Source organism: Pseudomonas sp. GW456-L12 (assembly GCF_059424045.1).
The window spans coordinates 167,546-280,903 of record NZ_JBWKZA010000002.1 but is presented as its reverse complement, the minus strand read 5'-3'; the positions used below and the strand labels follow the sequence as shown (position 1 = coordinate 280,903).

108 protein-coding genes and 2 tRNA genes (2 of these 110 only partly in view) are annotated in these 113,358 nt (G+C 60.9%); 55 read left to right on the top strand and 55 right to left on the bottom strand.

What is annotated here, in order from left to right; all coding sequences use genetic code 11:
- On the top strand, positions 1-440 hold the 3' end of the coding sequence (locus tag AC07Y9_RS03755) for an MFS transporter (RefSeq protein WP_102679069.1). It extends 1,435 nt beyond the left edge of the window; the window shows 440 of its 1,875 coding nt (coding positions 1,436-1,875); its start codon lies beyond the left edge, outside the window; its stop codon occupies positions 438-440.
- Between the two features lie 64 nt (positions 441-504).
- On the opposite strand, the gene sugE is transcribed toward AC07Y9_RS03755, so the two are convergent.
- From sugE to rdgC, 3 genes are all read right to left on the bottom strand, one after another.
- The gene (sugE, locus tag AC07Y9_RS03750; RefSeq protein ID WP_007927818.1) at positions 505-822 is read right to left on the bottom strand and encodes a quaternary ammonium compound efflux SMR transporter SugE; all 318 of its coding nucleotides are present in this window, start codon (positions 820-822) and stop codon (positions 505-507) included.
- Between the two features lie 118 nt (positions 823-940).
- Entirely contained in the window at positions 941-1,906 is a 966-nt protein-coding gene (locus AC07Y9_RS03745; RefSeq protein WP_102679070.1) for a bile acid:sodium symporter family protein, read from the bottom strand.
- 125 nt (positions 1,907-2,031) lie between these two features.
- Positions 2,032-2,952 carry a recombination-associated protein RdgC gene (rdgC, locus tag AC07Y9_RS03740; RefSeq protein WP_009045083.1) on the bottom strand — a complete coding sequence of 307 codons (921 nt, stop codon included), beginning with the start codon at positions 2,950-2,952 and terminating at the stop codon, positions 2,032-2,034.
- A gap of 160 nt (positions 2,953-3,112) precedes the next feature.
- On the opposite strand from rdgC, the gene AC07Y9_RS03735 reads away from it, so the two are divergent.
- Positions 3,113-3,188 (top strand) — tRNA-Val (locus tag AC07Y9_RS03735).
- A gap of 19 nt (positions 3,189-3,207) precedes the next feature.
- Positions 3,208-3,284 (top strand) — tRNA-Asp (locus tag AC07Y9_RS03730).
- Between the two features lie 129 nt (positions 3,285-3,413).
- Here AC07Y9_RS03730 and AC07Y9_RS03725 read toward each other — a convergent pair.
- Positions 3,414-4,550: a catalase family protein gene (locus AC07Y9_RS03725; RefSeq protein ID WP_102679071.1), complete on the bottom strand. Its 1,137-nt coding sequence runs from the start codon at positions 4,548-4,550 to the stop codon at positions 3,414-3,416.
- A gap of 28 nt (positions 4,551-4,578) precedes the next feature.
- A complete protein-coding gene (locus AC07Y9_RS03720) occupies positions 4,579-6,387 on the bottom strand; it encodes a di-heme-cytochrome C peroxidase (protein ID WP_102679122.1) in 1,809 nt (602 codons plus the stop codon).
- 259 nt (positions 6,388-6,646) lie between these two features.
- Between AC07Y9_RS03720 and bamJ the strand changes: the two genes are divergently transcribed.
- From bamJ to AC07Y9_RS03695, 5 genes are all read left to right on the top strand, one after another.
- Positions 6,647-7,360 (top strand): BamJ family beta-barrel-assembly machinery protein, encoded by a 714-nt coding sequence (gene bamJ / locus AC07Y9_RS03715; RefSeq protein ID WP_007927823.1) that lies wholly within the window; start codon positions 6,647-6,649, stop codon positions 7,358-7,360.
- Between the two features lie 289 nt (positions 7,361-7,649).
- Complete coding sequence (locus AC07Y9_RS03710; protein WP_102679072.1) at positions 7,650-8,105, top strand: YkvA family protein; 456 nt, start codon at positions 7,650-7,652, stop codon at positions 8,103-8,105.
- 106 nt (positions 8,106-8,211) lie between these two features.
- Positions 8,212-8,553: a helix-turn-helix domain-containing protein gene (locus tag AC07Y9_RS03705; RefSeq protein ID WP_081002342.1), complete on the top strand. Its 342-nt coding sequence runs from the start codon at positions 8,212-8,214 to the stop codon at positions 8,551-8,553.
- Positions 8,550-8,921 carry a hypothetical protein gene (locus tag AC07Y9_RS03700; protein ID WP_007927825.1) on the top strand — a complete coding sequence of 124 codons (372 nt, stop codon included), beginning with the start codon at positions 8,550-8,552 and terminating at the stop codon, positions 8,919-8,921. The genes AC07Y9_RS03705 and AC07Y9_RS03700 overlap by 4 nt, the downstream gene beginning before the upstream one ends.
- Complete coding sequence (locus AC07Y9_RS03695; protein WP_102679073.1) at positions 8,922-9,353, top strand: SEL1-like repeat protein; 432 nt, start codon at positions 8,922-8,924, stop codon at positions 9,351-9,353.
- Here AC07Y9_RS03695 and AC07Y9_RS03690 read toward each other — a convergent pair.
- The gene (locus AC07Y9_RS03690; protein WP_102679074.1) at positions 9,289-11,115 is read right to left on the bottom strand and encodes a bifunctional diguanylate cyclase/phosphodiesterase; all 1,827 of its coding nucleotides are present in this window, start codon (positions 11,113-11,115) and stop codon (positions 9,289-9,291) included. The genes AC07Y9_RS03695 and AC07Y9_RS03690 overlap by 65 nt on opposite strands.
- Before the next feature lie 133 nt (positions 11,116-11,248).
- Positions 11,249-13,333, bottom strand: coding sequence for a carboxy terminal-processing peptidase (locus AC07Y9_RS03685; RefSeq protein ID WP_164485204.1), 2,085 nt, complete (start codon positions 13,331-13,333; stop codon positions 11,249-11,251).
- A gap of 138 nt (positions 13,334-13,471) precedes the next feature.
- Between AC07Y9_RS03685 and AC07Y9_RS03680 the strand changes: the two genes are divergently transcribed.
- Positions 13,472-14,434, top strand: a complete 963-nt coding sequence (locus AC07Y9_RS03680) for a zinc-binding dehydrogenase (RefSeq protein WP_062825001.1) — start codon at positions 13,472-13,474, stop codon at positions 14,432-14,434.
- A gap of 111 nt (positions 14,435-14,545) precedes the next feature.
- Here AC07Y9_RS03680 and AC07Y9_RS03675 read toward each other — a convergent pair whose 3' ends face one another.
- From AC07Y9_RS03675 to AC07Y9_RS03650, 6 genes are all read right to left on the bottom strand, one after another.
- Positions 14,546-15,199: an HAD family hydrolase gene (locus AC07Y9_RS03675; RefSeq protein WP_009045076.1), complete on the bottom strand. Its 654-nt coding sequence runs from the start codon at positions 15,197-15,199 to the stop codon at positions 14,546-14,548.
- Positions 15,200-15,312: 113 nt separating this feature from the next.
- Positions 15,313-16,302 (bottom strand): ABC transporter ATP-binding protein, encoded by a 990-nt coding sequence (locus AC07Y9_RS03670; RefSeq protein ID WP_053262233.1) that lies wholly within the window; start codon positions 16,300-16,302, stop codon positions 15,313-15,315.
- Positions 16,299-17,099 carry an ABC transporter permease gene (locus AC07Y9_RS03665; protein WP_102679075.1) on the bottom strand — a complete coding sequence of 267 codons (801 nt, stop codon included), beginning with the start codon at positions 17,097-17,099 and terminating at the stop codon, positions 16,299-16,301. The genes AC07Y9_RS03670 and AC07Y9_RS03665 overlap by 4 nt, the downstream gene beginning before the upstream one ends.
- Complete coding sequence (locus AC07Y9_RS03660; protein ID WP_164523771.1) at positions 17,086-17,949, bottom strand: ABC transporter permease; 864 nt, start codon at positions 17,947-17,949, stop codon at positions 17,086-17,088. Before AC07Y9_RS03660 ends, AC07Y9_RS03665 begins: the two co-directional genes overlap by 14 nt.
- Positions 17,928-18,734: an alkaline phosphatase family protein gene (locus AC07Y9_RS03655; RefSeq protein ID WP_087092411.1), complete on the bottom strand. Its 807-nt coding sequence runs from the start codon at positions 18,732-18,734 to the stop codon at positions 17,928-17,930. The genes AC07Y9_RS03660 and AC07Y9_RS03655 overlap by 22 nt, the downstream gene beginning before the upstream one ends.
- Before the next feature lie 126 nt (positions 18,735-18,860).
- Entirely contained in the window at positions 18,861-19,928 is a 1,068-nt protein-coding gene (locus tag AC07Y9_RS03650; RefSeq protein WP_102679076.1) for an ABC transporter substrate-binding protein, read from the bottom strand.
- Positions 19,929-20,280: 352 nt separating this feature from the next.
- Between AC07Y9_RS03650 and phnR the strand changes: the two genes are divergently transcribed.
- Positions 20,281-20,994 (top strand): phosphonate utilization transcriptional regulator PhnR, encoded by a 714-nt coding sequence (phnR, locus tag AC07Y9_RS03645; protein WP_102679077.1) that lies wholly within the window; start codon positions 20,281-20,283, stop codon positions 20,992-20,994.
- 54 nt (positions 20,995-21,048) lie between these two features.
- Here the strand turns inward: phnR and AC07Y9_RS03640 are convergent, their stop codons facing one another.
- The 9 genes from AC07Y9_RS03640 to minC form a co-directional block, all read right to left on the bottom strand.
- A complete protein-coding gene (locus AC07Y9_RS03640) occupies positions 21,049-22,395 on the bottom strand; it encodes an amidohydrolase (RefSeq protein ID WP_102679078.1) in 1,347 nt (448 codons plus the stop codon).
- A 108-nt stretch (positions 22,396-22,503) separates the two neighbouring features.
- The gene (locus AC07Y9_RS03635; protein WP_102679079.1) at positions 22,504-24,660 is read right to left on the bottom strand and encodes a mechanosensitive ion channel family protein; all 2,157 of its coding nucleotides are present in this window, start codon (positions 24,658-24,660) and stop codon (positions 22,504-22,506) included.
- 78 nt (positions 24,661-24,738) lie between these two features.
- Positions 24,739-24,915, bottom strand: a complete 177-nt coding sequence (locus AC07Y9_RS03630; protein WP_007927853.1) for a hypothetical protein — start codon at positions 24,913-24,915, stop codon at positions 24,739-24,741.
- Between the two features lie 197 nt (positions 24,916-25,112).
- Positions 25,113-26,402 carry a M18 family aminopeptidase gene (locus tag AC07Y9_RS03625; RefSeq protein WP_007928670.1) on the bottom strand — a complete coding sequence of 430 codons (1,290 nt, stop codon included), beginning with the start codon at positions 26,400-26,402 and terminating at the stop codon, positions 25,113-25,115.
- Positions 26,403-26,507: 105 nt separating this feature from the next.
- Positions 26,508-27,344, bottom strand: a complete 837-nt coding sequence (locus AC07Y9_RS03620) for a hypothetical protein (protein WP_007928668.1) — start codon at positions 27,342-27,344, stop codon at positions 26,508-26,510.
- Positions 27,345-27,501: 157 nt separating this feature from the next.
- The gene (locus tag AC07Y9_RS03615) at positions 27,502-28,137 is read right to left on the bottom strand and encodes an RluA family pseudouridine synthase (RefSeq protein WP_102679080.1); all 636 of its coding nucleotides are present in this window, start codon (positions 28,135-28,137) and stop codon (positions 27,502-27,504) included.
- A gap of 123 nt (positions 28,138-28,260) precedes the next feature.
- Positions 28,261-28,515: a cell division topological specificity factor MinE gene (minE, locus tag AC07Y9_RS03610; protein WP_007928666.1), complete on the bottom strand. Its 255-nt coding sequence runs from the start codon at positions 28,513-28,515 to the stop codon at positions 28,261-28,263.
- A complete protein-coding gene (minD, locus tag AC07Y9_RS03605; protein WP_007928664.1) occupies positions 28,515-29,327 on the bottom strand; it encodes a septum site-determining protein MinD in 813 nt (270 codons plus the stop codon). Before minD ends, minE begins: the two co-directional genes overlap by 1 nt.
- 166 nt (positions 29,328-29,493) lie before the next feature.
- Complete coding sequence (gene minC / locus AC07Y9_RS03600) at positions 29,494-30,231, bottom strand: septum site-determining protein MinC (protein WP_009045065.1); 738 nt, start codon at positions 30,229-30,231, stop codon at positions 29,494-29,496.
- Between the two features lie 121 nt (positions 30,232-30,352).
- Between minC and AC07Y9_RS03595 the strand changes: the two genes are divergently transcribed.
- Positions 30,353-31,285, top strand: a complete 933-nt coding sequence (locus AC07Y9_RS03595) for a lipid A biosynthesis lauroyl acyltransferase (RefSeq protein ID WP_038576968.1) — start codon at positions 30,353-30,355, stop codon at positions 31,283-31,285.
- Between the two features lie 50 nt (positions 31,286-31,335).
- Entirely contained in the window at positions 31,336-32,508 is a 1,173-nt protein-coding gene (locus AC07Y9_RS03590; RefSeq protein WP_007928770.1) for a patatin-like phospholipase family protein, read from the top strand.
- 90 nt (positions 32,509-32,598) lie between these two features.
- Here the strand turns inward: AC07Y9_RS03590 and AC07Y9_RS03585 are convergent, their stop codons facing one another.
- From AC07Y9_RS03585 to puuE, 10 genes are all read right to left on the bottom strand, one after another.
- A complete protein-coding gene (locus AC07Y9_RS03585; RefSeq protein WP_102679081.1) occupies positions 32,599-33,453 on the bottom strand; it encodes a pirin family protein in 855 nt (284 codons plus the stop codon).
- 142 nt (positions 33,454-33,595) lie between these two features.
- The gene (locus AC07Y9_RS03580) at positions 33,596-34,381 is read right to left on the bottom strand and encodes an outer membrane protein OmpK (protein WP_101338767.1); all 786 of its coding nucleotides are present in this window, start codon (positions 34,379-34,381) and stop codon (positions 33,596-33,598) included.
- Positions 34,378-34,764: a hypothetical protein gene (locus AC07Y9_RS03575; protein WP_124298129.1), complete on the bottom strand. Its 387-nt coding sequence runs from the start codon at positions 34,762-34,764 to the stop codon at positions 34,378-34,380. Before AC07Y9_RS03575 ends, AC07Y9_RS03580 begins: the two co-directional genes overlap by 4 nt.
- Position 34,765: 1 nt before the next feature.
- A complete protein-coding gene (locus tag AC07Y9_RS03570) occupies positions 34,766-35,551 on the bottom strand; it encodes an outer membrane protein OmpK (protein WP_102679082.1) in 786 nt (261 codons plus the stop codon).
- Positions 35,552-35,696: 145 nt separating this feature from the next.
- Complete coding sequence (locus tag AC07Y9_RS03565) at positions 35,697-37,055, bottom strand: nucleobase:cation symporter-2 family protein (protein ID WP_102679083.1); 1,359 nt, start codon at positions 37,053-37,055, stop codon at positions 35,697-35,699.
- A 179-nt stretch (positions 37,056-37,234) separates the two neighbouring features.
- Positions 37,235-38,554 (bottom strand): urate hydroxylase PuuD, encoded by a 1,320-nt coding sequence (locus AC07Y9_RS03560; protein ID WP_102679084.1) that lies wholly within the window; start codon positions 38,552-38,554, stop codon positions 37,235-37,237.
- Between the two features lie 51 nt (positions 38,555-38,605).
- A complete protein-coding gene (locus tag AC07Y9_RS03555; protein WP_007921785.1) occupies positions 38,606-39,109 on the bottom strand; it encodes an ureidoglycolate lyase in 504 nt (167 codons plus the stop codon).
- Positions 39,110-39,259: 150 nt separating this feature from the next.
- A complete protein-coding gene (gene alc, locus AC07Y9_RS03550; RefSeq protein WP_102679085.1) occupies positions 39,260-40,255 on the bottom strand; it encodes an allantoicase in 996 nt (331 codons plus the stop codon).
- Positions 40,256-40,332: 77 nt separating this feature from the next.
- Positions 40,333-40,848: a 2-oxo-4-hydroxy-4-carboxy-5-ureidoimidazoline decarboxylase gene (uraD, locus tag AC07Y9_RS03545; protein ID WP_009045056.1), complete on the bottom strand. Its 516-nt coding sequence runs from the start codon at positions 40,846-40,848 to the stop codon at positions 40,333-40,335.
- The gene (gene puuE / locus AC07Y9_RS03540) at positions 40,845-41,771 is read right to left on the bottom strand and encodes an allantoinase PuuE (RefSeq protein ID WP_007921782.1); all 927 of its coding nucleotides are present in this window, start codon (positions 41,769-41,771) and stop codon (positions 40,845-40,847) included. The genes uraD and puuE overlap by 4 nt, the downstream gene beginning before the upstream one ends.
- A gap of 420 nt (positions 41,772-42,191) precedes the next feature.
- On the opposite strand from puuE, the gene uraH reads away from it, so the two are divergent.
- The gene (gene uraH / locus AC07Y9_RS03535) at positions 42,192-42,545 is read left to right on the top strand and encodes a hydroxyisourate hydrolase (protein WP_023966464.1); all 354 of its coding nucleotides are present in this window, start codon (positions 42,192-42,194) and stop codon (positions 42,543-42,545) included.
- Positions 42,546-42,729: 184 nt separating this feature from the next.
- Here the strand turns inward: uraH and AC07Y9_RS03530 are convergent, their stop codons facing one another.
- The 3 genes from AC07Y9_RS03530 to AC07Y9_RS03520 all read right to left on the bottom strand — a co-directional run bounded on the left by AC07Y9_RS03530 (position 42,730) and on the right by AC07Y9_RS03520 (position 45,532).
- On the bottom strand, positions 42,730-43,356 hold the full coding sequence (locus tag AC07Y9_RS03530; protein WP_007921780.1) for a LysE family translocator: 627 nt from the start codon (positions 43,354-43,356) through the stop codon (positions 42,730-42,732).
- Between the two features lie 63 nt (positions 43,357-43,419).
- Positions 43,420-44,769 carry an NCS2 family permease gene (locus tag AC07Y9_RS03525; protein ID WP_009045053.1) on the bottom strand — a complete coding sequence of 450 codons (1,350 nt, stop codon included), beginning with the start codon at positions 44,767-44,769 and terminating at the stop codon, positions 43,420-43,422.
- A 328-nt stretch (positions 44,770-45,097) separates the two neighbouring features.
- A complete protein-coding gene (locus AC07Y9_RS03520) occupies positions 45,098-45,532 on the bottom strand; it encodes a MarR family winged helix-turn-helix transcriptional regulator (protein ID WP_102679086.1) in 435 nt (144 codons plus the stop codon).
- Between the two features lie 81 nt (positions 45,533-45,613).
- Between AC07Y9_RS03520 and AC07Y9_RS03515 the strand changes: the two genes are divergently transcribed.
- The gene (locus AC07Y9_RS03515; protein WP_053262220.1) at positions 45,614-46,780 is read left to right on the top strand and encodes an aminotransferase-like domain-containing protein; all 1,167 of its coding nucleotides are present in this window, start codon (positions 45,614-45,616) and stop codon (positions 46,778-46,780) included.
- A gap of 12 nt (positions 46,781-46,792) precedes the next feature.
- A complete protein-coding gene (locus AC07Y9_RS03510; RefSeq protein WP_053262219.1) occupies positions 46,793-47,395 on the top strand; it encodes a glutathione S-transferase family protein in 603 nt (200 codons plus the stop codon).
- A 163-nt stretch (positions 47,396-47,558) separates the two neighbouring features.
- On the opposite strand, the gene AC07Y9_RS03505 is transcribed toward AC07Y9_RS03510, so the two are convergent.
- From AC07Y9_RS03505 to AC07Y9_RS03485, 5 genes are all read right to left on the bottom strand, one after another.
- Entirely contained in the window at positions 47,559-47,930 is a 372-nt protein-coding gene (locus AC07Y9_RS03505) for a glutathione S-transferase N-terminal domain-containing protein (protein ID WP_087092397.1), read from the bottom strand.
- Between the two features lie 100 nt (positions 47,931-48,030).
- Complete coding sequence (gene folE, locus AC07Y9_RS03500) at positions 48,031-48,576, bottom strand: GTP cyclohydrolase I FolE (protein ID WP_003204506.1); 546 nt, start codon at positions 48,574-48,576, stop codon at positions 48,031-48,033.
- Positions 48,577-48,653: 77 nt separating this feature from the next.
- Entirely contained in the window at positions 48,654-49,211 is a 558-nt protein-coding gene (locus AC07Y9_RS03495; protein ID WP_007932272.1) for a Smr/MutS family protein, read from the bottom strand.
- Positions 49,212-49,286: 75 nt separating this feature from the next.
- Positions 49,287-49,607, bottom strand: a complete 321-nt coding sequence (locus AC07Y9_RS03490) for a hypothetical protein (RefSeq protein WP_007932271.1) — start codon at positions 49,605-49,607, stop codon at positions 49,287-49,289.
- Between the two features lie 141 nt (positions 49,608-49,748).
- On the bottom strand, positions 49,749-50,339 hold the full coding sequence (locus AC07Y9_RS03485) for a cysteine hydrolase family protein (protein WP_053262217.1): 591 nt from the start codon (positions 50,337-50,339) through the stop codon (positions 49,749-49,751).
- A 237-nt stretch (positions 50,340-50,576) separates the two neighbouring features.
- On the opposite strand from AC07Y9_RS03485, the gene prmB reads away from it, so the two are divergent.
- On the top strand, positions 50,577-51,485 hold the full coding sequence (prmB, locus tag AC07Y9_RS03480; protein WP_087092396.1) for a 50S ribosomal protein L3 N(5)-glutamine methyltransferase: 909 nt from the start codon (positions 50,577-50,579) through the stop codon (positions 51,483-51,485).
- 126 nt (positions 51,486-51,611) lie between these two features.
- Here prmB and AC07Y9_RS03475 read toward each other — a convergent pair whose 3' ends face one another.
- Together AC07Y9_RS03475 and AC07Y9_RS03470 are read right to left on the bottom strand one after the other, a co-directional pair.
- Positions 51,612-52,400, bottom strand: coding sequence for a hypothetical protein (locus tag AC07Y9_RS03475; protein ID WP_102679087.1), 789 nt, complete (start codon positions 52,398-52,400; stop codon positions 51,612-51,614).
- Between the two features lie 98 nt (positions 52,401-52,498).
- Entirely contained in the window at positions 52,499-53,452 is a 954-nt protein-coding gene (locus AC07Y9_RS03470; RefSeq protein WP_102679088.1) for an alpha/beta hydrolase, read from the bottom strand.
- A gap of 141 nt (positions 53,453-53,593) precedes the next feature.
- Here AC07Y9_RS03470 and aroC point away from each other — a divergent pair, with 141 nt between their 5' ends.
- The 5 genes from aroC to mtnC all read left to right on the top strand — a co-directional run bounded on the left by aroC (position 53,594) and on the right by mtnC (position 57,818).
- Positions 53,594-54,685 carry a chorismate synthase gene (gene aroC, locus AC07Y9_RS03465; RefSeq protein ID WP_007932265.1) on the top strand — a complete coding sequence of 364 codons (1,092 nt, stop codon included), beginning with the start codon at positions 53,594-53,596 and terminating at the stop codon, positions 54,683-54,685.
- A gap of 34 nt (positions 54,686-54,719) precedes the next feature.
- On the top strand, positions 54,720-55,868 hold the full coding sequence (locus AC07Y9_RS03460; protein WP_102679089.1) for an MFS transporter: 1,149 nt from the start codon (positions 54,720-54,722) through the stop codon (positions 55,866-55,868).
- Positions 55,865-56,485, top strand: coding sequence for a methylthioribulose 1-phosphate dehydratase (locus AC07Y9_RS03455; RefSeq protein ID WP_102679090.1), 621 nt, complete (start codon positions 55,865-55,867; stop codon positions 56,483-56,485). The genes AC07Y9_RS03460 and AC07Y9_RS03455 overlap by 4 nt, the downstream gene beginning before the upstream one ends.
- 99 nt (positions 56,486-56,584) lie before the next feature.
- Complete coding sequence (locus AC07Y9_RS03450; protein WP_102679091.1) at positions 56,585-57,130, top strand: 1,2-dihydroxy-3-keto-5-methylthiopentene dioxygenase; 546 nt, start codon at positions 56,585-56,587, stop codon at positions 57,128-57,130.
- A 4-nt stretch (positions 57,131-57,134) separates the two neighbouring features.
- A complete protein-coding gene (gene mtnC, locus AC07Y9_RS03445; protein WP_102679092.1) occupies positions 57,135-57,818 on the top strand; it encodes an acireductone synthase in 684 nt (227 codons plus the stop codon).
- Between the two features lie 100 nt (positions 57,819-57,918).
- On the opposite strand, the gene AC07Y9_RS03440 is transcribed toward mtnC, so the two are convergent.
- Positions 57,919-58,197, bottom strand: coding sequence for a DUF3509 domain-containing protein (locus tag AC07Y9_RS03440; protein ID WP_009045039.1), 279 nt, complete (start codon positions 58,195-58,197; stop codon positions 57,919-57,921).
- Between the two features lie 674 nt (positions 58,198-58,871).
- On the opposite strand from AC07Y9_RS03440, the gene AC07Y9_RS03435 reads away from it, so the two are divergent.
- The 5 genes from AC07Y9_RS03435 to AC07Y9_RS03415 all read left to right on the top strand — a co-directional run bounded on the left by AC07Y9_RS03435 (position 58,872) and on the right by AC07Y9_RS03415 (position 64,669).
- On the top strand, positions 58,872-60,704 hold the full coding sequence (locus AC07Y9_RS03435) for a long-chain-acyl-CoA synthetase (RefSeq protein WP_102679093.1): 1,833 nt from the start codon (positions 58,872-58,874) through the stop codon (positions 60,702-60,704).
- Positions 60,705-60,801: 97 nt separating this feature from the next.
- Positions 60,802-61,320, top strand: coding sequence for an ankyrin repeat domain-containing protein (locus AC07Y9_RS03430; RefSeq protein WP_009045037.1), 519 nt, complete (start codon positions 60,802-60,804; stop codon positions 61,318-61,320).
- Between the two features lie 114 nt (positions 61,321-61,434).
- Positions 61,435-61,965, top strand: coding sequence for a hypothetical protein (locus tag AC07Y9_RS03425; RefSeq protein WP_007932253.1), 531 nt, complete (start codon positions 61,435-61,437; stop codon positions 61,963-61,965).
- 96 nt (positions 61,966-62,061) lie between these two features.
- Complete coding sequence (locus AC07Y9_RS03420; RefSeq protein ID WP_007932252.1) at positions 62,062-62,253, top strand: PLDc N-terminal domain-containing protein; 192 nt, start codon at positions 62,062-62,064, stop codon at positions 62,251-62,253.
- A gap of 322 nt (positions 62,254-62,575) precedes the next feature.
- A complete protein-coding gene (locus AC07Y9_RS03415; RefSeq protein ID WP_053262207.1) occupies positions 62,576-64,669 on the top strand; it encodes an LTA synthase family protein in 2,094 nt (697 codons plus the stop codon).
- A gap of 81 nt (positions 64,670-64,750) precedes the next feature.
- On the opposite strand, the gene AC07Y9_RS03410 is transcribed toward AC07Y9_RS03415, so the two are convergent.
- On the bottom strand, positions 64,751-64,903 hold the full coding sequence (locus tag AC07Y9_RS03410) for a DUF3309 family protein (RefSeq protein ID WP_003226960.1): 153 nt from the start codon (positions 64,901-64,903) through the stop codon (positions 64,751-64,753).
- 304 nt (positions 64,904-65,207) lie between these two features.
- Here AC07Y9_RS03410 and AC07Y9_RS03405 point away from each other — a divergent pair, with 304 nt between their 5' ends.
- The gene (locus tag AC07Y9_RS03405; RefSeq protein ID WP_007932248.1) at positions 65,208-66,023 is read left to right on the top strand and encodes an SDR family oxidoreductase; all 816 of its coding nucleotides are present in this window, start codon (positions 65,208-65,210) and stop codon (positions 66,021-66,023) included.
- A 64-nt stretch (positions 66,024-66,087) separates the two neighbouring features.
- Positions 66,088-66,420 carry a YnfA family protein gene (locus AC07Y9_RS03400; RefSeq protein ID WP_007932246.1) on the top strand — a complete coding sequence of 111 codons (333 nt, stop codon included), beginning with the start codon at positions 66,088-66,090 and terminating at the stop codon, positions 66,418-66,420.
- A gap of 51 nt (positions 66,421-66,471) precedes the next feature.
- On the opposite strand, the gene AC07Y9_RS03395 is transcribed toward AC07Y9_RS03400, so the two are convergent.
- The 5 genes from AC07Y9_RS03395 to mnmC form a co-directional block, all read right to left on the bottom strand.
- Positions 66,472-66,699: a YheU family protein gene (locus tag AC07Y9_RS03395; protein ID WP_007932245.1), complete on the bottom strand. Its 228-nt coding sequence runs from the start codon at positions 66,697-66,699 to the stop codon at positions 66,472-66,474.
- Between the two features lie 239 nt (positions 66,700-66,938).
- Complete coding sequence (locus AC07Y9_RS03390) at positions 66,939-68,123, bottom strand: osmoprotectant NAGGN system M42 family peptidase (RefSeq protein WP_087092386.1); 1,185 nt, start codon at positions 68,121-68,123, stop codon at positions 66,939-66,941.
- Between the two features lie 99 nt (positions 68,124-68,222).
- Positions 68,223-69,968 carry an N-acetylglutaminylglutamine synthetase gene (ngg, locus tag AC07Y9_RS03385; RefSeq protein ID WP_102679094.1) on the bottom strand — a complete coding sequence of 582 codons (1,746 nt, stop codon included), beginning with the start codon at positions 69,966-69,968 and terminating at the stop codon, positions 68,223-68,225.
- Between the two features lie 2 nt (positions 69,969-69,970).
- A complete protein-coding gene (locus AC07Y9_RS03380; RefSeq protein ID WP_102679095.1) occupies positions 69,971-71,743 on the bottom strand; it encodes an N-acetylglutaminylglutamine amidotransferase in 1,773 nt (590 codons plus the stop codon).
- Positions 71,744-71,993: 250 nt separating this feature from the next.
- Positions 71,994-73,976, bottom strand: a complete 1,983-nt coding sequence (mnmC, locus tag AC07Y9_RS03375) for a bifunctional tRNA (5-methylaminomethyl-2-thiouridine)(34)-methyltransferase MnmC2/FAD-dependent 5-carboxymethylaminomethyl-2-thiouridine(34) oxidoreductase MnmC1 (RefSeq protein WP_173679767.1) — start codon at positions 73,974-73,976, stop codon at positions 71,994-71,996.
- Between the two features lie 153 nt (positions 73,977-74,129).
- Here mnmC and pap point away from each other — a divergent pair, with 153 nt between their 5' ends.
- The 3 genes from pap to AC07Y9_RS03360 all read left to right on the top strand — a co-directional run bounded on the left by pap (position 74,130) and on the right by AC07Y9_RS03360 (position 78,143).
- Positions 74,130-75,650: a polyphosphate:AMP phosphotransferase gene (pap, locus tag AC07Y9_RS03370; RefSeq protein WP_007932235.1), complete on the top strand. Its 1,521-nt coding sequence runs from the start codon at positions 74,130-74,132 to the stop codon at positions 75,648-75,650.
- A gap of 143 nt (positions 75,651-75,793) precedes the next feature.
- Entirely contained in the window at positions 75,794-76,978 is a 1,185-nt protein-coding gene (locus AC07Y9_RS03365; protein WP_007932234.1) for a thiolase family protein, read from the top strand.
- 199 nt (positions 76,979-77,177) lie between these two features.
- The gene (locus tag AC07Y9_RS03360; RefSeq protein ID WP_102679097.1) at positions 77,178-78,143 is read left to right on the top strand and encodes a DMT family transporter; all 966 of its coding nucleotides are present in this window, start codon (positions 77,178-77,180) and stop codon (positions 78,141-78,143) included.
- A gap of 87 nt (positions 78,144-78,230) precedes the next feature.
- On the opposite strand, the gene AC07Y9_RS03355 is transcribed toward AC07Y9_RS03360, so the two are convergent.
- Positions 78,231-79,625: a class II fumarate hydratase gene (locus AC07Y9_RS03355; RefSeq protein WP_007932231.1), complete on the bottom strand. Its 1,395-nt coding sequence runs from the start codon at positions 79,623-79,625 to the stop codon at positions 78,231-78,233.
- A 192-nt stretch (positions 79,626-79,817) separates the two neighbouring features.
- Here AC07Y9_RS03355 and AC07Y9_RS03350 point away from each other — a divergent pair, with 192 nt between their 5' ends.
- The 7 genes from AC07Y9_RS03350 (at position 79,818) to AC07Y9_RS03320 (ending at position 87,629) form a co-directional block, all read left to right on the top strand.
- Complete coding sequence (locus AC07Y9_RS03350) at positions 79,818-80,333, top strand: DUF2059 domain-containing protein (protein ID WP_007932229.1); 516 nt, start codon at positions 79,818-79,820, stop codon at positions 80,331-80,333.
- Positions 80,334-80,345: 12 nt separating this feature from the next.
- Positions 80,346-80,645: a BolA family protein gene (locus tag AC07Y9_RS03345; RefSeq protein ID WP_007932228.1), complete on the top strand. Its 300-nt coding sequence runs from the start codon at positions 80,346-80,348 to the stop codon at positions 80,643-80,645.
- A gap of 101 nt (positions 80,646-80,746) precedes the next feature.
- Positions 80,747-81,688: an oxygen-dependent tRNA uridine(34) hydroxylase TrhO gene (gene trhO, locus AC07Y9_RS03340; RefSeq protein WP_102679098.1), complete on the top strand. Its 942-nt coding sequence runs from the start codon at positions 80,747-80,749 to the stop codon at positions 81,686-81,688.
- Between the two features lie 36 nt (positions 81,689-81,724).
- On the top strand, positions 81,725-82,327 hold the full coding sequence (locus AC07Y9_RS03335; RefSeq protein WP_173679768.1) for a DsbA family protein: 603 nt from the start codon (positions 81,725-81,727) through the stop codon (positions 82,325-82,327).
- Positions 82,320-84,134, top strand: coding sequence for an ABC transporter ATP-binding protein (locus AC07Y9_RS03330; protein ID WP_009045020.1), 1,815 nt, complete (start codon positions 82,320-82,322; stop codon positions 84,132-84,134). Before AC07Y9_RS03335 ends, AC07Y9_RS03330 begins: the two co-directional genes overlap by 8 nt.
- Positions 84,135-84,338: 204 nt before the next feature.
- Positions 84,339-86,798 (top strand): EAL domain-containing protein, encoded by a 2,460-nt coding sequence (locus AC07Y9_RS03325; protein WP_007932218.1) that lies wholly within the window; start codon positions 84,339-84,341, stop codon positions 86,796-86,798.
- 78 nt (positions 86,799-86,876) lie between these two features.
- On the top strand, positions 86,877-87,629 hold the full coding sequence (locus tag AC07Y9_RS03320; RefSeq protein ID WP_219734992.1) for an iron-containing redox enzyme family protein: 753 nt from the start codon (positions 86,877-86,879) through the stop codon (positions 87,627-87,629).
- Between the two features lie 37 nt (positions 87,630-87,666).
- Here the strand turns inward: AC07Y9_RS03320 and AC07Y9_RS03315 are convergent, their stop codons facing one another.
- The 5 genes from AC07Y9_RS03315 to AC07Y9_RS03295 all read right to left on the bottom strand — a co-directional run bounded on the left by AC07Y9_RS03315 (position 87,667) and on the right by AC07Y9_RS03295 (position 92,509).
- On the bottom strand, positions 87,667-88,593 hold the full coding sequence (locus AC07Y9_RS03315; protein ID WP_053262197.1) for a GGDEF domain-containing protein: 927 nt from the start codon (positions 88,591-88,593) through the stop codon (positions 87,667-87,669).
- A gap of 366 nt (positions 88,594-88,959) precedes the next feature.
- A complete protein-coding gene (locus AC07Y9_RS03310) occupies positions 88,960-89,700 on the bottom strand; it encodes a YciK family oxidoreductase (RefSeq protein ID WP_007932214.1) in 741 nt (246 codons plus the stop codon).
- A 38-nt stretch (positions 89,701-89,738) separates the two neighbouring features.
- Positions 89,739-90,410: an N-acetylmuramic acid 6-phosphate phosphatase MupP gene (gene mupP / locus AC07Y9_RS03305; RefSeq protein WP_007932213.1), complete on the bottom strand. Its 672-nt coding sequence runs from the start codon at positions 90,408-90,410 to the stop codon at positions 89,739-89,741.
- 4 nt (positions 90,411-90,414) lie between these two features.
- Positions 90,415-91,113 (bottom strand): bifunctional 2-polyprenyl-6-hydroxyphenol methylase/3-demethylubiquinol 3-O-methyltransferase UbiG, encoded by a 699-nt coding sequence (gene ubiG, locus AC07Y9_RS03300; protein ID WP_102679100.1) that lies wholly within the window; start codon positions 91,111-91,113, stop codon positions 90,415-90,417.
- Between the two features lie 64 nt (positions 91,114-91,177).
- Positions 91,178-92,509 carry a TRZ/ATZ family hydrolase gene (locus AC07Y9_RS03295; RefSeq protein ID WP_102679101.1) on the bottom strand — a complete coding sequence of 444 codons (1,332 nt, stop codon included), beginning with the start codon at positions 92,507-92,509 and terminating at the stop codon, positions 91,178-91,180.
- Between the two features lie 108 nt (positions 92,510-92,617).
- Between AC07Y9_RS03295 and mtnA the strand changes: the two genes are divergently transcribed.
- The 17 genes from mtnA to AC07Y9_RS03210 form a co-directional block, all read left to right on the top strand.
- Entirely contained in the window at positions 92,618-93,694 is a 1,077-nt protein-coding gene (mtnA, locus tag AC07Y9_RS03290) for an S-methyl-5-thioribose-1-phosphate isomerase (protein ID WP_102679102.1), read from the top strand.
- A 355-nt stretch (positions 93,695-94,049) separates the two neighbouring features.
- On the top strand, positions 94,050-96,719 hold the full coding sequence (gene gyrA, locus AC07Y9_RS03285; protein WP_102679103.1) for a DNA gyrase subunit A: 2,670 nt from the start codon (positions 94,050-94,052) through the stop codon (positions 96,717-96,719).
- Between the two features lie 64 nt (positions 96,720-96,783).
- On the top strand, positions 96,784-97,869 hold the full coding sequence (gene serC, locus AC07Y9_RS03280) for a 3-phosphoserine/phosphohydroxythreonine transaminase (protein ID WP_029527103.1): 1,086 nt from the start codon (positions 96,784-96,786) through the stop codon (positions 97,867-97,869).
- Positions 97,869-98,963, top strand: a complete 1,095-nt coding sequence (pheA, locus tag AC07Y9_RS03275) for a prephenate dehydratase (RefSeq protein WP_009045010.1) — start codon at positions 97,869-97,871, stop codon at positions 98,961-98,963. The genes serC and pheA overlap by 1 nt, the downstream gene beginning before the upstream one ends.
- Positions 98,964-98,973: 10 nt before the next feature.
- Positions 98,974-100,086 (top strand): histidinol-phosphate transaminase, encoded by a 1,113-nt coding sequence (hisC, locus tag AC07Y9_RS03270; protein ID WP_102679104.1) that lies wholly within the window; start codon positions 98,974-98,976, stop codon positions 100,084-100,086.
- A 28-nt stretch (positions 100,087-100,114) separates the two neighbouring features.
- Positions 100,115-102,322, top strand: a complete 2,208-nt coding sequence (locus AC07Y9_RS03265) for a bifunctional prephenate dehydrogenase/3-phosphoshikimate 1-carboxyvinyltransferase (RefSeq protein ID WP_102679105.1) — start codon at positions 100,115-100,117, stop codon at positions 102,320-102,322.
- Positions 102,319-103,008 carry a (d)CMP kinase gene (cmk, locus tag AC07Y9_RS03260; protein ID WP_007931317.1) on the top strand — a complete coding sequence of 230 codons (690 nt, stop codon included), beginning with the start codon at positions 102,319-102,321 and terminating at the stop codon, positions 103,006-103,008. The genes AC07Y9_RS03265 and cmk overlap by 4 nt, the downstream gene beginning before the upstream one ends.
- 121 nt (positions 103,009-103,129) lie before the next feature.
- Positions 103,130-104,824, top strand: a complete 1,695-nt coding sequence (gene rpsA / locus AC07Y9_RS03255) for a 30S ribosomal protein S1 (protein WP_007931318.1) — start codon at positions 103,130-103,132, stop codon at positions 104,822-104,824.
- A 202-nt stretch (positions 104,825-105,026) separates the two neighbouring features.
- Positions 105,027-105,308, top strand: a complete 282-nt coding sequence (locus tag AC07Y9_RS03250; RefSeq protein WP_102679106.1) for a hypothetical protein — start codon at positions 105,027-105,029, stop codon at positions 105,306-105,308.
- A gap of 184 nt (positions 105,309-105,492) precedes the next feature.
- Entirely contained in the window at positions 105,493-105,789 is a 297-nt protein-coding gene (gene ihfB, locus AC07Y9_RS03245) for an integration host factor subunit beta (protein WP_102679107.1), read from the top strand.
- A gap of 437 nt (positions 105,790-106,226) precedes the next feature.
- Positions 106,227-107,288 carry an LPS O-antigen chain length determinant protein WzzB gene (locus AC07Y9_RS03240; protein WP_102679109.1) on the top strand — a complete coding sequence of 354 codons (1,062 nt, stop codon included), beginning with the start codon at positions 106,227-106,229 and terminating at the stop codon, positions 107,286-107,288.
- A 327-nt stretch (positions 107,289-107,615) separates the two neighbouring features.
- Positions 107,616-108,854: a hypothetical protein gene (locus AC07Y9_RS03235; protein ID WP_146021752.1), complete on the top strand. Its 1,239-nt coding sequence runs from the start codon at positions 107,616-107,618 to the stop codon at positions 108,852-108,854.
- A gap of 2 nt (positions 108,855-108,856) precedes the next feature.
- Entirely contained in the window at positions 108,857-110,101 is a 1,245-nt protein-coding gene (locus AC07Y9_RS03230) for an oligosaccharide flippase family protein (RefSeq protein WP_146021753.1), read from the top strand.
- A complete protein-coding gene (locus tag AC07Y9_RS03225) occupies positions 110,098-110,886 on the top strand; it encodes a glycosyltransferase family 2 protein (protein WP_102679111.1) in 789 nt (262 codons plus the stop codon). The genes AC07Y9_RS03230 and AC07Y9_RS03225 overlap by 4 nt, the downstream gene beginning before the upstream one ends.
- Positions 110,883-111,971, top strand: coding sequence for a glycosyltransferase (locus AC07Y9_RS03220; protein ID WP_102679112.1), 1,089 nt, complete (start codon positions 110,883-110,885; stop codon positions 111,969-111,971). Before AC07Y9_RS03225 ends, AC07Y9_RS03220 begins: the two co-directional genes overlap by 4 nt.
- 180 nt (positions 111,972-112,151) lie before the next feature.
- Positions 112,152-113,273, top strand: a complete 1,122-nt coding sequence (locus AC07Y9_RS03215) for a glycosyltransferase family 4 protein (protein ID WP_102679113.1) — start codon at positions 112,152-112,154, stop codon at positions 113,271-113,273.
- 49 nt (positions 113,274-113,322) lie between these two features.
- Positions 113,323-113,358 carry the beginning of a UDP-glucose 4-epimerase family protein gene (locus tag AC07Y9_RS03210; protein WP_102679114.1) on the top strand. It continues 942 nt past the right edge of the window, so the window shows 36 of its 978 coding nt (coding positions 1-36); the start codon lies at positions 113,323-113,325; the stop codon falls past the right edge of the window.

Below are 113,358 nucleotides of genomic sequence, written 5' to 3'. Positions count from 1 at the left end.
CGATTCGTTTCGTGATGTATTACAAGATCTACAACCTGCCGGTGCTCAACTTCATCTTCCGTACCGCCGGGACCATTCCGATTGCCGGGCGCAACGAGGACATCCAGATCTACGAAAGGGCGTTCACCCAGATTGCCCGCTACCTCAAGGATGGCGAGCTGGTGTGCATCTTCCCGGAAGGCAAGCTGACCGCCGATGGCGAGATCAATGAGTTCAAGGGCGGGCTGACGCGGATTCTCGAAGAGACACCGGTACCGGTGATTCCGCTGGCGTTGCGGGGGCTGTGGGGCAGCTTTTTCAGCCGCGATCCAAGCAAGGGACTGTTCCGTCGCCTGTGGTCGCGAGTGACCCTGGTGGCGGGTTCGGCCGTGACCGCCGACAGTGCCGAACCGGCCCGTTTGCAAACCCTGGTGGGTGAGCTGCGCGGTAGCGTGCGCTAGGTTTCCAGCGCCTATAAAAACGCCCACAGAGTTGTGGGCGTTTTTGTTGGGGCGTTTGCTTGTATCAGGCCGCGCTGACCTTCAAGCCGATCAGCCCGGTAATGATCAGCGCCACGCTGGCCAGGCGGAACAGCGCCATGGACTCACCGAACAGAATGATCCCGGCGATCACCGTGCCGACCGCGCCGACTCCGGTCCAGATGGCATAGGCAGTGCCCAGCGGCAGCTCCTTCATGGCCAGCCCCAGCAGGCCGAGGCTGACCGCCATGGCGGCGATGGTCAGGGCGGTGGGGAGAGGGCGACTGAAACCGTCGGTGTACTTGAGGCCGACGGCCCAGCCCACTTCGAACAGGCCGGCGAAAAACAGAATGATCCAGGACATGATGACCTCCATCGATTGACGGGGTCGTCCCCAGATTAATGACTCGATCGAGCCGCGGGGTCGTCCCCGCGTTGCGCAGTATAGTGCCCATCATTAATCCGGGGATCAAGGTTTCTCCTCAGTCGTTCGCCTGCTGGGCAGCCAGTGCGCGGTCGTCCTTTTCGCTCATGCGGCGGAACCAGGTGGAAAGCAGCGCCCCGGAAATGTTGTGCCAGACGCTGAACAATGCGCTCGGCACCGCCGCCAGCGGCGAGAAGTGCGCGCTGGCCAGGGCGGCGCCGAGGCCGGAGTTCTGCATGCCGACTTCCAGGGCCAGGGATTTGCGTTGCGCCAACGGCAGCTTGAACAGGCGGCCGGTGAAGTAACCCAGCAGGTAACCGAAGCTGTTATGCAGCATCACCACGACCATGATCAGCAGGCCGGACTCGGCGATTTTCGCCTGGCTGGCGGCCACCACCGCGGTGACGATGATCACGATGCTGACCACCGACACCAGCGGCAATACCTCCACCGCATGCCGTACCCGGTCGCCAAGCACACGCTGGGCAATCACCCCGAGCACGATCGGCAGCAGTACCACTTGCAGGATCGACCAGAACAACTCCATGAACGAGACCGGCAGCCAGGCCGAGGCCAGCAGCCAGATCAGGGCCGGGGTCAGCAGCGGCGCCAGCAGGGTGGTGACGGCGGCGATCGCCACTGACAGCGCCAGATCGCCGCGGGCCAGCCAGGTCATGACGTTGGACGACGTACCGCTCGGGCAGCAGCCGACCAGGATCACGCCGACGGCGATTTCCGGCGGCAGGTGGAATACCTGGCACAGCAACCAGGCCACGCCCGGCATGATCACGAAGTGCGCGACCACGCCCAGGGCCACACGCCACGGATGGCGCGCGACTTCGGCGAAGTCTTCGAGCTTCAGGGTCAGGCCCATGCCGAACATCACCAGGCCCAGCAGCGGCACGATGGCGCCCTTGAGGCCGATGAACCAGTCTGGCTGCAAGAACGCCACCACCGCGAAAATCAGAACCCAGTAGGCAAAGGTATTGCCGACAAAACGACTTAATGCTGCCAGTGCACGCATGGCCTGTTCCTTCTTATATGAAAACGCCACCGAAAGCGGTGGCGTCTGTGGTGCTCCCGCAGGAGCGAGCGAGTTGGCGATTAGGCCGGATGCGGCCCGTCGCCAGCAAGCAGGCTGCTACAAGGTCAGATGCCTTGTGGAATCTCTTCGCCACCCAGGGCTTCGAACAGCGCCGGGAGGAAATCGCCGAAGGTCAGCATCATCAGGGTGAAGCTGGCATCCAGCTGGCCGAGGGCTTCGTCGCCGCCGTCCTGTTCCGCCTGATCCTGCAGCAGGTCTTCGAACTTCAGGCGCTTGACCGTCATCTTGTCGTCGAGCATGAAGGACAGTTTGTCCTGCCAGGCCAGGGACAATTGGGTGACCACCTTGCCGGTGCTCAGGTGCAGCTGGATTTCTTCGCTGGTCAGGTCCTGGCGCTTGCAACGGACGATACCGCCGTCTTCATGGGTGTCGCGCAGCTCGCACTCGTCGAGCACGAAGAAGTCGTCGGCGGCTTGTTGGGTTTTCACCCAGTCGGTCATGATCGCGGTCGGCGCGGTCTTCACGGTCAGCGGACGCACCGGCAGGGTGCCGAGTACTTCGCGCAGGGTGGAGAGCAGGTCTTCGGCGCGTTTCGGGCTGGCCGAGTTGACCAGGATCAGGCCCTGTTTCGGCGCGATGGCGGCGAAAGTCGAGGAGCGGCGGATAAAGGCACGGGGCAGGAATGCCTGGATGATTTCATCCTTGATCTGATCGCGTTCCTTTTTATAGACCTTGCGCATTTGCTCGGCTTCGATCTCTTCGACCTTTTCCTTGACCGCGTCGCGCACCACGCTGCCAGGCAGAATACGTTCTTCCTTGCGCGCGGCGACCAGCAGGAAGTCCTGGCTGACGTGGACCAGCGGCGCATCTTCGCCTTTGCCGAATGGCGCGACGAAACCGTAAGTGGTCAACTCCTGGCTTGCACATGGACGCGCCAGTTTGGTGGCCAGTGCGGTTTCCAGCGCCTCAGCATCAAAGGGCAGATCTTGGGTCAGGCGATAGATAAGCAGGTTCTTGAACCACATGGGGTGAATCTCTCCTTTATACAAAGGGGGGCATTATTCTCCGCGCAGCTCCATAGGCCAACCCTCCGCTAAGCCTTTGGAAGGCCTGAAAAAATTATTTTAAAAAGTGCTTGCCAGAGTAGGGGACGCTCCGTAGAATGCGCGCCACACCGAACGTGAAGGGTGATTAGCTCAGCCGGGAGAGCATCTGCCTTACAAGCAGAGGGTCGGCGGTTCGATCCCGTCATCACCCACCATTCGCTTTCAGTGCTACGCGCAGCGGTAGTTCAGTCGGTTAGAATACCGGCCTGTCACGCCGGGGGTCGCGGGTTCGAGTCCCGTCCGCTGCGCCATATTCGATGAGCTGGAACACTGAACGCCAGCTCATAACAGAAAGCCCGCTAACGCGGGCTTTTTGCTGTCTGGAGTATGTAAATGTTCCCCAAAAAAGTGGCCCGCGGGCCGCTTTTTTCGTTTCTGGATCACTGCTCGGCATTGCGGCTGTGCCGGTAGTCACTGACCGCTTCGTACACCGCCTTGCGCAGGCGGTTGATGCCGCCGATGGGGCGGTGCGCTTCCAGCCCGAACCAGGGGTTGAAGGACAGGTTGTCGCATTGCAGGTTCTGCCGCGGGGTATCGAAGTCCTGGGCAGGAATTTTGATCCGCGCCACGGTTTCGAAGGGCGCATCGCTTTCTCGCCATTCGATGCTGGTGTCTTCGATGGGCATGTAGTGGCTTGGGTCCTGGCGCTGCACCTGCAATACCAGGCAGGCCGGCACGCGGTCGGTCGACAGCTGCTGGTTCAGGGCGTTGCGTAGAAAGTTGGGCAGGGCCTGGTTTTGTGCAGGCAGGTTATACGTCGGGCAGCTGTCGGGGTCCGGCGCGACGCGGAACTTGGCGTTGGCGCTGCCGAACTTGTAGGGCGAAACCGAAAAATAGTGGGTTTGCGTCGGGCTGGCCGGGGGCGGTGACAGGGTGGCCAAGGCAATGAACAGGTGGCGGACCTGCCAGGTGCGTGGGTCCCAGCCGGGGAAAAAGGCTCCGACCTTTTTTCCGTCCGCCTGCGCGGCGACATTCTGCCGGTACTCGGCGACATCGCTGACGAAGAAGTTCGGATGGTTGAACATCACGAAGTCCTGCTCGCCACGGCCCTGCTGTTCCTTCAATAGCTGGGTGCCGGGCACATTCAACAACTTGATTGCCATCCCGCGCGCGTCACGAATGCTGTCGAACTGTGGATAAGCATTGCCGTTGGACAGCCGCACCATGGCTTGCCAGGTCTTGCCGGGCTCGGCGAACACGCCCTGGCGCAACGGCGGCGCCAGTTGCTCGAGCACCTGGACCTCGGCTTTTACGCAGCCGTGGGCCTTGGCGTGGGCGTCGCGCAGGTAACGGGTGTTATCCCGGTGCTGATCGACGATGCGCACGGCGGTCTGGATGATGTCCTGGGTCATGGTGGCTTCGCCGGGCGGGACCTGTTCTTCGGTCGAAACCGGCCCCTGGTAGCGCCAGATCGACCAGGCGCTGCTCAGCGCCCAGCCGAGCAGGGCGATCAGCACCAGCAGCAGAAGTGTCTTGAGCAGCAGCGCCCCTATGCGCAGCCATAAGGTGATCAGCATGAAACCGTCCTTTCGATGAGGGCCAGGGTCATGGCAGTTGCGCCTCCAGCGGTCCGCCCAGCACTTTCAAGTATTCCAGCAGGGCCCAGCGTTCCTCGGGTTGCAGCAGGCGGCCGATCACCCCGTCGCCACGCTTGCCCGAACGGAATTCATGGCCGCTGTTGTGATTGCCGCTGATCCTGGTATCGAACAGGAAGCCGTTCTTGAACGGCTCGGTACGATAGCCCAGATGCTTCGGATCGTATTCGAAGGTGCCTTTATAGAAGGTGCTGGCGCGTTCGTCCTGAGGCGAAAGCAACTGATACAGGCTGGGCACCGAGCCGTTATGCAGGAAGGGCGGGGTAGCCCATACCCCGGCCAGCGGCCGGGCCTTGTAGGCGCGCAGTTCGCGGACGCCGATCGGCAAGCCGTAGCCGTCGAGTCGCGGGCGTTCCGCCGGGGTCACCTGGGCATCCCGGTAGGCGCGCTCCTCGACGAAGGCGGTGACATAGGCCAGGCCCTTGGCCGCTGACAGCTGGCGCATGTCCAGCGGCTCAGCGGGTGTGGGGTGCAACTGGACATTTGATTGCGCCAGTTCGGTGGCGTCCCATTGCAGCGCGCTCAGGTCGTAACGCTGATCGGCAATATTGTTGGCCGTATTCGGGTCGGTGCCGATCACCGCGACTGGCAGCATCTTCAGTTGTTGTACCGGGCGCCCGTTGACCTCGGTGACCGGCGGGACATGGCAACCTGCACAGTTTTCCGCGAACAGCGCTCGCCCCTTGGCCGCCAGGGGCTTGTCGATGCCGCCGAACAGTTCTTCTGGCCAGGTCGGCGGTTTCAGTCGTTGCAGGGTTTCTTCGATGCGGTTGAGGTCGCGCACCCGAACGCTCGACGCGTATCGGGCATCGCCCTTGAGCGGCTGGCCCTGGGCATCGAAGAAGTTCAGGGTGGCGCCTACACCCAGCGCCTCGCCGATATTGCGGGCCATGGGTTGCTGGGCCGAGCCGTTCCACTGCACCCAGTCGAAGGTCCAGATGTCCCATAGCTGCGGATAGTCCACCGGTGCGTTGGCTACCCGATAGTTGTCGGGGGAAATGGCGTCGCCGAAGCTGGCATTGGCGATCCGGCCAAAGGCATCGGTACGTCCGGGGCCTTCCTCGGTGGGATAGAGGCCGCGGTGAGTGTCGTTCCAGGCGACGTGCAAGAAGGTGTCCAGCGACGCCTTGAAGTCCTTGCGCAGTTGTTCATGCTCGGCGTCGTAGTTCTGGCCCAGCACGTTGCGGGCGAAGCGCTCGAATTTCCACGGGTTGTAATAGGTCGACGCCAAGCTGGCGACCAGGGCCTGGCCGAAGCTGCCGCCGCGCAGGGTGGGCACGCTGGAGGGCAATACATGTTGTGCCGAACCGCCGTCGATCCGCAGGGCCTGTTGGTTGTAGCGCAGCTCGCCGGTGTGGCAGGCGGCGCAGGTGATGTCCAGGTACTGCTGCGGGCTGCCAGGGTTCTGATGGCGGGTGAAGCCGACCGGCAGGTTCGCCGGGTTATCGGCGCTGGCCTGCTGCGCCGGATCCACCAGGAAGCCGAAGCGGGCCAGGTACTGCGGCGCGGCGAAGCGTTGCGTGGAGAAGGGCAGTTCCAGGGCGGCGAACCACTCATAACGCAGGCCCTTCACCTGAGTGCCCTGGGGGGTGAAGTAATAGGTCTGGCGGTCGGCAGCGCTCCATTGATCCTGATAGTGCACCTGCCGGGCGGGCATATAGTCGGGCAATTTCGGATTGGCCACGTAATACAGGACCACGGCCAGGGCGACGCCGATCAGGGCGAGGATCAAGAGCAAAACACGGGATAAGAGGCGCAAGATAAACATCCTTGTCGAGTTGTGGCTCTCTTATGCCTCAAGGGCAAACTGCCGGGCAAGTGGCCATTACGTCCGCTGTCGTTACTTTGCGGTCGGGGTGTTCTTTCCCGCGCTCGTTGTAATGGCTGGCGAAATGCTTTTAAACACGTGAACTTATCGGGCTAATCCGGCTCTCATGCCGGTAGCCATTGGTCGTGGCCGCCTGATAAGCTCGCGGCTTTACTCGATTGCCCTTTAGGCGCATGAACAAGGAAATAGCATGAAACAGCATCGGTTAGCGGCGGCGGTAGCCCTGGTTAGCCTGGTACTCGCGGGTTGTGACTCGCAGACCAGCGTGGAGCTGAAAACCCCGGCGCAGAAAGCTTCCTATGGTATCGGCCTGAACATGGGCAAAAGCCTTGCCCAGGAAGGTATGGATGACCTGGATTCCAAAGCGGTAGCCCAGGGCATCGAAGATGCCATCGGCAAGAAAGAACAGAAGCTGAAAGACGACGAACTGGTCGAAGCCTTCGCCGCGCTGCAAAAGCGTGCTGAAGAGCGCATGGCCAAGATCAGCGAAGAGTCGGCAGCAGCCGGCAAGAAATTCCTCGAAGAAAACGGCAAGAAGGCTGGCGTGACCACTACCGCCTCCGGCCTGCAGTACGAAGTGCTGAAAAAAGCCGATGGCGCCCAGCCTAAGCCGACCGACGTGGTGACCGTTCACTACACCGGCACCCTGACCAACGGCACTGTGTTCGACAGCTCGGTCGAGCGCGGCAGCCCGATCGATCTGCCGGTCAGCGGCGTGATTCCGGGTTGGGTCGAAGGCCTGCAACTGATGCACGTCGGCGAGAAGTACAAACTGTACATCCCGAGCGATCTGGCCTACGGCGCACAGAGCCCGAGCCCGGCCATTCCGGCCAACTCGGTTCTGGTGTTCGAGCTGGAACTGCTGGGTATCAAGGATCCAGCGAAACAAGACGACGCCAAGTAATCTTCGTCTGGTTCAATGACAACGCCCCGTTCTTACGGGGCGTTGTCGTATCTGGTCGTTGGTCCGGGAAAAAATGCGAACCCACGGCATAAGGCATAGTCTTAACAGCACGTGTTGCGGCTAGCCGCATGAGGCTGCCAAGTCAATGAAATTATGGGTTTTTTTATGTGAGTAAAAAACGCCCGATCTGAGCCGAGCCCTTGTAAAACGGGGCTTTCAGCTGTGAAAAGCGGCTCTGTTCACAAGGTTATCCACAATTTGTGTGGATAACATTTCAGTGGGAGTGACGATGAAAGCACCCTGGAATTTTGCCCGCTTCCTGCCCCTGGCCGGCCGCTTGCTCAGCCGTGGCCGACTGCCGACCCTGTTGTTCGCCGTGGCCAGCAAAGGCGCCTTGCAAGGCGGCCGTCTTGGCAAGCTCAAGGACGATCTGCGCCTGCTGCAGGCCCTGTGCCTGGCTTACTGGCGTGGTGAGTACCGCGCCATCAGCCCCAAGGCGCTGCTGTCGGTGGTCGCGGGCCTGATGTACTTCCTCAGTCCGCTGGATGCCATCCCGGACTTCCTGCCGATGTTCGGCATGCTCGACGATGTCGCCGTTCTGGCCTGGATCATGAAAACCCTGGACGGCGAACTCAACGCCTTTCGCGCCTGGCGCAATCGCCAGCAACCGGAGAAGCTGGCGGTAGTGGAACGTTTGCCTGACACCCCGGAACAACTGCAATTGGAAGGTCCGAAGAAAAACTGAGTGAATTCGGATCCATACAACGATGCCCCCGCGACCTTAGTGACTGTTAGGATTACACTTCATAAGGAAAAGTCCGACTCGTTATGTGTCGTCCTACGGGGTAGTAATGGATATTCAGATAATTGCACGCGATGGCGAGCCCGAATATGCGGTTCTGCCATGGGCTCAGTATCAGGCTTTACTAAAAGCCGCAGGTATCACCGAACAATCTCCGCGAGAAGCCAGGGGGCCTGTCGCGACCACAGCCGACCAGCCGCTTCCAGGTCTGGATCAACTTCGCAGTTTGCGTGAAGCCAAGGGCATCGCCATTGAGGCGCTTGCCCGTACGGTAGGTATCAGTCCGTCATATCTGGCCATGATTGAAAGCGGTGAGCGTCAACCCGACGCCGCTATACGCCGTAGCCTGGCCTGGGAATTGACGGTTCCGGGTTGGAGGGATGAATCGTGAGCGTAAGGATCAGTCGTCAACATTGGGATGGCCTGTTGGGGGAACTCGACCAGGCCCGTCGGCAACGCCATCTTTTGACCTATCGCGCTCTGCTTGAGCGCTTGCAGCTACCCAGCCCCGCCATGCAGACCCTGACGGCGGCCCTTGAGCATCTGGCCGCGCTGGATGCGCGTGCGGAGCAGCCATTGCGCAGTTCGCTGGTGATCAGCCAGGGGGCGAGTCGATTGCCGCGCACCGGTTTTTTCGAGTGTGCGGAACGCCTCGGGCGTTTTTCCGGGCCTTCCGATGGGGTCGCGGCCGCGTCGTGGCACGCCTCGGAAGTGGTTCGTGTGTTCGAGTACGAATACCCCGAGTCGGTGGAGGCCTGAGTGTTCTGGCGCCTCAAGGCGCGAGCCGGCTACTGGCTGGCTCGCCGGTTGTTTCATTGGCCCTGGCTTGTGCGTCAACCCCGGGGCTGGCATTGGCTGGAGGGGCAATTGGCGCGCATGGCGAACCTGGGGGACGTCGACGCACAGAGCTTTTATGGCCATATCCTGACCTTTCGTGGCCAGGGGCTGGGGGCTCGCGAAGAAGGCATACGCCTGTTACGTCTTGCCGGCTTGGCCGGGGACGCCAAGGCGGCCTATCAGATGGGCGTCATCAGCCTGGCCGGTTCGCCCAGCAAGGCCGCGGATGCGGCGCAAGCCGCCCGTTGGTGGACCCTGGCGGCGAAAGCCGGGCATCCCCTGGCCGAGGTCAAGCTGGCGCAGCTGAATCAGTCGAGTACGCCGGATCCGCTAGCCGGTCCGCGTCAGCCGTAAAGCCGTCTGCCATCTGGCGGCTGTCGATCACATGGATGCTGTAGCCCGGCACGTTCTTGGCGTGATGCTTTGCTTGCGAGGCCAGCTCGGCCAACTGGCTGGCATCGAGTTGTCCACAGGCCTGTGGATACAGGTGCACCACGCCAATGGACAGTGACAGCAAGGCGAACTCCTGGCGAATGCCCTGGCGGTTGGGGGCGATGAAGCAGCCGGCTTCCAGGTGTTCGCTGCGATAAAAACGCCGGCACTGGCTATGGAAGTCGTCCAGCAGCTGGTTCAGGCGTTTTTGCCAGTCCTCGGGGCCCAATACCAGGAGAAAGTCGTCGCCGCCGATATGGCCGACGAAATCGCGGCTGGGGTCCACCCGGTCATTCAGGCACTGCGCCAGGCACAACAGCACTTCATCGCCACGGCCGTAGCCATAGATATCGTTGAAGGGCTTGAAGCTGTCAATGTCCACGTAACAGATCAGCGATTCCCGTCCTTGTTGCAGCAGGTGGGTCAGGCACTGCTGGATCGGCACGTTGCCAGGCAGCAGGGTCAATGGGTTGGCATAACGCGCCTGCTGGATCTTCAGCTCGGTAATCAGCTTGAGCACATCGATCACCCGCCCCAGGCCCAGGTAGCTACCGTTGAGGGTGATGATGAAATCCTCTTCGATCCGTTGCCGGGCACGGCTGGTGATCAGGCGGCTGACTTGTTGCAGCGACTGGCTGATCTCTACCGCGAGGAAGTCATCGTTCATCAGGCGGCTGATGGGCTTGCGGGCAAACAGGTCGGTGGCGAAGGGCTTGAGCAGGGCATCGGACAATGAATGGCGGTGCACGATGCCGCAGGGCTGGCCCTGTTCGTCGAGCACCGCCAGCGAGTTGAGGTTGGCCTGGCGGCGGAAGGCTTCCAGCACCGTGGCCGTCGGTATGTCGCGTGCTACCGCCGGTTGTTCGTTGAGCAGGGCACTGAGGTCGCTGCCTTCGTCGTTGAGCGTCGCGGGGGGGCTTTCGCGCTTGGGCAGCAGGTTGCGGCCATCGCGGGGCGGATGTTCCTGGGGGCGGCAGAGCAGGTAACCCTGTAGCAGGCCCACGCCCATTTCCGTGAGCACCTCCAGCTCTTCCGCCACTTCGATGCCCTCGGCGATCACCTGGGCCCGGGAGGCCTTGGCAATTTGCAGGATCGAACCGACGAACTCACGCTTGAGGGCATCCTGATGAATGCCGTCGATAAAGTGCCGGTCGATCTTCACGTAGTCCGGGCGCAGCTCGGACCACAGGCGCAGGCTCGAATAACCGGCGCCAAGGTCGTCCAGGGCGATCGAGAAACCCATGTCCCGATAGTGATGCAGCGCATTGTGCAGCAGCTGGAAGTCATCGATCGGCGTCTGCTCGGTGAGTTCGATCACCACCTGGCTCGGCGGGATACCGAAGTCCTGCAGCAATTGCAGGGTGCGGCCGGGCTGGTGGGCGGCTTCCAGCAATGACTCCGGAGACACGTTGAGGAACAGCTTGCCGGGCAACTGCTGCTCGCTGAAACCCTTGCAGGCGCTCTGGCGGCAAGCGATTTCCAGCTCGCTGAGGCGTCCGGCCTGGCGGGCCACGGCAAACAGGGCGACAGGGGAGTGCAGCGGGCTGTTGGACGGACCACGGGTCAAGGCTTCATAGCCGAGAATGCGTCGTTCGGAGAGGCAGATGATCGGCTGGAACAGACTGTGCAAACCGCTTTGAGCCAGGATTGAACTCAAGGCACTCAGCTGTTCGGTCGTGGTCATGGCGATCTCTGTCGATAAAAAAAGGACCGGGCGCGCCCTTGATTCAAGAGCAGCGCCCGGTCCTTTATTTCACGACAGAATGATGACTGTTTGATGACGCTCCGAGGAGCGTCAGCATTAAATTGCCATCATCTCAGTGCTTGGCGACCGCGGTGTTGAGCTTCAGGTAATCGAGGAGGATTCGCCCGGTTTCGCTGAGGTAAGCGTCGTCTTCCGGCTTGGTCTTGTCCGGATCGGCGGCCGCAATGGCGTCCTCGTCTTCTTTCTTCAGCTCCTTGAGCGGCTCTTCACCCTTGGCCTTGCGGCGGATGTTTTCCAGCGTCAACTGCTTGGCCTCGATGTCGGCGTGTTGTGCCCGACGTTCGGCTTCGTTGAGGCTGACGGTTTTTTCCGCCATCAGCTTCTTGGCCAGGGCCAGCTTGTCGCGGATGAAGACGAACTCGGCGTCCTTGGCCGAGCGCACGTCATGCTCGGATTTCAGCTGCGCGAGGAACGGCTTGAACGGATCCACCGCCGGCTTGATGGCCGGGCGAATGGTGTCCCACGGCATGGCTTCGGGCAGGGCGCTTTCGCCGATTTCCTTGGTGTCGATGATCGACGGGTAATCGATGTCCGGCAGTACGCCCTGATGCTGGGTGCTCTGCCCGGAGACCCGGTAGAACTTGGCCAGGGTCAGTTTCAGCTCGCCGTGATTGAGCGGCTGGATGGTCTGCACGGTGCCTTTGCCGAAGGTCTGGCCACCGATGATCAGGGCACGGTGATAGTCCTGCATCGCACCGGCGAAAATCTCCGAGGCCGAGGCCGAGAGACGGTTGACCAGCAGCGCCATCGGCCCTTTGTAGAAGGCGCCAGGGTTTTCATCTTCGAGCACATCGACCCGGCCGTCGGCGTTACGCACCAGCACGGTAGGGCCCTTGTCGATGAACAGGCTGGTCAGCTCGGTGGCTTCCTGCAGGGAACCGCCGCCGTTGTTGCGCAGGTCGATGACCACGCCGTCGACCTTGTCTTTCTGCAACTCGGTCAGCAGTTTCTTCACGTCACGGGTGGTGCTCTTGTAGTCCGGATCGCCGGCACGGAAGGCCTTGAAGTCCAGGTAGAAGGCCGGGATCTCGATCACCCCGAGCTTGTAGTCCTTGCCGTCCTGCTTGAGGTTGAGGATCGACTTCTTCGCCGCCTGCTCTTCCAGCTTCACCGCTTCGCGGGTGATGGATACGATCTTGCTGGTCTGGTCGTTCGGCGCGTTGCTCGCCGGGATGATTTCCAGGCGCACCACCGAGCCTTTCGGACCGCGGATCAGCTTGACCACTTCGTCCAGGCGCCAGCCGACCACGTCGACCATTTCCTTGTCGCCCTGGGCCACGCCGATGATCTTGTCCGCCGGGGCCACCTGCTTGGTCTTGTCCGCCGGGCCGGCCGGCACCAGGCGCACGACCTTGACCTGGTCGTTGTCGCTCTGCAACACGGCGCCGATGCCTTCCAGCGACAGGCTCATGTTGATGTCGAAGTTCTCCGCGTTATCCGGCGACAGATAGTTGGTGTGCGGGTCGTAGGACATGGCGAAGGTGTTGATGTACGCCTGGAAGATATCTTCGGCGCGGGTCTGGTCCAGGCGGGCGAGCTGATTCTTGTAGCGCTTGGTCAGCGTTTCCTGGATCTGCTTGGGTTCCTTGCCAGCGATCTTCATGCGCAGGACTTCGTCCTTGACGCGCTTGCGCCACAGGTCGTCGAGTTCCGCGGTGGTCTTGAGCCAAGGCGCGTCCTTGCGATCGATCAGCAAGGACTCCTTGGTGGTGAAGTCGAATTTGTCGACGCCTTTGCCCAGCTCGGCCAGGGCAAAGTCCAGGCGCGCCTTGACGCGGTCCAGGTAGCGTTTGTAAATGATGAAGCCGGCGTTCAGGTCACCGCTTTTCAGGAAGTCGTCGAACTGGGTTTTCCACTTGTCGAATTCCGCGATGTCGCTGGCCATGAAGTAGCTGCGCGACGGGTCCAGCAGCTTCAGGTAGCTGTCATAGATGATCGCCGAGCGCGCGTCGTCCAGCGGTGGCTTGCTGTAGTGATGACGCTTGAGCAGCTCGACGACATTGAGGCTGGCAATTACCTCGTCGCGATCCGGCTGAAGTTTGTCCCAGCTATTGGCTGCGAACGTATTGGTCGACATCGGCAGCAGACCGAGACCAATGAAAAGAGCGAGGGCGGTGCTGGGGAACAAATGCTTCATGCTGATTCGACGCGGGGGCAATTGATAACGCATATTAGGCCGTCTTTGAAGTCGCCGGTTCCACAAGGACCGGTCGCATAATGCAAAAAGCCCGGTGCTACAGCTCCGGGCTCAGTCCAGACTCACTATGGAGGCACTGTGAAAGCATTGCAAGGCGTTGAAGGTCATGTGGAGTGGGTTGAAGAGCCCAGTCCGACGTGCGACGTAGGACAAGTGCGAATCCGCGTGGCGGCCGCGGGACTGAACCGGGCCGACCTGTTGCAACGGGCCGGGCTCTATCCGCCGCCACCGGGCGCCAGCAAGGTGTTGGGCCTTGAATGCTCAGGCGTGATCAGCGAGGTCGGCCCGGGCTCTGCGTGGCAGGTCGGCGATCGGGTCTGCGCGCTGCTGGCCGGGGGCGGCATGGCCGAGGAAGTGGTGGTCGATGCCCGTCATGTCCTGCCGGTGCCGGAAGGGCTGTCCCTGGCGCAAGCGGCGGCGCTGCCCGAGGTGTACAGCACCGCCTGGCTGAACCTGTTCCAGCTGGCGGCCCTCAAGCCGGGGGAGAAGGTCCTGCTGCACGCCGGCGCCAGCGGTGTCGGTTCGGCCGCGATCCAGTTGTGCAAGGCATTCGGCAACCCGTGCTGGGTCAGCGTCGGTTCCGCCGACCGCCTGGCCTACTGTGAAGCGCTGGGGGCCCAGGGCGGCGTGGTGCGCACCGACGGCCTGGAAGGCCTGCGGGATTTCGGGCCGTTCGATGTGATCCTGGATCCGGTCGGCGCCAACTATGCCGCGCATAACGTCAAGCTGCTGGCCCTGGACGGGCGCTGGGTGCTGATCGGCTTGATGGGCGGGCGCGAGGCCCAGTTGGACCTGGCGCAGATCCTCGGCAAGCGCATCCAGTTGCTGGGTTCGACCCTGCGCAGCCGCGACGAGCAGTTCAAGGCCGATCTGTTCAGCGACCTCAGCCAGCATGTCTGGCCACTGTTCGCCGAAGGGCGCCTGAGCCCGCAGCTGGCCATGACCTTCCCGATCAAGGACGCCGAAGCGGCCTTTGCCGAGCTGGCGACCAACCAGGTGTCGGGCAAGCTGGTGCTGCTGATCGACGAGACCTTGGCCTGATCCTGTAGCCACTGCCGAAGGCTGCGATAAGCCCAAAGGGCTTCAGCGATCTTCAGATCTTGCGCCCACGTTGTGGGCGATCGCAGCCTGCGGCAGCGGCTACAGAGGCACCTACTTCCACTGATGAATCGGCCAGCCGGCCTTTTCCGCGTGTTCGCGCAGTACCGGGTCCGGGTTGACCACATGCGGGTAGTCGACCTTCAGCAGCAACGGCAGGTCGTTGCGCGAGTCGGAATAGAAGCTCGCGCCTTCGAGGTTTTCTTCTTCGGCATCCAGCCATTCCAGCAGGCGGGTGACCTTGCCTTCGCGGTAGGTCAGGGTGCCCAGGGTATTACCGCTGTAGACCCCGTGCAGGACCTCCAGCTCGATCCCCAGGACTTCATCGATGCCCAGGCGTTCGGCGATGGGCTGGACCAGGTGAGTGCCCGAGGCCGAGATCACCAGGATCCGGTCGCCGGCCTTGCGGTGGGCTGCGATGGCTTTGCAGGCGTCGCTGAAAATGATCGGCTCGATCACGTCCTCGACCCAGGGGCCGACCAGGTGCCCGACCTCTTCCGGGGTGCGGCCGGCCATCGGCTCCAGGCTGAAGGCCATGAACTCCTCCATGGCCAGCTTGCCGTGGCTGTAGGCGTCCATCAGCTCGTTGTTGCGGCGCATGAAAGACTCGCTGTCGACCCAACCGAGGCGCCCCATCTGTTCGCTCCAGAGGGTGGCGCAGTCGCCGTGGATCAGGGTCTCGTCCAGATCAAAAATTGCCAGGGCCATTAGTGCAGTTCTCTCCGAGAACAGCTTCAAGCTATAAGCTTCAAGCTGCAAGAATTGGATTTAGGTGCTTAGCAGTCTATCTATAACTTGAAGCTTGCAGCTTGTCGCTGCCGTCAAGCTACTTCACAGAGGGCCGTGGGATCGATGGAAAGTGCCAGGCGTTGGCCGTCGGGGTGCAGATCGTCCGGCGAGCGGTTCAGCACATCCACCACCAGTTCCACGCCACGGGCTTCGACCCGGTAGCGGATCACGTTGCCCAGCAGGCTATGGCTGCGGATCAGCGCGTCGGGTTCGCCGTCCTTGCGCAGTTCGATGGCTTCTGGGCGAATCGCGATACGCCCGTTGATCGGCCGCTGCAGCAGCTTGCTGGCGCTCTCGGCATCCAGCAGGTTGTAGTTGCCGATGAAGCCAGCGGCGAACACATCCACCGGTGCGGTGTAGAGCGTCTCGGCGTCGCCGCTCTGGACGATCTTGCCCTGGTTCATCAGGAAAATACGGTCGGACATGGTCAGGGCTTCTTCCTGATCGTGAGTGACGAAAATCGTGGTCAGCCCCAGTTCGCGCTGGATCTGCCGGATCTGTTCGCGCAGGTGCTTGCGGATCCGCGCGTCCAGCGCCGACAGCGGCTCGTCCAGCAGCAACAGGCGCGGACGGGTCACCAGCGAGCGGGCCAGGGCCACGCGCTGGCACTGGCCCCCGGACAGTTGATGGGGATAACGGCTGGCGAAGTCGTGCAGTTCCACCAGGCGCAGGACTTCGAGCACGCGCTGGTGGCTCTCGTCGGCGTTGACCTTCTGCATGCGCAGGCCGAACGCCACGTTCTGCTCCACGGTCATGTTGGGGAACAGCGCATAGCTCTGGAACACCATGCCGATCCCGCGTTTCTGCGGGCTCAGGGGCACGATGTCGTGGCCGTCGAGGAGGATCTTGCCGGCGTCCACCGGGGTCAGGCCGGCGATGCAGCGCAGCAGGGTGGACTTGCCGCAGCCGGACGGGCCGAGCAGCGTGACGAATTCGCCCTTGTGGATTTCGCAGTTGATGTCGCTGAACACCGGGGTGCCACTGTAATTTTTCTGCAGGTGTTGGACGCTGACGAAGCTCATTGGCTTTTGTCCTTGTTCAAGATGTTGGCGGCCCAGGTCAGAACCAGCACAAAGAAGAAGTAGGAAATCACCAGCGCACTGGTGAAGTGGCCGCTGCTGTTGCGCATGTTGTTCAGGTAGACCTGCAGGGTTTCGTAGCGGGTGCCCACCAGGATGTTGGCGAACACGAACTCGCCGAACAGGAACGAGAACGACAGCAGCAGGGCCACCATCAGGCCCTTGCGCAGATTCGGCAGCACCACCAGGAAAGCCGCCTGCCAGGTACTGGCGCCCAGCAGATGAGCGGCGTCCATCAGGTCGCGCAGGTTGATCGCTTGCAGGTTATTGGTGATCGCCCGGTACATGAACGGCAGGGCCACGGTGAAGTAGCAGCCGACGAGGATCCACGGCGTGCCGACCATGGCGAACGGTCCCGAACCGTAGAGTTGCAGCAGGCCCACCGAGGACACCACCGGCGGCACCGCGAACGGCAGCAGGATCAGGATGTTCATCAGTGCATCGAGCCTTGGGAAGTGGTAGTGCACCACGAACAGCAGGGGCAGGATCAGCACCACCGACAGGATCAGGGCGCCGACGCAGACCAGCAGCGACTGGCCGAAGGCGTGCAGGAAGCGCGGGTCGCTCCACAGCTGGATGTACCACTTGAAGGTGAAGCCGCTGGGCAGGATGGTCGCCGACCAGTTGCTGGCGATGGAGTAGACCAGGGTCCCGGCCAGCGGCAGCAGGAGGATAGCGAACAGCAGGTACACCACGACCCGGTGATAGAGGGCGGCGGAGCCGGGTTCAGCGCGAGACATGGTAGCTCCTCTTCAACAGCAGCTGATGGACGATGGTCACCAGGGTCATCAGCGCCACCAGGACCACGGCCAGGGCGCTGGCCATGTTCGGGTCGAGGGAGATGTCGCCGGAAACCATGGCGGCGATGCGGATCGGCAGCACGTTGAAGTTGCCGGTGGTCAGTGCATAGACCGTGGCATAGGCGCCCAGGGCGTTGGCCAGCAGGATGACGAAGGTCCCCAGTAGCGCCGGGGTCAGCACCGGCAGGCCGATGTGGCGCCAGAACTGCCAGCCACTGGCGCCAAGCAGTGCCGCGGACTCGCGCCAGTCTTCGCGCAGGGCATCGAAGGCCGGGTAGAGCAGCAGCACGCCCAGGGGGATCTGGAAGTAGGTGTAGAGGATGATCAGGCCGGTCTTGGAGTACAGGTTGAAGTCCTGAATGATCCCCGCCTGCTTGAGCATGATGGTGATGCTGCCGTTGAAGCCCAGCAGGATGATGAAGGCGAACGCCAGGGGCACGCCGGCGAAGTTGCTGGTCATGTTGGCGAAGGCGTTGACGAAGTTGCGCAGCTTCGAGTCGACCCGGCGCAGCGAGTAGCTGCCGAGAATCGCGATGACGATGCCGAACACGCTCGACCAGAAGCTGATCTCCAGGCTGTACTGGATGGCTTGCAGATAGAACCTGGAACTGAAGATCTTGTTGAAATTGGCCAGGCCCCAGCCGAACTCTTCCGATTGCAGGCTGTTGATCAGCACCCAGAGCAGCGGGGCGATCTGGAACACGATGAAGAACAGGGCAAACGGCAGCAGGCACAGGATCGCCAGCCATTTGCCGCGGGTGAATGCATTCACTTCAGCAACTCCCGGCATACAGGTTTGTCGTGGGGCACGCCGAGCAACTCGCAGATGGTGCCGCACAACTCGGTCTGATCCGGCGTGGCGACGGGGCTGAAGCTGAATGCATCGCCGAGAACGAACAACGGCACTTCCCGCTCCTCCGGCAGCAGGCCGTTGTGGGAGCGGTCGTTGTTCATGCCGTGGTCGGCGGTCACCAGCACCTGGTAGCCGGCGTCGAGCCAGCCTTGCAGGTAATCGGCGAGGATGATGTCGGCCGCGCGTGCGCTGTTGCGGTACTGCGGGGTGTCGAGGCCGTGCTTGTGGCCGGCGTCGTCGATGTTCATCGGGTGCACCAGCAGAAAGTTCGGGGCATGGCGCAGCCGCAGGTGTTCGGCGTCGGCGAACAGGTGGGAATCGGGGTAGTGGTCGTTCCAGTAGAAATGCCCGTGCTGGATCGGCAGCTTCTTGTTGTCGGTATGCCGGTCCCGGGCCGGGTTGAACGGTGAGCGGTTGTACAGCTCGCTGATCCAGTGATAAGCCGCGGCGGCGGTGCCGAGCCCGGCGGCGCTGGCGTAGTGGAAAATGCTGCGCTGGTTGGACAGGCGCGAGACGTTGTTGTGCACGATGCCGCTGTCGATCGGTGGCACCCCGGTCAGGATGCATTCGTAGAGCGGTCGGGACAGGGCCGGCAGTTCGCATTCCAGCTTGTACAGCGCTGCGCGTCCCGCGCCGACGTAGGCCTGAAGGTGTCCCATGGCATGGCGGGCGACCTCATGGTTGAGGCCGTCGAGCACGACAAGGATGACGTTGTGTGACATGGGGGAGGACTCCGAAAGACAACCAGGTGCCTGTAGGAGCGAGCTTGCTCGCGATGGCATCTCTGCGGTTCCAGGACAGACCGCAGCGCCTGGATCGCGAGCAAGCTCGCTCCTACAGATGCAGCATTACTGCATGTTGATGATCACTTCTTCCTGCCATTTCTGTGGCAGGCCCTTGGAGGTTTTCTCCCAGGCGTCGGCGTCCTTGATCGGCGTGACTTTCTTGTACTGCTCGTTGGGCAGCAGGTTGGCCTGGACTTCGGCGGGCAGGGTCAGGTGTTCGGCGCGGATCGGACGGGCATTGCCGCGCGCCAGGTTGATCTGGCCGGCATCGCTGAAGATGTATTCACGGGTCAGCTTGGCCGCATTCGGGTGCTTGGCGTATTTGTTGATGATGGTGGTGTAGCCGGAGATCACCGAACCGTCCGAGGGGATCAGCACGATGTAGTCGTCCTTGTTGACCATCTTGTTGCGGTAGCTCAGGCCGTTGAAGTCCCAGACCACGCCGACTTCCACTTCACCCTTTTCCATGGTGGCGATGGTTGGGTTGGCCAGGGACAGGCGCCCCTGCTTGGCGATCTCGGCGAACATCAGCAGCGCCGGCTGGATGTTCTTTTCATCGCCGCCCTTGGCGATGGCCGCGGCCAGCACGCCGTTGGCGGCCTGAGCGGCGGTGCTCACGTCGCCGATGGAGACCTTGTATTTGCCTTTCTCCAGGTCGGCCCAGCTTTTGGGGGCTTCGGAGCCGTGCAGCAGCTTCTTGTTGATGATGAAGGCGATGGTGCCGGTGTAGGCCAGCGCCCAGTTGCCGTCCTTGTCCTTGGCCCAGTCCGGGACCTGGTCCCAGGTGCTTGGCTTGTAAGCCTGGACCACGCCCTGCTTGACCGCGATCGGGCCGAAGGCCGCGCCCACGTCGCCGATGTCGGCGCTGGCGTTGTCTTTCTCGGCGGCGAACTTGGCGATCTCCTGGGCCGAGCTCATGTCGGTGTCGATGTGCTTGAGGCCGTAGTGCTTGGCCAGGTCTTCCCAGGTCCCTTTCCAGTTGGCCCAGTCGTCGGGCATGCCGACGCTGTTGACGGCGCCTTCGGCTTTCGCCGCGGCTTCCAGGGTCTTCAAGTCGGTATCGGCGGCCATGGCGGCGGTGCACAGGGCAATGGTCGAGCCTAACAGTGATGCCAGGAAAAGCTGTTTCATCCGAAGCTCCTTTGGGCGTGTTCAACGCTGTGTTTGTCTAACGTTGTTGGTCTAGGTCAGCAATACCTGAGCCAATTTAAGCCGGCTGGATGACACTTTGATGTCGGCATCAGTCCTGCAAGGCGTTTGCGAGTGTCAGGCACGGGTCTGCGAGATAAGCGTAGCCCAGGGCTAAACAGCTGATATGAAAGGACTTGGCCAGCCAATTGCAGGTGTCTGGCACAGCGATTTGGCGGCGTTGTCATCTGTCAGTCATATGCAGTGCCTAGGCTCTCGGTGAAGGCTGAGTGCCTTTTTCCCTGGCACGTTTTGCCCTGAAACAGTGCTGGTCTAGTCCAGATAGGTAACGTTGATGCGCGAAGAGGCAGTCAAGGCGGTGACAGCCATTGGGCAGGTCCTGCAGGAACAGATCGATCACGGGTTGTTGGCACCCGGTAGCAAGCTGCCGGCCGAGCGCAAGCTCAGCGAGTTGTTCGGCACTACGCGGATTACCGTGCGCGAAGCCTTGTTGCAGCTGGAGGCCCAGGGCCAGATCTACCGCGAGGAGCGGCGCGGCTGGTTCGTCTCGCCGCCACGGCTGGCCTACAACCTGATGCAGCGCAGCCATTTTCACGCGATGGTCAGCGCCCAGGGGCGCGTGCCGTCGACCGAGATGATTTCGGCGCGCCTGCAACCGGCTTCAGCGGCGGTCTGTGCCTGGCTGCAACTGCCGGCGCTGTCCAGCGTGATCCAGATCCGTCGGGTACGACGTATCGACGAGCGTCTGGTGCTGTATGTCGAGCACTACCTCAATCCGCAGTACTTTCCGGGCATTCTCGATTTCGACCTGAACCAGTCGATCACCGAGCTGTACGCGCGGCACTACGACCTGCATTACGGGCGGGTGCGCTTCGAGATCGTGCCGACCTCCTTGCCGGTGGAGGCCGCGGCGGCGTTGAAGGTTTCGGTCGGCAGCCCCGGGCTGCGGATCGCCCGGGTCAATTACGACCAGCACCAGCGCCTGATCGACTGCGACCTGGAGTTCTGGCGCCACGACGCGATCCATGTCGGTGTCGATGTGGTCTGAGCCCGCTCCCGGTGCGGGAGCGAGCTTGTTCGCGATGACGCCAGGGGCCAGTCCTTAAGGTTTGGCCCCGGCAAACAGATAATCCGTGGTCAATGACGCCAGGGTACGCACGCCCACCACCAGCGCCGATTCATCGACAAAGAACCCCGGGTTGTGGTTCGGCGCGGCCTTGGCCATGTCCTGGTCCCGCGGTGTCACGCCGAGAAACACGAACAGCCCCGGCGCCTCCTTGGCATAGAAGGAAAAGTCTTCCGCGCCCCCCACCAGCGGGCCCTGTACCACATCGTCCTTGGCCGCCCAGCGCAGGCTCGGCAGCATTTTCTCGGTCAGGGCCGGATCGTTGATGGTCGGGTCGTACTTCTCGATGATGCTCACCTCGGCCTCGGCGCCGCCGCTTTCGGCGATCTTTTCCACGGTCTGGCGCACATCGCTGTGCAGCTTCTGGCGAATGCCGTAGTCGTACGAGCGGATGGTGCCGCTCATGTCCAGCGACTCGGGGATGATGTTGTAGCGTGTGCCGCCGTTGATGGTGCCGATGCTGACCACCGAGGGAAACGACGAGATGTCGGTGCGGCGGCTGACCACGGTTTGCAGCCCGACGACGGTCTGGGCGCCGACCGTGATCGGGTCGATGCCGTCCCAGGGGCGGCCGGCGTGGGTCTGCTTGCCGAGAATCCTGATGCGCAGGTCGTCGGAGCTGGCCAGGGTCGGGCCCGGGCGGTAGGCGATGCGTCCGGCCGGAATCCCGGCCCAGACATGCAGGCCGAACACCGCGTCCGGCTTGGGCGATTGCATCACGCCTTCCTGCACCATCATTTTCGCGCCCCAGGTGTTCTTGCCGTCGGGGATGAAATCGCTCGGGCCTTCTTCGGCGGGCTGGAAATAGAACACCACGGTGCCGGGCAGGCGCTCGCGCATGTCGCTGAGGATTTTCGCCGTGCTCAGCAGGATGGCGGTGTGGGCGTCGTGGCCGCAGGCGTGCATGACGTCCACTTCCTTATCCAGGTAGCGCCCCTTGGCCTTGGAGGCGAACGGCAGGTCCGCGACTTCCTTGACCGGCAGCGCGTCCATATCGGCGCGCAAGGCCACGGTGGGGCCGGGCAGGGCGCCCTTGAGCACCGCCACCACGCCGGTGCGGGCGACGCCGGTCTTGACCTCCAGGCCCAGGGCGCGCAATTGCGTGGCTACCAGCTGTGCGGTGCGCTGTTCGGTGTTGCCGAGTTCCGGGTGGGCGTGGATATCGCGACGGGTTTCCAGCAGCGCTGGCTCCAGGGCCTTGGCCTGTTCGGCGATGTGCTGGCGGGCCTGTTCCATGGGGCTGTCGTCGACAGCGTTGGCGGTCTGGCCGGACAAGGCCAGGACGCCGATCAGGCAGGCTTGGGCGATAGCGGATAGCTGCATAGGGGACTCTCTCCATGATTAGTGTTGTGCTGCTCAGGTGCCAGAACCTGTGACCGCCCCAACCCTGGAGAGTACGGCCGCGCCCTTGCCGAGACGCGGCCGGACGCCTTACTCCTCTTGCTGGGGCCCGCCGCCGGCGGTGATCACCTGCACGCTCATGCGTGGCGTGGCCAGGTCCATTCCGGCTTCGTCGAGGTGACGCTTGAGGGACAGGTTGAAGGCTCGCGACACTTCCCATTGCTTGATCGGCGCGGTCTTGAAGCGGGCGCGCAGAATCGCGTTGCCGGACTCGAAGCTTTCCACCCCCTGGAACTCCAGCGGCGACCAGATGTTGCGCCGTTGCAGCGGGTCGGTACGCATCTTCTGGCCGACATCGCGCATCAGTTTGATGGCTTCGTCTATGTCCATGTTGTACGGAATGGCCACCCGGAAGATCGCGTAGCCGAACTCCCGGGAGTAGTTCTTGATGCTCTTGATTTCGCTGAACGGGATGGTGTGCACGATGCCGTCGATGTCCCGCAGGCGCACGGTGCGGATGGTCAAGCCTTCGACGGTACCCAGGTGGCCGCCGACGTCCACGTAGTCGTCGATGGCCAGGGAGTCCTCGATGATGATGAACAGGCCGGTGATCAGGTCGGCCACCAGCGACTGGGCGCCAAAACCGATGGCCAGGCCGATCACCCCGGCACCGGCCAGCAGTGGCGTGACGTTCATGCCCATGTTCGCCAGGGCGACGATCAGGCCAATGATGAAGATCGCCACGAACAGCACGTTGCGGATCAGCGGCATCATGGTCTGCGCCCGGGCATTGGCCAGGCCTTTGCGCGAGCGGGTCAGGGCGTGGTGCACCGCGGTGTCGCTGAGGATCCAGATCAGCCAGGCGAACAGCAGGGTACCGCCGAGGCTGAACAGCTTGACGCTGATTTCGTGGCCGTCGCCTTCGGTGAAGCGGATCAGCGACATGCCCCAGACCCGCAGGCCGAGTTCGATGAACACCAGCCACACCAGCAGGTGGGCGAGGGTGTAGAAGAAGCCTTTGAGGCGCTCGGAATACAGGGCGTGGCGCTTGTGCCCGCGCTGGGGCTTGAGGGAATGGCGACGCACCAGGCCGTTGATCACCATGCACAGCACCAGCAGCACGGTGCAGATCAGCGACTGGCGCAGCGCGGTGCTGGTGTCGCCGGCGGAAATGAAGGTGGCGAACAGGGAGATGGCCACCAGCACCAGCGCTGGCAGGTACCAGAAGGTGCCGATGATCTCGATGGTGTCGCTCAGGGCGCGGCGGGTCAGGCGCCGGGACAGCGGCTGGTTGCGGATCAGGTGAGCGATCGGCCGGCGGAAACGCAGGATGAACACCCCGGTGGACAAGGCCGCCATGACATTGGCGAAGGTGGCCGCGGTGTGCGCCAGGTGGCTGCCCAGGCTGGCGATCAACCGTGGGTCGCTCAAGGCCTCGCCGAAGGCGGCGAAACTGCCGATCAGCCACAACGGCCGGAAAGCCTGGCGACGCAGGATGTACAGCGCGCGGTGACGGTTCGGACCGTCCAGCACGGAAAAGGCGATCACGCAGATCGCCGAGAAGCAGGTGCCGACCACCAGCGCATAAGCCAGGACCATGGCCAGGTCCTTGCCCAGGGACGACGGCAGTTTGTAGGTCATGTACACGGTCATGATCAACGCGATCAGCCAGGGCCCCAGTTTGCGCAGGGCGAAGCGCAGCAGGTCCCAGGTCTTGGGGTGTTGCGGCAGTTCTTCGGTGAGGCCGAAACGCTCGCGCAGGCGGTGGCTGAGCCAGATCAGCGCCGCGGCTAGAAGGCTCCAGACCATCAGGATCAGGGCGAAGGCGAAGATGATCGGCAGCCATTCGCTGGCCGGCAGCATCAGGGCCGCCAGTTCATCCTGGGCCTGATCGAATTCGTTCGACCAGCGAGTGATCGGGCTGTCGGCGCCGGAGAACTGTTTTTCGAAGCTGGACAGGGTGCCGCCGATCAGGCCGAGCACGCCTTCTTCGGCGGGCGTCTGGGCCTTCTTCGTGGCGTCGCGGAGTTTTTTCAGGTCGGTCAGCAACTGGGTGCGTTGCTGGTCGTTTTCCAGGGACTTGATCACTTCATCCAGCGACTGCCCCAGGGGCTGCTCGGCTTGTGGCTGGGTTTTGCCGCTGTTGAGCAGGCCCGGCAAACCCACTGCCTGGGCCGATGACAGCGGCAACAGTGTCAGGAGACAGAGAAACAGGCAGTAGGGCAGAACGGAAAGACGAGCAAACACTGGGCGGTCAACCTCAGAAAAAGCGGATCGACCGAGTGTACGAGGCAGCCAATACCAATGCGAGCCTGGACGGCGGATTTATTCGGCGAGTTTGGCGAGGATCTTGTAGATCACGGTGCCGAGGATCAGCAGCATACCGGCCCACATGCTGAAGATGCCGGCGTTCTTGTCGCGGAAGTTGTAGCCGATGGCCAACAGGATCATTCCCGAGAGAATGGGAATGAGCATGGCGTGGAACGAAGACATCGAGATCATGGCGACAGCCTTGTCGGAAGGGGATAGTCCTAAGTCTAGGTGGCTTTGGCGAGGTTCGGGTTGATGTGCATCAGAAATGCTTCGGCACCCTGTAGCCGCTGGCGCTGGCTGCGATCACCTGTAAAACAGGCGCAGGATCTTGGGATCGCTGAAGCCCTTCGGGCTTGTCGCAGCCTGCGGCAGCGGCTACATGGGGCTTACGGCAGATCGCGGCTGGCGTAGAACGCGCTCAAGACCTTCACCAGATGGGCCAGGTCGTGGCTGCCGCACAGTTCGCGGATCGAGTGCATGGCGAAAGTCGGCAGGCCGATATCCACGGTGCGCACGCCCAGGTGGCTGGCGGTGATCGGGCCGATGGTCGAGCCACAACCCATGTCGCTGCGCACCACGAAGCTTTGCACCGGCACTTCCTCGGCCATGCACAGGTGGCGGAAGAAACCGGCGGTTTCGCTGTTGGTGGCGTAGCGCTGGTTGCTGTTGACCTTGATCACCGGGCCGGCGTTGAGTTTCGGGCCGTGGTTGGCATCGTGCTTGTCGGCGTAGTTGGGGTGCACGCCATGGGCGTTGTCGGCCGAGACCAGCAGCGACTTCTGGATGGTACGCACGAATTCGTCGCCTTCGGGCAGCAGGCGGCGCAGGGTCTGTTCGAGCATCGGGCCGTCGGCGCCGCAGGCCGAGCAGGAGCCGACTTCTTCGTGGTCGTTGCAGACCAGCACGCAGGTTTCCTCGGTGTCGGCGTTGAGCAAGGCTTGCAGGCCGGCGTAGCAGGACAGCAGGTTGTCCAGGCGCGCGCCGGCGATGAAGTCGCCGTGCAGGCCGATCACCGCCGCGCTTTGGGTGTCGTAGAAGCTCAGCTCGTAATCGAGCACCACATCGGCGTTCAGGCCGTGTTCGCGGGCCAGCTGGTCGGTCAGCACCGCGCGGAAGTCGACCCGCTCGTCGCCGGCGAATTGCGCGAGGATCGGCGGCAACTCGGTCTGGGCATTGATGGCCCAGCCCTGGTTGGCTTCGCGATTGAGGTGAATCGCCAGGTTGGGGATGATCGCAATGGGCGCCTTGAAGTCGATCAACTGGCTTTCAACCTTGCCGTCGCGGCGGAAGGTGACGCGGCCGGCCAACGACAGGTCGCGGTCGAACCAGGGCGCCAGCAGGGCGCCGCCATAGACTTCCACGCCCAGTTGCCAGAAGCCCTGGCGTTGCAGCTCCGGTTGCGGCTTGACCCGCAGGCACGGGCTGTCGGTGTGCGCGCCGACCATGCGGATCCCGCCTTGCAGAGGCGAATGCCGCCCCAGCTTGACGGCCACGATGGAGGAGTCATTGCGGGTGACGTAGTAGCGACCGTTGGCTTCGGTGGTCCACGGCTCGCGCTCGTCGAGACGCTGGTAGCCCGCGGCCTCCAGGCGTTGTACGAGGCTGGCGGTTGCATGGAAAGGGGTAGGGGAGGCCTTGAGGAAGTCGATCAGGCCCTGGTTCAACTCTTCGCGCATAAGTAACTCCAGACAGCAGTGGCGCGAGTTTACCGTATCGGCTCGCGGCATTGCAGGCGCAATGCCGTTGAGGGAGACAACATTCATCGCGGCAGGGAAAACGGCTCAACCGGTGATCAGGTTGCCTTTGAGGAACACTTCGCGGCGTTGCTTGCGACCCACATATTCATGCTTGCTGGCCTGGTAAACCTCATTGAATTTCTCTGCGCAAATGCCCGGCAGTTGATCGAGGTATTCCTCCACCAGCGCGTCGTACTGCGCTTCGGTGATCAGTTTGTAGACTTCGCGGCGATAGAAGAACCCCAACTGAAAACCCAGGGTTTCGCTGGCATGGGGCGTGATGGTCGCGAAGCAGTTCTCGAAGTCGATGGCCTTGAGCGGAGCCTGGGGGCTGATCATGATGTTGCCGGCCCAGAAATCCATGTGGGTGATGTTCTTTTGCGCGAGGGAGTGCAGCAGGCCGAATGCATCGCGGATAAAAGGCTCGATCTTGTCCGGGTTGTTGCGCAACCACTGTACGCCGTCGACGTAATCATCCAGCAGGCGGGTAATGATGAAGTATTCCTGTACCAGCCCCAGGCGATCGCGGGTATAGCCGAATCCTTCAAGGTCGGACATCTGTACGCCGCGTCGCTGGGCTTCGACGGTGTTGATCAGCTCTTCCAGCGGCCAGTCGAAGCGGCCGTTGCGCTGGGGCTTGCCCAGGGTGACGCGAACTTTCGCCTTGAGCGTATCCAGGGGCTGCACCTTGGCGAACAGCGGTGTCTCGCCGGTCGCCAAGGGGGTGCTGGCGCGGGTCTGTTTGTGTGCGTGACGTTGGCGGATGAGTTGTTCGAGGGCTGTGCAGGCGTCTGCCGAAGGTTTTTCGCGAAGGTGCAGGGTGGTATTCAGAAAGCAGAAGGTGAAAGGGTAATCGCGTTGAAATGGCTGACTGCTGAGCACGAGGGCTTCCTGCCTTAATGTCGAATAGCCACTATTTTAATATTATTTTCACAAATTCATAACAAATTGTTCAGATTAATCTTCATTTTTGATCAGGTTTTTCCGTATCTGTATGCCCCTCAATCGAGGGGCGTCCCGCTACGGTGGCCGCTCTCGATCAGAACGGTGCCGGGCACTCGAAGCGCAGGCGTTCGCCACTCTGCGGATGGGTGAAGCTGAGCATGCTGGCGTGCAGGCACAGGCGTGGCCAGGCGGCCAGCGCTTGCGGATGCGCGTACAGGCCGTCGCCCAGCAGCGGGTGGCCGATGGACAGCATATGCACCCGCAACTGGTGCGAGCGCCCGGTGATCGGGGTCAGCTCGACGCGGCACCAGTCGCTGCAGCGTTCCAGCACTCGCCAGAAGGTCAGGGCGTTCTTGCCGAATTCGTGATCCACCACGTGCCGCGGTTTGGTCGGCGGGTCGTAGCGCAGTGGCAGGTCGATGCTGCCGCTGTCCAGTTCCGGCTGGCCCCAGCACAGGGCGGTGTAGGCTTTTTCGGTCTCGCGGTCGTGAAATTGCCGGGACAGTTCGCGATGGGTATCGGGGTCGCGGGCCAGCAGGATGATGCCGGAGGTTTCCCAGTCCAGTCGATGGACAATACGGGCTTCCGGGTAGCCGTTTTCCTGCAGGCGGGTGATCAGGCAATCCTTGTTGTCATCGGCCCGGCCGGGCACGGAGAGCAGCAGGGTGGGCTTGTCCACCACCAGGACGGCGGCGTCCTGATGAATGATGCGGATATTCGACAGCGGCATTAAAACAGCCTCGTAACAAACGCCAACGCCAACGGCGGCTCGATCGACCCGGCGTCTACAGGAGCACCTGTGCTCCTGTAGAAAAACCGAGGGACCGAGCCGCCGTGGCTCCAGCCGAATCGATCAGCGATCGGGCAGGGTGATATTGAGTTCCAGGATCGAGCAGCTGCCCTGGTTTTCCAGGGCGACATGCACGTCATCGGACCCGATATTGACGTACTTGCGGATGACTTCCACCAGCTCCTTCTGCAAGGCAGGCAAGTAATCAGGGGTAGTGCGCTGGCCGCGTTCATGCGCCACGATGATCTGTAGACGCTCTTTCGCTACCGACGCGGTGCTTACTTTTTTGCTGGCACGAAAGAAGTCAAAAAGATTCATTACCTACCTCCAAACAGGCGCTCGAAGAATCCCTTCTTCTCAACATCAAGGAACCGGTGTTCCACGGTTTTACCCAGCAGACGGTCGACAGCATCGCTGTACGCCTGGCCGGCGTCGCTCTGGTCATCGAGAATCACCGGAACGCCTTGGTTGGAAGCCTTGAGTACTGCCTGGGATTCTGGAATCACGCCCAGCAGCGTTACTGCGAGAATCTCTTTGACGTCTTCGACGCCAAGCATTTCGCCGTTGCTGACACGCGAAGGGTTGTAGCGGGTCAGCAGCAGGTGTTCCTTGATCGGGTCTTCGCCGTTCTCCGCGCGCTTGGACTTGCTGGCCAGCAGGCCCAGCATGCGGTCGGAGTCACGTACCGAGGAAACTTCCGGGTTGGTCACGACAATCGCTTCGTCGGCGAAGTACATGGCCAGGTGAGCACCTTTCTCGATACCGGCCGGGGAGTCGCAGACCACGAATTCGAAGGTCTCCTTGAGCTCCATCAGCACTTTTTCCACGCCTTCCTGGGTCAGCGCGTCTTTGTCGCGGGTCTGACTGGCGGCCAGTACGTAGAGGTTTTCCAGGCGCTTGTCTTTGATCAGGGCTTGCTGCAGGTTGGCTTCGCCGTTGACCACGTTGACGAAGTCATACACCACGCGACGTTCACAACCCATGATCAGGTCGAGGTTACGCAAGCCGACGTCGAAGTCGACGATGACTGTTTTGTGGCCGCGCAGAGCGAGGCCGGTACCGATAGCGGCGCTGGTGGTGGTCTTACCCACACCACCCTTGCCGGATGTAACCACGAGAATCTTGGCCAAGGTGTTTCACCCCTAAGGAAAAAGGACTTTTAGCCCCTGAAAAACATCTCTTGAAAACTACTGCAGTCGGACAGCCTTGGCTGGAGGTCGGTTAACACCTGCTCCTACTTCGTTTGAGCCGTATTCGCTACGTTTTAGAGATGCTTGGAAAATGCGGCAGTATCCGTTAAAGACGTGTGATGTTCAACACGTCACCCGACAGGCTGACCTGGACCCCGGCACCCCACAACGGATCGCGCCGCAGGTCCTCGGAAACCTTGTACTGGCCGGCGATGGACACCAGTTCAGCGCTCAATTGCTGACAGAAAATCCGTGCCTTGGTATCTCCCTTGACCCCGGCCAGCGCTCGACCGCGCATCGGGCCGTATACATGGATGTTGCCATCGGCCAGAAGTTCCGCACCCGGGCTGACCGAAGAGGTCACGACCAGATCGCCACCCTGGGCATAGATCTGCTGCCCGCCGCGTACTGGCGAAGTGATGATGCGGGTGGGCTTGATGGTCGGCTCAGGCGGCTTTTCAGGCTTTTTCCGGGCTTCGTTTTCCTGCGGCTCCAGCGGTCGTTCCCGGGCGCCGGAAGGCGGCAGCACGGGCAGGTCGACGGCGATCGCCGCGGCGATGTCTTCGATGCGGCTGGCGCGGATCGCCAGGGTGCGCAGACCATGGTGACGGCAGACGCGCATCAGGCCGGGCAGATCGACCGCGCCTTCGCTGGCCGGCAGTTTGTCCAGCGCCAGCACCAGCGGGGCGTTACTGAAGAAATTCGGGGCTTGCGCGACCTTCGCCGCCAGTTGGCGATCGAGGCCCTCGAGGTCGTTGCGGGCCAGTTCCAGCACGGTGATGGCCAGCATGCTGCCCTTCAACTGGAACACAGGATCCAGGTCTTGCGATTCGGTTTGGCTCATGGTCGGCATAAAGCGGCTTGTCACTAAAAGTGCCGAGACTTATAACGAGAACGCCCGCGGGCCGCAAGCCGGGTCGAACCGATGTAGAATGCGCGACCTTGTTGTCTGTCCGGAATCTGTAATGGATCGCCCGCGTTTTCGAGCTGCATTTCTTTATCCCCGTTTTTGGCCGCTGTGGCTGGGCCTGGGCCTGCTATGGCTGGTGGTCCAGCTGCCTTATCCGTTGCTGCTGTGGATCGGTCGTGCCCTGGGCGCGCTGATGTACCGGGTGGCCGGTGAGCGCCGGCGGATCGCCAAGCGCAACCTGGAACTGTGTTTCCCCGAAAAGTCCGCCGCCGAGCGCAAGCGCCTGCTCAAGGAAAACTTCGCCTCCACCGGCATCGCCTTTTTCGAAATGGCCATGAGCTGGTGGTGGTCCAAGCCGCGCCTGGCGCGCCTGGCCCATGTCGAAGGCCTGGAGCATCTCAAGCAGGCGCAGCTGGAAGGCAAGGGCGTGATCCTCATGGCCCTGCACTTCACCACCCTGGAGATCGGCGCCGCCTTGCTGGGCCAGCAGCACACCATCGACGGCATGTACCGCGAGCACAAGAACCCGCTGTTCGATTTCATCCAGCGTCGTGGCCGCGAGCGGCACAATCTGGATTCCCTGGCGGTGGAGCGTGAAGACGTGCGCGGCATGCTCAAGCTGCTGCGCGCCGGGCGGGCCATCTGGTACGCACCGGACCAGGATTACGGCGCCAAGCAGAGCGTGTTCGTGCCGCTGTTCGGCATCCAGGCGGCGACGGTCACCGCCACCAGTAAGTTCGCCCGGCTGGGCAAGGCCCTGGTGGTGCCTTTCACTCAGCAGCGGCTGGCCGATGGCAGTGGTTATCGGCTGGTGATTCACCCGCCGTTGCAGGATTTCCCGGGTGAGACCGAAGAGGCCGATTGCCTGCGCATCAACCAGTGGATCGAAGGTGTGCTGCGCGAGTGTCCGGAGCAGTATCTGTGGGCGCATCGGCGCTTCAAGAGCCGTCCGCCAGGCGAGCCGAAGCTGTATAAGAAGCGCGGTTGAATTTATCGCGCTAGATTGAAAGTCCTTTATCAGCGCCATGGAGTGTAGCGATGAGCCCAGCGGAACCGGTCACAGGATTGATTCTTTCCGGCGGCGGGGCTCGTGCGGCATATCAGGTGGGGGTGCTGGCGGCGATTGCCGAATTGCTGCCGGCGGGGGCGAGCAATCCCTTCCCGGTGATAGTCGGGACCTCGGCCGGGGCGATCAATGCGGTCAGCCTGGCCAGCGGCGCGCTGGATTTCACCGCGGCCATCGAGCGTCTCACGGCGTTCTGGCAGGGCTTTCGCAGCCATCAGGTGATTCGCAGCGACTGGCCCGGGGTGATCCGCCAGGCCACCCGGTTCGTTGGCCACAGCCTGCTCGGCCTGGGCGCGCAGGTCCCGGTGGCGTTGCTCAACAGCTCGCCGCTGCGGCAGTTGTTGAACGATAAATTGCAGCTGTCCGGTATTCGTCATGCCATTGCGCAAAAGCATCTGCAGGCGGTGGCGGTCACGGCCTTCGGTTATGAATCGGGCCAGGCGGTGACCTTCTACCAGGGCGGCGGCACCATCGAGGCCTGGTTGCGCCATCGGCGTATCGGCCTGCCCACCGAACTCACGGTCGAACACTTGCTGGCCAGCTCGGCGATTCCGCTGCTGTTCGCGCCGGTGAAAATCGACCAGGAGTTTTTCGGCGACGGCGCGGTGCGGCAATCGGCGCCCATCAGCCCGGCGTTGCACCTGGGGGCCAGCCGAGTGCTGGTGGTCGGGGTCAGCGGCAACCCCCGTGGCATTGATCCGCAGGCGCCCCAGCAACGCAGCTACACCGGGCAGCAGCCGACGCTGGCGCAGATCGGTGGCCACATGCTCAACAGTACGTTCATTGACAGCCTGGAGAGCGACATCGAGCTCTTGCAGCGACTCAACCAGTTCAGTCATCTGCTGCCGTCGGGCACGCCCGTCCGTACCCTGGGCGTGGCGCCGGTGGAGGTGCTGGTGATCGCCCCCAGCCAGCCGATCGACGAGATCGCCGCGCGTCACCGGCATGAGCTGCCGGCGGCATTGCGCCTGTTCCTGCGCGGGCCGGGGGCGACCAAGACCAGCGGTGCCGGGGTCTTGAGTTACCTGCTGTTCGAGGCGGGGTATTGCAGCGAATTGATCGAGCTGGGGCGCAGCGATGCCTTGGCCAAGCGCGACGAGCTGCGGCGGTTTCTGGGCTTGGCGGCCGCGGTCGAGACGGCCTGAAAAAGCATCGCGAGCAAGCTCGCTCCTACAGGGAATTTATTATCTGTGTAGGAGCGAGCTTGCTCGCGATAGCGTTTCTAAGGGCAATGCTCAGGCCGTCAGTTTGTCATCGCGAAAATCCCGCAATGCCTGCTCGATCTCTTCCCGGCTGTTCATCACGAACGGTCCGTACTGCACGATCGGCTCGCCCAGCGGCTTGCCGGCAATCAACAGCACACGGGCGCCGTCGGCACTGCTCAACTGAATCTCGCCCTGGTCGGACAGGCGCACCAGCTTGCTGCTGGCGACCGATTGCGGATGCCCGGGCAGGTCGATCTGACCTTCATAGACATACAGCAGGGCCCGATGCCCTGCAGGCAGGCGCGGGCTGATGCTGGCGCCCGCAGGCAGGCGCAGGTCGAAGTAGTGGGGCTCGGTGTCCGGCCGTTCGACGGCGCCGGTCTGCTGCGCCTGGCCGTCATCGAAGCGGCCGGCGATCACCACCACTTCCACGCCATTGGCGGTGGTCAGGCGGGGGATGTCCTGGGGTTGAATGTCCCGGTAGCCGGCCTTGTCCAGCTTGTGCTTGCCCGGCAGGTTCAGCCAGAGCTGGAAGCCGCGCATCACGCCTTCTTCCTGTTCCGGCATCTCGCTGTGGATGATGCCCTTGGCGGCGGTCATCCATTGCACGCCACCGCCTTCCAGCAGGCCGACGTTGCCCAGGTGATCCTCGTGGCGCATGCGGCCTTCGAGCATGTAGGTGACGGTTTCGAAGCCGCGATGGGGATGGGGCGGGAAGCCAGTGATGTAGTCGTCGGGGTTTTCCGAGCCGAATTCATCGAGCATCAGGAACGGGTCGAAGCGCTCGACACCCTGGCCACCGAAGACCCGGGTCAGTCTGACGCCGGCGCCGTCCGAAGCGGGCTGGCCGGTATGGACGCTGAGTACTGTGCGAAATTGAGTCATCGATGCAACTCCTGATCAGGTTGGGATGAGCGACATGCTATGCCAGCTCAACTGATCGATGGTTGCGAATATCGGCGCGTTGCTATCGATTTATTCGATGTAATCCGTTCCCGCGACCCGCACGGGAACGGCGCTCACCGCATCAGAAGTGGTACTTGAGCAGCAGGCTGGCGGTGTTCTGGTCGGTGTCGAAGTAGGGGGTGTCCTTGACCCCGTACTTGTTCTTCCAGTAGTCGTACTCGATACCCACATACAACTGTTTGTCGCCCAGTTTCAGCGCCTTGCCCAGGTCGTACTTGATCTGCGGGTTGATGTGCAGGTTGGCGTGGTACTCGCCTTTGGAGTTTTTGTCGTTGTCCACCACCCAGTCGATGAAACCGTCGATCAGGATGTCCGAACGGCCCACGGGAATGGTGTAGGACCAGACCGGGGTGATCTGCCAGACATTGTCGCCGGCACGGCTGCCTTCGGTCTGGCGGTTGTAGAAGTTCAACTGGAAGTAATCGAACCCGGGGATTGCCAGGTCGAAGCCCGGACCGATCAGGTAGGACTCGTTATCGCCTTCGCCGAACTCGTAAGTCATGGCCAGCAATACATCCTTGATCGGGCCGAACTCCAACTTCCGGTCGAAGATCTTGCCGAACGAAAGACGCGGGCTGAACTCGCCGTAATAAGTGTTCGGGCCGACGTTGCCGTCCTTTTTACCGTTGTAGAAGATCTTGTCGATAAACAGGAAGTTGTCGCCGTACTTCCAGGCATCGGCATGTTCGAAAGTCACGGTTTGCTGGATCTGCGGGTTGATCGTGAAGTCTTTGCCGTAGAGGTAGGTCAGGCTGTTGTTTTGCCATTGCAGCAGGTCGCCGGCGGTGGCCTGGGCCCCTGCCAGCAAGGATCCGGCAAGCATCAGGCCTTTACAGATGCGGTTCATTCGGTTGCTCCCAAAAAGTAAGTGGTTCCACGTTTTTCTTTAAAAGCCGGTGCTCTGGTGTGGCACCTTTTAGTGGCTGAAAAATCATCCGATCGGTCAGCTTTGTTGCTGATAGCAAGAGCTGAGCCAAGGCGAAAAAAAAGCGCAAAAACTCCCGCGCGCCTGTACGAATACAGTCGATCGAGAGTGAATTCGGTTTTAACTCGGTACGCCTTGGTACTTTCCGGAGGCCGGGATAAGTTGGCTTTCCGGTCAGGTTTTAAATCCGGGCTTTTTTTTTCACCGGATTCAGGCGGCCGCGGAGAATACTGACTCCCACGGCCTTGCTCAAGTGCTCTGCAATAGCGCACTTGAAACAACTTTGGGGCACGTTTGCCGGTCATTCTAGAAATGCACCTTCACCAGCAGGCTGGCGGTGTTCTGATTGGTATCCAGGTTGGCGCTGTCCTGAATGCCGTATTTGTCTTTCCAGTAGCTGTATTCGAGACCGACATACAGCTGCTTTTCGCCCAGGCGCAGGGCCTTGCCCAGGTCGTATTTGATCTGTGGGTTGATATGCAGGTTGGCGTGGTAGGTACCGCGGTTGTTCCGGTCGTTGTCCACCACCCAGTCCAGATAGCCGTCGATCAACAGGTTCGAACGGCCCAGCGGGATGCTGTAGGACCAGGAAGGGGTGATCTGCCAGACACCGTCGCCGGGGCGCGGGCCTTCGGTCTGGCGGCGGTAGAAGTTCAGGGTGAAATAGTTGAAGCCCGCAAGGGCCAGGTCGAAACCGGGGCCGATCAGATAGGCCTCGCTGTCGCCTTCGCCATATTCGTAGGTCATGGCCAGCAACACATCCTTGACCGGACCGAAGGCGAATGAACGGTCGAGGATCTTGCCGAACGACAGCCTGGGGCTGAACTCGCCGTAAAAGGCGTGGGGACCTTTGTTACGGTCTTCCTCGCCGTTGTAGAAAATCTTGTCGACGAACAGGAAGGTGTCGCCGTACTTCCAACGATCGGCGTGTTCGAAGGTCACCGTCTGCTGGATCGACGGGTTGATCGCGAAGTTCTTGCCGTACAGGTACGTCAGGCTGTTGGTCTGCCACAGCAGCAGGTCGCCGGCCATGACCTGGGTCGTGGCCAGCAGTGCGCCGCCGAGCAGCAGGCGTGCGTGTGCATGTCTCATCGTGTTGCTCCCTGTTTGTTTTTATTGTCAAGGCGCAGGCAGCCGCCGACTGCGACCGGGCGCGGTGCCGGGTCTGCCTGTCGTGCGTGTATTTCGGGTATCGACGGTCAAGCAGGGGCGGCTGTCGGGCCGCCCCGTCCAGGCTTCAATGCTGGTGGGCGTGTCGGGCGTTGTTGGCGGCCCGTTCGGTGCCGCCCAGAATGTTGAACAGCAGGTTCAGGGCCAGCGCACTGAGGGTGGCCATGGCGATTCCGCTGTGGGTGATCGGGCTCATCCACAGGGGCAGGTGGGCGAAGAATTCCGGACGGACCACCGGAATCAGGCCCATGCCGATGCTCACCGCCACCAGCAGTTGATTGCGCCGGTCGGCGATATCGGTTTCCTGGAGGATCTTGATCCCGGTCGCCGCCACCATGCCGAACATGGCGATAGCCGCGCCACCCAGTACCGCCGGGGGAATCGAGGCCACCAAGAAAGCCGCCTTGGGCAGCAGGCTGAGCACGATCAGCAGGCCGCCGGCGACTATGGTCACCGAGCGGCAGCGCACGCCAGTCATCTGCACCAGGCCGATGTTCTGGGCGAACGAAGAGTGGGTGAAGGTGTTGAGGAAACCGGCGAAGAACGAGGCGCCGGCATCACACAGCAGGCCACGGCGGAGCATGCGCGGGGTGACTTCCTGGCCGGTGATTTTCCCCAGGGCGAGGAACATCCCGGTGGACTCGACGAAGATGATCACCACCACCAGGCACATCGAAAGAATCGGCGCCAGATGGAACTGCGGCATGCCGAAATGCAGCGGAGTGACCACCTGCACCCAGGGCGCCTGGGCCATGCCGCTGAGGTCGACCATGCCGATCAGGCCGCAGAGCACGTAGCCCAGGCCCATGCCGATCAGCACGGAAATGTTCACCCAGAAACCGCGCATGAACCGATGCACCAGCAGGATTGTGCCCAGCACCAGCGCGGCGATGGTCAGGTAGATGGGGGAACCGAATTCGGCATTGTGGCTGCCGCCGCCCGCCCAGTTCACCGCGACCGGGAACAGCGACAGGCCGATGGAGGTGATGACGGTGCCGGTGACCAGGGGCGGAAAGAAGCGCACCACCTTGGACATGAAGGGCGCGATGAGCATGCCGAAGAAACCGGCGGCGATGGTCGCGCCAAAGATCCCCTGCAGGCCGATGCCCGGCATGCCGGCCATGGCTACCATGCTGCCCACGGCGGCGAAGCTGGCACCCATCATCACTGGCATGCGGATGCCCATGGGGCCGATGCCGAGGGATTGCACGAGGGTGGCGATGCCGGCGACCAGCAGGTCGGCATTGATCAGGAAGGCGATTTCTTCACGACCCAGACCCGCGGCCTGTCCGATGATCAGCGGCACCGCGATGGCGCCTCCGTACATCAGCAGAACATGCTGCAACCCGACCAGGATCAGTTGCAAAAGGGGCAGTCGCGCAATGGCGGGTGCGTCGGGGATGCGCGGTTCGGTTAACGCGGACATGCAACACCTCGGATCTTCTTATTCTTGTGATTAGAAAGCTGTGTGGTTGCGAACAGCTTTTTTGCAGCAGGCCAACCGCGTGGCGGTTGATCGCGAGCAAGCTTCGCTCCTACAGAAGCAACACACATGCTGTAGGCGCGAGGCTTGCCCGCGATAGCGGTCGTCAAGGCACCGCGGTACTAGTTGGTGCGCGCCCCCTGGTTGATCCAGGCGCCGATCAGGTCACGTTCCTGCTGGGTCATCTGGGTGATATTGCCCAGCGGCATGATCTGGCTGGCGACTGCCTGGGCCTGGATCCGTGGGGCCTGGAGCTTGATTTGCTCGGGGGTGTCGAACATCACGCCGGCTGGCGCGGCACTGAACAGCGGGCTGGTGGGCTTGGCCGAGTGGCAGACGGTGCAACGTTCCTGGATCACGTTATGCACCTTGTCGAAGGTCGGGCCCTGGGCCGCCGTGGACGCTTGTGCCGGAGCCACTTCGGGAGTCGCCGGAGCTGCTGGAGTTGCTGCGGTTTCAGGCTTGGCGCCGCCGCCGATGGCGGTTTCCGGCAGTGGCTGGTACTCGATCTTCGCTGGGGCCTTGGCCACTTCCGGGCTGTTGGCCATTTGCGTGGGGCCGGTGACGTAGGCCAGGCAGATCATGCCCAGGGCGGCCACCGGCAGGGTCCAGGCGAACTTGTGGCTGTCGTGGCGGGTGTTGAAGTAGTGACGCACCAGCACCGCCAGCACCGCGATCCCGGCCAGGATCAACCAGTTGTACTGGCTGCCGTAGGTGCTCGGAAAGTGGTTGCTGATCATGATGAACAGCACGGGTAGGGTGAAGTAGTTGTTGTGGCGCGAACGCAGCAGGCCCTTGGCCGGCAGGGTCGGGTCCGGCGTGCGGTTTTCCGCGATGGCGGCCACCAGCGCGCGCTGGGCCGGCATGATGATGCGGAACACGTTACCGACCATGATGGTGCCGATGATGGCGCCGACGTGCAGGTAGGCGCCGCGACCGCTGAACACCTTGCTGAAGCCATAGGCCGCGGCGATCAACAGCACGAACAGGATGAAGCCGAGCAGGGCGGGTTTCTTGCCCAGGGGCGAGTCGCAGAGGAAGTCGTAGACGAACCAGCCGGCGATCAGCGAACCGATGCCGATGGCCACGCCTTCAGGGCCGGTCAGGCCGCTGCCGGGCGCTACCAGGTAGAGCATCGGGTTGTAGTAGAACACCAGGCACAGCAGGGCGATCCCCGACATCCAGGTGAAGTAGGCTTCCCACTTGAACCAGTGCAGGTTCTCCGGCATGGACGGTGGGGCCAGTTTGTACTTTTCCAGGTGATAGATGCCGCCACCGTGGATTGCCCAGAGGTCGCCCGACAGGCCGTCCTTGGGGTTGACGCGATTGAGGTTGTTTTCCAGCCAGACGAAGTAGAACGACGCGCCGATCCAGGCCACGCCAGTGATCATGTGAACCCAACGCACGCTCAGGTTGAGCCATTCCAACAGATGTGCTTCCACAGTCTTTACCTCTCGCCTGTCACCCTTGTTTTCGGGTGATCAGACCTTCTCTTATTGGTGGGGGGCGAGGATCAAACACTCATCCTCTTCAAAGAAATGCTCATCGCAGTTATTGCCTGTGCCACTGCGATCAACCACCAGGAAGTCATCCCGCTTTTCGATCGTCAGCACCGGGTGGTGCCAGACGCCGCGATGGTAATTAATGCCCTGCCTGCCATTGCTGACAAAGGCGCGGACCAAGCCCGATACAGGTGCATCGCCAAGTGGCGCGACCACGATCAGAAAGGGATTGCCGAGCAGCGGAATGAAAGCCTGGCTGCCCAGCGGATGGCGCTCCAGCATGCGGACGGTCAAGGGCATGTCCAGCGCGTCGGCGCGGAAGATGCTGATGATCGCCTTGTCGTCCGGCGTGGCGGTTTCCACGGTAGCCAGACGATGGAAGCGCATGGTCGAACCGTTGTTGATCATGAAGTGATCGCTGCCGTCGGTTTCGATCACGTCACCGAAGGGGGCGAAGGCTTCTTTGCTCAGCGGTTCGATCATCAATGTGCGCATGCTGTTCTTCTTAATCTGTGAGTTCGTTGTTGTCGTCTTGTGCTGTCCTGTAGGAGCGAGCTTGCTCGCGATGCGGTTGTCCGGTGTTCATCTATCGCCCGGTCTGACGCCATCGCGAGCAAGCTCGCTCCTACACCTACAGGCTCGGCATTACCGAGCGACCTTGCCCAGGATCCGCAGGCGGCTGACACCACCGTCCGGGAACACGTTCAGGCGGATATGGGTGATCGGGCCCAGGGCCTTGATCTGCTCGGCGAAGGTATGTTCGGCGTGCATTTCCAGCTTCTGGCTCGGCAGCAGTTCACGCCAGAACAGCGACTGGGTTTCGATCTGGCTGTCGGTACCGCCCTTGACGAAGGCGCCCTGGATCGAGCAGCTGTCCGGGTAGTTGCCCTTGAAGTGCAGGGTGTCGACGATGATTTTCTCGATCTCGCCCGGATGGCCCAGGGCGACGATCACCCAGTCATTGCCTGGCGTGCGGCGGCGTGCGGTTTCCCAGCCATCGCCCATGTTGATGCCGCGGCCCGGGTTGAGGATGTTGCTCATGCGGCCGAAGTGTTCGTCGGAGCAGGCGAGGGCGCGGCCGCCGTTGAGGGCGGCTGCCAGGTCGATCTGCTCGTTGTCGCCGACCGCCGACCAGTCGCGGTACGGAATGCCATACACGCGCAGGCGGGCCACGCCGCCATCCGGGTAGATGTTGAAGCGCAGGTGGCTGAACGCCTGGTCGTTGCTGATCTCGTGGTAGTGGTGTCTGTTGCCTTGCAGCTCGACGGCCGACAGCACTTCCACCCACTGGGTGTTTTCATTCGGTTCGCCTTGGGCCAGGAAGCAGGCTTCCAGGGAGGCCGACGGCGGGAAGTTGCCGGTGAAGAATGAGGTGTCGATGTCCACGCCTTTGATCTGGCCAGGCACACCCAGGCGGATCACCGCGCTGTCGTAGCCTTCGAAGCGCTTGCGGCGCGACTCCCAGCCGTCCATCCACTTGCCGTTGTCATCGAAAACGCCCTCCTTCCATACGGCCGGGGTCGGCTGGAACAGACGGTTGGCGTCAGCGAACCAGTCATCGGTCACCGAGATGATCTTGGTGCCCAGGCGGGCGTCGGCCAGGTTGACGAACTTCTCGAAAGGTACGGCGTAAGCTTTCATTCTTCTTGTCTGCCTTTATAGAGTGGCTTGGGATGCTTGCAGGGCCCTGGGCACGTTTTGTACTCGGGCCAGGCTTGCTAGAGAGTCAGTAATCGGAACAGGGCGATCTTGTTGATCTCCGCCAGCGCGCACCTGAATTCGGTGTCCACCGAGTTGTGGATGCGGGCTTCGAACGCCGCGAGGATCTGATGCCGGTTGCTGCCTTTTACCGCCATGATGAAGGGAAACTTGAACTTGGCCTTGTAGGCGTCGTTCAGCTCGGTGAAGCGCTGGAACTCTTCGGCCGTGCATTGGTGAATACCCGCGCCAGACTGTTCTTCAGTGCTGGCCGCGGTCAGTTGCCCCTGGACGGCGGCTTTGCCGGCCAGGTCCGGGTGAGCGTTGATCAGGGCCAACTGGCTCTGGTGGTCGGCGCTCAACAGGATGTCGCTCATGCGCTGGTGCAGGACGTCGATCCGGTCGATCGAGGCATCCTGGCCCAGGTCGAAGGCCTTTTCGGCAACCCATGGCGAATGTTCGTAGATGTCGGCGAAGGCTTTGACGAAGGCGTCGCGGCTCAGGGTCGAGGGTTTCAGGGTTTGGAAGGTGCTCATTTCGCCGCCCCCGGGAACGGATGGGTTTGCTGCCAGTGGCGGGCGATGTCCACGCGGCGGGTGAACCAGACCTGATCGTGACCTTTAACGTACTCGATAAAACGCTTCAGGGCGGCCAGGCGCGCCGGGCGGCCGATCAGGCGGCAGTGCAGGCCGATGGACAGCATCTTCGGCGCCTCGGCGCCTTCGGCGTACAGCACGTCGAAGGCATCCTTGAGGTACTGGTAGAAGTCGTCGCCCTTGTTGAAGCCCTGGACCTGGGTGAAACGCATGTCGTTGGTGTCCAGGGTATAGGGGATCACCAGGTGCGCCTTGCCGGTCGGGTTGTTGGCTTCCCAGTAGGGCAGGTCGTCGTCGTAGGTGTCGCAGTCGTAGAGGAAACCGCCTTCTTCCATCACCAGGCGCCGGGTGTTCGGGCCGGTGCGGCCGGTGTACCAGCCCAGCGGGCGCTCACCGGTGATTTCGGTGAGGATGCGGATCGCTTCGAGCATGTGCTCGCGTTCCTGGGCTTCGTCCATGTACTGGTAGTCGATCCAGCGGTAGCCGTGGCTGCAGATCTCGTGGCCGGCCTCGACCATGGCGCGGATCACGTCCGGATGGCGCTGGGCGGCCATGGCGACGGCGAAGATGGTCAGCGGAATGTCGAATTCCTTGAACAGCTTGAGGATCCGCCAGACGCCGGCACGGCTGCCATACTCGTACAGCGATTCCATGCTCATGTTGCGTTCGCCCTGCAGGGGCTGGGCGGCGACCATTTCCGAAAGGAAGGCTTCCGACTCCTTGTCGCCGTGCAGGATATTGCGCTCGCCGCCTTCTTCGTAATTGAGCACGAACGACAGGGCGATGCGGGCATTGCCCGGCCAGTGAGGGTGAGGAGGGTTGGAGCCGTAACCGATCAGGTCGCGTGGGTAGTCAGCGCTCACTGCAGTCTTCCTTCTTATCGTGATAACGGTGGCGTGGCGGGGCCTGGGGGGAAGGACAGGCTGGCGTCACAGCGATGGGCTGATTGTATACAACTTTTCATTCGGTTTGTAAGCCCGATTTTTTGCATTTTTCATCGATTGTGTTCATGCCTGGGTACTGCAAGAAACCTGCCTGGTTGGTCAGCTAATGGATGAAAAGTCTTCTGTCCTCATGGTGTAGCCGCTGATCAAGGGAATACGGGGGCTTGCTCGAAGTACCCGGAAATGGGTGATTTTTATTGTGTACAATTTTTTTGAAAAGTGTCTTAATAAATTCCTCGCCGCATCCTTTCGTGCTCCGAAACGGTGCGGTCTCCTTATCAACTGACTTCAGGAGGCGCGAGGTCTGGACGTGTGAGCGCGCACAGACACGCAGAATCAATGGGACGTTTGACTACACACGTGTTGGATGCCGCGCATGGCTGCCCAGGCAGCGCCATCAAGGTCGAGTTGTACCGGGTCGAAGGTACGCAGCTGGAACTGGTCGCCAGTGCCCTGACCAACAGCGACGGCCGTTGCGATGCGCCGCTGCTGCAAGGCGATGACTACCGCACCGGGGTTTACCAACTGCAATTCCATGCCGGTGATTACTACCGTGCCCGCGGCGTACAACTGCCCGAACCTGCGTTTCTCGATGTGGTGGTGCTGCGCTTTGGCATCTCGGCCGAGCAGGAGCATTACCACGTACCGCTGCTGATCTCGCCCTACAGCTATTCGACCTACAGAGGAAGCTAGGACTTTCCCCCCACGAAGCCTGCGCAAATAGCTTCTTTGGTCTTTCGCCCGCTCACACTGCGGGCTTTTTTTCGTCCCCAGAAAGGTGGTGCTTGTGAGGACGCTATCGCGGGCAAGTCGGATCGCCGCCCTCTCGCTCCTACAGGATTGGCTTCTGTAGGAGCGAGGCTTGCCCGCAATGCTTTCAGCGGCTCAACAGCGACGCGGCACCGGCGCCGCTGAACAGCCCGGCGCTGACCCGGTTGAACCAGCTCTGGCCCTTGCCGCTGCGCAGGTAGCGCGCCGCACCGTGGGCACCCAGGCCGTAAGCCAGCTTGCACAGCAGGTCGAGTACGGTCCAGGTGGCGATCATGATCAGCAGCTGGGGCAGGAAGGGCTGCTCGGCGCTGAGAAACTGCGGCAGAAACGCGGCGAAGAACAGAATGTCTTTCGGGTTGCTGGCACCCAGCACAAAAGCGCGCCCGAACAGTGCGCGAAAGCGTGGTTTCGGTGCGGCCTCGGGCACTTCGGCGCCATGAGACGGCTGCCGCGATTGCTGCCAGCTTTGCCAGGCGAGATAGAACAGGTACAGCGCGCCGACGATTTTCAGGGCGCTGAACAGCTGTTCCGAGGCCAGCAGCAGGGCGCCCAGGCCCAGGGCCGAGGCGCTCAGCAGGCAGATCGAGGCAAACACGCCGCCGAGAAACGCCGGGTAGGACCGGCGCAAACCGTAATTCAGGCTGTTGCTGATCATCAGCAGGGACAGCGGGCCCGGAATCAGGATCACCACCAGTGCTGCGCCGCTGAACAGCAGCCAGGTTTCCACGCTCATTGCCTTTCTCCTTATGCGCAAAAGCCTCACCCGACGGGGTGAGGCCGTTTGAAACCGATGTACCTACAAGAAAATGAACTTGGCGATAAAGATCGCGCACAGCACCCACAGGCTGATGGAGATTTCCTTGTACTTGCCCGTCCCGGCCTTCAAGGCCACGTAGGTGATGAAGCCCAGGGCGATACCGTCGGCGACCGAGAAGGTCAGCGGCATCATGATGGCGGTCACGATCGCCGGGATGCTGTCGGTGGCCTCTTCCCAATCGATGTGGGCCATGCCGCCCATCATCAGCATCGCCACATAAATCAGCGCGCCGGCGGTGGCATAAGCGGGGATCATGCCAGCCAGCGGTGCGAAAAACATGGCTGCGATAAATAGCACACCTACGGTCACTGCGGTAAGACCAGTCCGACCACCTGCGGCAACGCCCGCGGCACTTTCCACGTAGCTGGTCACGGGCGGAACGCCGACCACCGCACCGAAGACGCTGGAGGCGCTGTCCGCCTTCAGGGCGCGGGAAAGGTTCTCGATCTTGCCGTCGGGGTTGACCAGGCCGGCGCGCTGGGCCACGCCCATCAGGGTGCCGGCGGTATCGAACATGTGCACGAAGAGGAAGGCCAGCACCACGCTGATCATGCTGACGTTGAACACCCCGGCCACGTCCATGGCCATCCAGGTCGGTGCCAGGCTCGGCGGGGCCGACATGATGCCCTCGTAGTGCACCAGGCCCAGGCCCCAGCCGGCCAGGGTCACGGTGATGATGCTGATGAGGATCGCGCCGAACACCCGGTGATAACTGAGCACGGCAATCATCAGGAAGCAGACCGCCGCCAGCAGCGGGCCGGGTTCGCGCAGGGAGCCGAGCTTGATCAGGGTGGCCGGGCTATCGACCACGATGCCTGCGGTTTTCAAACCGATCAGCCCCAGGAACAAACCCACGCCGGCGCCCATGGCAAAACGCAGGCTGGCCGGAATGCTGTTGAGCAGCCATTCGCGGATCCGCGAGAAGGTCAGGAACATGAACAGCACGCCGGAGACGAACACCGCACCGAGGGCGGTTTCCCAGTTGTAACCCATGGTTCCGACCACGGTGTAGGTGAAAAAGGCGTTCAGCCCCATGCCGGGCGCCAGGCCTACCGGCCAGTTGGCGTATAGCCCCATCAACAGGCAACCCAGGGCGGCGGCGATGCAGGTGGCGACGAAGGCCGCGCCGTGGTCGATGCCGGCGTCGGCCATGATGTTGGGGTTGACGAAGATGATGTAGGCCATGGTGATGAAGGTCGTCAGACCGGCGATCAACTCGGTCTTCACCGTGGTGCCATGCAACCTGAGTTTGAAGATGCGCTCCAGCCAGCCACTGTTCAGCGGCGGCGAGAGTTCCAGCGTAGGGGCTTCGGATTTGCGGCTTTCCACAGCGAGTACTCCTCAAGAGTTTTATTATTTTTTCCAGAGCCGGGCACGTGAGGGTGGGCAGCGGCTCTTTGAGGTATGTAAGGCTTGCGGGCTTTTATTGACCTTTAGGTCAGGAACTCGCACGTGGCGAATTATGCTTTTGTATACAAAGAAAGCAAATAATGTTTTTTAGGTTGTGTGCGAAAAGTCCGCCAGAAAGGCTATATGCCCTGTAGCCGCTGGCGCAGCCTGCGATCGAGCGCGCAGCGGTCGTAATGGGGCTGACGCGGTCCTGCAGAAGTATCGGGTATGCAGGTTGACGATCGTTGCGTGCTCGCGGGCTTTGGTGTCAGCGGTTTTCGCCCAGAGCCTTGTTCACCGCCAGCCAGCCATCCACTGCCGCCTCGCCGGCCTCGGCGAATACCCGTTGCAGCAGCTTGACCTGCTCGCGCCGCAGCGATTGCTCAAAGCGCGCGCCGTCTTCTGTCAGCTCCAGCAGGCGTTTGCGCTTGTCACTCTGCGAGGCAACGCTGTTGACCAGGTGCATCTCCATCAATTGGCGCAGTGGGATACTCAGCGCCTGCTTGCTCACGCCCAGTGCCGTGAGCAGTTCTTTCACGCTCAGCCCCGGATAGCGGGCGATGAAAAACACGATGCGCTGGTGCACGCGACTCAGGCCGCGACGCTCGAGCATTTCGTCGGCCTTGGCGGTGAACGCCTGGTAACCAAAGAAGAAGGCTTCCATGGCGGCTTGTTGGGTGGTCTGGCTTTTAAGGTCAAGCATATTGACGTATCTGCGAAAGTCGGCGTAATTTCGGTCAAGCAGTTTGACGTATTTTCCTCCGCCTTTGCTACCGGTGACCTCATGGCCTTCTCCGAACGTGTTTCGCGTCTTAAAAGCTCACTGATCCGTGAAATCCTTGCCGCCGCGCAGCGTCCGGAAGTGATGTCGTTCGCCGGAGGCCTGCCCGCCGAAGCGATGCTGCCGAAGATCGATTGGCAGGCGATGCCGGTGTCCATGGGCCAATACGGCATGAGTGAAGGCGAGCCACAGCTGCGCGAGGCCCTGGCGGCACAGGCCCGGGCGCTGGGCGTGCCGTGCGAGGCCAGCCAGGTGCTGGTGGTCAGCGGCTCCCAGCAGACCCTCGATCTGGCGGCCAAGCTGTACATCGACAAGGGCACCGAGATCATGCTGGAAGCGCCGACTTATCTCGCGGCACTGCAGATCTTTCAGCTGTTCGGCGCCGATTGCCTGACCGTGCAGCTTCAGGCCGATGGGCCGGATCTGGCGCAATTGCGCGCCTGCCTGGAGCAGCATCGTCCTGCGTTCATCTACCTGATCCCGACCTTCCAGAATCCTTCGGCGGTGCGTTACAGCGAGGCCAAGCGCGATGCCGTGGCGGCGCTGCTCGACGAGTTCGGAGTGACCCTGATCGAAGACGAGCCTTACCGCGAACTGACGTTCGATGGCGGCAACGCCACGCCTATTGTCGGGCGCCTGCGCAAGGCCAGTTGGATCTACACCGGCACGGTGTCGAAGACCCTGCTGCCAGGGTTGCGGGTCGGTTACCTGATCGCCAGCCCGGACCTGTTTCCCCATCTGCTGCGGTTGAAGCAATCGGCGGACCTGCACACCAACCGCGTCGGCCAATGGCAGGCGCTGCAATGGATAGGTACCGAGCAGTACCAGCGGCACCTGGGCGAATTGCGTGATTTCTACCGGGTGCGCCGCGATGGTTTTCAGGCCGCCCTGCAACGTCATTTCGGCGATCTGGCCGATTGGCAGGTGCCCCAGGGCGGGCTGTTTTTCTGGTTGACCTTGAAACAGCCGCTGGACACCCGCACTTTGCTGAAAGCGGCGCTGGAGCAGGACGTGGCATTCATGCCGGGCGAACCCTTCTTCTCCGAGCCGGACCGCAATCCAGGTCACCTGCGGTTGAATTTCAGTCATATCGATCCGGCGCGTCTGGACGAAGGTCTCAAGCGGCTGGCCACCGTGGTACGTCAAGCACAGGCTGCACAGGCAGCCTAAGGGGAGAGGGCCATGTACAAGGTTTATGGGGATTACCGGTCCGGCAACTGCTACAAGGTCAAGCTGATGCTCAATCTGCTGGGCCTGCCTTACGAGTGGCACGCCGTGGACATCTTGAACGGGGATACGCAGACCGAGGCGTTTCTGGCGAAGAACCCCAACGGCAAGATCCCGGTGCTGGAGCTGGAAGACGGCACCTGCCTGTGGGAGTCGAACGCGATTCTCAACTTTCTCGCCGACGGCAGCGAATTCCTGCCGAGCGAGCCGCGTTTACGCACGCAAGTGCTGCAATGGCAGTTTTTCGAGCAATACAGCCATGAGCCGTACATTGCCGTGGCACGTTTCATCCAGCTCTATCTGGGGCTGCCGCAAGAGCGCCAACACGAATACGAGAAGCTGCAAAAGCGTGGTTACAAGGCATTGGACGTGATGGAACACCAGTTGGCGCGCACGCCGTATCTGGTGGGCGAGCAGTACTCGATTGCCGATATCGCGCTCTATGCCTACACCCATGTCGCCCATGAAGGTGGCTTCGACCTGGCGCGCTACCCGGGCATCCAGGCGTGGATGCAGCGGGTGGAAAGCCATCCGCGGCATGTCGGGATGCTCGACTGAGTCTCTGCGGGAAACAAAAAACCGACCCTTGGGTCGGTTTTTTTATGGTCTGGATCTTGTGGGGGCTGTTCTGGCGCTATCGCGGGCAAGCCTCGCTCCTACAGAACTCGGTCTGTAGGAGCGAGGCGCCCGCGATGACGTCCTTCAGAACGCCACCAACCATTCAAGCTGTTGCAAAGCGCTTGTCCAGATAATCAATGATCACCTTGGACTCGTACATCCAGGTGGTCTGGCCGTTTTCTTCGATACGCAGGCACGGCACCTTGATCTTGCCGCCTTGCTCCAGCAGGGCCTGGCGATCCTGTTCGTTGTTTTTCGCGTCACGCAGGGCCACCGGAACGTTCAGGCGGTGCAGGGTGCGGCGGGTTTTCACGCAGAACGGGCAGGCGTGGAACTGGTACAGGGTCAGGCCCTTGGCGGCCTGTTCGACCTGGGCTTGAGCGGCGGCGGGGCGCTGCTGCTTGCGTGGGCGGGTGATGAAGTCGATGAAGATGATGAGCTGGCCCAGGCCGACTCGAAGCGCTTTGACGATCACGATATTGCCTCTTGCCCATGAAAGAAGGGGCGGCAGCTTACCTGATTTTTGCCAGGCGAAAAAAAACCGGCGATGAACGCCGGTTCTTTCGGGCAGCCATTTACTTGATCAGGCTGAGAAACTCGCTGCGGGTTGCCGCGTTTTCGCGGAACTCGCCCAGCATCACCGAGGTGATCATCGACGAGTTCTGCTTCTCCACACCGCGCATCATCATGCACATGTGCTTGGCCTCGATCACCACCGCGACGCCCAGGGCGCCGGTCACTTGCTGGACCGCGTCGGCGATCTGGCGGCTGAGGTTTTCCTGGATCTGCAGGCGGCGCGCGTACATGTCGACGATGCGCGCGACTTTCGACAGGCCCAGCACCTTGCCACTCGGAATGTAGGCGACGTGAGCCTTGCCGATGAAAGGCAGCAGGTGGTGCTCGCACAGCGAGTAGAGCTCGATGTCCTTGACCAGCACCATTTCACTGTTATCGGAGCTGAACAAGGCACCGTTGGTGACTTCTTCCAGCGTTTGTTCATAACCGCGGCAGAGGTACTGCATGGCTTTGGCGGCACGTTTTGGCGTGTCGAGCAGGCCCTCGCGGGAGACGTCTTCGCCCAATTGGCCGAGGATCGCCGTGTAATTCTGTTCCAGGGACATGAAACTACCTGTGGGATTTTACGCAAAGGGCAAGGGTACGGTGGCGGACCGGGCGCTGCAAGCGCGACGAAGCGGCTTTACTCGTCGCGGCCTTCCATCATGGTGCGTTTGAGCATCACGTAGACCGCCCCGGCACCGCCATGTTTGGCCTGGCACGAGGTGAAGCCGAGTACCTGGGGATGCTGGCGCAGCCAGGTGTTGACGTGGCTCTTGATCATCGGCCGCTTGCCGTCCAGGCGCACGGCCTTGCCGTGGGTGACGCGCACGCAGCGGATTTCGAACTTGGTGGCTTCGGCGAGGAATGCCCAGAGGGTTTCCCGGGCCTTTTCCACGTTCATGCCGTGCAGGTCGAGGCTGCCCTCGAAAGGGATCTGGCCGACCTTGAGCTTGCGCATCTGGCTTTCCTGAACCCCGTCGCGGGCCCACATCAGCTCGTCTTCCGGGCCGACGTCGATCACGAACTGATCGGACAACCCGTCGACGGTCGTGGTTTCGGTGCGCACGCTCGCAGCCTGGCGCAGCTTGGCGATCTGCGCTCGGTCAGCCTTGGGTTTGCCGGTTTCGGCGCGATCGTGCTTGATCGGCTTGACGCCTTGGATCGCGCTTTTGAACAGGGAAAAATCGTCGTCTTGCATGTCAGCCTCCGCGAAGACCGAGCAGTTTACCCAACTCGACGGGAGAGGGGCGGGACAAAACGTGTTGCCGTCGATTCAGTCATGTTTCTTCATCAGGTGGGGAGCCATGTTCAGGGTCTGCGGCTGGCGCATGCGCCGCCGGCAGCGACGCCACAGCCAGACGCCGACATATAGCAGTAACAGACCGACCGCTAGAATCACCGCGGAACCTGCCGGACTTGCATTCAATTCGCCCAGCGCCGGAGGGCGCCCCAACAGGCTGGCGGCCCCGGCCATCGCCAGCAGCACACCGAAGGTCGCCAGCAACGCGGAGAATCCCGCGCCCAGGCGCAAACGCCAGTTCCGCGGGCCTTTGGGCCGCAGACGACGTGCGTCAAAACCATCGGATATCTTCATTCCGACCTTCCTCAATGGGTATCGGCCCTTCGACCGAAAGATGACCGGGTGGTTCCTGAGGCTAAGGCAATTACGGCAAATGAGAGGCTTTTACGGATGAGCGGCCTTGCCCCTGAAGGCGCGCCGCTCATTGCAGGTCGATCAGATCAGATCTTTGGTGGCGGCGAGGGTGGCGAAGTTGTCCGCCATGATGGCCATTTCGGTCTGCTGCACGTGCTCGGCGCTGAGGATGCCGCCCTTGTAGGGCAGGTCGCGAGTGGCGCAGGCATCTTCCACCAGGGTGCAGCGAAAGCCCAGGTTCTTCGCCGCGCGCACGGTGGTGCTGACACTGGAATGGCTCATGAAACCGCAGACGATCAGGTCCAGGGAGCCCAGGTCCTGCAGGCGCTTTTCCAGTTCGGTGCCATGGAAGGCGCTCGGCAGCAGCTTGCCGATGATGGTCTCGTCGCCCTGGGGTTCGAGGCCGGGGATGAACTCACCGCGTTCGCCCTGGGGGTCGAACAGGCCGCCGACGGTGCCGAGGTGGCGCACATGCACAACCGGGCGGCCGGCGGAGCGGGCGGCAGCGACCAGTTGCTTGATGTTGGCGACCGCGGCGTCCATGCCGGACAGGGCCAGCGGACCGCTGAGGTACTCTTTCTGGGCGTCGATGATCACAAGGGTCGCGTGGCTCAAATTAGCCGCTGCATAACCACGACCGCTGAGTTGAAACATCGTCTTTGGAACGGACATTCTGGGGCTCCTGTGAGTGGGGCTTTTGCGACATTGTCCTCTGGCGGAGCGCTTCTGTGAATCGCTACTAACGTAAGGTGCGTGGTTGCTGGCCTACAGCCGTGTCAAGGGCTATGCAGAATCGGGCCGAATGTGGAGAAAACCGCCTGAACGCCCCGCAGACTCAGATTTTTCATGCGTCGTCCTCAGACGTTTTGGCTGTTAGAATCGCCAGTCGTTTTTTCAGGAGTCTGTCCCGTGATCACTTCCCGCCTGCGCACCCTGCGCGACCACATCCGTTGGGCTGTCAGCCGCTTTCATGGGGAGGATCTGTTTTTCGGCCATGGGACCGACAACGCCTGGGACGAAGCCCGCCAATTGGTACTGGGTGCCTTGCACCTGCCGTGGGAAATCGCCGACAGCTATCTGGACTGCGCCCTGGAAGACGACGAACTGGTCAACCTGCAGCGTCTGCTCAAGCGGCGCATCGAAGAGCGCGTACCGACCGCCTACCTGCTGGGCGAGGCCTGGTTCTGCGGCCTGTCGTTCATTGTCGATGAGCGGGTGCTGATCCCGCGTTCGCCGATCGGCGAGCTGATCGAAAAACGTTTCGAGCCCTGGCTGGGCGCCGAGCCCGCGCGCATTCTCGACCTGTGTACCGGTTCCGGCTGCATTGGCATTGCCTGCGCCTACGAGTTCCGCAAGGCCGAAGTGGTGCTGGCCGACCTGTCGTTCGAAGCCCTCGAGGTGGCGAACCAGAACATCGAGCGCCATGGTGTCGATGAGCGGGTGTTCACGGTGCAGGGCGACGGTTTCGACGGCTTGCCGGGCCAGCGCTTCGACCTGATCGTGTCGAACCCGCCGTATGTGGATGCCGAGGACTTCGCCGACATGCCCGAGGAATACCAGCATGAACCGGAGCTGGGCCTGGCCTGTGGCGACGATGGCTTGAACCTGGTACGGCGCATGCTGGCCGAGGCGGCGGATCATCTGACCGAGAAGGGTCTGTTGATCGTCGAGGTCGGCAACAGCCAGGTCCATGTCGAAGCGCTGTACCCGGAAGTCGATTTCGCCTGGCTGGACTTCGAACGCGGCGGTCATGGCGTGTTCATGCTCACCGCCGAGCAGTGCCGACAGCACCAGGCACTGTTCAGCTCCCGGGTCTGATCGGCGTTCTGTAGGAGCGAGCGGCGGCGATCCGACTTGCCCGCGATCCAGGTACCGGGGTGTGCCTGGACGGACGCTATCGCGAGCAAGCTTCGCTCCTACAGTTGTCCGCGAGGCGGCCAGGGGTCAGCGGTGGGTTGCGATCCAGATCAGCAACCCGGCCTGGAACACCGCAAACGCCACCAGGCAGGTGATGGTAAAGCGCAGCCCGGTGTCTTCGCGCTTGTACTTGGCGACCTTTTCTTCGTGCTTGCGCAGCTTCACTTCCTGTTCTTCGAGGTTCTGCTCGGCCTGCTGCAGCATTTGCGCGGCTTCGAGGATCTCGACGAATTGCAGCTTTTCGGTGTTCCAGTTGGGCAGCAGTTCACCGACCTGCACATGCTTGACGCTGCCCTTGAGGTGCTGGGCATCGGCGTAAACCACATCGAAACCCTGGACCCGCAGGAAATGATCGCGCCGCAGGCGCGTGGCCTCGTTCAGCGCATCCTTGTTCGCCAGTTCGAAACCGTCCACGCGGTAGTGCGGCCATTTCTTCTGGGCCCAGCTTGCCCCCTGCGCCAGCAGAAAGCGGCCGATGCCGCGGTTCGCCGGTTCGATCTGCAGGTTTTCCGGCTCGAAGCGCACCCGACGAGTCACGTGGTCGACCCAGACATCCAGGTGATTCTGTTCCTTGCGCACCCGTTGGCCCGGCAGTTGGAGGGTCATGCGCAACAGGCTGTGTTCCTTGTTGCTGCGCTCGGCATAACCGAACTCGATAAAGCGCAGGGGCCGTCCGCCCGTGGCGCGATCGGTTTGCAGCGGGGCCAGGCGAAGCATCCGGTGATGCTCGGCATGGACGTCCGCCCACGGCAACGCCACGGCTTCGGGAGCGGGGTTTTCAACCTCGGTTTCGGGAGGGTTCTGGGTATCGGTCATAACGGCGAGATCCTGTCCAAGCGCTACTTGCCGACGGCAAGTGAACGGCCGGCAAAGGCTTATCGGCCGTTTTTTTCAGGACTGGAGGGGAAAACGCGTCAACGGGCGTGAAGTCCGTCAATAAAGCTGATGATGCGGGTGCCGAGTTCCGAGGCCAGGGGCAGCTGCGGATCCTTGTAGGAGGCCAGTTGCCGCTTGACGTCGTTGGGCACGATACGCAGGACATGGTTCATGCCTTCGATCAGCGCCAGTTGGGCGTCCGGCTTGGCGGCCTTGAGCATCTGCGCATCGCCGACACCGACCTGGATGTCATTACTGCCCTGGACAATCAGCGCCGGCATCTTCAGGCGGGCGAACGCGGCGGCCGGGTCTTGCTTGAACAGGGTGATCAGGTACGGCTGCACGCTGGGGCGGAAGATCACTTCCAACTGCGGCGGCACGTCAGTGTCGACCCGGCCAGCCTTGAGGCTGTCGAGCAGTTCGTTGCTGCGCAGCATCAGCGGCGCCGGCAGGCGGTAGCTCAGTTGCTGGCGCAGCACCTGGTCCACCGGGCGGGCGGTGCCGGAGATGGAAATCACCGCCGCCGCATCGACCTGGGGCGCCGCCAGGGTGGCGATCAGCGCGCCTTCGCTGTGGCCGAGCATGATCAACGGGCCCAGGCGCGGGTCGCTCTTGAGCTTCTTGCCCCAGGCCACGGCGTCGGCGACGTAGGCGTCGAGGGTCAGGTTGCGCTCGTCCGGGGTGGCGGCGAGGCTGGCGGCCACCCCACGCTTGTCGTAGCGCACGCTGGCGATGTTGTGCTTGGCCAGCACCCAGGCCAGGCGCTTGAGGCTGTCGTTGCGCCCGCCGTCGGGATTGTTGCCGTTGCGGTCGGTGGGGCCGGAGCCGGAGACGATCAGGACCACCGGCACCGGGGCGTCGGACTTGGGCAGCAGCAGCGAGCCGTATAACTCGCCAGTGCCGGTGTCGAGGCTGATGGGACGTTGCAGTACGGCCGCCTGGACCAGGCCGGTGAACAGGGTAAGGCTCAAGAGAAGAACTCGCAGCATCATCACGCCATCATGGAGAAGGTGCCGGTTGGACTTCCGGACACGGATAAGGTTCGAGGATGAACTAGTTGGGGAGCCTGCGTATACTTCCCGGCTCAGTAATCCAGATTGAGTTATTTCGGCTGATTTCATGGAGCGTCCTGCATGTCCGGCAATACCTACGGCAAGCTGTTCACTGTCACCACCGCGGGCGAAAGCCATGGTCCGGCGTTGGTCGCCATTGTCGACGGCTGCCCACCGGGTCTTGAGCTGTCGCTGGACGATCTGCAGCGTGACCTGGACCGGCGCAAGCCCGGCACCAGCCGCCACACGACCCAGCGCCAGGAAGCCGATGAAGTCGAAATCCTCTCCGGCGTGTTCGAGGGCAAGACTACCGGCTGCTCCATCGGCTTGCTGATCCGCAACACCGACCAGAAGTCCAAGGACTACTCGGCGATCAAGGATCTGTTCCGCCCGGCCCACGCCGATTACACCTACCACCACAAATACGGCATCCGCGACTACCGCGGCGGCGGTCGCAGCTCGGCGCGGGAAACCGCCATGCGCGTGGCGGCGGGGGCCATCGCCAAGAAGTACCTGGCCAGCCAGGGCATCGTGGTGCGTGGCTACATGAGCCAGCTGGGCCCGATCGAAATCCCGTTCAAGACCTGGGACTCGGTGGAAGACAACGCCTTCTTCAGCCCCGACCCGGACAAGGTGCCGGAGCTGGAAGCCTACATGGACCAGCTGCGTCGCGATCAGGACTCGGTGGGCGCCAAGATCACCGTGGTCGCCGAGGGTGTGATGCCGGGCCTGGGCGAGCCGATCTTCGACCGCCTGGACGCCGAGCTGGCCCATGCGCTGATGAGCATCAACGCGGTCAAGGGCGTGGAAATCGGCGCCGGTTTCGCCAGCGTCGCCCAGCGTGGCACCGAGCATCGCGACGAGTTGACCCCGCAAGGTTTTCTCAGCAACAACGCGGGCGGCATCCTGGGCGGGATTTCCTCCGGCCAGCCGATCGTCGCACACCTGGCGCTCAAGCCGACCTCCAGCATCACCACCCCGGGCCGCTCGATCGACATCGATGGCAACCCGGTGGACGTCATCACCAAGGGCCGTCACGACCCGTGCGTGGGCATCCGCGCCACGCCGATCGCCGAAGCCATGATGGCCATCGTGCTGATGGATCACCTGCTGCGTCATCGTGGCCAGAATGCCGACGTGCGCGTCAGCACGCCGGTGCTGGGCCAGTTGTAATGGCGTCTCTGCCAGTCGCCACGGTCTGACGGCCGTGGCGGCGCTCCCGTACTGGCGGCTCTCCAGTTTCTACCTGTTCTATTTCGCCTTGCTGGGGTCGACCGCGCCGTTTCTGGCGCTGTATTTCGATCACCTGGGGTTTTCCAGCGCGCGTATTGGCGAGCTGGTGGCGATTCCCATGCTGATGCGCTGCGTGGCGCCGAACCTCTGGGGCTGGCTGGGCGACTACACCGGCCGGCGCCTGGCCATCGTGCGTTTTGGCGCGATCTGCACGCTGCTGAGCTTTTCGCTGATTTTCGTCAGCAAGAGCTACGCCTGGCTGGCGATGGTCATGGCCCTGCATGCGTTCTTCTGGCACGCAGTATTGCCGCAATTCGAAGTGATCACCCTGGCACACCTGCAAGGCCAGACCGCTCGCTACAGCCAGATCCGCCTGTGGGGCTCGATCGGTTTCATCCTCACGGTGGTGGCGCTGGGGCGGCTGTTCGAGTGGTTGAGCCTGGACATCTACCCGGCGGCGCTGGTGCTGATCATGGCCGGCATCGTGCTCAGCAGCGCCTGGGTGCCCAACGCCCAGCCAGCGGCCCAGGGCAGCCGCTTGGCCGCCGAGGGGTTTCTTGGCCAGCTGCGCAGCCCCGGCGTCCTGGCCTTCTATGCCTGCGTGGCGCTGATGCAAATGAGCCACGGTCCTTACTACACCTTCCTGACCCTGCACCTGGAACACCTGGGCTACAGCCGCGGCTTGATCGGCCTGTTGTGGGCGCTGGGGGTGGTCGCCGAAGTCTTGATGTTCCTGGTGATGAGCTGGATTCTCTCGCGGTTTTCGGTACGCCGGGTGCTGCTGGCGAGTTTCCTGCTGGCGGCCCTGCGCTGGTTGCTGCTGGGCGCCTTTGCCGAACATCTGTGGGTGCTGTTGTTTGCCCAGGTGCTGCATGCCGCGACCTTCGGCAGCTTTCATGCCGCGGCCATTCATTTCGTGCAACGCAGCTTCGGTGACCGCCAGCAAGGCCAGGGCCAGGCCCTGTACGCGGCCCTGGCCGGCACCGGTGGCGCATTGGGCGCGTTGTATTCCGGCTACAGCTGGAACGCCCTGGGCGCGACATTGACCTTTAGTATTGCAAGCCTCGCAGCGCTGGCGGCAGCCGTTATCATTGCCACACGTATGCAAGAGGAGAGGCCATGAGCCTTACCCGCGAACAGCTGGCACAGGACATCATCGAGGTCGGACGCTTTCTGTATGCCCGCGGCTGGTCCCCGGCCACCAGCAGCAACTATTCCACGCGCCTGTCGCCGAGCGCGCTATTGCTCACGGTTTCGGGCAAGCACAAAGGCCAGTTGGGCCTGGATGACGTGCTGGCCACCGACTTGTCGGGCAACAGCCTGGAACCGGGCAAAAAGCCCTCGGCCGAAACCCTGTTGCACACCCAGCTGTACCGCTGGAACCCGCAGATCGGCGCCGTGTTGCATACCCACTCGGTGAATGCCACGGTACTGTCACGCCTGACCGCCGAGGACTTCATCGAGTTCGAGGGTTACGAGCTGCAAAAGGCTTTTACCGGCATTGCCAGCCACGAGTCGCGGGTGCGCGTGCCGATTTTCGACAACGACCAGGACATCGCCCGGCTGGCGAACAGGATCCAGCCTTGGCTCGACGCCCATGCCGATTGCGTCGGCTACCTGATTCGCGGTCATGGCCTCTACACCTGGGGGGCGCGCATGAGTGACGCGCAGCGCCAGATCGAGGCCTTCGAGTTTCTGTTCGAGTGCGAGTTGCAGACTCGCGCCCTGTTAAACCGTTAAGGCTTGCTTCGACTGAAGTAGCCAGCGCCTGATGATATGCACTGCCTGACCGGCCTGGAAAAAGCCGGAAGGCACTGCCGATAACGAGGAATTGCCAAGATGAGCAGCCTGTCCGTTTACCACGTATCCAGCCCGGACCTACCGAACAAGGTGCTGACCCATTTCGACGATATCGCCGCGACCCTGGCCGAGCAGGGCGTGCGTTTCGATCGCTGGCAAGCCGCCACCAGGATCCAGCCGGGCGCCAGCCAGGAAGAAGTGATAGGCGCCTATCAGGAACAGATCGACCGCCTGATGACCGAGCGCGGCTACATCACCGTCGATGTGATCAGCCTCAATGGCGATCACCCGCAGAAGGCCAAGCTGCGCGCCAAGTTCCTCGACGAACACCGGCATGCCGAGGACGAGGTGCGCTTTTTCGTCGCCGGCCGCGGCCTGTTCAGCCTGCATATCGGCGACTACGTGTATGCCGTGCTCTGCGAGAAGAACGACCTGCTTTCGGTGCCGGCCGGTACCGCGCACTGGTTCGACATGGGCGAGAACCCGTACCTGGTGGCGATCCGCATGTTCAACAACCCGCAAGGTTGGGTCGCCAACTTCACCGGTTCCGATATCGCCAGCCAGTTCCCGCTTCTGGAGGATTGAGCGGATGCCGATCAAGGCCATTCTCACTGACATCGAAGGCACCACCAGCGCGGTGAGCTTTGTCTTCGAGGTGCTGTTCCCCTACGCGGCGCGGCACCTGCCGGACTTCATGCGCAAGCACGCCAGCCGGGCCGACGTTACCGAGCAGTTGCAGGCGGTGCGCGAGGCAAGCGGCGAGCCGGCGGCGGACGTCGAGCGGGTGATCGGGATCCTCCTGGGCTGGATCGCGGAAGATCGCAAGTCCACGCCACTCAAGGCGCTGCAAGGCATGGTCTGGGAGCAGGGGTACCGGGCCGGACAGCTCAAGGGCCATGTCTACCCGGATGCGGTGGCGGCGTTGCAGCACTGGCATCAGGCTGGCTATCGGTTGTATGTCTATTCGTCGGGCTCGATCCAGGCGCAGAAGCTGATTTTCGGTTGCTCAACTGCCGGGGACCTGTCGCCGCTGTTCAGCGGTTTCTTCGACACCACCTCGGGACCGAAACGGGAAGTGCAGTCTTACCAGCGCATTACCCAGGCCATCGGCTGTGCGCCCGGGCAGATTCTCTTTCTGTCCGATATCGTCCAGGAGCTGGATGCGGCCCGGTCCGCCGGCCTGGCCACCTGCGGCCTGGTGCGCGAAGGCGGGGTATTGGCGGGGCATGCGAATGTGGCGAGCTTCGCCGATATCGATCCGCAGGCTTTCTGAAAAGCAGTCAGGCCGTGTCAGCGCAAGGCTGGCACGGCCGGATTGGGGTTATCTGTTATCCAGCTGCCGGTGATCACCGCGAATCCGCGGCGGTGCGGATTTAAAGCGAGTGATACGACGGCAGGGCAAAACGGTTCTGGCTTTGCAGCAGGGAAATCTGTGGCAATTCGCTGGCCTGTTCGGCCAGGTCGCGACGCAACGCGCTGATCACCCACGACAACTGATCGCCCGCATGCAACTGCGCATAGGAGATCGAGCGCTTGAGCTGTTTACCTTCGCTGTTACGCAGCGTCAGCAGGATGCCGCCATCGGGCCGTGGCTGAGTGGTCACTTCGTAGTTGGAGAACAGGGAAGCGAATTTTTCTTGGATCAGGCTCATGTCTATCAGCTCCATTGGTTCTTGAATGGCAAACCTGGAGTGATAGGTGCAGCGATTGTGCCAGCCTCAATTTTTATAAAAATCTTTATAAATCATATCCTTATAAAAAATCACTGTTTGCGGGCTCGTGCAATTTGCATGAATGGCCATCGTGCATCGTGCATCGTGCATCCTGCATTTTGCGAGGTCGCGGGCCTGGGCAAGGGCTGGGGAGTAACGCTGTGACTGCCGGTTCACGCAAAAGATTCAGCCAGCAAAGCCCGGCCCTCAAGCGCGAGGCACCTGGCGGCGTGGAGGAGATACAAAACTTTGCAAAAACTCCATGTACAGGCCAGGAAGCGCTGACGTATTTTTTTGCCAGCGACAGGCTTGGCGCAGACTCTTTGCACAAGCCCAAGCCCTGATGTTCCGGGCTGTACAGGTCAATCAGACGTTTCACCGACATGGACAGTCATGCGCCGTGGTCCCCTTGGATCATGGGCGCCTGATAATAAGAAAATAGGACGTCATCCATGAACGCCATGCTCTGCGTTACTGCCAATAGCACGCCCCCTGTTTCTCCTGTTTGCCGTGGCGGCCCGCCCTCGGGCCCCAGCTGAATAGCCCCATCGACCCTTGTCCGCCTGCCCGGCCTGGCCCCGTGCAGGATCCTTTTGCGTCGAACAGGAGCCGTCATGAGCACTCATCAGCACGACATGATCACCTGGGGCATGATGCTACGGAAGTTGCCCTCCATCGCCCGGGCGTTGCCGCGGGTCATCAAGGGCATGCAGATAGCCAACGTCAAGCGCGCCGATCAGCCCTGCGGGCTGGGCTGGACCTTCGAGCAGGCCACCCAACGCAACCCCGACGGCCCGGCGCTGCTGTACGGCGACCGGGTGTTGAGTTATGCACAGGCCAATCAGTGGGCCAACCGGATCGCCCATTACCTGGCGAGCCAGGGCATCGGCAAGGGCGACGTGGTGGCGATCTTCGTCGAGAACCGTCCCGAGTTGCTGGTGAGCGTGCTGGCGGTGGCCAAGCTCGGCGGCATCTGCGCCATGCTCAATACCGCGCAGAGCGGCAGTGTGCTGGTGCACAGCGTGAACCTGGTGAAGCCGGTAGCGATGATCGTCGGCGGCGAACTGCTGGATGCCTACTCGGCGATTCGCGATCAGGTCGCCATCGACGAGGCGCGCACCTGGTTCGTCGCCGATCCGGATGTGGCGTCCGGGCCAACACCTGCCGGTTGCATCGACCTGATGACCGCCAGCGCCGCCAGCGAATCGTCCAACCCACCAAGTACCGCGCGGATCTACCTCGACGATCCGTGCTTCTATATCTACACCTCCGGCACCACCGGGCTGCCCAAGGCCGGTATTTTCAAGCACGGCCGCTGGATGCGCAGCTCGGCCAGCTTCGGCATGATCGCCCTCGACATGCAGCCGGCCGATATCCTGTACTGCACCTTGCCGCTGTATCACGCCACCGGGTTGTGCGTGTGCTGGGGCTCGGCCATCAGCGGCGCCTCGGGCTTCGCCATTCGCCGCAAGTTCAGCGCCAGCCGTTTCTGGGAAGACGTCCGCCGGTTCAAGGCCACCACCATTGGTTACGTGGGTGAGCTGTGCCGTTACCTGGTTGACCAGCCTGCCTGCGAGCACGACCGTGACAACAGCGTGGTGAAGATGGTCGGCAACGGCCTGCGCCCCGGCGTGTGGGGGCCGTTCAAGCAGCGTTTCGGCGTCGAGCATATCTGCGAGCTGTATGCCGCCAGCGACGGCAATATCGGCTTTACCAACGTGCTCAACTTCGACAATACCGTGGGCTTTTCCCTGGCGCCCTGGGCGCTGGTGGAGTATGCCCACGACACCTGCGCGCCGATCCGCAACGGTTCCGGCTTCATGCAGAAGGTCGCCAAGGGTGGGCAAGGCCTGCTGCTGGCGAAGATCGACGACAAGGCACCGCTGGACGGCTATACCGAGCCGGAAAAGAACCTGAAGGTGATCCTCACCGACGTGTTCGAGAAGGGCGACCGTTACTTCAATACCGGCGACCTGCTGCGCGATATCGGTTTTGGCCATGCGCAGTTCATCGATCGCCTGGGCGATACCTATCGCTGGAAGGGCGAAAACGTCTCCACCACCGAGGTGGAGAACATCCTCCTGCAACATCCGCAGGTCGCCGAGGCGGTGGCCTATGGCGTGGAGGTGCACAACACCAACGGCCGTGCCGGGATGGCGGCGATCACCCCGGCCGAATCCCTGGCGACCCTGGATTTCACCGAGCTGTTGCAGTTCGCCCGCGAGCATCTGCCGGGCTACGCGGTGCCGCTGTTCCTGCGGGTCAAGGTGAAGATGGAGACCACCGGCACCTTCAAGTACCAGAAGACCCGGCTCAAGGAAGAAGCCTTCGACCCGTCGAAAACCGGCGGCGATCCGGTGTACGCCTGGTTGCCGGGGTCGGCGACCTATGTCCGGGTGACGGAGGCGGTCCTGGCGGATATTTGTGCCGGTCGGCACCGTTATTGATTCTGGCTATGGCCGCTCTTGAGAAAAAAGGGATGACAGGGCGGGAGCCGCTTGGGGACACTAGCGGCTTTCCGATTGGCCGAAAGTGGAGTTCCCGATGTCAGACAAAAGCCGCCAGATGACCGCAGAAGAAGCCGCCGAGTTTACCGAGCAGGTCTTCAACGTCGCACGTCAAGGCGACGCCCAGATGCTCGACAAGCTGGCGAGCAGCGGTCTGCCGGTCAACCTGCGCAATCACAAGGGCGACACCCTGCTGATGCTGGCCAGCTATTACGGGCATGTGGACGCGGTGCAGGTGCTGCTCAAGCACAAGGCCGACCCCGAGATCCGTAACGACAACGGCCAGAGCCCGATCGCCGGCGCGGCCTTCAAGGGCGACCTGGCGGTGGTCAAGGCGTTGGTGGAGGGCGGTGCCGAGGTGGAAGGCTCGTCCTTCGACGGGCGTACCGCACTGATGATGGCGGCGATGTTCAACCGCACGGAAATCGTCGACTACCTCATCGGCAAGGGTGCGAACCCGCGGGCCACCGACGCCAACGGCGTGAGCGCACTGGATGCGGCGAAGACCATGGGCGCCGTCGACACCACCGCGCAATTGCAGAAGTTGCTGGGCTGAGCTGAACGGCGCATACCGTCGGGCCAGGGCCATGCCTGGGTCGCGGCGGTAGGTTCGCGGGCCGGGTTTAGGCTATCCTGCGCGCCCGCCATTGACCCGTAACAGGATTCGCCCATGAAAAACGTCCTCGCCGAACTCATCACAAAAATCAGCTCCGGCTGCATGGGCGAAGAAGAAATCCTGCGGATCGCCGACGAGGCCGCCCAAGCCTACGCCGATCCCCAGGCCTTCCTGGCCGCCAATCCGGACATCAACTACGACGACAGCTTCCCGATCCCGCTGGGCGAATGGGTGGTGGTCGGCAGCCTGCCGGACACCGTGCTGTTCCAGGCCGACACCTACATGGACCTGTTCGCGCAGATCGTCGCGTCTTTCGGCCCGGGCGTGGCGTTCAATATCAAGCCCAAGCAACTGGCCAAGACCGAGGCCCTGACCGCGCTCAACCGCATCCAGATCCAGATGGGCAGCATGAACCCGGAAAACGGCGGTTACGTGCTGATGAACTTCAGCCAGTTGCTGGACGACGAGCTGCAAGTGGTGCTGGTCTACGGCAATGACGTGCCGCGGGTGCTGCAGCTGTGCGCCGAAGCCGGCATTGCCGCCGCGCCGTCCCTGGAAGCGCTCAAGGTCGCGGTTCACGTCTGAGCTGCGGGCCACAGGCCGACCGCGCAGGCAATAAAAAGGAACCCCGCTGCCGGCCGACTATCCTAAGTGGGCAAGCCCTCATTTAGGAGCGACACCATGGGTTCCACTTTCAATACGCTGGTTGGACTGATCATCCTCGCGCTGGATATCTGGGCGATCATCAATGTACTTAAAAGCAGTGCCGAAACCGGGATGAAAATCCTCTGGGTGTTGCTGATCATCCTGTTGCCGGTGCTGGGCCTGATCATCTGGGCGATTGCCGGGCCGCGCGGCAACGTACGGCTCTGAAGGCTGGCGTGGGGTTCAAAAGGGGCCGCCAGGCCCTTTTTTATGTGACCAAATATGCGCTGCACGAAATTTTCACAAAGTCTCCATGACAATTCGCCAGCGCTGTTTTTCCGCTGCTCCCGTGCGATCTCCGATTGCGATCCCTGGCTCTGGGCCATTGCCGGCCAGGGGAGGGCGCCTGCCAGTAATCAATGGCAATGCCGCTGCTGATCGTGCAACATTTGCGCACCGCGCCATCCCCCCAGCCCTGAATGGCTACAAGAGGGCAAAGCGCAGCTGCATTCTTTTCGCAACTTCAACTTCCATTGGGTCCTAAAACGATATGGCAAACCCGGACGTCCTGAGTCAGCAGCGAGCCTCGAGTCGCCTGCTGCAACCGACCGTCAAATCGCATCTGGCTTATACGCTGCTCTGCGCGCTGGCCATGATGGTCATGCTGTCTTTGCTGCGCGTGGCGCTGCTGGTCTACAACCGCGAGATGATCCTCGACACACCGGCCTCGACCTTCCTTGAAGCCTTCGCCAACGGACTGCGCTTCGATGTGCGCCTGGTGGTCTACCTCAGCATCCCGCTGCTGCTGGCGCTGTTCAGTGCCCGGGCCATGGCGGCTCGCGGTTTCTTCCGCTTCTGGCTGACCATCGTTTCGAGCATCGCGCTGTTCCTCGGCCTGATGGAGATGGACTTCTACCGCGAGTTCCACCAGCGCCTCAACGGCCTGGTCTTCCAGTATGTGAAGGAAGACCCGAAAACCGTGATGAGCATGCTCTGGTACGGCTTCCCGGTGGTGCGCTACCTGCTGGCCTGGGCGGTCGGCACCTGGCTGCTGAGCCTGGCGTTCAAGGGCGCCGACCGCGCGACCCGGCCGCGTGGCCCGTTCAGCGGCGGCAGCATCGGCACCCGGCAGGTCGCCCCGTGGTACGCCCGTATCGGCGTATTCGTGGTCTGCCTGCTGGTCTGCGTGGTCGCCGCCCGCGGCACCCTGCGCCAGGGCCCGCCACTGCGCTGGGGTGACGTCTACACCACCGAATCGAACTTCGCCAACCAGCTGGGCCTCAACGGTACGCTGTCGCTGGTCGAGGCGGCCAAGAGCCGGATGGGCGAGGACCGCAGCAATATCTGGAAAGCCACCCTGCCGCAGCCCGAGGCGCAGCAAGTGGTGCGCGACCTGCTGGTGATGCCGGACGACAAGCTGGTGGACGCCGATATCGCCGCCGTGCGTCGCGACTACACGCCACCGGCCGACAAGACCCTGCCGATCAAGAACGTGGTCGTGATCCTGATGGAAAGCATGGCTGGTCACTCGGTGGGTGCCCTGGGCGCTCCAGGCAATATCACCCCGTACCTGGACCAACTGTCCAAGGAAGGCCTGCTGTTCGACCGCTTCTTCTCCAACGGCACCCATACCCACCAGGGCATGTTCGCCACCATGGCCTGCTTCCCCAACCTGCCGGGTTTCGAATACCTGATGCAGACCCCGGAAGGCAGCCACAAGCTGTCCGGCCTGCCGCAGGTGCTGAGCGCCCGCAAGTATGACGACGTGTATGTCTACAACGGCGATTTCGCCTGGGACAACCAGTCGGGCTTCTTCAGCAACCAGGGCATGACCAACTTCGTCGGTCGCAACGACTTCGTCGATCCGGTGTTCTCCGATCCGACCTGGGGCGTATCTGACCAGGACATGTTCAACCGTGGCCTGGAAGAGTTGAAGGCGCGGGAAAACGGCAAGCCGTTCTATGCCCTGCTGCAGACCCTGTCCAACCACACCCCGTACGCCTTGCCGACGCCATTGCCGGTGGAGAAGGTGACCGACCGCGGCAGCCTGAACGAACACCTGACCGCCATGCGCTATTCCGACTGGGCCCTTGGCCAGTTCTTCGAGAAGGCGCGCAAGGAGCCGTACTTCAAGGAGACGCTGTTCGTGATCGTGGGTGACCATGGTTTTGGCAACGAGCGCCAGATCACCGAAATGGACCTGGGCCGCTTCAACGTGCCGATGCTGATGATCGCTCCGGGCATCCAGGAAAAATTCGGCCAGCGCAACCACACCGTGGGCACCCAGGTCGATATCGTGCCGACCATCATGGGCCGCCTCGGTGGCGAAGTGCGTCACCAGTGCTGGGGCCGCGACCTGCTCAACCTGCCGGAAGGCGACACCGGCTTTGGCGTGATCAAGCCGTCGGGCAGCGAGCAGACCACGGCTATCGTCACCGCCGACCAGATCCTGGTACTGCCGCGCGAGAAGGAAATGGCGCCGAAGATCTACCAGTACGAACTGGGCGCCAATCCGCATGCCGAAGTGGTGCCGGACGCACCGCGTACCGCCGAGTTGAAGCACAAGCTGGAAGCTTTCCTGCAAACCGCCACCAAGAGCCTGTTGGATAACACCGCAGGCGTGGTGCACGGCACGCCGGACTGATTCATTGCGCTAATGAAAAAGAGGCCCTCGGGCCTCTTTTTTTTGACGGTTATTAAAGTGCCGGACATGAACTGGCGAAACCTATATCCGGCCCAGTAACAGGAGAACCAGCAACACCACCAGCACCACACCGATGATGCCGGACGGGCCATAACCCCAGCTTCTGGAGTGCGGGAACACTGGAAGACCACCGATCAGCAGAAGAATCAGAATAATGATCAGGATTGTGCCCATGTCGTTTTCCTTATTGGAGGATCGAAGGCGCGGCTGGACTCGAAGGCAATTAATCCGTACCGCTTAATCATTCGGACTCTGTGCCTTGAAGGATGATTCCAAGTTTTTTTAATGCTTTTTGCACGCAGGCCTATTTCTTTTCGTACCGGCTGCCGGTGGCCATCGAGTTGAACGTGCAACACCGCGGGAAGTTGCACCGAGGCCCCGGTTTGCCTGGGGCATTCAGCAATCTGATGGTGCGTGGGCGACACAAAATCCTTCGCTACACTCGCCTCATCTTCCCCGGAACAACAAGGCAACTCCTATGCAAAATCGCATGATGATCACTGGCGCCGGATCCGGCCTGGGTCGCGAAATCGCTCTGCGCTGGGCGCGCGAAGGCTGGCAGTTGGCGTTGTCGGATGTCAGCGAACCCGGCCTGCAGGAAACCCTCAGGCTGGTACGCGAAGCCGGCGGCGATGGCTTCGTGCAACGTTGCGACGTGCGTGACTACAGCCAGTTGACCGCCTTCGCCCAGGCCTGCGAGGTCAAGCTCGGCGGCATCGATGTGATCGTCAATAACGCCGGCGTGGCCTCCGGCGGCTTCTTCAGCGAATTGTCCCTGGAGGACTGGGACTGGCAGATCGCGATCAACCTGATGGGCGTGGTCAAGGGTTGCAAGGCGTTCCTGCCGCTGCTGGAAAAGAGCAAGGGCCGGATCATCAATATCGCCTCGATGGCGGCCTTGATGCAGGGCCCGGCGATGAGTAACTACAACGTGGCCAAGGCCGGCGTGGTGGCCCTGTCCGAAAGCTTGTTGATCGAACTGGCCCAGCAGGAGATCGGCGTGCACGTGGTATGCCCGTCGTTCTTCCAGACCAACCTGCTGGATTCGTTCCGTGGCCCGACCCCGGCGATGAAGGCCCAGGTCGGCAAGCTGCTGGAAAGCTCGCCGATCAGCGCGGCGGACATCGCCGACTACATCTACACCCGGGTCGCCGCCGGCGAATTCATGATCCTGCCCCACGAACAGGGGCGCATGGCCTGGGCCCTGAAGCAGAAAAACCCGCAGTTGCTGTACGACGAAATGACCCTCATGGCCGATAAAATGCGCGCCAAGGCCAAGCAAAACGCCAGCTGAGCTTGCTCCTGCCCCGGCGCGTCGTTAGGGTTGCCAGCATCTGGCATCCCTGACGAGACCTTGCATGCTCAATTACCTGTGGTTCTTCCTCGCCGCGCTGTTCGAGATCGCCGGCTGCTACGCCTTCTGGATGTGGCTGCGCCAGGGCAAAAGCGCCTGGTGGATGGTCCCGGCGCTGGCGAGCCTGATGCTCTTCGCCCTGTTGCTGACCAAGATCGAAGCGAGCTACGCCGGCCGCGCCTATGCGGCGTACGGCGGGATCTACATCATCGCCTCGATCGGCTGGCTGGGTATGGTGGAGCGGGTGCGGCCGCTGAGTTCGGACTGGCTGGGGGTGGCGCTGTGCGTGATCGGCGCGAGCATCATTCTGTTCGGGCCGCGCTTTACCAACGGTTGAGAAACTGGCCGGGTTGCGGGCGCCGCGATGGCGCCCGGTCCCGGCCGGGGATCAGTCGAACAATTCCTTGGGCACATCGTGCTTGAGCATCAACTGGCACTGCTCGCTGTCCGGGTCGAAGACGATCACCGCCTGGCCCTTGGTCAGTGCCTGGCGCACGCGCAGGACGCGGGTTTCCAGCGGGGTGTCGTCGCCATTGTCGGTGCCGTCGCGGGTGACGAAGTCTTCGATCAGGCGGGTCAGGGTGTCGACTTCTAGTTGGTCATGGGGAATCAGCATACGGGCCTCCGGCAAACAATCTCGGATCCTACTGCGCCGGGCCCCGCGCGGCTAGGCAAACCTCGCGCGGGACCGTAATGCCGATCATCTGTAGGAGCGAGCTTGCTCGCGATGAGCGCGCAGCGCTCGCCTTGAGGGCCCTGCGTATTTACCTGTGAGTACGTGTGGGGCGAGAGTTCAGCGCTTTGCGCTCTATCGCGAGCAAGCTCGCTCCTACAGTGGAAGCGGGGCTTTTCACCTCAGGACTTTTGCCCCACCAGGCTGTCCACCGACGGCACCCGGGTGTCGCTTTCCATTTGTGTGTCGTGTTCCAGCTGATGGCTGAAACGGTCCAGGGAACCCTGGGCCGGCTGTGCGTCGCTGGCGAACACCGGCGGGCTGAGAATGTAGGCACCCAGCAGGCGGCTGAGGGCCGCCAGGCTGTCGATATGGGTGCGCTCGTAGCCGTGGGTGGCGTCGCAACCGAAGGCCAGCAGGGCGGTACGGATATCGTGGCCGGCGGTGACCGCCGAATGGGCATCGCTGAAGTAGTAGCGGAACAGGTCGCGGCGCACCGGCAATTCGTGTTCCGTGGCCAGGCGCAGCAGATGGCGCGACAGGTGATAGTCGTAAGGCCCGCCGGAGTCCTGCATGGCCACGCTCACCGCGTGCTCGCTGGAGTGCTGGCCGGGGGCGACCGGGGCGATGTCGATGCCGACGAATTCGCTGACGTCCCAGGGCAGGGCCGCCGCCGCGCCGCTGCCGGTTTCTTCGGTGATGGTGAACAGCGGATGGCAGTCGATCATCAGTGGCTCGCCGCTGTCGACGATGGCCTTGAGCGCGGCCAGCAGCGCCGCGACCCCTGCCTTGTCGTCGAGGTGGCGGGCGCTGATATGGCCGCTTTCGGTGAACTCCGGCAAGGGATCGAACGCGACGAAATCGCCGACGCCGATGCCCAGTGACTCGCAGTCGGCGCGGGTGGTGCAGTAGGCGTCCAGGCGCAATTCGATGTGGTCCCAACTGATGGGCATCTCGTCCACCGCGGTGTTGAAGGCGTGCCCGGAGGCCATCAGTGGCAACACGCTGCCACGCAATACGCCGTTGTCGGTGAACAGGCTGACCCGGCTGCCCTCGGCGAAACGGCTGGACCAGCAGCCGACCGGGGCCAGGGTCAGGCGGCCGTTGTCTTTCACCGCGCGCACGCTGGCGCCGATGGTGTCAAGGTGCGCCGAGACGGCGCGGTCCGGGCTGTTCTTCTGGCCCTTGAGGGTGGCGCGGATGGTGCCGCGGCGGGTCAGCTCGAAGGGAATGCCCAGTTCTTCCAGGCGCTCGGCCACGTAACGCACGATGGTGTCGGTGAAGCCGGTGGGGCTGGGAATGGCGAGCATTTCCAGGAGGACTTTCTGCAGGTAGTTGAGGTCCGGTTCGGGAATCGATCGGGTCATGGAAACTCCTGATGATGAAAAGGCATCGCGAGCAAGGCGGCGATCCCTGTAGGAGCGAGGCTTGCCCGCGATGAGGCCGCGACGGTCAGCACAAGGCTTTCAAACCGCCGGCTGGCTGTGGGGAAACAACAGGTCGACAAAGCGCTCGGCCGTCGGCTGCGGTTCATGGTTGGCCAGGCCGGCGCGCTCGTTGGCCTCGATGAACACGTACTGTGGCTGGTCCGCCGCCGGCACCATCAGGTCGAGGCCGACCATCGGGATATCCAGCGCCCGCGCCGCGCGGATCGCGGCGTCCACCAGTTCCGGATGCAGAGTCGCGGTGACATCTTCCAGGGTGCCGCCGGTATGCAGGTTGGCGGTGCGCCGCACGAACAGCCGTTCGCCGGCCGCCAGGATGCTGTCGTAGCCGTGCCCGGCGGCGTGCAGGGTGCGCTGGGTTTCATGGTCCAGGGGGATCTTGCTTTCGCCGCCGGTGGCGGCCTGGCGACGTCGGCTTTGCGCTTCGATCAGCTGCCTGATGGAGTGCTGGCCGTCGCCGATCACCTCGGCCGGCCGGCGAATGGCGGCGGCAACTACCTCGAAGCCGATCACCAGGACGCGCAGGTCCAGGCCCTCGTGGAAGCTCTCGAGCAACACCCGGCTGTCGAACCGCCGGGCGTTGTCGATCGCCTGTTGCACTTCTTCGATGGTGCGCAGATCCACGGCCACACCTTGGCCTTGTTCCCCGTCGAGTGGCTTGACCACCACCCGTTCATGCTCGTCGAGAAACGCCAGGTTGTCGTCGGCGTTGCCCGCGAGTTGTTGCGCCGGCAGGTTCAGCCCGGCCTGTTTCAGTACCTTGTGAGTCAGGCTCTTGTCCTGGCACAGGCTCATGCTGATGGCGCTGGTCAGGTCGCTGAGGGATTCGCGGCAACGCACCCGGCGGCCGCCATGGCTGAGGGTGAACATCCCGGCTTCGGCATCGTCGACCTGCACGTCGATGCCGCGGCGATGGGCTTCCTCGACGATGATCCGCGCGTAAGGGTTGAACTGCGCCTCGGGCCCGGGGCCGAGGAACAGCGGCTGGTTGATGCCGTTCTTGCGCTTGATGGCGAAGGTCGACAGGGTGCGAAACCCCAGCTTGGCGTACAGGCACTTGGCCTGGCGATTGTCGTGCAGCACCGACAGGTCGAGGTAGCTCAGGCCACGGCTCATGAAGTGTTCGATCAGGTGCCGGACCAGCACTTCGCCGACCCCCGGGCGGGTGCAATGCGGGTCCACCGCCAGGCACCACAGGCTGCTGCCGTGCTCCGGATCGTGGAAGGCCTTCTGGTGGTCCAGGCCCATGACGCTGCCGATCACCGCGCCGCTGTCTTCGTCTTCGGCCAGCCAGTACACCGGCCCGCCGGCATGGCGCGGGGTCAGCAGGCTCGGGTCGACCGGCAGCATGTTGCGGGCCAGGTACAGCTGGTTGATGGCCTGCCAGTCCGCCGCGCTCTGCGCCCGGCGGATGCGGAAGCCGCGAAACACCCGGGTGGCCTGGCGGTAGTCGCTGAACCACAGGCGCAGGGTGTCCGAGGGGTCGAGGAACAACTGGGTCGGTTCCAGGCCGAGGATCTGCTGGGGGGCGGCGACATACAGGGCGATGTCGCGTTCGCCAGGGTGTTCGTTGAGCAGCTCCTCGGCCAGGCTCGTCGGGTCGGGAAAGGTATGGCCGATCAGCAGCCGGCCCCAGCCGCAATGCACGGCAATCGGGTCGGTGCCGAGGGCGCTGCGGTCTTCGGCGAAACGCGCCTGCAGACGCTCGTAGGAGGGCGCCTGACCGCGCAGCAAGCGTTGGCTGTAAGCCGTGGCATGGGGTTTCATGGTCAGATTCCTTGTTCGCTGAGCCACAGGTTCAGCGCCGCCAGTTGCCACAGCTTGGAGCCGCGCAACGGCGTCAGCTGGCCTTGTGGATCGGTCAGCAGGCGGTCGAGCATCGCCGGGTTGAACAGGCCGCGGTCTTGGCTCGGGTCGAGCAGCAGTTCACGTACCCAGTCCAGGGTGGCACCCTGCAGGTGCTTGAGGCCGGGCACCGGGAAGTAGCCTTTCTTGCGGTCGATCACCGCGCTGGGGATCACCTGGCGCGCGGCTTCCTTGAGCACCTGCTTGCCGCCATCGGGCAGTTTGAATTTGCCCGGTACTCGTGCCGACAGCTCCACCAGCCGGTAGTCGAGGAACGGCGTGCGCGCCTCCAGGCCCCAGGCCATGGTCATGTTATCCACACGCTTGACCGGGTCGTCGACCAGCATCACCGTGCTGTCCAGGCGCAGGGCTTTATCCACAGGCTCGGTGGCGCCGGGCTGGGCGAAATGCTCACGGACGAAATCGCCGGCGGCGTCGTTGGCGGTCAGCCACTGCGGTTGCACGGTGGCCGCATAGTCGTCGTAGCTGCGGTCGAAGAACGCCTCGCGGTAGGCCGCGTAGGGATCGCTGGCGCCGTCCACCTGCGGGTACCAGTGGTAACCGGCGAACAGTTCGTCGGCGCCCTGGCCGCTCTGCACCACCTTGCAGTGCTTGGCGACTTCCCGCGACAGCAGGTAGAAGGCGATGCAGTCGTGGCTGACCATGGGTTCGCTCATGGCGCGGAACGCCGCCGGCAGCTGTTCGATGATCTCGCGCTCGTCGATGCGCAGCTGATGGTGATCGGTGCCGTAGTGCCGGGCGATCAGGTCCGAATACTGGAACTCGTCGCCGCGTTCGCCGCCGGCATCCTGGAAGCCGATGGAGAAGGTCGACAGGTTATCCACACCGACTTCCCGCAGCAGGCCGACCAGCAGGCTCGAATCGACGCCGCCGGACAGCAGCACGCCGACATCCACTGCCGCCCGTTGGCGGATCGCCACGGCTTCGCGGGTGCTGTCGAGTACGCGGTCGCGCCAGTCTTCCAGGGTCAGCCCGGTTTCATCGGCGCGCGGGCCGTAGGGCAGGGTCCACCAGGTTCGCTGCTCGGTGCGGCCGTCGGCTTCGATGCGCATCCAGGTGGCCGGCGGCAGTTTCTCGATGCCCGCCAGCAGGGTGCGCGGCGCCGGCACCACGGCATGGAAGTTCAGGTAATGATTGAGCGCCACCGGGTCGAGCAGCGGGTTGATGTCGCCACCCTTGAGCAGCGCCGGCAAGGCCGAGGCGAAACGCAGGCGCTGGCCGGTGCGCGACAGGTACAGCGGCTTGACGCCCAGGCGGTCGCGGGCGATGAACAGGCGCTTGGCGTCCCGCTCCCAGATGGCGAAGGCAAACATGCCGTTGAGCCGCGGCAGCAGCTCGGCGCCCCAGGCGTGATAGCCCTTGAGGAGCACTTCGGTGTCGCCGCCGGAATAAAAGGCGTAGCCCAGGCTTTCCAGTTCGGCGCGCAGTTCGGGGAAGTTGTAGATCGCGCCGTTGAAGGCCAGGGACAGGCCCAACTGGTTGTCGATCATCGGCTGGGCCGAGCCGTCCGACAGGTCCATGATTTTCAGGCGTCGATGGCCCAGGGCTATCGGGCCCTGGCTATGGAAACCCCAGGCGTCGGGGCCGCGAGGGGCGAGGTGGTGGGTAATTCGTTCAACCGCTGCCAGGTCGGCGGGTTGATGATCAAAACGTAGTTCTCCAGCTAATCCGCACATAAGTCCTTACCGGTTTTTCCGTTGGGGAGGGGTGAATCGCGACCGGCCAGAAATGGCAGGTACCCGGAAACTGACCCAGGTGATCCCCTGGAGTTTTAGACCGATGGGTTATAAGCGGCGGGGCGCAAGTGCGTTGCGGGCTGGGGCAAAGGCCTTGATCTGCCTGGAGTTTTGCCGTGCGGGCAGGGCCCGTGGGCGTTTGCGGGAGATGGCCAAGCGATGCCAGGGCGGCTGGCATCGCTGCTTTATTTCATGGCTTGCCGCGAATCAACCGACGCAAGGCAAAGCGATTGGGGTGACAGGCCTCGGCCACGCTGCGCGGCAGGGGCAGCGGTTCGTTGTCCAGCCAGGCGGCCAGCAACTCGCCCGACAGCGGCGCGGTGATCAAGCCGCGCGAGCCGTGGCCGCTGTTGATATACAGGCCGTCCAGCCAGGGGCAGGGCAGGTCCGGAACCTGACGCGCGTCCTTGCCCAGCACCGCGTAGACCTCGGCGAATGCCGCCTGGTCCGCCAGGGGACCGACGATCGGCAGATAGTCCGGGCTGGTGCAACGGAAGGCGGCCCGTCCTTCGAGGGTTTGCGCTTGCAGCCGGTCGGCTTCCAGGCGTTCCACCAGGTCCTGGGAGATCTCTTCGAGCATCTGCAGGTTGCCCGCATGCTCGGCGGCGGTGGGTGTCAGGTCTTCGCTCTTGAAATCGAAACTGGCACCCAGGGTGTGTTCGCCCAGTCGCGCGGGGGCGACATAACCCTCGGCGCACACCACGGTGGCCAGGCTCTGGCTGCGCGCGGTCTGCGGCAGGCGGGTGATCTGCCCGCGGATGCGCTTGAGCGGCAGCTCGGCGCTGGCGGGAAAGCGCTTGATCTCGGCGGCGCCGGCGAGGATCACCACCTCGGCACTGGCCAGCAACCGCTCGCCGTCCCAGGCCTGCCACTGGCCATCGCCCCGGCGCAATTCCACTACATCGTGGTGGGGCAGCAGGCGAATCCGCGGGTGCGCGGCTTGCCACTGGCACAGGGCCGGCGGATGCACCCAGCCACCTTCCGGGTAGAACAGCCCACCGTGGGCCAGGCCGACGCCGGCCAGGGCCTGGGCCTGGGGTTGGTCCAACTGATGCAGCAGGTCCGCCGGGAAGGCCGCTGCCAACTGCGCCTGGCGCTCGGCTTCCTTGGCGTTGAAGGCCAGTTGCAGCACGCCGCAGCTGTCCCAGTCGACACCCCGTTGCAGCTGTTCGAGCAGGCGCCGGGTGTAGCCGAAACCGCTGAGGATCATCTGCGACAGGGCGGTGCCGTGGGCCGAGAGTTTCAGGTACAGCACGCCCTGGGGATTGCCCGAGGCCTCCTGGGCCAGTTGCCCGTGGCGCTCCAGCAGGCTGACCCGCCAGCCCCGCGCGGCGAGGCTGGCGGCGCTGGCGCAACCGGCCAGGCCGGCGCCGATCACCAGGGCGTGTTGCTCCTGAACCTGCTGAGTCGGGCGAGCGAACCAGGGCTTGCTGGCGGCAGGCAGCGGCGTGTCTTCGGGCCAGCCGAGAAACTCGCCGCGCAGCACTTCCCACTTGTGGCCAATGCCCGGGGTGCGCTTCATCTTGAAGCCCGCGGCATTCAGCAGGCGACGCACCCAGCCGGTGCTGGTGAAGGTGCTGATGCTCGAACCCGGCGCGGCCAGGCGCGCCAGTTCGGCGAACAGCTCGGCGGTCCACATCTCGGGGTTTTTCGCCGGGGCGAAGCCGTCGAGGAACCAGGCATCGACCTGCCCGTCGAGTTGCGGCAATTGCTCCAGGGCATCGCCGACCAGCAGGGTCAGGGTGACCCGGCCTTCGTCCAGTACCAGGCGCTGAAAGCCTTGGTGCACCGCGACATAGGCGCGCAACAGGCGCTCGGCCAGCGGCCCCAGTTCCGGCCACAGGGCCAGGGCGCGCTGCAGGTCGGCTGGCGTCAGCGGGTATTTTTCCACGCTGACGAAATGCAGGCGTGCGCTGGCGTCGGCCTGTTGTTCGAACAACTGCCAGGCGCAGAGAAAGTTCAGGCCGGTGCCGAAGCCGGTTTCGCCGATGACGAAGCGGCCACTGGGCGGCAACGCGGCAAAACGCTCGCGCAGGCGGTTCTGTTCGAGAAACACATGGCGGGTTTCGTCCAGGCCCGACTCGGTGGAGAAATACACATCGTCGAAGACCCGCGAACGCGGGCGACCCTGGTCGTCCCAGTCGAGCTGGGCGTGGGGCTGGGGAGGGGGCAATTCGGCGCTCATGTTCGGCTCGGTAGCGGCAAGGCGGCCATTCTAGCCGATCGACACACCGGGTAATGATCCACGGCAATAAGCAGCATGTTCGGGGCCGACAAAGCCTAGGTCGATCCGCTAGTCTTGCTCCATCTTGCCAGGGAGTCGCTCATGTTCGAATCAGCCGAAATCGGTCACGCCATCGACAAAAAAACTTTTGACGCCGAAGTCCCTGCCCTGCGCGAAGCCCTGCTGGAGGCCCAGTTCGAGCTGAAGCAGAAAGCCCGTTTTCCGGTGATCGTGCTGATCAACGGCATCGAAGGCGCCGGCAAGGGCGAGACGGTGAAACTGCTCAACGAGTGGATGGACCCACGCCTGATCGAGGTCCGTACCTTCGACCAGCAGACCGACGAAGAACTGGCGAGGCCACCGGCCTGGCGCTACTGGCGGATGCTCCCGGCCAAGGGCCGCATGGGGGTGTTTTTCGGCAACTGGTACAGCCAGATGCTCCAGGGGCGGGTGCACGAGCTGTTCAAGGACGGCCGTTTCGACCAGGCCATCGCCGGCGCCGAGCGCCTGGAAAAGATGCTCTGCGATGAAGGCGCGCTGATCTTCAAGTTCTGGTTCCACCTGTCCAAGAAACAGATGAAGGCCCGCCTCAAGTCCTTGCAGGACGACCCGCTGCACAGCTGGCGCATCAGCCCGCTGGACTGGCAGCAGTCGGAGACCTACGACAAGTTCGTCAAATACGGCGAGCGGGTGTTACGCCGCACCAGCCGCGACTACGCGCCCTGGCATGTGATCGAAGGCGTGGACCCGCATTACCGCAGCCTGGCGGTGGGCAAGATTCTCCTCGAGGGCCTGCAGAGCGCGCTCAACCGGCCGACGCTCGAAGTCGAGTCCCATGTGGCGCCGCTGGGCGAGGCCGTCGACAAGCTGACCCTGCTCGACAGCCTGGACATGAGCCAGCAACTGGACAAGGACGACTACGAGGAGCAACTGATTACCGAGCAGGCGCGCCTGGCCGGCCTGCTGCGCGACAAGCGCATGCGCAAGCACGCGTTGGTGGCGGTTTTCGAGGGCAATGACGCGGCCGGCAAGGGCGGGGCGATTCGCCGGGTAGCGGCGGCGCTGGACCCGCGCCAGTACAGCATCGTGCCGATTGCCGCGCCGACCGAGGACGAGCGGGCCCAGCCGTATCTGTGGCGCTTCTGGCGGCATATTCCGGCGCGGGGCAAGTTCACCGTGTTCGACCGTTCCTGGTACGGCCGGGTGCTGGTGGAGCGGGTCGAGGGCTTTTGCAGCCCGGCGGACTGGTTGCGCGCCTATGGCGAGATCAACGACTTCGAGGAGCAGCTCGAGGACGCCGGGGTGATAGTGGTCAAGTTCTGGCTGGCGATCGACAAGCAGACCCAGCTGGAGCGTTTCCAGGCCCGTGAAGAGATTCCGTTCAAGCGTTTCAAGATCACCGAGGACGACTGGCGCAACCGCGACAAATGGGACGCCTACCGCGCCGCCGTCGGCGACATGGTCGACCGCACCAGCACCGAGGTCGCGGCCTGGACCCTGGTGGAGGCCAACGACAAGCGCTGGGCCCGGGTCAAGGTATTGCGCACCCTCAACCGCGCACTGGAAGAGGCATTCGACAAGTCCGAGAAAAAGGACAGGAAAGGCAAGAAGGACAAGAAATAACCGCCGCGGGTTGTGAGCGGGTCACTGGATAAACCCAGCACCGCGATGGTTTTGCATACGCCGGATGAATGATCGTCGCGGCCGGGCAAGGGCTGGATCTATGCTCGAGCCACTCACAACCGACAACAACAATGAGGTATGCCATGCGTGAAGTGGTGATCGTCGATAGCGTGCGGACCGGCCTGGCCAAGTCCTTTCGCGGCAAGTTCAACCAGACCCGTCCGGATGACATGGCCGCCCATTGCGTCAATGCGCTGCTGAGCCGCAACGGTATCGACCCGGCCAGCGTCGAGGACTGCATCGTCGGCGCCGGTTCCAACGAAGGCGCCCAGGGCTACAACATCGGGCGCAACGTCGCGGTGCTGTCGCGCCTGGGCACCGGTACCGCGGGCATGACCCTCAACCGTTTCTGTTCGTCCGGCCTGCAGGCGATCGCCATCGCGGCCAACCAGATCGCGTCCGGTTGCAGTGACGTCATTGTCGCCGGCGGGGTCGAGTCCATCAGCCTGACGATGAAGAGCGTCAACACCGACAACCTGATCAACCCGCTGCTCAAGGAGCAGGTGCCGGGCATCTATTTCCCCATGGGCCAGACCGCCGAGGTGGTCGCCCGGCGTTATAACGTGAGTCGCGAGGAGCAGGACTTGTATGCCCTGCAGAGCCAGCAGCGCACCGCGGCGGCCCAGGCGGCCGGGCTGTTCGACGACGAGATCGTGGCGATGGCGGTGAAGTACCGGGTCGAGGACAAGAACAGCGGCCAGGTGCAGATCCTCGACGGCGTGGTCGATCGCGACGACTGCAACCGCCCGGACACCACCCTGGAAAGCCTGGCCGGTTTGAAACCGGTGTTCGCCGAAGACGGCTCGGTGACCGCCGGCAACTCCTCGCAATTGTCCGATGGCGCCTCCATGACCCTGGTCATGAGCCTGGAGCGGGCCCTGGCGCTGGGGCTCAAGCCCAAGGCGTTCTTCCGCGGCTTCACCGTGGCCGGTTGCGAGCCGGACGAAATGGGCATCGGCCCGGTGTTCTCGGTGCCCAGGCTGCTCAAGGCCAAGGGCCTGCAAGTGGACGACATCGACCTCTGGGAGTTGAACGAGGCCTTCGCCTCGCAATGCCTGTACAGCCGCAACCGGCTGCAGATCGACAACGCCAGGTACAACGTCAACGGCGGCTCGATCTCCATCGGCCACCCGTTCGGCATGACCGGTTCGCGCCAGGTCGGCCACCTGGTGCGGGAACTGCAACGGCGCAACCTGCGCTACGGCATCGTCACCATGTGCGTCGGCGGTGGCATGGGTGCGACCGGGTTGTTCGAAGCGGTGCGCTAAGCCGTCAGACGGGGTGGAACCTATCGCGGGCAAGCCTCGCTCCTACAGAACGGTGGTGCTTCTGTAGGAGCGAGGCTTGCCCGCGATGCTTTTTGCGACCTGCACCATCCTGTTTACGTTCCCCCTCCAACTGTCTCTGTGTAAGTCACGGCCCCGGGCCTAGAATGCGGGCTCTCTCCATCAGGCTTTTGGGGGTCGCATGCATATCTCGTCCGGTCGCTGGGTCTACGGCTTGTTCCTCGCACTGCTGACGGCGCTGCTGTGGGGCATCCTGCCGATCAAGCTCAAGCAAGTGTTGCTGGTGATGGACCCGGTGACCGTGACCTGGTTTCGCCTGTTGGTGTCCGGTGGTTTCCTGCTGGTCTACCTGGCGGCGGTCAAGCGTTTGCCCAGCTGGCGGGTACTCGGGCCGCGCGGCGGCTGGCTGGTGCTGATGGCCGTCTGCGGGCTGGTGGGCAACTATGTGCTGTACCTGATGGGGCTGAACCTGCTGAGCCCCGGAACCGCGCAACTGGTGGTGCAGATGGGGCCGATCCTGTTGCTGATCGCCAGCCTGTTTGTATTCAAGGAGCGTTTCAGCCTGGGGCAGGGGATTGGCCTGGCGGTGCTGCTGATCGGTTTCGGGGTGTTTTTCAATCAGCGCCTGACCGAGCTGCTGACGTCCTTGAGCAACTACACTGCCGGTGTGCTGACGGTGCTCGCCGCCTCGGCGGTCTGGACCTTCTACGCCCTGGGCCAGAAGCAGTTGCTGACGGTGTGGAATTCCTTGCAGGTGATGATGGTGATCTACCTGTTCTGCGCGCTGTTGCTCACCCCGTGGGCCCATCCTCTCGAAGCGCTTGAATTGAGCCCGCTGCAAGGCTGGCTGTTGCTGGCCTGCTGCCTGAATACCCTGATCGCCTACGGTGCGTTTGCCGAAGCGCTGGCCCATTGGGAAGCGTCGCGGGTCAGTGCCACGCTGGCGATCACGCCCTTGGTGACCTTCGCCGCAGTGGCGGTGGCGGCCTGGTTGTGGCCCGAATATGTGCATGCCGAACAGATCAACGGCCTGGGGTATGGCGGGGCGGTGCTGGTGGTGCTGGGGTCGGCCTTGACGGCCCTGGGGCCGTCGCTGATGGCCGGGCTCAAGGCGCGGCGGGTGCGTATGGACGTGCCGCAGAGCTAGGGCGCGTTATCGTTGATCGCGGGCAAGCCCCTATCCTGTAGGAGCGAGGCTTGCCCACGATAGCATCTGTTCAATCACTGCCTTCCATCAGCCCTGCTTGCCAGCCTCCAACATGTTTTCCGGACGCACCCAGGCATCGAACTCTTCATCCGTCAGATAACCCAGCTCCAGGGCCGCTTCACGCAAGGTGCGGTTCTCGGCATAGGCCTTCTTGGCGATCTCGGCGGACTTGTCGTAGCCGATATGGGTGTTGAGCGCGGTGACCAGCATCAGCCCGCGTTCCAGATGGTCGGCCATCTGCACCGGGTCGGGCTCCAGGCCGGCGATGCAGTGCTGCTGGAAGTTGCTGCAGCCGTCGGCGAGCAGGCGCACCGATTGCAGCAGGTTGTGGATGATCACCGGCTTGAACACGTTCAGTTGCAGGTGGCCCTGGCTGGCGGCGAAGCCGATGGCCACGTCGTTGCCCATCACCTGGCACGCCAGCATGGACAGGGCTTCGCACTGGGTCGGGTTGACCTTGCCCGGCATGATCGAGCTGCCCGGTTCGTTGGCTGGCAGCCTGACCTCGGCCAACCCGGCCCGTGGTCCGGAGCCCAGCAGGCGCAGGTCGTTGGCGATTTTCATCAGGCACACCGCCAGGGTCTTCAGCGCGCCGGATAGCGTGGTCAGGGGTTCGTGGCCGGCGAGGGCGGCGAACTTGTTCGGCGCAGTGACAAACGGCAGGCCGGACAAGGCCGCCAGCTCGGCGGCGATCGCCTCGCCGAAACCATGGGGCGAGTTCAGTCCGGTGCCGACAGCGGTACCGCCCTGGGCCAGCTCGCAGACCGCTGGCAGGGCCGCGCGAATGGCGCGCTCGGCGTAGTCCAGTTGCGCGATGAAGGCCGACAGCTCCTGGCCGAAAGTGATGGGGGTGGCATCCATCATGTGGGTGCGCCCGGTTTTCACCAGCTTCATGTGCCGTGCCGCGAGTTCAGCCAGGCCGCCGGACAGCTCGGCGATCGAGGGCAACAGATGCTGCTGCACCGCCTGGGCCGCGGCGATGTGCATTGCCGTGGGGAAGCAGTCGTTGGAGCTTTGCGAGCGATTCACATGGTCGTTGGGGTGCACCGGGGTCTTGCCGCCGCGCGGGTTGCCGGCCAGTTCGTTGGCGCGACCGGCGATCACCTCGTTGACGTTCATGTTGCTCTGGGTGCCGCTGCCCGTCTGCCAGACCACCAGTGGGAACTGGTCGTCATGCTGGCCGTCCAGCACCTCGTCGGCGGCCTGTTCGATCAGGCGGGCGATGTCAGCCGGCAGATCGCCGTTGCGGTCGTTGACCCGGGCCGCGGCCTTCTTGATCAACGCCAGGGCATGCAGGACCGACAGCGGCATGCGCTCGTTGCCGATGGCGAAGTTGATCAGCGAACGCTGGGTCTGGGCGCCCCAATAGGCGTCGTCCGGGACTTCAACCTGGCCAAGGCTGTCGGTTTCGATTCGACTCATCGTGCTCACTCCTGTAGGTCTGATTGCGCAGTTTAGGCCGTGATCCACCGCCTGGGTTCCATAAAGCGCCTTTTGTGTCATTTGGTCGAGCAAATGCAGGCACCACAAGGCTTGGGGTTGAGCGACAGAGTTTTTTAGGCGCAGAATGGTCGCCCTTGGGGTTATACCTCGCCTGCTAGAAAAGGAAACTCGATGACTCGTCTTCGTGCCATCTGTACCGCGGTTGTTCTGGTTTGCGCCAGCGGCCAGGTGCTTGCCGATACCGCCAGCCACAACGCCAGTGCCGAAGCTTTCCTGACCCTGGCGCACGCTGACAAGCTGGGCACTCCGGTGTACATGCAAGTGCAGCAAATGTTCGCCCAGCGTTTTGAACAGACCAAAGCCCCAGAGTCGAAAAAAGCCGTGCTGGAAACCTACCAGGCCAAGGCCAACGCCGCCCTGGACCAGGCCATCGGCTGGAACAAGCTGAAGCCGGACATGGTCAAGCTCTACACCAGCAACTTCAGCGAATCCGAGCTCAAGGACCTGGTGGCGTTCTACCAGTCGCCGCTGGGCAAGAAAGTCCTGGAAAAAATGCCGCAGCTGACCCAGCAATCGGCCCAGATGACCCAGGCCAAGCTGGAAAGCGCGGTACCGGTAGTCAACAAGCTGCTGGCCGACATGACCGCCGAACTCGAGCCTAAGGCCGCACCGGCGAAGAAGAAGTAAGCGGAGCCAGGAATGACCATGCAACAACGTATCGAATCGGCACTGGGCGCATTGCAGCCTGAGCATTTGCAGGTGCTGGATGAAAGCCATATGCACAGCCGCGGCCTGGAGACCCATTTCAAGGCCGTGCTGGTCAGCGAGCAGTTTGCCGGGCTCAACAGCGTCAAGCGTCACCAGAAGGTCTACGCGACCCTGGGCGAGCTGATGGGCCAGTTTCATGCGTTGGCGCTGCATACCTACACGCCAGAGGAATGGGCGAAGATCGGCGTGGCCCCGGCCTCGCCGACCTGCGCTGGCGGCAGCAAGCATTAACCACAGGTTTTTTGCTAGAATCCGCAACGCGCCGCTCAGTCGGCGCGTTTTTTTTGCATCCGGTTCACCCTTTGCGAGGGTAGCCACCTGGAGAATTACCCATGACACAACAGATTGTCGTGGCGGCACTGTATAAGTTCGTCACCCTCGAAGATTACGTTGCCCTGCGCGAACCGCTGCTCAACGCGATGCTCGACAACGGCATCAAGGGCACCCTGCTGATCGCCGAAGAAGGTATCAACGGCACCGTTTCCGGTAGCCGCGAAGGCATCGACGGGCTGCTGGCCTGGCTCAAGAACGACCCGCGCATGGTCGACATCGATCACAAGGAATCGTACTGCGACGAGCAGCCGTTCTACCGCACCAAGGTCAAGCTCAAGAAAGAGATCGTGACCCTGGGCGTACCCGGCGTTGACCCGAACAAGAAGGTCGGCACCTATGTCGAACCGCAGGACTGGAACGCGCTGATCAGCGACCCGCAAGTGCTGCTGATCGACACCCGCAACGACTATGAAGTCTCGATCGGCACCTTCGAAGGCGCCATCGACCCGAAGACCACCAGTTTTCGCGAATTCCCCGACTACATCAAAGCCAACTTCGACCCGAGCAAGCACAAGAAAGTCGCGATGTTCTGCACCGGCGGCATTCGTTGCGAGAAAGCTTCGAGCTACATGCTCAGCGAAGGCTTCGGCGAGGTCTTCCACCTCAAGGGCGGTATCCTCAAATACCTCGAAGAGGTGCCGCAGCAAGAGAGTAAATGGCAGGGCGACTGCTTCGTCTTCGATAATCGGGTGACCGTGCGTCACGACCTCAGCGAAGGCGACTACGATCAATGTCATGCCTGCCGCACGCCGGTAAGCGTCGAGGATCGCGCCAGCGAGCACTATGTGCCGGGTATCAGTTGCCCGCACTGCTGGGACACGCTGAGCGAGAAAACCCGCCGTAGCGCCATCGACCGGCAGAAGCAGATTGAACTGGCCAAGGCTCGCAACATGCCGCACCCGATCGGTTACAACTACAAGCAATCTTCTTCCGAGGCCTGAGCCATGTCTGCCCGCCTGCTCTATGTGATGGACCCGATGTGTTCGTGGTGCTGGGGCTTCGCTCCAGTGGCCGAGGCCCTGGTCGAGCAGGCGCGGGCCGCGGGCGTCGAGTTGCATCTGGTGGTGGGCGGCCTGCGGACTGGCAGTGGCTCGGCACTGGAGCCGACCACCCGCCGCTATATCCTCGAACACTGGCAGGCGGTCACCGAGGCCACCGGCCAGCCGTTCAAGTTCGAGGGCGCCTTGGCCGACGGTTTTGTCTATGACACCGAGCCTGCGTGCCGCGCCATCGTCACGGCGCGCAGCCTGGCGCCGGATTGCGCCTGGAAACTCTTGCGCCTGATCCAGCGGGCTTTTTACGTCGAAGGCCGGGATGTCACTCGCGCCAGCGTTCTGGTGGAACTGGCCGAGGAAGCGGGTGTGCCGCGCATCGAGTTCGCCGAGGCGTTCGATCGCGCCGAGCAGCATGCCGCGACCGCCGCCGATTTCACCTGGGTCCAGGACCTGGGGATTGCCGGCTTCCCGACGATGCTGGCCGAGCGCAATGGCCAGCTGGCCTTGTTGACCAATGGCTACCAGCCCCTGAGTGAGCTGTCTCCACTGCTCGGCCGCTGGCTGGAGCGTGCCGCCTGTGCGTGATCCACAAGCGCCGGAACCCGTCGATCGCCTGAGCTGGGCGCAAGTCCGCCGGCTGGCACTGCAGCATAAAAAAGCCCTGTGGATCGCCAATGGCGTGGCCGTCCTGGCGACGCTGTGCAGCGTGCCTATCCCGTTGCTGCTGCCGCTGTTGGTGGACGAAGTGCTGCTGGGGCATGGCGATGCCGCGCTGAAGGTGATGAACCACGCCTTGCCCGCGGGCTGGCAGAGCGCCGCCGGCTACATCGGCCTGATGTTGTTGATCACCCTGATGCTGCGTTGCTCGGCGCTACTGTTCAACGTGCTGCAGGCCCGGTTGTTTGCCGGGTTGGCCAAGGACATTGTCTATCGCATCCGTCTGCGGCTGATCGAGCGCCTCAAGCGCATTTCCCTGGGCGAGTATGAAAGCCTGGGCAGCGGTACGGTGACGACTCACTTGGTCACCGACCTCGACACCCTCGACAAGTTTGTCGGCGAAACCCTCAGCCGTTTTCTGGTGGCCATGCTCACGCTGGTGGGCACCGCGGGCATCCTGATGTGGATGCATTGGCAGCTGGCGCTGCTGATCCTGTTGTTCAATCCCCTGGTGATCTATGCCACGGTGCAGTTGGGCAAGCGGGTCAAACACCTGAAAAAGCTCGAGAACGACAGCACCTCGCGTTTCACCCAGGCCCTGACCGAAACCCTGGATGCGATCCAGGAAGTCCGTGCGGGCAATCGCCAGGGCTTTTTCCTCGGCCGTCTCGGCCGGCGTGCCCAGGATGTGCGGGACTACGCGGTGGCCTCGCAATGGAAGAGCGACGCCTCCAATCGTGCCAGTGGGCTGCTGTTCCAGTTCGGTATCGATATCTTTCGTGCGGCGGCCATGCTCACCGTGCTGTTTTCCGATCTGTCCATCGGCCAGATGCTGGCTGTATTCAGCTACCTGTGGTTCATGATCGGCCCGGTGGAACAACTGCTGAACCTGCAGTACGCCTACTATGCCGCCGGTGGCGCGTTGTCGCGCATCAACGAGCTGCTGTCGCGGGCCGACGAGCCGCAGTATGCCGGCGGTGTCGACCCGTTCCAGGGGCGCGAGACCGTGGGTATCGAAGTCAGCGGCCTGAGTTTCGGCTACGGCGACGAGCTGGTGCTGGACCAAATGAACCTGTCGATCGAGCCGGGGGAGAAGGTGGCGATCGTCGGCGCCAGCGGCGGCGGCAAAAGTACCCTGGTGCAGCTGTTGCTGGGGCTCTACACACCGCAGGCGGGCGTGATTCGTTTTGGCGGCAAGACCCAGCAGGAAATCGGCCTGGAAACCCTGCGGGAAAACGTGGCGGTGGTGTTGCAGCATCCGGCGCTGTTCAACGACAGCATCCGCGCCAACCTGACCATGGGCCGCGAGCGCAGCGACGAAGCCTGTTGGCGGGCGTTGGAAATTGCCCAGTTGGACTCGACGGTCCGCGCCCTGGCCAACGGCCTGGACAGTGTGGTCGGCCGTTCCGGCGTGCGTCTGTCTGGCGGCCAGCGCCAGCGCCTGGCCATCGCGCGGATGGTCCTGGCCGAACCCAAGGTGGTGATCCTCGACGAAGCCACCTCCGCGCTGGACGCCGCCACCGAGTACAACCTGCACCAGGCGCTGACGCGTTTCCTCCACGGCCGGACCACGCTGATCATTGCCCACCGCCTGTCCGCGGTAAAACAGGCGGATCGGGTTCTAGTGTTCGATGGCGGACAGATTGCCGAAGATGGCGACCATCAGCAGCTAATTGCCGACGGCGGCCTTTACGCCAAGCTTTACGGGCATTTGCAGCAAGTCCAGCGACCTTGAGTTTTATCCGGTTTTCTGTGCTTAGTGCTTGAATTCTCTGGTGGAAATGACCCTCCTGGGGCGCGGCCCTGTCGTGTCTCGACTGGCAGCGTGCTCGAACGTCACGGCCTGTGCGCTCGAAGCGGCGGAAATTAGCCTAGTCTGTGCTGTCAGGAGCGGTATTTCCTCGGGTGTTCATCTGGCAGTGCTTATGCAAGGGACCTCATGAAGCAAAAGCGGACTCTCGGAACGCCACGGTTATTGGGCATCGTCTGGCCATTTATTGCGGTGGTGTTGTTTCAAGCGCTGTTGGGTGGCCTCAGCTTATATGTCCTTTCGGCGGTACGTGGTTACGTTGCCGGGGAGAGCCTTTGGTCCAAGGGCCAGAAGGACGCCATCTACTACCTCAATCTCTACGCCGACAGCCGCGACGAATCGATCTTTCTGAAGTACCAGAATGCTATTGCCGTGCCTCAGGGCGGGCATGAGCTGCGGGTCGCGCTGGATCAGCAACCGCCCGACCTGAATGCCGCGCGGGCGGGGATTCTCAAGGGTGGCAACCACCCTGACGACAGCGACAGCGTGATCTGGCTGTACCTGAACTTCCGCCATTTCAGCTACCTGGAAAAAGCCATCGACCTGTGGACCGTGGGCGACAGTTATCTGGTGCAGCTCGACAGCGTGGCCCATGAAATGCACCGCAGCATTACCAGCAACCAGGCCTCCGAAGCCGATATCCAGCGCTGGAAGAACCAGATTTTCGCCATCAACGATGGCGTGACGCCCGCTGCCAAGGCCTTTAGCGATGCTTTGGGCGAGGGCTCGCGGGTCATCCTGCGGCTGTTGCTGATCACCAACCTGGCCACCGCGCTGGGGCTGATTGTCCTGGCCTTGCTGCGCACCCATAAGCTGCTGGCCCAGCGTCATGAATTTGCCAGCGCCCTGCAGTTGGAAAAGGAACGGGCGCAGATCACCCTGCAATCCATTGGCGACGGTGTCATCACCACCGACGTGGACGGCGCCATCGCCTACATGAACCCGGCCGCCGAGGAAATGACTCACTGGAAGGCCGAGCAGGCCATGGGGCTGCCGCTGGCGGCCTTGTTCAATCTGCTGGATGAAAATGCCCAGACCGACGGCTTTACCCTGATCGAGCACATTCTCAGTGGCCAGCTCAGTGGTGGCAGCGAGCACTCGAAGCTGATCCAGCGCCTGGATGGCAGCACGGTGTCGGTGACTCTGGTCGGCGCGCCGATCCAGAATGCCGGCAAGGTCAGCGGTACGGTGCTGGTGCTGCACGACATGACCCAGGAGCGCCAGTACATCGCCAATCTGTCCTGGCAGGCGACCCACGACGCCTTGACTGGCCTGGCGAACCGTCGCGAGTTCGAATACCGCCTGGAGCAGGCATTGCACAGCTTGAGCCGGCAACCGGGGCGGCACGCCCTGATGTTCCTCGACCTGGACCAGTTCAAGCTGGTCAACGACACCTGCGGTCATGCGGCAGGGGACGAGTTGCTCCGGCATATCTGCGCCTTGCTCCAGTCGGGCCTGCGCGAGGGCGATACCCTGGCGCGCCTGGGGGGCGATGAGTTCGGCATCCTGCTGGAGAACTGCTCGCCGGAAGCGGCGGAAAAGATCGCCGAAGGCCTGCGCCAGACGGTGCAGAACCTGCATTTTGTCTGGAAGGGCCGGCCCTTCGTCACCACGGTCAGCATTGGCCTGGTGCATGTGGCGCAAACCCCGACCACCCTCGAAGCATCACTGCGGGCAGCGGACATGGCGTGCTACATGGCCAAGGAGAAAGGGCGCAACCGGGTCCAGGTCTATCATGCGGACGACTCGGAGCTGTCCCTGCGGTTCGGTGAAATGGCCTGGGTACAGCGCCTGCATATGGCCCTGGAGGAAAACCGCTTCTGTCTTTATGCCCAGGAAATAGCCGCCCTGGGTCATGTGGACCGGCTCGGCGGGCATATCGAGATTCTGCTGCGCCTGCACGACGAGGCGGGGCGGATGATCCTGCCCGACAGCTTCATTCCGGCCGCCGAGCGTTACGGCCTGATGACCTCCCTGGACCGTTGGGTGGTGGAGAATGTGTTCAAGATCATCGCCGAGTGCATCCGCGAGGAGCGCGAAGGGCCCCTGGCGATGTGTGCGATCAATCTGTCGGGCGCGACCATCGGTGACGAGGCTTTCCTGGACTTCCTGCGCGAGCAGTTCATCGTCCACGGTGTGCCACCGGACCTGATTTGTTTTGAAATCACCGAGACCAGCGCTATCTCCAATCTCGGCAGTGCGATTCGATTTATCAACGAGCTCAAGGGCTTGGGCTGTCACTTTTCGTTGGATGACTTTTGTGCGGGAATGTCGTCATTCGCTTATCTCAAACATTTGCCTGTAGACTTCCTCAAGATCGATGGAAGTTTCGTAAAAGATATGCTGGACGACCCGATCAATCGCGCGATGGTCGAGGTGATCAACCATATCGGTCATGTGATGGGCAAACGCACGATTGCCGAGTTTGTCGAAACACCGCAGATTGAGCAGGCATTGTTGGAGATTGGCGTGGATTACGCTCAGGGCTACCTGATCGAGCGCCCGCAACTCTTCACCTGCGACAGTCTGCAGTGCCGGCCTTCGCGACCACAGCCTCTGTTGTTCAAGGCTCCTGGCACGTTCCGTTGAATCTCTCGCTGATCCGTACCATCACCATCAAAAGGAGCCCCGACAGTGATCGACGCATTCAACAGAACCGGTCCGCTCATGGACGCTGCAAGCTATCCGGCCTGGGCCCAGCAGCTGATCCAGGATTGCAGCGAGAGCAAGCGCCGCGTGGTCGACCACGAACTGTACCAGCGCATGCGCGACAACAAGCTCAGCAACAAAACCATGCGCCAGTACCTGATCGGCGGCTGGCCGGTTGTCGAGCAGTTCGCCCTGTACATGGCGCAGAACCTGACCAAGACCCGCTTCGCCCGTCACCCCGGGGAAGACATGGCGCGGCGCTGGCTGATGCGCAATATCCGGGTCGAGCTCAATCATGCCGATTACTGGGTGAACTGGAGCCGCGCCCATGGCGTGAGCCTGGAAGATCTGCAGGCGCAGCAAGTCCCACCGGAGCTGCACGCTTTGAGTCATTGGTGCTGGCACACCAGCTCCGCCGACTCATTGATCGTGGCGATCGCTGCGACCAACTACGCAATCGAGGGTGCCACGGGTGAGTGGTCGGCGCTGGTCTGCTCCTCCGGCGTGTATGCGGCGGCCTTTCCCGAAGAAGAGCGCAAGCGGGCGATGAAGTGGCTGAAAATGCATGCCCAGTACGATGATGCGCATCCTTGGGAGGCGCTGGAAATCATCTGTACCCTGGCCGGCATGAAGCCGAGCAAAGCCTTGCAGGGCGAGCTGCGCCAGGCGATCTGCAAGAGTTATGACTACATGTACCTGTTCCTGGAGCGTTGCATGCAACAGGAAAAGACCCCGGCGGCCCGTGAGCGGATGGCGCTGGTCGAAGGTTGAATGGCGGCCTCCGATGAAGGCGGCCCCAGCCATTCTCTCAGCCGGCCATCGCCAGGCGGTTGCGGCCTTCGCGCTTGGCCACATACAGCGCGCTGTCCGCACGGCGCAGCAGGCTCTCGGCTGACTCCCCCGGCAGCAGGGTCGAGCAACCCAGGCTGACCGTCAGCTCGATCAACTTGCCATCCGCCCAGTAATCCTTGGCCTGGGCCGCCTGGCGCAGCCGTTCTCCCACCATGGCGGCGGCATCGCGTCCAGTGTTGGACAGCAGGATCAGGAACTCCTCGCCGCCAAAACGAAACACCATGTCGACGTTGCGCAACTGCGCCTTGATGGCCGCGGCAACAGCCTTGAGCACTTCATCGCCGGCGCTGTGGCCGTGGCTGTCGTTGATTCTCTTGAAGTGATCGATATCCAGCATCAGCAGCGACAGTGGGTGCAGGTGGCGGCGGGCCATTTCGATTTCCCGTTGCAGCGTCTGGTCCATGGCGATCCGGTTGCCGGTATCGGTCAAAGGGTCGCGCAGGGCACTACGGGTCGCGGCCCGATAGAGCAGGGCATTGCGCATCGGATAAAGCAGGGTGGACAGCAGGGATTCCAGATGGCCCTGTTCCTGGTCGCTGAAACGCTGATTGCGCCGAAATACCAGCTCGCCCATGGTCTCGCCTTCATGGCTCAGGCTGTAGCTGATGGAGTGGTGGCCGCGCTGGCCGAACTCCAGGCGCAGGTCGCTGGGCTTGTGCTGGTAAACCAGGGCATCCAGGGGCACAAGGCGTTGGGTTTCGCGGAAGAACAGGCCGAGAATGCGTTGCGGCTCCAGGCTGGTCTGTAATTGCAGGCTCAGCTGCTGGCGCAACTGGGCAAGGCTGACCGGGCGTTGCAGGAGTGGTGACTGCTGGCCAAAGCCCAGGCGTTGCAATTTGGCGCTATCGAAGTCAATTGCGTTGGTCTGGGTCGGTATTTTCATATGGCGTGAGCCCCTGGGCACGTAATGCAGTCTTACTGGCTGGGTGAGAGCGGCTCATGGCTGCACGTCATACTGTTCCATCAGTCCCGTAGGACAAGCGATCACAGTCTAATCCGCTTTACGGGCCGTTATAAGCCCCGACTCGATCGTCGCTGAGTTTCGCCAATACACTGCCTATTTGAGGGAGATGAGAGCGAAAGTCATGCCATTCGCTTCATCCGAGTAAAATGCTTTTGAATTCAGCGGGTTGGCTGGCCGTGCCGAGGCTTGGAGTGGCCCGGGGTGGCATTTGTCTGGCGATGACGGGGTGGAAGGCTGGCAGGAAAGGAGTGCCGCGACGATATTCCGCCGCGGCCAAAGAACGGATTACTGGGCGTCGAATGCCTGGCCGTTGATCCCGGTACTGTCTGGACCCATGAGGTACAGGTAGACCGGCATGATCTCCTCGGGGGCCGGGTTGTTGCTCGGGTTTTCCCCTGGATAGGCCTGGGCGCGCATGCTGGTGCGGGTAGCGCCCGGATTGACACTGTTGGCGCGCACCGGTGCGACACCGTCGACTTCGTCGGCCAGGGTTTGCATCAGGCCTTCGGTGGCGAACTTCGAAACGCCATAGGCGCCCCAGTAGGCACGGCCCTTGCGGCCAACGCTGCTGGAGGTGAACACCACCGAGGCGTCCTGGGACAGCTTGAGCAGCGGCAGCAGGGTGCTGGTCAGCATGAACATGGCATTGACGTTGACTTGCATCACCCGCATGAAGTTCTCGCCCGACAGCTGTTCCAACGGCGTGCGCGGACCAATGATCGAGGCATTGTGCAGCAGGCCATCGAGGTGACCGAACTCCGCTTCGACCATGGCGGCCAGTTCGTCGTACTGGTGCGGCAGGGCGGTTTCCAGGTTGAACGGAATCACCACCGGCTGAGGATGGCCGGCGGCTTCGATCTCGTCATAAACCTGGGTCAGGTTGGCTTCGGTCTTGCCCAGCAGCAGTACGGTGGCGCCGTGGGCGGCGAAGGTCTTGGCGGCAGCGGCGCCGATGCCGCGGCCGGCACCGGTGACCAGAATGACCCGATCCTTGAGCAGTTCGGGGCGGGCGGAATAATCAAACATAAAAACCTCGGGAAATCAGAAGCGAAAGCCAGGGCAGATCAGCAGCTGCACAGCGCCTGGTCCAGGACCTGGCGCAGTTCCAGCGGATGATCGACCACCACGTCGGCGCCCCAGTGCTTGGGATTGTCGTCCGGATGGATGTAACCGTAGGTCACGGCGGCGGTCCTGGTGCCTGCGTCGCGGCCCGATTCGATGTCGCGCAGGTCGTCACCGACGAACAGTACGCTGGCCGGGTCGAGGTCGAGCATCTTGCACGCCAGGATCAATGGTTCCGGATCGGGTTTGCTGTTCTTCACGTGATCCGGGCAGATCAGCAGGGCGGAACGTTCCGCCAGGCCCAACTGCTGCATGATTGGCTCGGCAAATCGCACCGGCTTGTTGGTGACCACGCCCCAGAGCAGATTGGCCTTCTCGATATCGGCCAGCAGCTCGGCCATGCCGTCGAACAGTTTGCTGTGCACCGCGCAATGCTTGAGGTAACGCTCCAGAAACTCCAGGCGCAGCTCCTCGAAACCCGGGGATTCCGGGTCCATCGAGAAGGTCACGGCGACCATCGCCCGGGCGCCACCGGAGATTTCGTCACGGATATGTTTGTCCGCGATCGGCGCCAGGCCGCGGTCGGCGCGCATGGCCTGGCAGATGGCGATGAAGTCCGGCGCGGTGTCGAGCAGGGTGCCGTCCATGTCGAAAAGAACTGCTCTGATACGCATGGGCTTATTCCTCCCGCAGGGTCTGGATCATGTAGTTGACGTCGACGTCGGCGGCCAGCTTGTAGTGCTTGGTCAGCGGGTTGTAGGTCAGGCCGATGATGTCCTTGACGCTCAGGCCGGCGTCACGGCTCCAGGCGCCCAGCTCGGAAGGCCGGATGAATTTCTTGAAGTCATGGGTGCCGCGCGGCAGCAGCTTCATGATGTATTCGGCGCCGATGATGGCGAACAGATAGGCCTTCGGATTGCGGTTGATGGTGGAGAAGAACACCTGGCCGCCGGGCTTGACCATGCGAAAGCACGCGCGGATCACCGAAGAGGGGTCCGGTACGTGCTCGAGCATTTCCAGGCAGGTGACGACGTCGAACTGCTCGGGCATTTCCTCGGCCAGGGCTTCGGCGGTGATCTGCCGATACTCGACGTTTACCCCGGACTCCAGTTGATGCAGTTGTGCCACCGCCAGCGGGGCCTCGCCCATGTCGATACCCGTTACCGTGGCGCCGCGCTGGGCCATGGCTTCGCTGAGGATGCCGCCGCCGCAACCGACGTCGAGGACATTCTTGCCGGCCAGGTTGACGCGCTCGTCAATCCAGTTGACCCGCAGCGGGTTGATATCGTGCAGCGGTTTGAATTCGCTCTCGCGGTCCCACCAGCGATGGGCGAGGGCTTCGAATTTGGCGATTTCGGCGTGGTCGACGTTACTCATGGGTAATCCTCTGAATCTGGAAAATTCTGGCTGTCGGTCTCGAGCCGGGGCTCGAGGGTTCCTGCTATTCGGTATGGCCGCTGATGCGCCGGCCCCAGGCTGTCGCCGTGGCGTGCAGCTGTTGTTCGTCCAGGCGCGTCAGGCGCCGGTCGTCGAGCAATTGCTTGCCGGCGACCCAAAGGTGTTTCACGCAATCGCGGCCGGTGGCATATATAAGCTGCGAAACCGGGTCATAGATCGGTTGCTGCGCCAGGCCGGACAGGTCAAAGGCCACCAGGTCCGCGGCCTTGCCGAGTTCCAGCGAGCCGATCTCGCTCTCCAGGCCCAGGGCCCGCGCGCCGTTGAGGGTGGCCATGCGCAGCGCCTGGTGGGCATTCAGGGCGGTGGCCGAGCCTGCCACGGCCTTGGCCAGCAATGCGGCGGTGCGGATTTCGCCGAGCAGGTCCAGGTCGTTGTTGCTGGCGGCCCCGTCGGTGCCTACTGCAACATTGACGCCAGCCTGCCACAGCCGTTCCACCGGACAGAAGCCGCTGGCCAGTTTCAGGTTCGACTCCGGGCAATGAATGACATTGCTATTGGTTTCTACCAGCAAAGCCAGGTCGTCATCGCTGATTTGGGTCATGTGTACGGCCTGGAAGCGCGGCCCGAGCAGTCCCAGTCGCGCCAGGCGGGCCAGGGGCCGCTCGCCGTGCCGGGCGACGGCCTGTTCCACCTCGAAGGCGGTTTCATGGACATGCATATGAATGGAGGCATCGAGCTCTTCGGCAATGATCCGGATCTTCTCCAGGTTTTCGTCGCCGACCGTGTAGGGCGCGTGGGGACCGAAGGTGACCTTGATGCGCGGATGATGCTTGAGGTCGCTGAACAGCTCGACGCCCTGGCGAATGGCCTCGTCGGCGCTGTGGGCGCCCGGAATCGGAAAGTCGAGGACTGGAATGGCGATCTGCGCCCGAATGCCGCTGTTGTGCACGCGCTCGCTGGCAACCTTCGGAAAGAAGTACATGTCGGAAAAGCAGCTGATACCGCCTTTGAGCTGTTCGGCGATGGCCAGGTCGGTACCGTCGCGGACGAAGGCTTCATCGACCCATTTGGCTTCGGCGGGCCAGATGTGGTTCTCCAGCCAGGTCATCAGCGGCAGATCGTCGGCCAGGCCGCGGAACAGGGTCATCGCCGCGTGGCCGTGGGCGTTGATCAGGCCAGGGCTGAGCAGCATGCCCGGCAACTCGCGGACCTCGGCAGCCTGCAGCTTCAAGGCCGCGGCGCGCGGGCCGATGAACACGATGCGGCCGTCGCGGATACCCAGGCCGTGCTCCTTGAGCACCACGCCGGCCGGTTCAACAGGCACCAGCCAGGCCGGCAACAGGAGTAGGTCGAGCGCAACGACAGGGTTCGGCATCGAAGATCGGTTCCAGGGCGTTTGTGGAGGATGGCGAAGTATACCCGAGCGTCTTCGCCGGGGGATCGCTATAATCGGCGGCTTTTGTTCATGAGTGCGGGGTGAGGGATGCGCGATCGACTGTTGGCAGCGGAGAAGGTGAAGGCCATCGATTGGCGGGATGACGCCCTGTATCTGCTCGATCAGCGTATTTTGCCCTTCGAGGAAAGCTGGATTGCCTACACCAGCGCGGCTGGCGTCGCGCAGGCCATTCGCGAAATGGTGGTGCGTGGCGCGCCGGCAATCGGCATTAGCGCCGCGTATGGCGTGGTCCTGGCGGCGCGCGCGCGTTTTGCCGCCGGTGGTGACTGGCAGGCGGCGATGGAAGAAGACTTCGCACTGCTCGCCGACTCGCGTCCGACCGCGGTCAACCTGTCCTGGGCGCTGAACCGCATGCGTGAACGTCTGGAGCGCCTCAAGGGCCACGCCGACCCGCTGGCGGTGCTGGAGGCGGAAGCCCTGGCCATTCATGAAAGCGACCGCGAAGCCAACCTGACCATGGCCCAGTTGGGTGTCGACCTGATTCGCCGGCATCAGGGCAATGCCCAGGCCATCCTGACCCACTGCAATACCGGCGCCCTGGCGACCGGCGGCTTCGGAACGGCCCTGGGGGTGATTCGCGGGGCCTTTATCGAAGGTATGGTCGAGCGGGTGTATGCCAATGAAACCCGTCCCTGGCTGCAAGGCTCGCGGCTGACTGCCTGGGAGCTGGCCAACGAAGGCATCCCGGTGACCTTGAATGCCGACTCCGCTGCCGCGCACATCATGAAAACCAAGGGCGTGACCTGGGTGATCGTTGGCGCCGACCGCATTACCGCCAATGGCGATGTGGCGAACAAGATCGGCACCTATCAGCTGGCGGTCAATGCAATGCACCACGGCGTGCGTTTCATGGTGGTCGCGCCGAGTTCGACCATCGACATGGCCCTGGCCAGTGGCGAAGACATTCCGATCGAGGAGCGTGATGGCAAGGAGTTGCTCGAGGTCGGCGGCAAGCGGGTAGGGGCGGATGTGGAGGCCTACAACCCGGTATTCGACGTCACCCCGGCGGACCTGATCGACGCCATCGTCACCGAGAAAGGCATAGTCGAGCGTCCCGATACCGCGAAAATGGCCCAATTGATGTGCCGCAAGCGCTTGCACTGAGATCGTTTTGCAAAAGGTTTCGCTGACGGCTGCCGTGGGGTGGTCGTCAGTCCGGGAAAAAATCCGCATTTACGCGCGAAATCAGCCTCTGAGCTTCTCTCGTCTCTTATCAGCCTGTCACCGGTCAACTAACTATGCTCCATGCGCATCAGGGGGATAGGTGCGTGGCGGCGATTGTGATAACATCCGGCGGTTTCCAAGGTGGTCCGAAGTGACCGCCTTCACTGCGCAAATCCATGGCATAACTTGTTGATTTGTCGTAAGTCGGTGCATGGCACTAGGCCTGCAGCGGCGAGCTTCGTTCGTCCCATATGGATGTGACGAAGTTTCACCAGAAAAAGGAATCAGGCTTCTCATGGGCGAACTGGCCAAAGAAATCCTCCCGGTCAATATCGAAGACGAGCTGAAACAGTCCTATCTCGACTACGCGATGAGCGTAATCGTCGGGCGGGCACTGCCTGATGCGCGCGATGGCTTGAAGCCCGTGCACCGGCGTGTGCTGTACGCGATGAGCGAGCTCGGTAACGACTGGAACAAGCCGTACAAGAAATCTGCCCGTGTTGTCGGTGACGTGATCGGTAAGTATCACCCGCACGGTGATACCGCGGTGTACGACACCATCGTTCGTATGGCCCAGCCATTCTCCCTGCGCTACCTGCTGGTAGACGGCCAGGGTAACTTCGGTTCGGTCGACGGCGACAACGCGGCGGCCATGCGATACACCGAAGTGCGCATGACCAAGCTGGCGCACGAGCTGCTGGCCGACCTGCACAAGGAAACCGTGGACTGGGTGCCGAACTACGACGGCACCGAGCTGATCCCCGCGGTCATGCCGACCAAGATCCCCAACCTGCTGGTCAACGGTTCCAGCGGTATTGCCGTGGGCATGGCGACCAACATTCCGCCGCATAACCTCGGCGAAGTCATCGACGGTTGCCTGGCCCTGATTGACAACCCGGAGCTGACCGTCGATGAGCTGATGCAGCACATCCCGGGCCCGGACTTCCCGACTGCGGCGATCATCAATGGTCGTGAAGGCATCATCGAAGCCTACCGTACCGGTCGCGGGCGCATTTACATGCGTGCCCGCTCGATCATCGAGGACATCGACAAGGTCGGTGGCCGCCAGCAGATCGTCATCACCGAGCTGCCTTACCAACTGAACAAGGCGCGTCTGATCGAGAAGATCGCCGAGCTGGTCAAGGAGAAGAAGCTCGAAGGCATCACCGAGCTGCGCGACGAGTCCGACAAGGACGGTATGCGCGTAGTGATCGAGCTGCGTCGTGGCGAAGTGCCGGAGGTGATCCTCAACAATCTCTACGCCCAGACCCAGCTGCAGAGCGTGTTCGGTATCAACATCGTTGCGCTGATCGACGGTCGTCCGCGGATCCTCAACCTGAAGGACCTGCTGGAAGCCTTCGTGCGTCACCGCCGTGAAGTGGTGACCCGTCGTACCGTGTTCGAACTGCGCAAGGCTCGTGAGCGTGGTCACATTCTCGAAGGCCAGGCCGTTGCCCTGTCGAACATCGACCCGGTCATCGCCCTGATCAAGGCCTCGCCGACCCCGTCGGAAGCCAAGGAAGCGCTGATCAGCACGCCTTGGGAGTCCAGCGCGGTGATGACCATGGTCGAGCGTGCCGGCGCGGATTCCTGCCGTCCGGAGAACCTCGATCCGCAATACGGTCTGCGCGACGGCAAGTACTTCCTGTCGCCAGAGCAGGCGCAAGCCATTCTGGAATTGCGTCTGCACCGCCTGACCGGCCTCGAGCATGAAAAACTGCTGGCCGAGTACCAGGAGATCCTCAACCAGATCGGCGAACTGATCCGCATCCTCAACAGCGCCACGCGCCTGATGGAAGTGATCCGCGAAGAGCTGGAAGTGATTCGTGCCGAATACGGCGATGTGCGTCGCACCGAGATCCTTGATGCCCGTCTCGACCTGACCCTGGGCGACATGATCCCAGAAGAAGAGCGTGTCGTGACCATTTCCCACGGCGGCTATGCCAAGACCCAGCCGCTGGCCGCGTACCAGGCCCAGCGTCGTGGCGGCAAAGGCAAGTCGGCAACCGGCGTCAAGGATGAGGACTACATCGCTCACCTGCTGGTGGCCAACAGTCACACCACGCTGTTGCTGTTCTCCAGCAAGGGCAAGGTCTACTGGCTGAAAACCTACGAAATCCCCGAGGCGTCCCGTGCCGCCCGCGGTCGTCCGCTGGTCAACCTGCTGCCGCTGGATGACGGTGAATACATCACCACCATGCTGCCGGTCGAGGAATACACCGAGGGTCATTACATCTTCATGGCGACCGCCAACGGCACCGTGAAGAAGACCCCGCTGGAATCCTTCAGCCGTCAGCGCAGCGTCGGTCTGATCGCGCTGGAGCTGGACGAGGGCGATGTGCTGATTTCCGCCGCGATCACCGATGGCGAGCGCGAAGTCATGCTGTTCTCCGATGGTGGCAAGGTGACTCGCTTCAAGGAGTCCGACGTTCGTGCCATGGGCCGTACTGCCCGTGGTGTGCGCGGCATGCGTCTGCCGGAAGGGCAGAAGCTGATCTCCATGCTGATTCCGGAAGAAGGCAGCCAGATCCTCACCGCTTCGGCGCGTGGTTATGGCAAGCGCACGGCGATCACCGAGTTCCCTGAGTACAAGCGTGGCGGTCAAGGCGTTATCGCCATGGTCAGCAACGAGCGTAATGGCCGCCTGGTCGGAGCGGTCCAGGTGCTCGATGGCGAGGAAATCATGCTGATTTCCGACCAGGGTACCCTGGTGCGCACCCGGGTCGATGAAGTGTCCAGCCTGGGCCGTAACACCCAGGGCGTGACCTTGATCAAGCTGGCCAGCGACGAAACGCTGGTAGGCCTGGAGCGGGTTCAGGAACCGTCGGAAGTCGAAGGCGACGAATTGGAAGACGAGGATGGCGAGGTGCTCGAGGGCGCCGTGCTGGATGCGGCGACCGACTCGGATGATGCTGTCGAAGGCCAGCAGGTTGACGCCGCGGGCGAAGAAGAGTCGCAAGACTAAATAAATCGTAGCAGGGCAGAGTGTTTGCTCTGTCCGCTACCGTGAGTGCATAGCGAGAGTGGATGTGAGCAAACGAGCCTATAACTTCTGCGCAGGTCCCGCTGCGCTACCTGAAGCTGTCCTGTTGCGTGCCCAGGCCGAATTGCTGGATTGGCATGGCAAGGGCCTGTCGGTCATGGAGATGAGCCATCGCAGCGATGAGTTCGTCTCCATCGCCACCAAGGCCGAGCAGGATCTGCGTGATCTGCTGAATATCCCCTCGAACTATAAAGTGCTGTTTCTGCAAGGCGGCGCCAGCCAGCAATTTGCTCAGATCCCTCTGAACCTGTTGCCGGAAAATGGCACGGCCGACTATATCGACACCGGTATCTGGTCGCAGAAAGCCATTGAAGAAGCCTCGCGCTACGGCCATGTCAATGTGGCTGCCACCGCCAAGCCTTACGATTACTTCGCCATCCCTGGCCAGAACGAATGGCAGCTGTCGAAAGACGCGGCCTACGTGCACTACGCGCCGAACGAAACCATCGGCGGCCTGGAGTTCCAGTGGATCCCGGAAACCGGCGACGTTCCGCTGGTGGCCGACATGTCTTCCGACATCCTCTCGCGCCCTGTGGATATCTCCCGTTTCGGCATGATCTACGCCGGTGCGCAGAAAAACATTGGCCCGAGCGGCATCCTGGTCAATATCGTTCGCGAGGACCTGCTGGGTCGCGCGCGTTCGCTGTGCCCGACCATGCTCGACTACAAGGTCGCGGCGGACAACGGCTCGATGTACAACACTCCGCCGACTCTGGCCTGGTACCTGTCCGGCCTGGTGTTCGAGTGGCTCAAGGAGCAGGGTGGGGTGGAAGCCATCGCCAAGCTCAATGACGTCAAACAGCGCACCCTGTACGACTTCATCGACGCCAGCGGCCTGTACAGCAACCCGATCAACAAGTCGGACCGCTCGTGGATGAACGTGCCGTTCCGCCTGGCCGATGACCGTCTGGACAAGCCGTTCCTGGCCGGCGCCGACGCGCGTGGCCTGCTGAACCTCAAGGGGCACCGTTCGGTAGGCGGTATGCGCGCCTCCATTTACAACGCTGTCGACATCAATGCGGTCAACGCGCTGGTGGCCTACATGGCAGAGTTCGAGAAGGAACACGGCTAATGTCTGAGCAAGAACTCAAGGCACTTCGCCTGCGCATCGACGCTCTGGACGAGAAAGTCCTGGAGCTGATCAGTGAGCGCGCGCGCTGCGCCCAGGAAGTCGCGCGAGTAAAGATGGCCTCGCTGGCCGAAGGCGAAGTGCCGGTGTTCTATCGTCCTGAGCGTGAAGCTCAGGTGCTCAAGCGGGTGATGGAGCGTAATCAGGGGCCGTTGGGCAACGAAGAGATGGCGCGGCTGTTCCGTGAAATCATGTCGTCCTGCCTGGCGCTCGAGCAGCCGCTGAAAGTGGCCTACCTCGGTCCGGAAGGCACCTTCACCCAGGCCGCGGCCATGAAGCACTTCGGTCACGCGGTGATCAGCAAGCCAATGGCGGCGATCGACGAAGTGTTCCGTGAGGTGGCGGCGGGAGCGGTAAACTTTGGCGTGGTGCCTGTGGAAAACTCCACCGAGGGTGCGGTCAACCACACCCTCGACAGTTTTCTGGAGCACGACATGGTGATCTGCGGCGAGGTCGAGCTGCGTATCCACCATCATCTGCTGGTCGGTGAAAACACCAAGACCGACAGCATCAGCCGCATCTACTCCCATGCCCAGTCCCTGGCGCAGTGCCGCAAGTGGCTGGATGCCCATTATCCGAATGTCGAGCGGGTGGCGGTTTCCAGCAACGCCGAGGCGGCCAAGCGGGTCAAGGGCGAGTGGAACTCGGCGGCCATCGCCGGCGATATGGCGGCGAGCCTGTATGGCTTGACCCGTCTGGCCGAGAAAATCGAGGATCGCCCGGACAACTCCACGCGCTTCCTGATGATCGGCAACCAGGAAGTGCCGCCGACCGGCGACGACAAGACCTCGATCATCGTTTCCATGAGCAACAAGCCCGGCGCTCTGCATGAGCTGCTGGTGCCGTTCCATGATAACGGTATCGATCTGACGCGTATCGAAACCCGGCCTTCGCGCAGCGGCAAGTGGACCTATGTGTTCTTTATCGACTTCGTCGGCCACCATCGCGATCCATTGATCAAGGGTGTGCTGGAAAAGATCAGTCAGGAAGCAGTGGCACTCAAGGTGCTGGGTTCCTACCCGAAAGCGGTTCTCTGAGGCTTTAACAATGAGTGGCGACTTCCTCGCTCTGGCGCAGCCGGGCGTGCAACAACTTTCGCCTTACGTTCCGGGCAAGCCCGTGGACGAACTGGCACGCGAGCTGGATATCGATCCGGCGAAAATCGTCAAGCTGGCGAGTAACGAAAACCCGCTGGGCGCCAGTCCCAAGGCGCTGGCGGCGATTCGCGAAGAGCTGGCCGAGCTGACCCGCTATCCGGATGGCAATGGTTTTGCGCTCAAGACCCTGCTGGCCGAGCGCTGTGGCGTCGAGCTGGCGCAGGTCACCCTGGGCAATGGTTCCAACGACATCCTGGAGCTGGTCGCCCGCGCCTATCTGGCGCCTGGCCTGAATGCGGTGTTCAGCGAACACGCCTTTGCGGTCTATCCGATCGTTACCCAGGCCGTGGGCGCCGAAGCTCGAGTGATTCCGGCCAAGGACTGGGGCCATGACCTGCCGGCCATGCTGCAGGCCATCGATGCCGATACCCGGGTGGTCTTTATCGCCAACCCGAACAATCCGACCGGCACCTGGTTCAGTGCCGAGGCGCTGGACGATTTCCTCCAGGACGTACCGGCGCATGTGCTGGTGGTGCTGGACGAGGCTTACATCGAATACGCCGAAGGCAGCGACCTGCCGGATGGCCTGGATTTCCTGGCCGCCTATCCGAACCTGCTGGTTTCGCGAACCTTCTCCAAGGCCTACGGCCTGGCTGCGTTGCGCGTGGGTTATGGCTTGTCGACTCCGACCGTTGCCGATGTGCTCAATCGCGTTCGCCAGCCCTTCAACGTCAATAGCCTGGCCCTGGCGGCGGCGTGTGCGGCGCTGGAGGATACCGAATACCTGGCCGAGAGCCGTCGCTTGAACGAGGCGGGCATGCAGCAGCTGGAGGCCGGCTTCCGGGAGCTGGGCCTGAACTGGATCGCTTCCAGGGGCAACTTCATTGCGGTGGATGTCGGGCGGGTTGCCGCGCCGGTGTTCCAGGGTTTGTTGCGTGAAGGGGTGATCGTGCGTCCGGTGGCCAACTACGGCATGCCGAATCACCTGCGCGTGACCATTGGCCTGCCGGCTGAAAACACCCGTTTTCTCGAGGCTTTGGCCAAGGTTCTGGCTCGTGGTTGATGTCATTCCAGTGCAACCTGCGGTGCCTATGATCGGTCGCCTGGTGGTGGTCGGTCTAGGACTGATCGGCGGTTCCTTTGCCAAGGGCCTGCGTGAAAGTGGCGTATGTCGCGAAGTGGTCGGTGTCGATCTCGATCCGCAATCGCGCAAGCTGGCCGTTGAGCTGGGCGTGGTGGATCGCTGTGAAGAAGACCTGGCGCTGGCGTGCCGGGGCGCTGATGTGATCCAGCTGGCGGTGCCGATTCTGGCCATGGAAAAGTTGCTGGCGATTCTGGCTGGCATGGATCTGGGGCAGGCGATCCTGACCGATGTCGGCAGCGCCAAGGGCAATGTGGTGCGAGCAGCGACCGAGGCTTTTGGCGGCATGCCGCCGCGCTTCGTCCCGGGACATCCGATCGCCGGTTCCGAACAGAGCGGGGTGGAAGCCGCCAATGGCCAGTTGTTCCGTCGCCACAAGGTGATACTGACGCCGCTGGAGCAGACCGACCCGGAAGCGCTGGTGGTGGTCGACAAGCTCTGGCGAGAGCTGGGGGCGGATGTCGAGCACATGCAGGTCGAGCGCCACGATGAAGTGCTGGCGGCGACCAGTCATCTGCCGCACTTGCTGGCGTTCGGTCTGGTCGATTCGTTGGCCAAGCGCAGTGAAAATCTGGACATCTTCCGCTACGCTGCGGGCGGTTTCCGTGATTTCACGAGAATCGCCGGTAGTGATCCGGTCATGTGGCACGACATCTTCCTCGCCAATCGCGAAGCTGTCCTGCGCACACTCGATACATTTCGCAACGACCTCGACGCCTTGCGCGACGCGGTCGATGCAGGGGATGGGCACCAGTTGTTGGGCGTATTCACTCGCGCCCGGGTTGCTCGCGAGCATTTCAGTAAAATCCTGGCCCGTCGGGCCTATGTGGACGCTATGAACTCCAATAACCTGATTTTCCTGGCAAATCCTGGTGGCCGCCTGACTGGGCGGATTCGTGTACCAGGCGACAAATCGATTTCTCACCGTTCGATCATGCTCGGCTCCCTGGCTGACGGTACTACCGAAGTCGAAGGCTTCCTCGAGGGCGAAGACGCCCTGGCGACGCTGCAGGCTTTCCGTGACATGGGCGTGGTGATCGAAGGTCCGCACCATGGTCGTGTGACCATCCATGGCGTCGGCCTGCATGGCTTGAAGCCGGCTCCGGGGCCGATCTACTTGGGCAACTCCGGCACCTCGATGCGCCTGCTGTCCGGCCTGCTGGCCGCGCAGAGTTTCGATAGCGTGCTGACGGGCGATGCATCGCTGTCCAAGCGTCCGATGAATCGCGTAGCCAATCCGCTGCGCGAGATGGGGGCAGTCATTGAAACCGCAGCGGAAGGGCGTCCGCCGATGACCATCCGTGGTGGTCACAAACTCAAAGGCCTGACTTACACCATGCCAATGGCCAGTGCCCAGGTTAAGTCATGCCTGCTGTTGGCTGGCCTGTACGCCGAAGGCAAGACCACTGTGACCGAGCCTGCGCCAACCCGCGATCATACCGAGCGCATGCTGCGCGGCTTCGGTTACCCGGTAGCGGTCGACGGCGCCACGGCCTCGGTCGAGTCTGGTGGCAAGCTGCAGGCGACCCATATCGAAGTACCTGCGGATATCTCCTCGGCGGCCTTCTTCCTGGTGGCTGCGTCCATCGCCGAAGGTTCCGAACTGGTGCTCGAGCATGTTGGCATCAACCCGACTCGTACCGGGGTAATCGATATCCTGCGCCTGATGGGGGCTGATATCAGCCTGGAAAACCAGCGTGAGGTCGGCGGCGAGCCTGTGGCAGACCTGCGGGTTCGCGCGGCGAAGCTCAAGGGGATCGAGATTCCGGAAGAGCTGGTCCCGCTGGCGATCGACGAATTCCCGGTGCTGTTCGTTGCCGCAGCCTGCGCCGAAGGGCGTACCGTGCTGCGTGGCGCCGAAGAGTTGCGGGTCAAGGAGTCCGACCGCATCCAGGTAATGGCCGATGGTTTGCTGGCCCTGGGCGTCAAGTGCGAGCCGACGCCGGACGGTATCATCATCGATGGCAGCCAGATTGGCGGCGGCGAAGTGCACGGGCATGGCGATCACCGTATCGCCATGGCTTTCAGCGTGGCTTCATTGCGTGCCAATGCGCCAATCCGCATCCATGACTGCGCCAACGTTGCCACGTCCTTCCCGAACTTCCTTGCGCTATGTGCAGAAGTCGGCATTCGTGTTGTGCAAGAGGCTCAGTCGTGAACATCAAGGCGCCAGTCATCACCATCGATGGGCCAAGCGGCTCGGGCAAGGGCACCATTGCCGGGATTCTGGCCAAGCGCTTGGGCTGGTGTCTGCTGGATTCCGGTGCCTTGTACCGCTTGCTGGCTTTTGCTGCGCGCAATCATGGTGTCGACCTGACCAATGAGGAGTCGCTGAAGCTGCTGGCGGCTCATCTGGATGTGCAATTCGTCGGAGCGACCGAAGGTCATCCGCAACGCATCATTCTGGAAGGTGATGACGTCACCGATGATTTGCGCAACGAGCAGGTCGGTGCCTGGGCCTCCCAGGTTGCGGCACTGCCGGCCGTGCGCGACGCGCTGTTGCAGCGTCAGCGAGCTTTTCAGGAACCGCCGGGGCTGGTGGCCGATGGGCGTGACATGGGGACAGTGGTATTTCCCGATGCGCCCCTGAAGATATTCCTCACCGCAAGTGCCGAGGAGCGCGCGCGCCGTCGCTACTTGCAGTTGAAGGGAAAAGTCGATGGTGTTAGTCTGTCGAGTCTGCTAGATGAGATTCGTGCGCGCGATGAGCGTGACACCCAGCGAGCAGTCGCCCCGCTCAAACCGGCGGTTGACGCGATACAGCTGGATTCCACGGAGTTGTCCATCGAGCAGGTGCTGGAACGCATCCTGAGCGAAATCGCCATTCGCGATATCGCCGGGTGATCAAGGAGGAGCGCAGGGGACCAGTCATAGTCCTGCGGTCCTTCTTTTATATGAACGTAACCCACATTGTCTGGGATGTGGCAGATGGGCGTATTCTTCGCCCTTATCAACAGGAATTAAAATGAGCGAAAGCTTTGCGGAACTCTTTGAAGAAAGCCTAAAAACCCTGAACCTTCAGGCAGGCTCCATCATCACCGGTGTTATCGTCGACATCGACTACCAAGCGCGTTGGGTAACCGTTCACGCTGGTCTGAAGTCTGAAGCGCTGATCCCGCTTGAGCAGTTCTACAACGATGCTGGCGAACTGTCCATCAATGTTGGTGATGAAGTTCACGTTGCTCTGGATTCGGTTGAAGACGGCTTTGGCGAAACCAAGCTGTCCCGTGAAAAAGCCAAGCGCGCTGAATGCTGGATCGTTCTGGAAGCAGCCTTCGCAGCCGAAGAAGTGGTCAAGGGCGTTATCAACGGTAAGGTTAAAGGCGGCTTCACTGTCGACGTTAACGGCATCCGTGCGTTCCTGCCAGGTTCTCTGGTTGACGTCCGTCCAGTGCGCGACACTACGCACCTGGAAGGCAAAGAGCTCGAGTTTAAAGTCATCAAACTCGACCAGAAGCGCAACAACGTTGTCGTTTCCCGCCGTAGCGTCCTCGAAGCCGAGAACTCCGCTGAGCGTGAAGCTCTGCTGGAATCCCTGCAGGAAGGTCAGCAAGTCAAAGGTATCGTCAAAAACCTCACCGATTACGGCGCATTCGTCGATCTGGGTGGCGTCGATGGCCTGCTGCACATTACCGACATGGCTTGGAAGCGCATCAAGCATCCTTCCGAAATCGTCAACGTTGGCGACGAGATCGATGTCAAGGTTCTGAAGTACGATCGCGAGCGCAATCGTGTTTCCCTGGGCCTGAAGCAGCTGGGCGAAGATCCATGGGTTGCTATCAAAGCCCGTTACCCAGAAAGCACTCGTGTTACCGCTCGTGTAACCAACCTGACCGACTACGGCTGCTTCGCTGAGCTGGAAGAAGGTGTTGAAGGTCTGGTGCACGTTTCGGAAATGGACTGGACCAACAAAAACATCCATCCTTCGAAAGTCGTACAAGTCGGCGACGAAGTGGAAGTTATGGTTCTGGACATCGACGAAGAGCGTCGTCGTATCTCCCTGGGCATCAAGCAGTGCAAATCTAACCCATGGGAAGATTTCTCTGGCCAGTTCAACAAGGGCGACAAAATCTCCGGCACCATCAAGTCGATCACCGATTTCGGTATCTTCATTGGTCTGGACGGTGGCATCGACGGTCTGGTTCACCTGTCCGACATCTCCTGGAACGAAGTGGGCGAAGAAGCCGTACGCCGCTTCAAGAAGGGCGACGAGCTGGACACCGTTATCCTGTCGGTTGACCCAGAGCGTGAGCGCATCTCCCTGGGTATCAAGCAACTGGAAAGCGATCCGTTCTCCGAGTACGTTCAAGAGAACGACAAGGGTGCAATCGTTAAGGGTGTTGTAAAAGAAGTTGACGCCAAAGGCGCCATCATCACCCTGGCCAACGATATCGAAGCTACTCTGAAGGCCTCCGAAATCAGCCGTGATCGCATCGAAGATGCTCGTAACGTCCTGAAAGAAGGCGAAGAAGTTGAAGCCAAGATCATCAGCGTTGACCGTAAGAGCCGTGTAATCCAGCTCTCGATCAAGTCGAAAGACGTTGAAGACGAGAAAGAAGCTATCCAGAGCCTGCGCGACAAGCCAGCTGCTTCGGATATCGCTGCTGGTCCTACCACTCTGGGCGACCTGCTGCGTGCACAAATGGAAAAGCAGAACTAAGTTCTGTCAGACCATAGAAAAAGGGCGACTTCGGTCGCCCTTTTTTGTGTCTGAGATTTGGGTTCTGGCTTGCATCTGTCGAGGGGGGAAACCAATAGAGTCATTCGGGTGTCTATTTTCTTAAGCGGATCAATAACCTATTCAGGGCTATGCGTGCTTGAGCTGAATGATGGTGGGGCGATTGCCTGGTATAAGGAAGTAGATGAAAAATCTCATCGTGATTTTCGCGGTTCTAGTCTTGGTGGGCTGTACGACCAATGCCAAGGTCCATGTGGTCCGTGGTGTCAGCGGTATCGAGATCGATTGCTCCGGTCTTGGGGCTGGATGGGACAAGTGCCACAAACGCGCTGAGCGTGAATGCAAGGGGGATGGCTATAAGGTCATTACCAGGTCCAGTGATGCCAAGGACGAGGAGGGTGACTATCCCTTTGGCTGGAATCCTGCGGGTTACCTCACGCGGACAATGCTTGTCATGTGCCGCTAGTAGGATGGCGTGGTAGGAGGTCAAATTGCTGCAAGGTTTTTCGTTCTGGGTGTTGTTAAATACCTTCGTTTATGGCGTTTTCGCAAGGTGGGAGATAAGTCAATGCTTGGGCTGTTCAAAATCTCCCGGTCGTGCTAAAACCTTTGAAGCGCTTATCTAGCTGCTTGAAAAAGAAGGGAAAAATATGACGAAGTCGGAGTTGATCGAACGAATTGTCACCCATCAAGGGCTGCTCTCATCCAAGGATGTGGAGCTGGCCATCAAGACTATGCTTGAGCAAATGTCCCAGTGCCTGGCAACAGGAGATCGTATAGAAATCCGTGGCTTCGGCAGCTTCTCTCTGCACTACCGTGCGCCACGCGTTGGCCGGAATCCGAAAACCGGTCAATCTGTCAGTCTCGATGGTAAGTTTGTACCTCACTTCAAGCCTGGTAAAGAGCTGCGCGATCGTGTGAACGAAGATGAGGATAATGGGCTTTAGGTATAGAGGGGGAGAGGGATGTCTGTATTGATGCGTTTTGGGTTGATCACCTGTGTTGTTTTTTTGGGTGGGATAGTGCTTGTATTCGTTTTGGAAAATCAGCAGCCAGCAAGCTTATTGTTTTTTGGTAGGTCAACATCCCTACTTCCTATCTCGGTGTATATTGGCGGGGCGTTACTTGTCGGGATGCTAATTAGCCCTATTGCCATCTGGCTGAGAGCAAGTGTTTTTAGAAGAAAAATAACACGGCGGTGAAGAGCTATAGGCTTAAAATATTCTATTCTGAATAGCACTTATAGCGTGGAGCCTCCTTTCACGACTGCTACAATAACTATAGATAAATGCTCGGTACTCGTTCCGTTCAGACGTGTGTGAGCTCAAGTGAATTGCTGCATCATCATCAATGATGCTTCGTACTGGAGAAGGGCGAGTAGAGTATGCAAAGTAGCTTCGCGGAGTCTTGCGATAGTTCGGAAATAGATCTCCAGTCGTTGGTGCGCTCGCTCTGGTATCGGAAATGGCTTGTTTTAAGTGTTATGTTGTTATCAATATTGGCAGCTTCACTGTATGCGTATACAGCTAAGCCGATTTATGAAGCCAAGCTTTTTCTGATACAGCCGACGGCAAATGATATAGCCAATATCAACTATGGTCGTACGCAAGAATCTGGTTTGGAGCCTTTAAAAGCTGATGCGGTTTACCAGGTTTTTTTACAGGCGCTCGACTCTGAGTCTCTTCGTCAGGATTTTTTTCAAAACGTCTATTTGCCATCGCTTTCCGATGAGGCGCGTGAGGTATCTCAGGGGGAGTTGTATCTACGCTTCTCAAAAAGTCTGTCAGTGATGCTTCCGACAAAAGATACGGGCGACCGAGCTATTGTCATTATGGAGAATGGAAATCCTGATGAGGCATTGAACTGGGCTCAAGCCTATGTTGATCATGCATCCACTATGGCTAAAACAGAAGTCTATAAAGACGTGTCAAGTGAAAATGCTGTACGCGCACGTAATCTTTTCCAAAGAATTGAATCACTACGCGAAGTTAGTCGTAAGCTTCGGCAGGACTCCGTAACTAAGTTGCGGGAGGCGCTGCGGGTAGCTGAAGCTATTGGTCTGGAAAACCCTCCGATTATTATGGGCAGTCCCTCTGTTGAATTAGCAGGAGGCATGGATGGTCAAGTTCTTTATATGCGTGGTTCAAAAGCACTTAAAGCAGAGATAGAGAATCTGGAGCAACGTGAGTCTGATGACCCATTCTCAACAGATCTGCGTAAGCTACAGTCAAACTATAGCTTTTATAAAGAGTTGGAGTTAAGTCGACCTGATATTTCAGTCTACAGACAAGATGGTGTGGCGCTACATCCGGACTTACCAACAAAACCGAAAAGAACCCTGATAGTTGCCTTGGGCCTAATGTTGGGTCTGATGATAGGAGTTGGGGTTGCTCTTGTCTTTTATCTTTTGGATAAAAAACGTTCACCCTCTCGCCCTCTTATATGAAGAGTAATTGCTTTTGATCTTCTGATGCTTCATATGTGTCGCCAAAAAAGGCGGCATTGTGCTTTTAGAAGGATCTAACTCTGCTCGATAAAGAGAGATTTGGATGCTGGGGGGAGGGCAAGCGTTGCCTGGCGTGGTTTGCATAATGCTGGTGCCCTGATTATCTCCTGATAATCCCGATTGTTGGTGTTGAATGCTGAGGGTGCGAGGCCTCCCTAGGGCGAGTTAAAGTGTGGTTTTTATGTGTCTCATAGTAATCGAGAGTTGGATGCTTTATATAACAGGCAAGTCGTTTCGTGTGTCTGATGCAGGCCTGAAGAGGTTAAGATGATTGGTAAAAAAATAATACATTTTTATATTTTATTGTTTTCATGCGTATTGGTTGTATTGGGTGATCTAAGAAATATTATTACCCCTGCAGGATATTGGGGGCTTTGGGGAGCGGTGCTTTGTATCGGGCTTTTGTCTGGTGGTTGGAAAAGATTAAAGGTGGATTGGGCGTTAATTGGAGTCTTGTTCGGCTTCGCTATGTTGATTTCCTCTCTTCTGCTTATCAGTCTGGCTCACTCCGATGAGTATACGGCTTATCAAGCCTTAAAGTATTTTGTTATCTCAATAATAACACTTGTGATTTTTAAAAGTTCGCAGAATTTGGATGAGAATCAGTTATATCGGATAGCAGCAATTGTTACATTGGTGGGGCTGCTTTTTTTTCTTCTCTGTAAGTATGCCTTGGTTGAATATTATGTTTTGCTTGGCGATGGCCGACAGGGGAGTATGTTTGCATTTCCTGGGGTGTTGTGGAAAACAAGTGCATTTTTTATATCTTTTATCATTGCCAGGATATTTACTCGTCCAATTTCTAAGTCCTGTGGAGCCTCATTTGTAGTCTTGGCCTCAGTGTACTTGTTGTTAGCTGACTCGAGCCGTACGGGGTTTCTCTGGTTTTCTGTAATAGTTGCTGTATTCGCATTGCTGCAGCTTTTAATAAGCACCAATCGATTTGTAATTTTTGTATCTGTCGGCACTATGTTTACTAGTATCCTGGTCGCTTTTAATTCTGATGCTATATATGAATTTGCAACTAGTGATTCTTTTTTGGTGATTAATAGATTGTTCGAAGGTGACCCGATACGAACAAAGATGCTGAGTGATGGAGTTGTAAATGCAGATACTTGCCTTCCACTGGGTTGCGGTTTTGGGAGCTCTACATCATTGGTTGATGGTGCTCCAATGGTTGTGCATAACACCTACTTAGCTATCTTGGGTGATCTTGGAATGCTGGGAGGAGGGGGGCTTTTAATAATCTTAATTTCTCCGGTTGCTCTTTTTGTTGTGAGGGAGTGGAGGAGGGGAGTTGTAGGTAGACCCAGTGTCTATTATAGGGCAGCCGCTTGTCTTGGTGTTTTGTGCTTCTGTTTTGTGTTGTTGTTCCACCCTTTAAGTTCTGAAATGTCCGAGTGGGGATATTGGGCTATTATGCTGTCTTGGTTATCTCGTTTGTCAAGTACGAAGCCTAGCATAATGAATAAAAATCTTCGTGGCCTTGAATCGCAGAGAGATTAACTTTGAAGCGTCTGCTAAAAAATATGGGGCTGCTTTTTTCAGTGCAGCTTTGTGGGTACTTAATTCCGATACTAGAGATTCCCGTGCTAGCGCGGGCCCTTGGAGTGCAGGAGTATGGAAAAGTAGTGCTTATTCAGTCCGTGGCCCTGTTGACATCACTAGTTGTTGAATACGGATTTTCACTTAGTGGATCGCGCCAAGTAGCAATTGCCCGAGATGACAGTGGTGCGCTAGCTCGTATCTTCGGCGAGGTTCTTTCTGCAAAGCTGTTGATTTTCTCCATCGTATCTATAGTAGGAGTAGTCATTTTTCTGACAAGCGGACCTGTATTTTATGACCGTGACCTGCTTCTTATGGGGTGGGTGTATTTCATCGCTTTTGGTTTTAGCCCATTTTGGTTTTTTCAAGGTTTAGAAAAAATTGCTCTTGTGGTTGTGGTTGAGGTTTCTTTGCGTTTTGTGGGTTTGTTTTTTTTGTATATTTTCATACATGGAGAGCAAGACGCTTTATTGGCGTTTGGTATTATGTCAGGGTTTGGTTTTTTGAATACATTGTTCGGCAATGCTATATGTGTTAATAAGATAAGGAAATTTTCTCTAAGTTTTGCTGGTGGACTACAACAGATAAAATTGGGGTTTCATGTTTTTGTATATAAGAGCTCGAACAATATACTTATGAGTGCGGGGCCATCTTTGGTCGGCGTGACGTCGGGGCATGTAGCTGTTGCAGCTTATGTTCCTGCCGAGAAGATAATTCGAGGTTTTGTTAGCTTTGTGAATCCAATTTTAATTGGTTTCTATCCTTATCTGAATCGACAATTTCAAGTTTCACAAGGCAATACAATGCGATTGTCGTGGATGATTGTAATTGGAATGTTTTTTTCTGGTGTCCTGTCCGCTGGACTAATATATTTTGTCGGGGACTTTTTAATTCTTACAGTGCTGGGAGCAGGTTTCACCGCAGCTAGTGAGATTTTGAAGGTTTTTGTTTGGATTATTCCATTCAGATTGGCTAACCAGGCATTGGGCCTGTGTATGCTAATTCCGATGGGAAGGGACAAGGCAACTAGTTTCTTTATGATGTTTTCTTCGATAATGTCTATGTTACTAGCTGCGCTGATGTCAATTTGGTATAGCGTTGAAGGGGTCGTGCTGGGTTTTGTTATAGCAGAAGTGTTTTTGTCTGTTGCGTTGATTTCTGTTGTTTTTGAGGGCAGAGATAAGTATCGGAATAAGGAGGGGGTGTGATAACAGTTTTGACTCCAACCTATAATCGTGAAGCTACCTTACCACGGTTATACGAAAGTCTTTGTGCTCAAACGTGCAAGGATTTTGAGTGGTTAATTGTTGACGATGGAAGCCAGGATGAAACGCAGCGTTTGTTGCTTGAGTATTCTGATACTGCGCCATTTAAAGTGCATGTGTTTTATCAGCCTAACGGCGGAAAACATGTTGCCCTTAACTTGGGAATTCGGAAAGCTGATACACCATGGATTTTCATCGTAGACAGTGATGACTCTCTGGTGTCTAATGCCGTCGAGTGTGTTATTGACGCTGTGGTTGCGTTAGGAGAAGCAAATGTTGTTGGTCTTTGCTACCGCAAGGCATATTTTGATATGCGAGTTGTGGGGCAAAATTTTGAAAACTCTGAGTCCCCGGTTATTATGAGTCCCACGGATGCTGGACATTTTTTTAAAGGGGACCTTGCATATATTTTTAAAACTGAGGCGATGTTGAAGCACTCTTTTCCGGTGGTTCCTGAAGAGAGGTTTGTTCCAGAGTTGTACATTTGGAATAAAATTGGTGATGAAGGGGATGTTTATTGTTTTGGAAGTACTATCCTTTATCTTTGTGATTATCTTGAAGATGGTTACTCCAAGAATTTTTCTTCTAATTTGAGGCGAAATCCCAAAGGTTTTTTGATTTTTTATTGGGCGCAAATTTTCCGAGAAAATGATCTTCGGTATAAATTAAAGTTTTTTCTTCGCTCCATACAATGCTATCTCTACACGTTGCTTAATAGGTTCTCATGAAAATATTGTTTTTCATCACCAGCTTGGATGTTGGCGGTGCAGAACGCCAGGTTTTAGATCTGGCCCAACGCCTTGAATCTCAGGATCACCAAGTCCTGATAGCCTACCTGACAGGGGCAGGGATGTTGTTGCCTAAAGATACCTCGCTTAAAACGGTTGGGTTTCATGCTGCGAAGTCTCTGAGAAGTCTCGTGCGGAGCTTCTTTCTTCTACGGAAGACTATTAAGAGCTATAAGCCGGATGTGGTTCATAGTCATATGGTCCATGCAAATCTTTTAGCTCGGCTTGTGAGATTAATAGTCTTTATTCCACGTCTTATTTGTACTGCGCATAGTACAAATGAGGGAGGTGGAATGAGAATGCTTGCGTATCGAGTTACAAATTTTCTCGCTGATGTAACTACGAACGTAAGCCTGGATGCTGTTAAAGAGTTTGAGGCAAAGAGGGCTGTCAAGCCAGGCAGAATGTTAATGATGCCAAATGGCATAGATACTGGTAGGTTCAGTTTTAGTGAGGCTCTGCGAACAAAAATCAGAGATAGGGAAGGTGTTCGCGCTGATGAAAAAATAATTCTCGCAGTGGGGCGGTTCACCGAGGCTAAAAACTATCCAAGTTTATTCCGGGCATTTGCTAGTTTGTGTAGGAGCGATCCTGATTTGATACTTTGGGTTGTTGGGGATGGTGCGCTAAGAGAGAGTTTGTTGACTCTTTCTGACAATTTGGGGATTTCTCAGCGGGTTAAGCTATTCGGTGTGAGAGAGGATGTAGCAGAGTTTTACAGCGCCGCTGATGTCTATGCTCTTTCTTCGTTGTGGGAAGGTTTTGGCCTTGTTGTTGCTGAGGCAATGGCAGCAGAGAGAGTCGTTGTTGCTTCCGATTGCGGTGGGGTAAGGGAAGTCGTCGGGAGTGAGGGGCTTTTAGTGCCTCCAGGGAATTCAGATGAGCTGGCGATCGCGATAAGACATGCATTGGATATGGATCCAGCATCAGCTGCAGCGATGGGGCGGCGAGCAAGGCAAAGAGTTCTTGATAAGTACTCTCTTGACACGGTTGTCAAAAAGTGGGTAGAGCTGTATCGGCCTTGAGCATATTGCTGGCCAGCTGGGCTCGGTATCGCTCCGTGAGAGCTGGCATGGTATCTTGCGTCGGGCAGTTCCGTTCATGAGCTTTGTGTTTCGTGTTTTGCAGGGGCGTTAGCGAGCTACATTGTGATTATGGATAAGTCCTTTGCGCGGCTGCTGAGGCTTTATTGGATGTTGGGTTAAATGAAAATAGCACTAGTTGGAACGACCGCTGCTTGCGTCCTCGGATTTCGTGCCGATTTGATCGGCGCTCTGGTGAAGGACGGTCACCAAGTATTCGCTTTTGCTCTTGATTATTGTGCTGAGACACGGGCAAAGGTCAAGCAGCTTGGAGCTGAGCCAGTTGATTATGTGTTTAGTCGTGCTGGATTGAACCCGTTAGGCGACCTGATAAATACTTATAAGTTATCTAGATTGCTAAAAAAAATCGCACCCGATATTGTCTTTAGTTATTTTGCAAAGCCAGTGATCTTTGGAACGCTAGCGGCTATCTTGGCTGGGGTAAAACGCCGCTTAGCGATGCTCGAAGGATTAGGATATGTCTTTACGGAGCAGCCTGGTGGCGCCTCATTTAAAGTTAAGCTGTTAAGAAAGATTCAAGTATTTCTTTATAGGGTTTCCTTCCCTTTTCTTGAGCGTTTGATTTTCTTAAACAAAGATGATCGAGTCGACTTGGTGGAAAAAAATAGGATCAATGTATCTGAGGTTAGTGTTCTCGGTGGCATTGGTTTAAAACTCTCGGATTACCCTTATTCTGTTCCTCCTAAAGATCCTGTTAGTTTTATATTTGTTGGGCGATTACTGGCTGAAAAAGGGGTTAATGAGTTTGTAGAGGCTGCTCGCTTGGTTAAAGCGCAATGTAGCAATGTCAAGTTTGTCATGTTGGGTGGTCTTGATGAGAGCAATCCGGGGGGGTTGACTGCGGACGCTGTCCGTACCCTGATAAACGAGGGGTTGGTTGATCATCGTGGTCATGTTGATGATGTTGTTAGCTGGCTATCGGCTTCAAGTATATTTGTTTTGCCTTCCTATCGAGAAGGTGTACCTAGAAGTACCCAAGAGGCAATGGCCGTTGGCCGAGCAGTCATTACGACTGACGTACCAGGTTGTAGAGATACAGTTGTTAACGGTGTTAACGGATTCGTAGTGCCGCCTTGGTCGGCAAAAGACTTGGCTGAAAAAATGATGTTTTTCATTAATAATCCAGACCAAATAGAAATCATGGGACTGCAAAGTCATAGAATGGCTCAGCAAGATTTTGATGCGGCTATAGTCAATGAGCGATTGATGAGCTACTTCATATGATTTTCATGAGAGAAGTAAGTTTCTACGCTATCGTAGCGTCGGTGAGCGAATGGAAAGTTTAAATAAGAATATTCTGTTGACAGGG

Coding starts and splice junctions, on each gene's coding strand:
- sugE (WP_007927818.1), bottom strand. CDS start 822: ATGTCCTGGATCATTCTGTTTTTCGCCGGCCTGTTCGAAGTGGGCTGG.
- AC07Y9_RS03745 (WP_102679070.1), bottom strand. CDS start 1,906: ATGCGTGCACTGGCAGCATTAAGTCGTTTTGTCGGCAATACCTTTGCC.
- rdgC (WP_009045083.1), bottom strand. CDS start 2,952: ATGTGGTTCAAGAACCTGCTTATCTATCGCCTGACCCAAGATCTGCCC.
- AC07Y9_RS03725 (WP_102679071.1), bottom strand. CDS start 4,550: ATGCTGATCACCTTATGGCTGCGCATAGGGGCGCTGCTGCTCAAGACA.
- bamJ (WP_007927823.1), top strand. CDS start 6,647: ATGAAACAGCATCGGTTAGCGGCGGCGGTAGCCCTGGTTAGCCTGGTA.
- AC07Y9_RS03710 (WP_102679072.1), top strand. CDS start 7,650: ATGAAAGCACCCTGGAATTTTGCCCGCTTCCTGCCCCTGGCCGGCCGC.
- AC07Y9_RS03705 (WP_081002342.1), top strand. CDS start 8,212: ATGGATATTCAGATAATTGCACGCGATGGCGAGCCCGAATATGCGGTT.
- AC07Y9_RS03690 (WP_102679074.1), bottom strand. CDS start 11,115: ATGACCACGACCGAACAGCTGAGTGCCTTGAGTTCAATCCTGGCTCAA.
- AC07Y9_RS03685 (WP_164485204.1), bottom strand. CDS start 13,333: ATGAAGCATTTGTTCCCCAGCACCGCCCTCGCTCTTTTCATTGGTCTC.
- AC07Y9_RS03675 (WP_009045076.1), bottom strand. CDS start 15,199: ATGGCCCTGGCAATTTTTGATCTGGACGAGACCCTGATCCACGGCGAC.
- AC07Y9_RS03670 (WP_053262233.1), bottom strand. CDS start 16,302: ATGAGCTTCGTCAGCGTCCAACACCTGCAGAAAAATTACAGTGGCACC.
- AC07Y9_RS03665 (WP_102679075.1), bottom strand. CDS start 17,099: ATGTCTCGCGCTGAACCCGGCTCCGCCGCCCTCTATCACCGGGTCGTG.
- AC07Y9_RS03660 (WP_164523771.1), bottom strand. CDS start 17,949: ATGCCGGGAGTTGCTGAAGTGAATGCATTCACCCGCGGCAAATGGCTG.
- AC07Y9_RS03655 (WP_087092411.1), bottom strand. CDS start 18,734: ATGTCACACAACGTCATCCTTGTCGTGCTCGACGGCCTCAACCATGAG.
- AC07Y9_RS03650 (WP_102679076.1), bottom strand. CDS start 19,928: ATGAAACAGCTTTTCCTGGCATCACTGTTAGGCTCGACCATTGCCCTG.
- phnR (WP_102679077.1), top strand. CDS start 20,281: ATGCGCGAAGAGGCAGTCAAGGCGGTGACAGCCATTGGGCAGGTCCTG.
- AC07Y9_RS03640 (WP_102679078.1), bottom strand. CDS start 22,395: ATGCAGCTATCCGCTATCGCCCAAGCCTGCCTGATCGGCGTCCTGGCC.
- AC07Y9_RS03630 (WP_007927853.1), bottom strand. CDS start 24,915: ATGATCTCGATGTCTTCGTTCCACGCCATGCTCATTCCCATTCTCTCG.
- AC07Y9_RS03625 (WP_007928670.1), bottom strand. CDS start 26,402: ATGCGCGAAGAGTTGAACCAGGGCCTGATCGACTTCCTCAAGGCCTCC.
- AC07Y9_RS03615 (WP_102679080.1), bottom strand. CDS start 28,137: ATGCCGCTGTCGAATATCCGCATCATTCATCAGGACGCCGCCGTCCTG.
- minE (WP_007928666.1), bottom strand. CDS start 28,515: ATGAATCTTTTTGACTTCTTTCGTGCCAGCAAAAAAGTAAGCACCGCG.
- minC (WP_009045065.1), bottom strand. CDS start 30,231: ATGAGCCAAACCGAATCGCAAGACCTGGATCCTGTGTTCCAGTTGAAG.
- AC07Y9_RS03595 (WP_038576968.1), top strand. CDS start 30,353: ATGGATCGCCCGCGTTTTCGAGCTGCATTTCTTTATCCCCGTTTTTGG.
- AC07Y9_RS03590 (WP_007928770.1), top strand. CDS start 31,336: ATGAGCCCAGCGGAACCGGTCACAGGATTGATTCTTTCCGGCGGCGGG.
- AC07Y9_RS03585 (WP_102679081.1), bottom strand. CDS start 33,453: ATGACTCAATTTCGCACAGTACTCAGCGTCCATACCGGCCAGCCCGCT.
- AC07Y9_RS03580 (WP_101338767.1), bottom strand. CDS start 34,381: ATGAACCGCATCTGTAAAGGCCTGATGCTTGCCGGATCCTTGCTGGCA.
- AC07Y9_RS03575 (WP_124298129.1), bottom strand. CDS start 34,764: ATGACCGGCAAACGTGCCCCAAAGTTGTTTCAAGTGCGCTATTGCAGA.
- AC07Y9_RS03570 (WP_102679082.1), bottom strand. CDS start 35,551: ATGAGACATGCACACGCACGCCTGCTGCTCGGCGGCGCACTGCTGGCC.
- AC07Y9_RS03565 (WP_102679083.1), bottom strand. CDS start 37,055: ATGTCCGCGTTAACCGAACCGCGCATCCCCGACGCACCCGCCATTGCG.
- AC07Y9_RS03555 (WP_007921785.1), bottom strand. CDS start 39,109: ATGCGCACATTGATGATCGAACCGCTGAGCAAAGAAGCCTTCGCCCCC.
- alc (WP_102679085.1), bottom strand. CDS start 40,255: ATGAAAGCTTACGCCGTACCTTTCGAGAAGTTCGTCAACCTGGCCGAC.
- uraD (WP_009045056.1), bottom strand. CDS start 40,848: ATGAGCACCTTCCAAACCCTGAAACCCTCGACCCTGAGCCGCGACGCC.
- uraH (WP_023966464.1), top strand. CDS start 42,192: ATGGGACGTTTGACTACACACGTGTTGGATGCCGCGCATGGCTGCCCA.
- AC07Y9_RS03530 (WP_007921780.1), bottom strand. CDS start 43,356: ATGAGCGTGGAAACCTGGCTGCTGTTCAGCGGCGCAGCACTGGTGGTG.
- AC07Y9_RS03520 (WP_102679086.1), bottom strand. CDS start 45,532: ATGCTTGACCTTAAAAGCCAGACCACCCAACAAGCCGCCATGGAAGCC.
- AC07Y9_RS03515 (WP_053262220.1), top strand. CDS start 45,614: ATGGCCTTCTCCGAACGTGTTTCGCGTCTTAAAAGCTCACTGATCCGT.
- AC07Y9_RS03510 (WP_053262219.1), top strand. CDS start 46,793: ATGTACAAGGTTTATGGGGATTACCGGTCCGGCAACTGCTACAAGGTC.
- folE (WP_003204506.1), bottom strand. CDS start 48,576: ATGTCCCTGGAACAGAATTACACGGCGATCCTCGGCCAATTGGGCGAA.
- AC07Y9_RS03495 (WP_007932272.1), bottom strand. CDS start 49,211: ATGCAAGACGACGATTTTTCCCTGTTCAAAAGCGCGATCCAAGGCGTC.
- AC07Y9_RS03490 (WP_007932271.1), bottom strand. CDS start 49,607: ATGAAGATATCCGATGGTTTTGACGCACGTCGTCTGCGGCCCAAAGGC.
- AC07Y9_RS03485 (WP_053262217.1), bottom strand. CDS start 50,339: ATGTCCGTTCCAAAGACGATGTTTCAACTCAGCGGTCGTGGTTATGCA.
- AC07Y9_RS03475 (WP_102679087.1), bottom strand. CDS start 52,400: ATGACCGATACCCAGAACCCTCCCGAAACCGAGGTTGAAAACCCCGCT.
- AC07Y9_RS03470 (WP_102679088.1), bottom strand. CDS start 53,452: ATGATGCTGCGAGTTCTTCTCTTGAGCCTTACCCTGTTCACCGGCCTG.
- aroC (WP_007932265.1), top strand. CDS start 53,594: ATGTCCGGCAATACCTACGGCAAGCTGTTCACTGTCACCACCGCGGGC.
- AC07Y9_RS03455 (WP_102679090.1), top strand. CDS start 55,865: ATGAGCCTTACCCGCGAACAGCTGGCACAGGACATCATCGAGGTCGGA.
- AC07Y9_RS03450 (WP_102679091.1), top strand. CDS start 56,585: ATGAGCAGCCTGTCCGTTTACCACGTATCCAGCCCGGACCTACCGAAC.
- mtnC (WP_102679092.1), top strand. CDS start 57,135: ATGCCGATCAAGGCCATTCTCACTGACATCGAAGGCACCACCAGCGCG.
- AC07Y9_RS03440 (WP_009045039.1), bottom strand. CDS start 58,197: ATGAGCCTGATCCAAGAAAAATTCGCTTCCCTGTTCTCCAACTACGAA.
- AC07Y9_RS03435 (WP_102679093.1), top strand. CDS start 58,872: ATGAGCACTCATCAGCACGACATGATCACCTGGGGCATGATGCTACGG.
- AC07Y9_RS03430 (WP_009045037.1), top strand. CDS start 60,802: ATGTCAGACAAAAGCCGCCAGATGACCGCAGAAGAAGCCGCCGAGTTT.
- AC07Y9_RS03425 (WP_007932253.1), top strand. CDS start 61,435: ATGAAAAACGTCCTCGCCGAACTCATCACAAAAATCAGCTCCGGCTGC.
- AC07Y9_RS03420 (WP_007932252.1), top strand. CDS start 62,062: ATGGGTTCCACTTTCAATACGCTGGTTGGACTGATCATCCTCGCGCTG.
- AC07Y9_RS03415 (WP_053262207.1), top strand. CDS start 62,576: ATGGCAAACCCGGACGTCCTGAGTCAGCAGCGAGCCTCGAGTCGCCTG.
- AC07Y9_RS03410 (WP_003226960.1), bottom strand. CDS start 64,903: ATGGGCACAATCCTGATCATTATTCTGATTCTTCTGCTGATCGGTGGT.
- AC07Y9_RS03405 (WP_007932248.1), top strand. CDS start 65,208: ATGCAAAATCGCATGATGATCACTGGCGCCGGATCCGGCCTGGGTCGC.
- AC07Y9_RS03400 (WP_007932246.1), top strand. CDS start 66,088: ATGCTCAATTACCTGTGGTTCTTCCTCGCCGCGCTGTTCGAGATCGCC.
- AC07Y9_RS03395 (WP_007932245.1), bottom strand. CDS start 66,699: ATGCTGATTCCCCATGACCAACTAGAAGTCGACACCCTGACCCGCCTG.
- AC07Y9_RS03390 (WP_087092386.1), bottom strand. CDS start 68,123: ATGACCCGATCGATTCCCGAACCGGACCTCAACTACCTGCAGAAAGTC.
- ngg (WP_102679094.1), bottom strand. CDS start 69,968: ATGAAACCCCATGCCACGGCTTACAGCCAACGCTTGCTGCGCGGTCAG.
- AC07Y9_RS03380 (WP_102679095.1), bottom strand. CDS start 71,743: ATGTGCGGATTAGCTGGAGAACTACGTTTTGATCATCAACCCGCCGAC.
- pap (WP_007932235.1), top strand. CDS start 74,130: ATGTTCGAATCAGCCGAAATCGGTCACGCCATCGACAAAAAAACTTTT.
- AC07Y9_RS03365 (WP_007932234.1), top strand. CDS start 75,794: ATGCGTGAAGTGGTGATCGTCGATAGCGTGCGGACCGGCCTGGCCAAG.
- AC07Y9_RS03360 (WP_102679097.1), top strand. CDS start 77,178: ATGCATATCTCGTCCGGTCGCTGGGTCTACGGCTTGTTCCTCGCACTG.
- AC07Y9_RS03355 (WP_007932231.1), bottom strand. CDS start 79,625: ATGAGTCGAATCGAAACCGACAGCCTTGGCCAGGTTGAAGTCCCGGAC.
- AC07Y9_RS03350 (WP_007932229.1), top strand. CDS start 79,818: ATGACTCGTCTTCGTGCCATCTGTACCGCGGTTGTTCTGGTTTGCGCC.
- AC07Y9_RS03345 (WP_007932228.1), top strand. CDS start 80,346: ATGACCATGCAACAACGTATCGAATCGGCACTGGGCGCATTGCAGCCT.
- trhO (WP_102679098.1), top strand. CDS start 80,747: ATGACACAACAGATTGTCGTGGCGGCACTGTATAAGTTCGTCACCCTC.
- AC07Y9_RS03335 (WP_173679768.1), top strand. CDS start 81,725: ATGTGTTCGTGGTGCTGGGGCTTCGCTCCAGTGGCCGAGGCCCTGGTC.
- AC07Y9_RS03325 (WP_007932218.1), top strand. CDS start 84,339: ATGAAGCAAAAGCGGACTCTCGGAACGCCACGGTTATTGGGCATCGTC.
- AC07Y9_RS03320 (WP_219734992.1), top strand. CDS start 86,877: ATGGACGCTGCAAGCTATCCGGCCTGGGCCCAGCAGCTGATCCAGGAT.
- AC07Y9_RS03315 (WP_053262197.1), bottom strand. CDS start 88,593: ATGAAAATACCGACCCAGACCAACGCAATTGACTTCGATAGCGCCAAA.
- AC07Y9_RS03310 (WP_007932214.1), bottom strand. CDS start 89,700: ATGTTTGATTATTCCGCCCGCCCCGAACTGCTCAAGGATCGGGTCATT.
- mupP (WP_007932213.1), bottom strand. CDS start 90,410: ATGCGTATCAGAGCAGTTCTTTTCGACATGGACGGCACCCTGCTCGAC.
- ubiG (WP_102679100.1), bottom strand. CDS start 91,113: ATGAGTAACGTCGACCACGCCGAAATCGCCAAATTCGAAGCCCTCGCC.
- AC07Y9_RS03295 (WP_102679101.1), bottom strand. CDS start 92,509: ATGCCGAACCCTGTCGTTGCGCTCGACCTACTCCTGTTGCCGGCCTGG.
- mtnA (WP_102679102.1), top strand. CDS start 92,618: ATGCGCGATCGACTGTTGGCAGCGGAGAAGGTGAAGGCCATCGATTGG.
- gyrA (WP_102679103.1), top strand. CDS start 94,050: ATGGGCGAACTGGCCAAAGAAATCCTCCCGGTCAATATCGAAGACGAG.
- pheA (WP_009045010.1), top strand. CDS start 97,869: ATGTCTGAGCAAGAACTCAAGGCACTTCGCCTGCGCATCGACGCTCTG.
- hisC (WP_102679104.1), top strand. CDS start 98,974: ATGAGTGGCGACTTCCTCGCTCTGGCGCAGCCGGGCGTGCAACAACTT.
- AC07Y9_RS03265 (WP_102679105.1), top strand. CDS start 100,115: ATGATCGGTCGCCTGGTGGTGGTCGGTCTAGGACTGATCGGCGGTTCC.
- rpsA (WP_007931318.1), top strand. CDS start 103,130: ATGAGCGAAAGCTTTGCGGAACTCTTTGAAGAAAGCCTAAAAACCCTG.
- AC07Y9_RS03250 (WP_102679106.1), top strand. CDS start 105,027: ATGAAAAATCTCATCGTGATTTTCGCGGTTCTAGTCTTGGTGGGCTGT.
- ihfB (WP_102679107.1), top strand. CDS start 105,493: ATGACGAAGTCGGAGTTGATCGAACGAATTGTCACCCATCAAGGGCTG.
- AC07Y9_RS03240 (WP_102679109.1), top strand. CDS start 106,227: ATGCAAAGTAGCTTCGCGGAGTCTTGCGATAGTTCGGAAATAGATCTC.
- AC07Y9_RS03235 (WP_146021752.1), top strand. CDS start 107,616: ATGATTGGTAAAAAAATAATACATTTTTATATTTTATTGTTTTCATGC.
- AC07Y9_RS03220 (WP_102679112.1), top strand. CDS start 110,883: ATGAAAATATTGTTTTTCATCACCAGCTTGGATGTTGGCGGTGCAGAA.
- AC07Y9_RS03215 (WP_102679113.1), top strand. CDS start 112,152: ATGAAAATAGCACTAGTTGGAACGACCGCTGCTTGCGTCCTCGGATTT.